This window comes from Kocuria sp. PD6 (genome assembly GCF_031844145.1).
Classification (GTDB): domain Bacteria; phylum Actinomycetota; class Actinomycetes; order Actinomycetales; family Micrococcaceae; genus Kocuria; species Kocuria marina.
The window spans coordinates 57,672-166,591 of record NZ_JAUZUS010000008.1; the positions used below are offsets into that span (position 1 = coordinate 57,672).

Below are 108,920 nucleotides of genomic sequence, written 5' to 3' on the forward strand. Positions count from 1 at the left end.
CAATCCCCGGGACACCGCCCGGCCAGGGCAGCTGCGCGCCGGGCAGGGCGGCGAAACCGTCCGCGAGCCACGCAATGACCCGCGCGGGAACCGAGGCGGCGCCCACGGGCAGGGAGGCGGCGCGCTCCCAGCCGGCGAGCGCCGCGGCGTCGTGGGCGCCGGGGAGCAGCCAGCTCAGAGCGGGTGAGGCCAGGTGCCCCGCGAGCAGGACGCATACTGCAAGAAGACCGGCGACGGTGACCACGGGAACGAGAGGGGCGGCGGCCATGTTGGCGGGCAACGAGTACAGGGGCAGAGCAGGGTTGAGCACGAGCAGGGCGGGCCCGCACCACAGTTGGGCGACGAGGGGCACGGCTATGCACGCGGCGAGCGCTGTGGGGATCCGGGAGGCGAGGACGCGGGTCACGGGGCGGGCGCTCACGACGATGCCGGCGGTCGCGAGGACGGAGAGGATGAAGCCGAAATCGATGGCGAGGGGCGGTTGTACGAGCACCAGGCCGGTGACGGCGACGCACAGGGCATTGAGGCTGACGCCGGCGCGGCCGCTGAGCATGGCGGCCCCGCCGAGTGCACCCATGACGCCGGCGCGCAGGACGGAGGGGTCGGGGCCCACGAGCAGCACGAACCCGGCGAGCGCGGCGAGCCCGATACCCACGCACAGTCGCCGCCCCGCGCCCAGGGTCAGGGCGGCGTACCCGGTCAGGGTCATCACCACGGTGCAATTGGACCCGGAGACGGCCGTGAGGTGGGTCAGTCCGGTGTCCTTCATGCTCTGCGCCAGCGCCTCGGGCAGCTGGGAGGTGTCTCCCACGGTCATGCCGGGGATCAACCCGGCGCTCACTGCACCGAACCGTCCGGACACCCGGGTCAGGTTCGCGCGCACGGTGTCCAGCAGTCCGGGCCGGGCTCCCCGGCAGCCGTGATCGCATCCGGTGGGTGGGGAGGTGGCCCGGGCAGTGAGCCGCGCCGGGTCCGCGGTGCGTGTCACGTTCACCACAGCGTTGACGGTGTCCCCGTCGCGCAGGCCGTCCCACCCGGGGTGGGCGGCGAACACCGTGAGTTCGGCGGTTGCGGCCTTCCCGTCCGCGGCGTGGACGGCCAGGGGTACGACGACGCCGCGCGATGCCTCCTGCTCCCCTGGCGCCGGTGAGCCCGTGTATTCGCGGGGCATCCCGGTGACCGTGGCGTTGACGCGGACCACGGAACCGGGAGGATGCTCGGCCAGGAAGTCGCGGGACGGTGCGGTGGCGGCGAGCGCCGTCGTGATGGCCGCGGCGGCGCTCAGCGCCACGACCCCCGCCAGAACAGCCAGGCTGGGCGGGAGGGACCTCATCCGGGCGCGGGACTCGCTGGATGATGGCCGCGGGCATCCATGGGAGGAGGAACCTCCGTGCGCGTCCGACGCATGCGTCCAGGATCGCGCGCGGCTCGGCTGCCCGGCCGGCGGACAGCTGCGTTGTGCCGAGGCGGGCGCTTTCCCTCGTGGCCCGCGGTTCGCCCGCCGGATGCGAGACCGGTCGAGAAGAGCGGGTGCGCACCACGCGAGGCCGAAGACCAGGACGCAGCCGAGAGCCCCCACGGCCCCCACGGTCCACCCGGCACGTAGTGTCAGCGATCCGCACACCCACGCGGTGATGGCAACCGGGACCAGGCGCAGGTCCCATCGCACGCTCACACCGTGACCAGTGGTAGCAGTGCCTCCAGCATGGCGGGACCCACCCCGCTGACGTCGTCGAGCTGTTCCGCGGAGGTGAACGGGCCGTGCTGGGTGCGGAACTCCACGATCCGCTGTGCGAGGACCGGTCCCACGCGAGGCAGGGTCTCGAGCTCCGCTTGCGAGGCCGTGTTGAGGTTGACCGGGGCGCCGCCGGGCAGGGCGGCCGCACCACCCGCCTTAGCCGCAGCGCCTGATCCGGACGATGAACCTCCCGTGGCCGCGCCACCCTCGGAAGCACTACCGCTCACTCCAGTCTTAATGCTGGCGCTGTTCGCTGCTCCCTCGGCCGGGGCACCGGTCCCGGCGCCATTCACGGAACCGCCCTGCGCGGCAGCCTCGGCCACCCGATCGACGTTCTCCGCATTGGGAATCGTGATCTGGTCGCCGTCGCTCACGGGCTGCGCCAGGTTGATCCGGTCCTTCACCGCACCCTTCGTGAATCCACCGGCTGCCGCCACCGCATCCATGACGCGCGCACCCGGGGACAGCGTCACCACGGATGGGTCCTTGACCTCCCCGATCACGTGGACCGTGAGCACCCCGGCTTCTTCGGCGGAGGCGGTACCGTCGCCCGCTGAACCGGCTCCGGCTCCCCCGACGAGCCCTGAGGACGTCGCGGATCCGGACACCCCGTGAGGTGCTGTGTCGTCCCGGCCGGTGGCTTCAGTGCCCTCACGGGCGGCGTCAGCGCGGTCGGAACCCTCATCTGCCCCCGCACCATCCGCACCGGCGACGGCTCCCTCCGATTTCACGGAAGTGGAGGTGACGACGTCGTCCCCCTGTCCATCGGGGAGCAGGTTCCAGCCCCCGATCCCGAGGGCCACCAACAGCACGGCGCACAGTGCTACCAGCGCGGGGCGAGCAATGTGCCGACGGACCACGACGTCCTCGCGATGCCGGGAGTGCTCGGACACCGGGTCTGCGTTGAGCGACGGACCGGTGGCACCATCGGCGGCGTCGTCGGCCGGTTCAGCACCACCGTCCGGAGCCAGATCGGCGCCCTTTTCATTATGGCCAGCAGCACGGCGACCCGTCGCACCACGGCCGGCCACATCACCATTCCGATCGGGCCCTGGCTCCGCCCATGGCAGCCCCGCACCCGACTGCCGGTCTTCCCGCAAGAGCGCCGTCAACCGCTCCGTGGCCTCACTGTCCCGGAACCGGCGCCGTCCCCTGAAATCGATTCCGCTCATGCGCCCACCCCACCGCACGGGCGACAGGGCTCGTGGGTGCGCGACGCCACCGGTGGATTACTCGGGCGACACGCGGATCAGGGGTGCGGTTGTGCAGCCCGCCCGCCGTGCCACACGGGCCGGGACGTGGGGCCCTCGATCACCGCGGCCTTCGTTCCGAGCCCCACGTGCGCGCTGAGCACCGGGGGCAGGTCACTGATCACGAGCTCCGCGTCCGGGCGGTAGCGATCCATGAGCACCTCACCGATCTCGCGCGCCCCGTGCGGGTCCGCGACGTGGTGGATACACAACACCGGCCGGTCGGTCTCTGCGTGGGCCAGAGCCTCCCCCGCCAGCACCATGAATCGCGCCTTAGCCCGCGACAAGGACACCGGCCGCTCCACGGTCACGATCTTGCCTTCGGCCATGCTCAGCAGCGGTTTGAGCTGGAACATGGAACCGACCATCGCCGTGGTCGGATTCACCCGTCCACCCCGGCGCAGGGTTTCCAGCGAGCGCACCTGAATCAGTACCTGTGCCTGGGCGGCGGTCTCACATGCGGCCGCAGCGACGTCGTCGATCCCCGCGCCCGACGCCACTGCCCGTAGTGCCGCGCGCACCCCCAGACCCTGCCCCAGACCGGCGCTCGCGGTGTCGACGATCCGCACGGGGATCCCGATGTCCTGGCGAGCAATCCGGGCGGCGCCCACCGTCCCGGACAGCTCCCCCGACAGGTGCACCGAGACGATGGCGTCGTACCCCTCCTCCTCGAACCGCCGGTACGCGGCACGCAGCTGCCCCGGGGCCGGCCGGGACGTGGTCACGGGTGTGCCCTCCGCGAGCGCAACGACGAGCGAGGACAGGGTGTCGGATTCACAGGCCGTGTAGAGCTGACCGGAGATCAGCACGGGCATGTCCACGAGCGCGAAGCCCGGTGCGTCCTCGAACGCGCGGAGCCAGGAGTCCGGCAGGGCGGCGGCGCTGTCGGTGACGACGGCGACGCGGGGCGGCGCGGCGTCGTCGTCCCCCGAGGACGCGGAAGCGGACGCAGACGGGGACGCTGACGGCGCGCCGACAGACATAGAGGCCGCATCTCCGCACGGGCGGAGCCCGCCCTCCCGCTCGGTGGAACGGGGGGACGGGCTCCGGGGCTCGCGCGAGAACATCAGACCACGATGTTCACGAGCTTGGGGGCGCGCACGATGACCTTGCGCACCGTGGCCTCGGACAGCAGGCGCTGGACGGCCTCCGATCCCATGGCCGCGGCCTCGAGGTCCTCGTCGGTGATGTCCGCGGGGACCTGCAACCGGTCACGGACCTTGCCCTTGATCTGCACGATCGCGGTGACGGTGTCCTCCACGAGCAGCGCGGGATCCACGGTGGGCCACGGGGCGCGCACCACGGAGTCCTCGTGCCCGAGCAGGTGCCACATGTCCTCGGAGGTGTATGGCGCCACGAGGCTCAGCAGGATCGCCACGGCCTCGGTGGCCTCGCGCACGGCGGGATCGGCCGGACCGCAGCCCGCGTCGATGGCCTTGCGCACGGTGTTCACGAGCTCCATGGTCCGGGCGATCACCACGTTGAACTTGTGCGCGTCGAGCAGCTGTTCGGCGTCCGCGACCGTCTTGTGGGTCGCACGGCGCAGCGCCTGGTCCCCGGTGGTCACGTCCGCGTCCCGGGCGGCCGTGCAGTCCTTCGCGAGGCGCCACGCGCGGGCCAGGAACTTCTGGGCGCCCTGCGGGGACACGTCCGCCCAGTCCACGTCGTCCTCGGGCGGTGACGCGAAGACCATGGTCAGGCGCACGGCGTCCACGCCGAACTCGTCCAGCTGCTCACCCAGGTCCACGCCGTTGCCCAAGGACTTGGACATGGCCTTGCCCCCGTTGAGCACCTGACCCTGGTTCAGCAGCGCCTTGAACGGCTCCTGGAACCCGATCAACCCGAAGTCGTAGAGCGCCTTGGTGAAGAACCGCGAGTACAGCAGGTGCAGGATCGCGTGCTCCACACCGCCCACGTACTGGTCCACGGGCAGCCACCGGTCCACCTCGGCGCGGTCGAACGGCGCAGCGTCGTCGTGCGGGGACGCGTAGCGCAGGTAGTACCACGAGGAGTCCACGAACGTGTCCATGGTGTCGGTGTCGCGCGTGGCCTGCCCGCCGCACGCGGGGCACGCCACGGTGACCCAGTCCGACGCCGCTGCGAGCGGGCTCCTGCCCTTGGGCGCGAGTTGCTCACCGCGCAGGTCCTCGGGCAGCCGCACGGGCAGCTGGTCCTCGGGCACGGGCACTTCACCGCACGAGGGGCAGTGCACGATGGGAATCGGTGCACCCCAGAACCGCTGCCGGGACAGCAACCAGTCCCGCAGTCGGAAGTTCACGTGATGCTCGCCGGTCCCGGCCTCAGTGACGATCTCGATGGCCTTGGCCACCGCCTCCGCCTTGGACAGCCCGTTCAGCGGTCCGGAGTTGATCAGGGTGCCGTCACCGGTGGTGGCGACCCCCGTGCTCGCGGGGTCCTCCTCGCCGGTGTCCAGGACCGCGCGCACGGGCAGGTCGAAGGCCCGGGCGAAGTCCAGGTCCCGCTGGTCGTGGGCGGGCACCGCCATGATCACGCCGGTGCCGTAATCAGCCAGGACGTAGTCCGAGGCCCACACCGGCAGCTTCTCGCCCGTGAGGGGGTTGACCGCGTAGCGGCCCAGGAACACACCGGTCTTCTCCCGGTCGGAGGCCTGACGCTCGATGTCCGACAGTGCCTTGACGTCCTCCCGGTACGCGGCGAGCGCGTCGGCGTGTTCGGGGGCCACGATCTCCTGGGCGATCGCGGCGTCCGCGGCGACCACGCAGAACGTGGCGCCGTGGAGGGTGTCCGGGCGGGTCGTGAACACGGTGACGGTACGCCCGGAGGTGTCCTCGGGGTCCGCGCCCTCGGCGGGGGCGCCCTCGATCACGAACTTCACGTGCGCGCCCTCGGAACGCCCGATCCAGTTGCGCTGCATGGCCAGCACGCGCTCGGGCCAGTGGCCCTCCAGCTCACCCATGTCGTCCAGCAAGCGCTGGGCGTAGTCGGTGATCTTGAAATACCACTGGTTCAGGGACTTCTTGGTCACAGGGGTGTGGCAGCGCTCGCACGCACCGTTGACCACTTGCTCGTTGGCGAGCACCGTCTGGTCCTTGGGGCACCAGTTGACCGGGGAGTCCTTCCGGTACGCCAACCCGTGCTTGTAGAACTGCAGGAACAGCCACTGCGTCCAGCGGTAGTACTCGGGGTCGGACGTGTGGATCTCCCGGTCCCAGTCCACGCTGATCGCGTAGCGCTTGAACGAGGCGCGCTGGGTGTCGATGTTGCGGTAGGTCCACTCCGCGGGATGGGCGTCACGCTTGATGGCGGCGTTCTCCGCCGGCAGGCCGAAGGAGTCCCAGCCGATCGGGTGCATCACATCGTACCCGCGGTGCAGCCAGTAGCGGGAGACGACGTCCCCCATGGCGAACGCCTCCGCGTGGCCCATATGCAGGTCCCCCGAGGGGTAGGGGAACATGTCCAGGACGTAACGCCGGGGAGCGGAACCGTCGTCCCGGGGCGCGAAGACCCGGTTGTCCTCCCAGTAGCCGGACCAGGTGGCCTCGATGCGCTGGACGTCGTAGTCCGTGCCCGCATCCGGGGTGCTGTGCTCGCTCACGTGCCTCGCCTTCAAAGTTCACGGGGATGGGCCGGGGATGCTCGTTCGCCCCGGTACCGGCGCGGTGACAGCCTGGTCCCCCGTTCTCGTGTGGGGATTTCTCCCAGTTTAGACCAGCCCGCCACCGCGCCTCTCCCGGCTAGCATGGATGCGCCGACGCCGCACGACTGGAGGACCCGTGGAGAACACCTACGCCGAACGCCGCAGCGTGCAATTGGACGGGTACCGCGTGCGCTACTGGTTCTACGACGCGGACAAGAAGCACAAACCGTTGCTCGTGATGCTCCACGGGTTCCGCGGGGACCACCACGGTCTGCAGCTGATCGCAACCGCCCTACGCGAGAAATACCACGTGGTGCTACCGGACCTGCCCGGTTTCGGACGCTCGGAGCCCTTCCCTGACCGAGAACACTCGGTGCCCAGCTACGTGGAGTTCGTGCGCGAGTTCCTCGAGGCACTGACCGATAACGCCGTTCATCCGGGCTGCGAGACGGGCATCGTGCTCGCGGGGCACTCCTTCGGGTCCACCCTGGCCGCGCACTTCGCCGTGGAGTACCCCGCCATGGTGGAACGGTTGATCCTGCTCAACCCCATCTCAGAACCCGCCCTGGCCGGACAGCAAAGGCGGCTGACCAAGCTCACGGAGCTCTACTACTCCGCGGGCGCGTCCCTCCCCCGGCGGCTGGGCACCAAATTGCTGGCCTCGAACGCCGTCGTGAAACTCATGACCGACGTGATGGTCAAGTCCGAGGACCCGGCGATCCGCAACTACGCGCTGCGCCAGCACCAGGCCTACTTCAACACCTTCGCCAACCGGGACGTGCTCACCGAGGCCTATCAGGCGTCGATCTCCCACACCGTCGCGGAGGTCGCGATGAACCTGACCATGCCCACCCTGCTCATCGTGGGCGACCAGGACGAATTGGGCTCCGTGCGCTCGCAACGCACCATGGCCTCGTGGATCCGCAGCCACAGCCTCAAGATCATCCCTGGGGTGGGTCACCTGATCCACTACGAGACCCCACAGCTCGCGGCGGATTACATCGAAGACTTCCTGGCGTCCCCCGCGCCGGAACCCCTCGAGGGCTACGACCAGTTACCCCACGCGGACACGACCGCCTCCACCCCGGACCAACTCACCGGGATGATCCCCGCGGTGGACCCCGGCTCCGGTGAGCACCAGCTCACCAAAGAGGCCACCGCGCGCGGACTCTACGGGACCCACGAACGGTGAAGCTGCTCTTCGACGCCCGCTACATCCGCACCGATCACCACGATGGGATCAGCCGCTACAGCGCCGAACTGCTCGCCGCCACGGCCCGGGCAGTCGCCTCCGATCCGCGCGTCCGCCTCGCCGCACTGATCAGCGATCCCGCCCAGGCTGCCCTGATCTCCGACGGTCTGCCCACGCTGCTGGGCCCGTCCGTTACGTCCCCGGCCGAGGTGCTCACGGGCGCCCTGCTGAGCCGGTACGCACCCGACGTCGTGTTCTCCCCCATGCAGACCATGGGCTCGCTGGGGCGCCGCCACAAGCTGATCCTCACGCTGCACGACCTGATCTACTACGAGCACCCGCAGCCCCCGGGCGATCTCCCCTTGCCGGTGCAGTGGGGCTGGCGCGCGTACCACAAGGCCTGGTGGCCCCAGCGGCTCACGCTCAACCGCGCCGACGCCGTGGCCACGGTCTCCGAGACCTCCCGGCAGCAGATCCTTGCGCACCGCCTCACGAAACGGGACGTGCGCGTGATTGCCAACGCGGCGCCGTCAGCGGGGGTCCCCGAGGACGAGGCGCTCGCGCGGCTTTCACGCCGCGGCACGGACCTGGTGTACATGGGCTCGTTCCTGCCGTACAAGAACGTGGAGACCCTGCTGCGGGCGATGGCCCACCTCCCGGGGCGCACCCTGCACCTGCTCTCGCGCATCTCCCCCGCGCGCCGCGCCGAGCTTCAGGCCCAGGTGCCGGCCGGGGCCCGCGTGGTCTTCCACGGCGGAGTGGGCGAGGAGCAGTACCGCGAGCTGCTGTCCTCGTGCGCCGCGCTGATCACGGCCTCCCGCGCGGAGGGCTACGGCCTGCCGCTCGTGGAGGCCTTCGCCGAGGGTGCGCCTGTCATCTGCTCCGACCTGCCGATCTTCCGCGAGGTCGCCGGCGATGCCGCCGGCTACGCTCCCGCGGACGACGACGCCGCGTTCGCCGCCCGGGTACGCGAACTCACGAACCCCACCATGGCCCGCGAACGCGTGCTCGCGGGGTTGGAGCGGATCTGCGAGCACACCTGGGAGGACTCCGCGCGGGACCTGCTGGACCTGGCGTGGGAGCTGCACCAGCGCGGTTGAACCGCTGTGCACAGTTCCCCGCACTCGCCCCCCGGTTCTCGGCCCTGGGGTCTTCAGCCCGGAAGGTTTCAGCAGCCAGCGCTCCGGACGGTGACCGGGGGCGACGTCGCCGACCCGCTCAGGTGCGCACCACCCGTTCCCGCAGCAGCCACTGGGCGAGGGCGTCCAGCGCGATGCCGAGCAGCCCGATGACGAGGATCACCACGAGCATCTCGTCGTAGGCCAGACGGTCCCGCGCGTTGAGGATCTCGTAGCCCAGCCCGGTGCTGACCCCAAGCATTTCCGCGGGCACCAGCACGACCCACGAGATGCCCAGCGCTAAGCGCACCCCGGTCATGACGTAAGGACGGATGCTCGGAAACACCACCGTGAGCAGCCGCTCGAACGGTGTTGCGCCCAGGGTACGTGCCACCCGGAGGTGGGCCGGGTCCAGCGCGGCGACCCCCGCCGCGGTGTTCAGGGTGATCGGCCACACGGCGGCGGCCGCCACGAGGAAGACCACCGGCGCACTGCCCACTCCGAACAGGGCCACGGCCACCGGTGCCCACGACAGCGGCGAGACCATCCGCAGGAACTGCACCACGGGCGCGCTCGCCCACCGCACCCGTTGCCAGGAACCGATCACCAGTCCCAGCGGCACGCCGATCGCCGTCGCCAGCAACAGACCGCCGAGCAGGCGCCACAGACTCGTGACTGCGTCCTGGACCACAACTCCCCGTTCCAGGAGCGAACCGACGGCACCTGGCAGCTGCTCGGGGCGGAAAGCCGCGATCATCGTGGACCCGTCGGCGGCCGCGTGGGTGAACGCCCACCACGCCGCCACGGTCACGAGGACACCGAACGTGCCCCAAGCCACGGCCGCACCTCGTCCGGCGCCCCCGCCCGCCCGTCTCCGGGACGTGGACGGCGATTTCGCTCGGTCACTGTGCGCACCCGCTCTGGAGTCTCGGACAGGGGCCGGGCCGGTGCCACCCGCTGACGGTGCGGCGGCGAGATCCGTGCCCGTGCTCTCGGGCGTGCTGCGGGATGTGGGACTCATGCCTGGATCTCCTCGGTGCGTGTGGTGCCGCGCATCCCGAACGCACCCCAGCCGCCTGCCCTTGCGATGCTCCGGGTCACCAATGCGTCGTCCACCAGCTCGCGGTGCGCGGTGGCAGGATCGAGCCCGGTGAGGAACCCGGCGGGGGCATCCACCACCGTGTCCTGCATCGCGCGCACCAGCTCCTGCGTGAAACTCGGGTACGGGTAGGGCCGGAAGTCCAGGGACTCGCCGTGCCAGTCAGGGTGGTGCAGCGCGTCGGCGTGCGCGGCCGCGGTGTAGGTCAGGGCCCGCTGGATCACGGGCTTCGGCTGCGGGAGGTAGCCGGAGGCCAGCACCGCCGCGGTCTCGGGGCGGTTTGTCCGCGCCCACGCCTGCGCGCGGACCAGCGCGTCCATGAAACCCGCTGCCTGCTCGGGACGATCCCTCAGCAGCTCCCCGCGCAGCATAGTCACGCAGCAGGCGTGCTCCCGCCACACGTCCCCCAGGAACCGGTGGATCGTGCCCACGTGCTTCGCCTCCGCGGCCGCGTTGAACGGGTCCGCGACCACGTACCCGCCGATTACCCCGTTGTTCAGTGCGGGCAGCATGTCCGAGGGGGCCATCGGGACCAGCGCCACGGTCCGGGCGCTCGTGGACGGGCTCTCACGCATCACGGGTGTCAGCCCCTCGGCGCGGAGCATCTTCTGCACCACCACGTTGTGGATGGACCACCACGCGGGAATCGCCACGGTGCGGCCGGCAAGCCCCGCCAGGTCCGTGATCTCCGGGTGCACAGTGAGCGAAGAGCCGTTCGTGTGGTTCCACGCCGTGATCCGCACGTCCGCCTGCAGCTCGTAGCGCATGTACAGGGCCATGGGCATGAGCATGTGGATGGCCTCCACCTTGCCCGCCACGAAGGCCTCGGACAGTGAGGACCAGCTGCGGAACAGGACGGGCCGCGCGACGGCCACCCCGGCGTCGTCGTAGTAGCCGTTGGCGTGGGCCACCAGCAGAGGCGCGGCATCAGTGATCGGCAGGTACCCGATGCGCACGGGCCGTGAGCCGCCGTCACCACCGCTGCCGATGCGGGTTCCCGTGTAGAGGGAACCGGCGCCCCACGCCGCACCCGTCAGTGCCACCGCCGCGGTCCCGGCGCGCAGGACGGTCCGCCGTGTGGTGAGAGACCCGCTCATATCTCCCAGGTTCCCGCCTCGTCGTCCGTGCCGCGGTACGTCGCGAGAATCTGTCCGGCCGTGGTGCCGTCCTGGGACGGAACCCACTGCCGCCGAAAACCGCGCGGTCCGGCGAAGAAGCCGATGCGGTCCCCCAGCACCATGGCCTCGGCGACGTCGTGCGTGACCAGGAAGACCGTCAGCCCGAGGTCAGTGGTCAGCTGCCGCAGCCACTGCTGCAGGTCCTCGCGGGTGGCGGGGTCCAGCGCGCTGAAGGGTTCGTCGAGCAGCAGCACGTCCGGGCGCACGGCGAGCGCCCTGCCCACGGAGACCCGCTGGGCCTGGCCGCCGGAGAGCTCCTGCACGGGGGTGTGGGCGAGGTGGGAGAGGCCGAGGATCTCGAGCAGCTCGCCCACGTGCTCGTCGTCGAAGCGGTCGCGGTTGCGCCGGTACCTGCCGCCGAGGGCGATGTTGCGCCGCACGGACAGCCAGGGGAACAGTGCCGGGGTCTGGAAGACCACGGCAAGGCGGGCGTCAGGGTCCGAGAACTCGATGCTGCCTCCGTCGAGGGTCTCGAGCCCGGCGATGGCACGCAGCAGGGTGGACTTCCCGGAACCGCTGGGGCCCAGCACGGAGAGGGTCTCGCCCCGGTGCAGGGTGAGGTCCACGCCGTCGAGGGCGGGGTCGGAGGCCCCCGGGTAGGTTTTGCTGACACCGTGCACCCGCAGCGCCGTGCCCGGATCCGTGGTCACCGCGGTGCCGTCGTGCCCGTGCCTCACCCGAGCCTGCGCAGTTCCCACCGCAAGTGGCCTTCCGTGGGCGACTGGACGGGCAGGAACGCTGCTTCCCGTGCGCGGCGCGCCGTGGGCGAGGACAGCGCGTAGCCACGGCCGCCCACGATCTTCGCCTCCAGGCGGGTGGCCTCGCCGGTGAGCAGGGCTGCGTCGAGGCGCAACTGCAGGAGCTCGCGGGGTGCGGCGGCACGCGGTTCCCGTGCCAGTCGCACGAGGTCCGCGCGCAGGCGCTGCTGCTCCGCCACGGCGTCGTCCAGGTCCTCGCGGAACATCTCGCCGACGCCGCCCAGGTTCTCCCGCGCGCTCGTCAGCGCCGCCGCGGAGAGACCGAGGCAGAACGAGGTCTGCAGCAGCAGGAACGGTCCGCGGACCGTGGCCAGAAACCCGGGGACGTCCTCGGTGAGGACGTCCTGCTCCGCGTCGATCTCCACGCCCTCCAGGCGCAGGATGCCGGACGCCGTGGCGTTGAGCGCCATGAGGTTCTCCAGCGGCCGCACGCTGACCCCGCGGTCCGCCACCCGGGTGCGGACGATCGCGGGGCGTCCGTCCTCCCGGACGACCGGCAGGATCACGACGGCGTCCGGGTACAGGTTCGAGGCCCACGGCACGGTGCCGTCGAGCACCAGGTGGTCCCCCCGGCGGGTGAGCGTCACGGGGATCTCACCGATGCCCGCCGCGGCCTTGAACGCCGGTGCCATGGCGGAGCACAGCGGCACTTCGCCGGTGCGTAGCTCAGCCGCGACGGGCGCCCCCACCGCGTCGAGGTACTCGAGGCCGGAGCGGTGGCCCCACAGTGAGAACGCCGTGGCCGTGCACTCGGCCGCGAGGTCGAAGACGACGGCTGCCTGTCCACGCAGGTCCCCGCCCCCGAGACCCAGGTCCAGCAGGCCCCGCTGCCCGAGCTCGCGCAGGGTCTCGAACGGGGTGGTGTCCGCCTCGTCGGTGGCCCTGGCACGCTCGGCCGCGCGTGCCCGGACCAGGCCGTGTTCCGGGTAGTCGGTCAGTGGGGCCAGGAGCTCCTGGTCGGAGGCAGTCTCGAGGGTTGCCGAAGCACTGGGCTGGGACATGGGTTCCGTTCTGACGGGGCGTGCGCCGGGTGCCGCGGCCCGTGGTGGGCTGGGGCACCCGGTGGTGGTGATGGGTGGACGCGGGACTCAGACCTCGAGCTTGAACATCCGGTCGAAGGGGGTGTCCACAGCCGCGCGGGCGCGCGCCACGGCGTCCTCGTCCGGAGCGTTGTAGAAGCACAGGCACTTGGCGGTGTCCTCGCGCACGTAGGTGCGCAGGAACGACACCTCGGGAACCTCGGCGTACTTGGGCGCGTTCGCCTTCTTGCGGGTGAGGTACTGCTCCATGGTGATTTCGGCGGGGATGTCCCACTCCACGAGGTAGTCGGTCTGGCCACGAAGCTTCTTGATGTCCTCGAGCTCCGCGCCCACCAGGCGTACCTCGTCCGGGCCGGTGACCTCGGTGACGGACTCGCCCAGCGCCGTGCGCACGGTCTGCGCAAGACCCTCGGGCGTGTCCTGCTGCGTCTCCACGATGACGAACACGCGAGCGTGGTCCGCCGTCACCTGGGACTCGATGAGTTCGGCAGAGGCCTGCGTGACAGCGCTCGACGTCGCATCGATGATCGAGCGCACGGCCTCCTTCTCGGCCACGGCGGGAACAATTTCAATGAGCTGCAGCGACATGCGGATCCTTTCGGGAACGGGTCTGCGGTGATGACTCGCGCGTACGCCGGGACTCTTTGCCCCGGTGCGCGGTGCCACCCCGCGTGAACGTGCCCTCCACGGTAGGACTGCCACGTCCACCCCGTGCAAGAGGATTAACAATTCGACACATTTGACTGAGCAGCTCAGCCAGTCCTGGTGCACGCATGCGGTCCGGGTCCCGCCTCGCGATCCGCGGCACGTCAGGGTCCGTCGACGACGGCTGTGACGCGCCCTACAGCAGGTCGGCGACGTCGCAGCGCACCGTGACCGGCGCGTGTTCGCGCAGCGCGGAGGCGCGTGCCTTCTCCGCCCGCAGGGCACCGGTGACCCGCGGCGCGATCCCGAAGCCGAAGAACAGCAGCGCACGGTAGGGCCGGTTCCCGCCGCGCTCCGAGGAGCGGGCGGCGTCGGCACCGTCCAGAGTGGCGGCGTCGTTGGTGACGGTCTCAGCAAGGTCGGCGCCATTGCCGGGAGTCTGCTCCACCGGTGCGGGGCCAACCACACGAACGGGCTCGGGCAGCGCGAGGTCCCGCAGGGTGGCGTCCACGGCATCCCGCGGGCCGGTCAGCGCCGCTGTCCGCACAGCCGGTGGCAGACCCAGCTCGTGGCGCTCCCGCAGCTCTCGCTCTGCGTGCCCAGCCGGGTCCCAGCGCACGAGCGCCGAGACGGCACGGTCCAGGTCCGCCGTGACCACCACGGTGCCGCCGTCGGAGGACGCCCGCACCAGGGCGGCGGCGTTGAACCACCGGCGCAGGGTCTGCTCCTCCGCACGTAGCCACGGCCGGGCAAGCATCCGGTTGCCGTCCAGCAGCAGCGCGGCGGCGTAGCCGCCGTCCGCGACGGGCTCCGCTCCCGGAGTCGCCACCACGAGCGCCGGGGCGGACCCCACCCGGGTCCGCACGGTGCGGTCGCTCGACGAGATCACGGGCACCTGCGGGAACGAACGGCCCAGCTCCTCCGCGGTTCGGGACGCCCCCACCGTGCTCAATCGCACCCGGGTGAACCCACACTCCACGCACCGCCAGTCATGGGCGTGACGCCCGCACCACGTGCACACCGGCACGGCGTGGGCGGAATCCAGCGCGAGGGGCCCGTCGCATGCCTGGCAGCGCGCGGGCGTACGGCACCGCTGGCAGGCGAGCACGGGAGCATAGCCCTTACGCGCCACCTGCACGAGCACGGGCCCGGACTTCAGGGCCTCGCGTGCCACCCGGAACGCCTCGTGCGGCAACCGGGCGCGCGCCGCGAGCGGGTCGAGGGCGGTGTTGTAGGAATCGGAGGTCGCTTCGATGCGCGGGGAGAACCGGCGCAGGTCCGCGCGATCTGGTGCCACGCGCGCCGCCCACCCTGTGGCCACGAGCCGCAGCACCTCGGGACTCACCGCGTACCCCGTGAACAGTGCGGCCATACCCTGTTGCTGGGTGCGCAGCAACAACACGTCCCGCGTGTGCTGGTAGGGGGCGCGCTGCTCCACGAAGTTCACGTCCCCGTCGTCATGACAACACACGAGCGCGAGGTCCTGCACCGGCGCGTACGCGGCGGAGCGCGTGCCCACAGCCAGGCGCTTCTTCCCGAGCGCGAGCTCGAGGAACCCCCGGTAGCGGGGCGTGGGTCCGTCGTCGGCGTGCAGGCGGACGACGGCGTCCTCCCCCACCAGCTCGCACAGCGCCCGTTCGAGCCGCTCCAGTGCCTTATGGTCCGCGACCACGCCCACAGCCCCACGACCAGCGGCGTACGCGGTGGCCATGGCGGTCGCGGTCAGCCCCGCCCAGTCATGGTCCTCGGCCGAGGGCAGTACCTCCACGACCGCGCGCACCGGCTCACCACGCCCCACGGACGCCACGAACTCCAGGCCGCCCGTGTAGTGCTGCCAGCCGGTCGTCGCGGGCTCCACGGGGGACGAGGGCGCTCGGCCGGGCTCGGGGGCCGCGGTCGGGTCCGCATCGGCGGCGCCGTCGGAAGCGGGGCCCGCTGATAGGTCGGCCGGCACCGCGGCGTCGTCGTCCGCATTCACGACGCCCGTCTCGGACGTCTCGGCGGCTTCGGGAGCCGCGAACTCCTTGTCCACCCGCGCGACCCGCGGGGCAATCGCGACCCGCAGGACGTCCGCGACCGTGCCCGCGCAGCGTTCGGCCACGGCCTGCGCGAGCTCGACGATCTCGGGGCGGGCCACCGGCAGCGGCGTGAGCACACGGCGGATGGGCAGCAATCGGTCCTCGGGGACGTCCGTGTGGGCCACGCGATCCACGACCCACCCGGACATCTTCCGTCCCGCGAAAACCACCGAGACCTTGGACCCCACGACCGCCTGGTCGTCGAGGGCAGCGGTGACGCGGTAGTCGAAGACCCGGTCCAGGTGCGGGACGTAGGCCTCGAGCAGGACCTTGGCCACGGGGTCGCGCGCCGCGCGACCCTCGGAGCCCAGGGCCTTTCGGGGCAAAGTACGCGGCTGGACCGGGGGTGCGGCCCCGGGCAGACCCGCGAGCGCGAGCTGCTCACCGGACGTGTCCCGCTCGGGGGTGTCCCGGTCCGCGGGGACGGAACCCGCAGTCGCGGAGTCCGGGCGCGCGGTGCCCGCCGACTCCAGCCTGGGAGACTCCGGCATGACGGGCTCCCTCCCGGCGGGGCCGGGGCTCACAGCCCCGCGGCGGAACGCAACTCCTGGACCCGGTCCGTGCGCTCCCACGTGAAGTCGGGGTCATGACGGCCGAAGTGACCGTGGGCGGCGGTCTTGGCGTAGATGGGTCGCTTGAGGTCCAGGTCCTCGATGATCGCCAACGGCCGCAGGTCGAAGACCTCGGAGATCGCCTGCTCGATCCGCGCGGGGTCCACGGTCTCGGTGCCGAAGGTCTCCACGTACAGGCCCACGGGACGGGCCTGGCCGATCGCGTAGGCCACCTGGACCTCGGCGCGACGGGCCAGTCCGGCGGCCACGACGTTCTTGGCGACCCAGCGCATCGCGTACGCGGCGGAGCGGTCCACCTTGGAGGGGTCCTTGCCGGAGAACGCACCACCGCCGTGGCGGGCCATGCCGCCGTAGGTGTCCACGATGATCTTGCGCCCGGTCAACCCGGCGTCCCCCACGGGCCCGCCGCGTACGAAGTTGCCCGCGGGGTTGACGATGATCTTGGTCGCGGACAGGTCCAGTCCGGAATCCTCCAGGACGGGGCTGATCACGCTGGTCGTGAGATCGCGCGTGAGCTGGTCCAGGTCGTAGTTCTCCGCGTGCTGGGAGGAGACGACCACGGTGTCCACGGAGACGGGGGTGTGCCCGTCGTAACCCAGGGTCACCTGGGTCTTGCCGTCCGGGCGCAGACCGGGCAGCACCGCGGTCTTGCGCACCCGGGTGAGCTGCTCGGACAGCCGGTGCGCCAACAGGATGGGGGCGGGCATGAGCGTGTCGGTCTCGTCCGAGGCGTACCCGAACATGATGCCCTGGTCCCCTGCGCCCTGCGCGTCCCGGGGGTCACGCGCGGCACCGGTACGCTCCTCGAGGGACGTGAACACGCCCTCGTAGATCTCGTTGGACTGCTCGCCCACGCTGATGGACACACCGCAGAACTCGCCGTCGAAACCGTGCACGGAGGAGTTGTACCCGATGTCCAGCAGGGTCTTGCGCACGATGTGGGGGATCTCCACGTACGCGTCCGTCTTCACCTCGCCCGCCACGTGCACGAGGCCCGTGGTGACCATGGTCTCCACGGCCACCGAGGAATTGGGGTCCTCGGTCAGCAGGGCGTCCAGGATCGAGTCGGAGATCTGGTCACAGATCTTGTCCGGGTGCCCCTCGGTCACCGACTCGGACGTGAAGATTCTCAGGTGCTTGCTCGCTTCGTTCACGGGAGACCACATTACCCGTCGGTGCGGATGTCCTCGGCGATGCGCTGCACCACGAACCTCGCCACCTCGTCCTTGGTCCCGCGCGCCCCGCGGTCCTCGCTCGAGCGGGCCGAGATCACCGTGACCTCGGTGTCGTCGCGACCGAAGACCTTGTCCGTGCCCACCTCGTTGAGCACGAGCAGGTCGCAGCCCTTGCGTTCGAGCTTGGCGCGGGCGAAGTCGAGCACCGAGTGCTCGGCGTCCCCGGTCTCGGCGGCGAAGCCCACGATCAGCTGCTCGAGAGAGCGCTCGGCACGCTGGGCCACGACGGCGCGCAGGATGTCCGGGTTGCGCACCAGCCGGATCACGGGGTCCGTGCCGTCCTCGGACTTCTTCATCTTGTGCTCGCCCACGGTGTCCGGGCGGTAGTCCGCCACGGCCGCGGCCATGATCACGACGTCGGCCTCGCGCGCGGCAGCCAGGGTCGCGTCCTGCAGCTCACGTGCCGAGGACACGCGCGTGATGTCGACGCCGCTCGGCAGCTCGGTCTCCACGTGCGCGACGATCAGGTGCACGTGTGCGCCCGCGTCGAGCGCGGCACGGGCCAGGGCCACGCCCTGCTTGCCCGAGGACCGGTTGCCCAGGAAGCGCACGGGATCCAGCGCTTCGCGCGTACCACCCGCGGTGACCAGGACGCGGCGCCCGCGTAGAGCGGCGTCGTCATCGGAGACGGAGTCGGAGCTGGAGGCCGGGGCCACGAGGGCGAGTGCGGCGTCGAAGATCTCCTGCGGCTCGGGCAACCGGCCCGGGCCGCTGTCCTTGCCGGTGAGCCGACCACTGGCCGGGTCGAGGACCGTGTGGCCGTGCTCGCGCAACAGGGCGACGTTGCGCTGCGTGGCCGGGTTCTGCCACATCTCGGTGTGCATGGCCGGGGCCAGCAGCACGGGCGCGGCGGTCGCGAGCACCGTGGTGGTCAGCAGGTCGTCCGCGTGCCCGTGGGCCACCCGGGCCATGAGGTCCGCCGTGGCCGGGGCGATCACCACGAGGTCCGCGGCCTGGCCCTGGGCCACGTGGTTGACCATGTCGATCCGGTCGAAGACCGACCCCGAGACGTGCTCGCCCGTGAGCGCCTCCCACGTGGGCGCACCCACGAATTGCAGGGCGGCCTCGGTGGGCATGGGCACCACGTGGTGGCCGGCCTCGGAGAACAACCGGGACAGCAGGGCGGCCTTGTATGCGGCGATGCCCCCGCCCACACCCAACACCACGCGCAACGGGGCGCGGGGCGGGGAGGGGACGGGGGCGGCGCGGCTGTGCGGGTCGGTCACTGCTCGGAGGACTCTGCGGAACCCTCGGCGGGGTCCTCGGTGTCCGTGGCCGGGGTCTCCTCGGAGGTCTCCCCCAGCTGGACGCCGTCGGAGAACACCGCGGTGCCGTCCTGCTCACCCTGGGCGAAGAAGTCCCCGGTGAACATGTCCGTGGCGGTGGGTTCGTCGCTGACCATCTGGCCGTTGGGGGTGAACCCGGCGTGGTCCACGTGCACGGCCTCGATCAGGCCCTCGTCGACCTCGCGGAACGCGATGGACAGGGGCTTCTCGTTGAGCTGGGTGTCCACGAGCGGACCCACGTACTCGAACAGACCCTCGTGCAACTGCGAGTAGTAGGCGTTGATCTGGCGGGCTCGGCGGGCCCCGAAGATCACGAGTCCATACTTGGAATCCGTCTTGTCGAGCAACCGATCGACGGGCGGGTTGACGATGCCTTCGTTGTTCGTGCTCACGTGTTTCATGACTCCTGTGGTGGACGGGAAAGGTGGTGCTACTGGCCGTGGGGGCTGCGCGGATCCGGGGCGGGTGACCGCCTCAACGGTGCGATGCGCTCGGCAACCCCATGAGGGCCACGAGTTCGGCGGCGGCGCGTTCCACCGTGTCGTTGACGACGGTGTGATCGAACTCGGGTTGCGCCGCGAGTTCCAGTTTAGCCGTTTCCAGCCGACGCTGCTGTTGCTCGGGGGTCTCGGTGCCCCGGCCCACGAGCCGGTGCACCATTTCCTCCCAGCTCGGCGGGGCCAGGAACACGAACTGGGCGTCCGGCATGGCCTGGCGCACGCTGCGCGCTCCCTGCAGGTCGATCTCGAGCAGGACGCTGCGCCCGGCCGCGAGTGCTTCCTCCACTTTGTGGCGGGGTGTGCCGTACCGGTTGAGGTTGTGCACGACCGCCCATTCGAGCAGGTCGTGGCGATCGATCATGTCGTCGAACTCGGCGTCGCTGACGAAGAAGTAGTGCACGCCCTCCACCTCGCCGGGCCGCGGCGCACGCGTGGTGGCCGAGACGGACAACCACACCTGCGGGTAGTGGTCCCGGATATAGGTGGACACCGTTCCTTTGCCCACGGCCGTGGGGCCGGCCAGAACGGTCACGGTGGGTGTGGGACGCACGGATACCTCCGGGAGAAGACGGTGACGGGCGAGCGGTCAGCTCGCCCGTCACTGTATCAACCGCGGGTCCTAGTGGTTGCGCCCGGGATCGTGCGGATCGGGGACCAGGGTTCAGCGGTCCAGGTAGTCCACGAGCGCCTTGCGCTGGTGCTGACCCAGGCCACGCACCCGGCGGGTGGGTGCGATCCCGATCTGCTTCATGATCGCCGCCGAGCGCACCTTCCCGATCCCGGGGGTGGCCTCGAGCAGTTCGGTGACCTTGAGGCGGCTGACGGCTTCGTCCTCCTCGCCCCTGCGCAGCACTTGTGCCACGGTGATCGACCCGTCCCGCAGTCCCTTCTTGATCTCCGCCCGCGCGGTCCGCGCCGCCGTGGCTTTCTCGCGCGCGCGTGCGCGCTCTTCGTCCGTCAGTGGCCGCAATGCCATGCCCAGCTCTCCTCCTCGTGTGACAGCGGCTCGGCCGTGCGCCTGATGGGGGGGGACGCACGCAAGCCGTCCCCCTGAAAGTACCGGACACGTTTGCCGCCGTAAACACGATGAACGCCCCCTGACGTGGCCTTTCGGGCCGCCGCCAGGGGCGTTCACGGGGGTCTCAGGAGAGCTGGAGGTGCGTGCGTAGTTCCTCGGTGCTGCGGTCGATGGCGTCCCGCAGCGCGGGGACGTCGGGACCATGACGCAGCACACCTCGCGAGGAGTTCGCGAGCACTGTGGGCCTGACGTGCTCAAACACCGTGGCCACGGCCGCGGCGTCCGCGCCCTGGGCACCGTAACCGGGGGCCAGGATCGGCCCGTTCAGGGTGCTCAGATCGATGTCCAGGGACGCCAGGGCCTCCCCCACGGTCGCCCCGATCACCGCTCCGCACGAGCCCAGGGTGGCCACCGACGGTGACGTCACGATTTCATCACGATTGTTCCCGGCCCCCGTATTCGCGCCGGTGACACCGCGAACGGCCGCCGCGATGACGCCGTCCGACGGCGCCGTCGAACCGTCCGGGGACGACGACGCCGTGCCCGGCCGGGGCTGCGCCGTCGCGTTCTCCCGGGCGATCGCGGCCAGGACGGACCCGGCCACGGACCCGGTGCCGCCCACGTGCTGGACGGACGCGCCCTCCGGGTTGGAGGTCAGCGCGAGCACGAACGTCCCGCGCCCGGTCTCACGCGCGAGGTCCAGTGCCGGGCGCAAGGACTCGAAGCCGAGGTAGGGACTCAGCGTCACGGCGTCGGCCGCGAGGGGCGAGTCGTCGGAGAGCCACGCGCTCGCGTAGGCCGCCATGGTGGAGCCGATGTCCCCGCGCTTGGCGTCCGCGATGCTCAGCAGCCCGGCCGCGCGGGACTCCCGCAGGACGCGCTCGAGCACCGCGAAGCCCGCGGAACCGTACGCCTCGAACAGGGCGACCTGCGGTTTCACGGCCGCACACCGCTCCGCCGCGGCCTCCAGGACGCCCAGCGCGAAGCGTTCGAGGCCGTTCGCCGTGGCGGGCAGCCCCCACGCGTCCAACAGGGACGGGTGGGGGTCGATGCCCACGCACAATGGACCCGCAACGGTCATCGCCCGTTCGAGGCGGGCCCCGAAGGGAACGCGCGCGAACTCAGCCACGGGTGTCCCCCGCGGCGACCTGCTCCCGCAGCTTCTGCTCGTGCTCCTGCAGGGACGTCACGGACCACGAGTACTGCCGCTGCGCGGTGATCGCCTGCAGCGCCGCACCGAGCTCCGAGACCGTCGTCATGGTGGGCACGCCCACGGACGTGGCCGCCGCACGGATCTGGTACCCGTCGCCGCGGGCCTGCTGACCGCCGGAGGGCGTGTTGAAGATCAGGTCGATCTTCCCGTCCGTGATCAGGTCCGCGACCGAGGGGGACCCGTCGTCGGCGTCGGCGATCTTGGCCACGACCGTGGACTCGATGCCGTTGCGCCGCAGCACCTGGGCCGTGCCGCCCGTGGAGACGATCTCGAAGCCCAGGTCCGCGAACATCTTCACGGGGATCACCGCGGAGCGCTTGTCCTTGTTGGCCACCGAGACGAACAACCGCCCGGACGTGGGCAGCGGCCCGCCCGCGGCGGCCTGCGCCTTGGCGAACGCGGTGTCGAAGTAGCGGTCGATGCCCATGACCTCACCCGTGGAGCGCATCTCGGGGCCCAGCAGGGAGTCCACCACGGTGCCCTCCGGGGTGCGGAAGCGCGCGAACGGCAGCACGACCTCCTTGACCGCGGTGGGGGTCTGCTCGGGCAGGGTCGTGCCGTCGTAGTCCGCGGGGAGCATCCCCTGCTCGCGCAGCTCGGCCACGGTGCGCCCGGTACCGATCAGCGCGGCGGCCTTGGCCATCTGCACGCCCGTGGCCTTGGACACGAACGGCACCGTGCGCGAGGCCCGCGGGTTGGCCTCGATCACGTAGAGCACATCTGAGGCGAGAGCGAACTGCAGGTTGATCAGACCCTTCACGCCCACGCCGCGCGCAATGGCTTCGGTGGCCTCGCGCACGCGGGAGATCACGTCCGGGCCCAGGGTGATGGGGGGCAGCACGCACGCGGAGTCACCGGAGTGGATCCCGGCCTCCTCGATGTGCTCCATGATCCCCCCCACGTAGCAGTCCTTGCCGTCGTAGAGCGCGTCCACGTCGATCTCGATCGCGTCCTCGAGGAACTTGTCGATCAGGGCCGGGCGGCTCGGGCTGACCTCGGTCGCGTTCTCGAGGTAGGACTTCAGGGACGCCTCGTCGTAGACGATCTCCATCCCGCGCCCACCGAGCACGTAGGACGGGCGCACCAGCACGGGGTAGCCGATCTCGTGGGCGATCCGGCTGGCCTGCTCGAAGGTGTGGGCCGTGCCGTTCTTGGGCTGGCGCAACCCCGCCTCAGTGAGCACGCGCGCGAACTCCCCGCGGTCCTCGGCCAGGTCGATCGCCTCGGGGGTCGTCCCGAGGATCGGCACGCCCGCGGCCTTGAGGTCAGCCGCGAGCTTGAGCGGGGTCTGCCCGCCGAGCTGCACGAAGACACCGAGCAGCCCACCCGAGCGGCGCTCGGCCTCCACGACCTCCATGACGTCCTCGAACGTGAGCGGTTCGAAGTACAGCCTCGTGGAGATGTCGTAGTCGGTGGAAACGGTCTCCGGGTTGCAGTTGAGCATCACGGTCTCGTACCCGGCCTCGCGCAACACCATGGACGCGTGCACGCACGAGTAGTCGAATTCGATCCCCTGCCCGATCCTGTTGGGCCCGGAACCCAGGATCATGACCGAAGGCTTCTCGTGCGGGGCCACCTCCGTTTCGCGGTCGTAGCTCGAGTAGTGGTACGGGGTGAACGCCTCGAACTCGGCGGCGCACGTGTCCACGGTCTTGTAGACGGGGCGGATGTCCAGCGCGTGGCGCACCCCGCGCACCACCGATTCCTCGAGGTGGACCAGCTCACCGATCTGGGCGTCGGAGAAGCCGTGACGCTTGGCCTCCCGCAGCGTGACCGGGCGCAGGTCCGGGTCCGCGCGCACCAGGTCCGCGGTCTCGTTGAGCAACTGGATCTGGTCCAGGAACCACGGGTCGATCGCCGTGGCCTCGAAGACCTGTTCCACGCTCGCACCCGCGAGAAGGGCCTGCTGCACGTTGCGCAACCGGTGGGTGGTGGTCTCGCGGCACGTCTCCACGAGCCGGGCCACCGTGTTGGGTCCGGGCTCCACGGCCGGGCGGGCGAAGCTGAAGGACGAACCCTTCTGCTCGAGCGAGCGCATGGCCTTCTGCAGCGCCTCGGTGAAGTTGCGCCCGATCGCCATGGCCTCACCCACCGACTTCATGGTCGTAGTCAGCGTGGGGTCCGCGGCCGGGAACTTCTCGAACGCGAAGCGCGGGACCTTCACGACCACGTAGTCCAGGGTGGGCTCGAAGCTCGCGGGGGTCTTCTGCGTGATGTCGTTGGGGATCTCGTCGAGCGTGTACCCCAGGGACAGCTTGGTCGCGATCTTGGCGATCGGGAAGCCCGTGGCCTTGGACGCGAGCGCCGAGGAACGGGAGACGCGCGGGTTCATCTCGATGACCACGATCCGCCCGGTCGCGGGTTCCACCGCGAACTGGATGTTGCACCCGCCTGTGTCCACGCCCACTTCACGGATCACGGCGATCGCGATGTCACGCATGCGCTGGTACTCGCGGTCGGTCAGGGTCAGGGCCGGGGCCACAGTGATCGAATCGCCCGTGTGCACGCCCACTGGGTCCACGTTCTCGATCGAGCACACGACCACCACGTTGTCGTTGGCGTCGCGCATCATCTCGAGCTCGTACTCCTTCCACCCCAGGATGGACTCCTCGAGGAGCACCTCCGAGGTGGGTGAGTACTGGATCCCGGCGCCGGCGATGCGGTGCAGATCGGTCTCGTCGTACGCGAGACCCGAGCCCAGTCCGCCCATCGTGAAGGACGGGCGCACGACCATGGGGTAACCGAGCTTCTCGGCGGCGACGAGCGCCTCGTCCATGGAGTGCACGATGATCGAGCGCGCGGACTCCGCGCCGCAGCGTTCGACGACGCCCTTGAAGGCCTCGCGGTCCTCGCCCAGGTTGATCGCGTCCACGTCCGCGCCGATCAGCTCGACGTCGTACTTCTCGAGCACGCCGTTGGCGTCCAGGGCCAGGGCCGTGTTCAGCGCGGTCTGCCCGCCCAGGGTGGGCAGCACGGCGTCGGGACGTTCCTTCGCGATGATCTTCTCGACCGTCTCCGGGGTGATGGGTTCCACGTAGGTGGCGTCCGCGAACTCGGGATCGGTCATGATCGTGGCCGGGTTGGAGTTGACCAGGATCACGCGCAGCCCCTCATCCTTGAGCACGCGCAGGGCCTGGGTCCCGGAGTAGTCGAACTCGGCGGCCTGCCCGATCACGATGGGACCGGAGCCGATCACCAGGACGCTGTTGAGGTCTTGCCTGCGGGGCATTACTTGTCTCCTGCTTCCGGATCGGGGCTCTGACCGGCCCGGTCCATCATGTCGATAAAGCGGTCGAAGAGGTAGGCGGAGTCGTGCGGACCCGCGGCGGCCTCGGGGTGGTACTGCACCGAGAACGCGGGGATGTCCTCGCAGCGCAGTCCTTCCACGACGTCGTCGTTGAGCCCCACGTGGGACACGCTGACTCGCCCGTAGCGTGACTCGGGCGCGGTCACGGGCTCCCCCACGGGCGCGTCCACCGCGAAGCCGTGGTTCTGGGAGGTGATCTCCACCGTGCCCGTGGCGAGGTCCATGACCGGCTGGTTGATCCCGCGGTGGCCGAACGTGAGCTTGTACGTCCCGAAGCCCAGCGCGCGGCCGAGCAGCTGGTTACCGAAGCAGATCCCGAAGAACGGGATGCCCTCGTCCAGCACGCGGCGCAGCAGGGCCACCTGCTCGTCCGCGGTGGCCGGGTCCCCCGGGCCGTTCGAGAAGAACACGCCGTCCGGGTGCAGCGCCTGGACCTGCTCAAAGCTCACGTCCGCGGGCACCACGTGCACACGTACCCCGCGTTCGGCCAGGCGCTGCGGGGTCATGGACTTGATCCCCAGGTCCACCGCGACCACCTCGTGGCGCACCGGGGCGTCCCAGCGGTGCTCGCGCGGCTCCACCACGTAGGTCTCGTCCGTGCTCACGTGCTCGGCGAGCGCGCGGCCCGCCATCCCCGGCTGCTCGGTGACCCGCTGCACGAGCTGGGCCACGGGCTCACCGGCCTGATCGCCGGAGAAGATCCCGGCGCGCATCGCACCCTTGTCGCGCAGGTGGCGGGTCAGCGCGCGGGTGTCCACGCCCTGGATCCCGGTGATGCCCTGCTCGGCGAGCTCCTCGTCCAGGCTGCGCTCGCTGCGCCAGTTGGAGGGCCGGCGGGCGGGGTCACGCACCACGAAGCCGTTGACCCAGATCTTGCGGGATTCCATGTCGTCCAGGTTCACGCCCGTGTTGCCGATGTGCGGGGCGGTCTGGATCACGATCTGCCCCGCATACGAGGGGTCGGTCAGGGTCTCCTGGTAGCCGGTCATCCCGGTCGCGAAGACCGCTTCGCCGAAGGCCGTCCCGGGGGCACCCCAGGCGCGGCCCTCGAACACCGTGCCGTCCTCGAGGACCATGACGGCCGGTTCGATGCGTGGTGAGTTCATGGCGAACTCCTTTCGTTGAGCGTGCCGGGAGCGTGAGGGCTCCCGGGGATTCGGTTCTCAGGCGTCCAGCAGGGCCGACGCCGCGTCCTCCAGTTGTCGGGATCCCTCACCGGTGCGCGCGCGGAAGCCGGTGTCCACGCGGGTGTCCCCGAGGTCCCAGGTCAGCACCACGAGTCCGTCGCGTTCCACGAACTTGCCGACCATTCCGGACGCGGTGGACACCGCGCGCAGATCCGCCCGTGGAATGAACACGTCCGGGGCGCCCTGGCGGTTGAGGAACACGCCGTCCGGGGCCACGATCGCCTCCGCGTTCGTGCGCACCCCCAGGTCATGCCCCGCGATACGTTCGAGCGGTTGGGCGGTGTAGGTGGTGACCACGTACATCCCGTCCACGCGCGCGGTGGCCCGCTGCAGCAGGTCCCGGGGCGCCTGGGCCGGCGCGGCCAAGCCCGCCTGGCGTCGCACCCGACCCCGCCAACCCCACCGGATCAGGGCGAAGAGCACCACGACGATCAGGATGGTCAACAGGGTGGGTACGAGCTTGTCCGACATGGGCGGCCTTTCGTGGGGGTGGTCAGCGGGTCAGCGGCGTGGCGGGTTCGCCGTCGCGCACCACGGGGTGACCGCGGTAGAACGTGGCGCGCACACCGCCGGGCAGGGTCATCCCCCGGTACGGACTATTGCGGCCCTTGGACGCGTGGATCGTGGGATCCACGGGGGTCTGCCCGCTGGGGTCCCACAGCACGATGTTCGCGGTGGCCCCGGGGGCCAGTTCCTGGCCCTGGTCGGTCAGGCCCAGGATCCGGGCGGGGGTGCGGGACATGATCTGCGCCACGCGCTCCCACCCGATCAACCCGGTGTCCACGAGGGTCGACTGGACCACCGCGAGGGCGGTCTCCAGACCCGTCATTCCGTGGGCCGCGCAGCTCCACTCGCATTCCTTGTCCTCCGCGGTGTGCGGGGCGTGGTCCGTGCCGATCACGTCGATCGTGCCCTCGGCCACGGCACGGCGCAGGGCCTGGACGTCGTCGTCCGTGCGCAGCGGCGGGTTGACCTTGTAGACGGGGTCGAAGGTGCGCACGAGTTCGTCGGTGAGCAACAGGTGGTGCGGGGTGACCTCCGCGGTCACGGCCACGCCGCGCTCCTTGGCCCAGCGCACGATGTCCACGGACCCCTTGGTGGAGAGGTGGCAGATGTGCAGGCGGGAGTCCACGTGCTGGGTCAGCAGCACGTCCCGGGCGATGATCGCCTCCTCGGCCACCGCGGGCCAGCCCGTGAGACCGAGGTCAGCGGAGACCGCACCCTCGTTCATCTGGGCGCCCTCGGTCAGGCGCGGTTCCTGGGCGTGCTGGGCGATGATCCCCCCGAAGGACTTGACGTACTCGAGGGCCCGGCGCATCAGAACGGGGTCGTGGACGCACTTGCCGTCGTCGGAGAACATCCGTACACCCGCGCGGGACTCCGCCATCGCGCGGATCTCGGACAGCTGCGTGCCCCCGAGCCCCACCGTGACCGCGCCCACGGGGTGGACGTCGCACCACCCGGCGTCGCGGCCCAGCTGCCACACCTGCTCGACCACGCCGGCGGTGTCCGCCACGGGGTGAGAGTTGGCCATCGCGAACACCGCGGTGAACCCGCCGCGGGCCGCCGCACGCGTTCCGGTCTCCACGGTCTCCGCGTCCTCGTGACCCGGTTCGCGCAGGTGGGTGTGCATGTCCACGAGACCCGGAAGGGCCACGGCGCCGGCGGCGTCGATCACGTCCGTGCCCTCGGGCACGTCCAGGGTGCCCACGGGCCCCACGGCGGCGATCACCCCGTCCGTGAGCAACAGGTCCGCGGGCTCACCGCCCTCGGGGCGGGCGTTGCTGATCAGGTAGGAGCTCATGCGGGCCACCTCAGTTCTCGCTCGGGTACGGGGAGCTCTCGTCGCCGGAGAGCAATAGGAACAACACGGCCATCCGCACGGCCACACCGTTGGCCACCTGCTCCAACACGGTGGAGCGCGGGGAGTCGGCGGCCTCTGAGGAGATCTCCAGGCCGCGGTTCATGGGCCCGGGGTGCATGAACACCGTGGGCGCACCCATGTGCTCGAGGCGCTGCACGCGCTGGGACGTGAGCCCCCAGCCGCGCGTGTACTCGGCCTCGCTCGGGAAGAACGCGGCGTTCATGCGCTCACGCTGCAACCGCAGCATCATCACGGCGTCCGGGGCCTCGGCCAGCACGGCGTCCAGATCGTAGCCGACCTCGCACGGCCAGTCGTCCATGGCCACGGGGACCAGGGTGGGCGGGGCCACGAGCGTGACGCGTGCGCCCAGGGTCGTGAGCAACCACACGTTGGAGCGGGCCACGCGGGAGTGCAGCACGTCCCCCACGATCACCACGTGCATCCCCTCGAGGTCCATCCCGGTGCTCGCCATGCCCGTGGCCCGCGAACGCACGCGGCGCAGGGTCATGGCGTCGAGCAGGGCCTGGGTGGGGTGCGCGTGCTTGCCGTCCCCGGCGTTGATCACCGCGGCGTCGATCCACCCGGAGTCCGCGAGCTGCTGCGGGGCGCCGGAGGACGCGTGACGGATCACCACGGCGTCCGCGCTCATGGCCATGAGCGTCTGTGCGGTGTCCTTGAGCGACTCGCCCTTGGACACCGAGGAGCCCTTGGCGGAGAAGTTGATCACGTCCGCGCTGAGCCGTTTGGCCGCGGTCTCGAACGAGATCCGCGTGCGCGTGGAGTCCTCGAAGAACAGGTTGACCACGGTGCGCCCACGCAGGGCGGGCAGTTTCTTGACCGAGCGCGAGGACACGGCGGCCATCTGGTCCGCGGTGTCCAGGATCCGCACTGCCTCGGGGTAGCTCAGCTCGTTGGTCGTCAGCAGGTGCTTCATACGCGCGGCCCCTTCCCGGCGGTACCGGGGGCGCGGGCGACGTCATCGTCGGAGACCACCGGCGAGTCGATGATCACGCAGTCCTCGTGACCCCTCGCGCGCGGCTGGGGATCGGACTCGCGCAGCAGCACGCGGACCTTCTCGTGGGAGGACGTGGGCAGGTTCTTGCCCACGTGATCCGCGCGGATGGGCAGCTCGCGGTGGCCACGGTCCACGAGCACGGCCAGGCGCACCGCGTTGGGGCGTCCCACGTCCACGAGGGCGTCCAGGGCCGCGCGGATCGTGCGCCCCGAGAACAGGACGTCGTCCACGAGCACCAGGGTGCGCCCGTCGATCCCGGAGTCCGGGATCACCGTGGGTTGCGGGGTGCGCGCGGGATGACGCCGCAGGTCGTCGCGGTACATCGTGATGTCGAGCTGACCCGTGCTCTGTTGCGCGTGGAAGTCGGGGTCGATCTGCTCGAGCTTGGCGGCCAACCGCTGGGCCAAGGGGTAGCCGCGACGGGCGATCCCCAGCAGCACGAGACCCCGGGAGCCCTTGTTGGACTCGAGGATCTCGTGGGCGATCCGGGACAGGGCCCGGTCGATGTCGGGTGTCGAGAGAATTACGCGGGACGTCATGCTCCGCGGTGACTGCTCGGCGTGTTCGGGCACGCTCACGTGCCGCCTCCTTCCCCGCCTCACCGGACGGACTTAAAGGGTGCGATCCGTAGTCGAAGCTACCACACGAAAAACCCCGGCCCGTGGCGAGCACGGACCGGGGTGGGTTCAGTCGTCGAGCAAGGAGGGCTTGACCTTCTGCAGCCGCCCCAGCAGCCCGTTGACGAAGCGGGGCGAATCGTCCGTGGACAGCTGCCGGGCCACGGCCACCGCTTCCGCGACGGCCACGCCGTCCGGGATCTCCGAGTTGTACAGCAGCTCCCATGCCCCCACCCGCAGCACGTTGCGGTCCACCGCCGGCATCCGGTCCAGCTCCCAGCCCTGGGAGTAGGTCTCCAGGAACTCGTCGATGTCCTCGCGCCGGTCGTGGACGCCCTCGAGGATGTCCACCGTGTACGGGTTGATGGGCGAGGAGGAGTTCTCCCGCCGCCGCACCAAGGCGTCCCGGACGGATTCGTTACGTTGTTCGGCCTCGAACAGGATCTCGACGGCGCGGATCCGGGCCTTGCTCCGGGCGCCGCTCACTCGTTGACGCGTCCCAGGTAGTCACCGGTGCGGGTGTCGACCTTGACCTTGGTGCCCTGCTCGAGGAACAGCGGGACCTGGATCTGGTAGCCGGTCTCGACCGTGGCGGGCTTGGTGCCGCCCGTGGAGCGGTCACCCTGCAGACCCGGCTCGGTGTAGGTGATCTCGAGCACGACCGACGGCGGCATCTCGATGTACAGGGGCGCGCCCTCGTGCATGGCCACGGTCACGTTCTGGTTCTCGAGCATGAAGTTCGCGGCGTCCCCCACGACGGCGGCCGGCACCGTGATCTGGTCGTACGTGGAGTTGTCCATGAAGACGTAGTCCTCGCCGTCCTGGTACAGGTACTGGTACTCGCTGCGATCCACCGTGGCGGTCTCGATCTTGGCACCGGCATTGAACGTCTTGTCCACCACCTTGCCGCTGGTCACGTTGCGCAGCTTGGTGCGCACGAACGCGCCACCCTTCCCGGGCTTGACGTGCTGGAACTCGATGGTCTGCCAGAGGTTGCCGTCGAGCTTGAGGATGGTGCCGTTCTTGATGTCGTTGCTGGTTGCCACGGTGTCACTTTCTCGTCGGGAACGTCGCCGCACGGCGGCGGGGCGCGTGGAGCCGGACCAGTCTACCGCGTGCGCCCGCCCGCCGTGCCAGCCGAGCAGTGCTCAGGGGCGCGGACGACGGCGCTCGCCGTGCCGTCCGCACGGGCTCACTCCGCGATCTCCTGGTAGCACGCGAAGAGGATCGCGGGGTCCGGGACCTCCATGATCCGCGGTGCGGCGATCCGGTCCAGCACCACGAAGCGCAACAGGTTGCCGCGGGTCTTCTTGTCCCGCTTCATGACCTCGAGCAACCGGGGCCACTGGTCCGCGCGATACGTCACGGGCAGCCCCAGGGACGTGAGGATCTCGCGGTGCTCGTGCACGACGTCGTCGGACAACGACCCGGCCGCGCGCCCGAGTTCCGCCGCGAAGACCATGCCCACCGACACCGCCGCGCCGTGGCGCCACTGGTAACGCTCGTTGTGCTCGATCGCGTGCCCCAGCGTGTGGCCGTAGTTGAGGTACTCGCGCCGCCCGGATTCCTTCAGGTCCGAGGAGACGACCTCGGCCTTGACCCGGATCCCGCGCTCGATCAGCTCGCGCACCACGGGCGACGCCGCGTCCCGCACCTCCTGCGGGTTCTCCCGGATCAGCTCGAGGATGCGCGGGTCCGCGATGAACCCGCACTTGACCACCTCGGCCATGCCCGTGAGCAGCTCGTTCTGCGGCAGGGTCTGTAGCGAGTCCAGATCGCACACGACCGCGGCCGGTGGGTGGAATGCTCCCACGAGGTTCTTGCCCTCCGCGGTGTTGATCCCGGTCTTCCCGCCCACGGCGGCGTCCACCATGCCCAGCAGCGTGGTGGGCAGGTGGATCACGCGCACCCCGCGCAACCACGTGGCGGCCACGAAACCGGCGAGGTCCGTCACGGCGCCGCCGCCCACGGAGACCACGGCGTCCGTGCGCGTGAAGTCCGACTGGCCCATGATCTGCCAGCAGAACGCCGCGACCTCCACGCGCTTGCCCTCCTCAGCGTCCGGGATCTCGGCCACAAAGCTCTGGATCCCGACGGCGGAGAGGTTCTGCTGCACCACGTCACCCGTGGCGCGCAGCGCGCGGGGGTGGATGATGAGCACCTTCTTGACGCGCTCGCCCAGCAGTTCGGGCACGCGGTCCAACAGGCCGTTGCCCACGAGGACGTCGTAGCGGTTGTCGGGACCGCCGTGGACGGGGATGCTGACGGGATCACTCATGCGGTGTGTTCCTTTCCGCGCGGCTGCGCGATCGGTTCGCCCAGCGCGAGGTAGAGCTCACGGGCGATCTGCGCCACGGTACGCGGCGCGGCGCCGTCGAGCCGGATGGTCGCGAGGCGTTCGAAGGTCTCGCGGCGCTCGGCCATGATCTGGCTCCAGCGGGCCTCGGGATCCGGTTGGAGCATGGGGCGGGTCGTGTTGCCCTTGATCCGCGAACGGACGGTGTCCAGGTCCACCTCCAGGTATGCGACCGTGTGCCCGGCCAGCAGCGGCTGCACGAGCGGGGACATGGGTGCGCCCCCGCCCAGGGAAATCACGCACCCGGCAGTGTCGGGGTCGTCGAGCAACTCGGCGACGACCTGCGCCTCGATCCGGCGGAACTCGGCCTCCCCGCGGGCGCGGAACAACCGCGGGATGGGTCCGTAGCGGGACTCGATCACGCGATCGGTGTCCACGTGGGGCAACCCGTAGTGCTCCGCGAGATGCTGTGCCACGTGGGACTTGCCCGCCGCCATCGGCCCGATCAGCACCACGGGCAGGGCGGGGCGCGTCACGCCAGGTCCCCGCGCACCTCGTCCAGGGCGGCCAGCGCGGCGGGTTCCGCGAGCTCGGGGGACGTGCGCAGGTTGGCGGGGATCCCCGCGAGGTAGGCGTCCTTGTTGCGTACCGTCTCGGTGATCGAGTCGCCGCCGAACTTCTCGAGGGCGGCCTGGGCGAGCACGAGCGCGACCATGGCCTCGGCCACCACGCCGGCCGCGGGTACCGCACACACGTCCGAGCGTTGGTGGTGGGCGCGGGCGGGTTCACCCGTGGCCACGTCCACGGTGTGCAGCGAGCGCGGGACCGTGGCAATGGGCTTCATCGCGGCACGCACGCGCAACAGGTCACCGATCGACATGCCGCCCTCGATGCCGCCGGCGCGATTGGAGACCCGGTGCACGGTCTTGTCGGCAGCCAGCGTCTCGTCGTGGGCCGCGGAGCCCGGGCGCGCGGCGGTGCGGAACCCGTCCCCGACCTCCACGCCCTTGATGGCCTGGATGCCCATCAGCGCCCCGGCCAGGCGCGCGTCCAGGCGTCGGTCCCAGTGCACGTACGAGCCGAGTCCCGGGGGCAGGCCCTCGGCGAGGACCTCGACGACGCCGCCCAGGGTCTCCCCCGCCTTGTGCGCCTCGTCCACCGCGGCCACCATGGCCTCGGAGGTCCCGGCGTCGAAGCAGCGCAGCGGATCGGCGTCCAGCGCGGCGACGTCGTCCGGGCCGGGCAGCGCGGCGCCCTCGGGCACCGACACTTCCGCGATCGCGGTCGTGTGGGACACGAGCCGCACCCCGAGGGCCGCGAGGACCTGGGAGGCCACGACACCGAGCGCCACGCGCGTGGCCGTCTCTCGGGCCGACGCCCGTTCGAGCACGGGGCGGGCCTCGGCGAAGTTGTACTTCTGCATGCCGGTGAGGTCCGCGTGACCGGGGCGCGGGCGGGTCAGGGGCGCGTTGCGGGCCCGGCCCTTGAGCACCGCGGGATCCACCGGGTCGGAGCTCATGACGTCCTGCCACTTGGGCCACTCCGTGTTGGCGATCTCGATCGCGACCGGCCCGCCCTGCGTGAGCCCGTGGCGGACCCCGCCCAGGATGCGCACGCGGTCCTGTTCGAATTTCATGCGGGCGCCGCGGCCGTACCCGAGCCGGCGCCGGGCCAGCGCGTCCTGGATCATCCCGGTGGTCAGTTCCACACCGGCGGGGACACCTTCGATGATTCCCACGAGCGCCTCACCGTGTGATTCCCCGGCCGTGAGCCAACGCAACATCTAAACACTCCAGTTCTCGCCCGGGGTCCACGCCCCGCGGTCAATTCGTCTCGCTCGGTCGTGCGCCCCGGCCCGGGCGGCACGCGCGCCGGATCACGGCGCGAGTCGTGTGGCCTGCGCGATGCGCACGCGCTGCGGGATGCCACGTTCGGGCCGTCCCACCGCGCGACACATGGCCGCGGTCACCCGGTCCTCGTGCGGTGTCGCCGCGAGGGGATCGCCATGCGTGAACCAGCGGACCTGATCCACGGCCTGGAAGATCAGCATATCGACACCGGGGGCGATCGCGCCCCCCGCGTCCTGCCATGCAGACGCCAGCCGTGAGGGCCACGGGTCGTACGCGGCGTCGAGCAGCACGCCGGACACCGACGGCGCCTGGGCGCGCCACTGCAACGCGAGCTCGTCCGCACCGCGCGGGGGCAGGGTCGCCACGACCACGTCCGCGGTGTGCAGTGCCTCGGCGGCGTGCTCCCACGCCACGGTGCGCACCTCGGTGCCCACCGCCCGCGCCACGGCCTCGAGGGTCCGAGCGCGCGAGGGTGTCCGCACGACGACGTCCACCGTCTCGGCCCCGAGCCCGTGCAGGGCCGCGACGGCCGCGCTGGCGGTGGCCCCTCCGCCGAGCACGACGGCGCGCGGGGTCCCCGGGATCGCGCCGGCCGCGCTCACGGCGGACATGATGCCCATGACATCTGTGTTGTCCGCGACCACGCGTCCGTCGTCCTCGAACGTGAGTGTGTTGGCCACGCCGAGCGCCCGCACGAGCGGGGTGACCCGGTCGGCGTCTCGGGCGGCGAGGGGTTTCAGGGGCATGGTGACCGAGAACCCGCCCCAGTCCCCCGCAGCCCGGGCGCCCGCCCAGAAGGTGTCCCATTCGCCCACGGGCACGTCCCGGCGCGTGTAGTGCGCCGTGAGCCCCAGGGCCTCGTAGGCGGCCGCGTGCAGCACCGGGGACAGAGAGTGGCCCACGGGGTGCCCCAGCACCGCGGCCCGCACGGAGGATCGCGTCATCGCGCGCCCCTCAGGAGCACTTACCGGGGTTGTCCGAGCACCACTGCTGGTACTCCTGCACGTAGCGCTGGTGCTCCTCGTACGTCTTGGAGAACTTGGTCTCACCGGTGTCGAGGTTCACCGTTACCCAGTAGTAGTAGTCGTTCTTCTCGGGGTTCGCCGCTGCGGCGATCGCGTCGTCGCTCGGGGACCCGATGGGACCCACGGGCAGGCCCGGGTTCGCGTACGTGTTGTACGGATTGGACTTGTCCCGCTTCTCCTCGTCAGTAAGGTGCACGGTGGTCTTGCCGAGCCCGTAGGTCACGGAGGCATCCGACTGGATGAAGCCGCTGGTCTCGCCGTTCGGGTTGTTGATCCGGTTCTCGATCGCCCCGGCCACGGAACGGTAGACCTGGGGCGTGCCCTCGAACTCCACGATGGAGCCGATCGTGAGCACCTCGAACCAGCGGTCCTCGGGGACGTCGTTCTTGGACAGCGTGTCCTTGGTCCGGTCCACCATTTCCTGCAGGATCTGCTCCGCGGTGGCGTCGAGCGGGAAGTGGTACTCCCCCGGGTGCAGCCAGCCCTCGAGGTCGGGGAAGCGGTCCGGGATGCCGAACTTGGCCTTGTCCGTGGCGAGCTTCTCGAACTCGGACTTGTCGATCCCGGTGGCCTGGCTCAGGGCCGCGAACGTGTCCCCCTTGCGCTGGGTCTTGGGGATGGCCGCATAGTGGGTGGCCTCCCCCCGTTCCATGAGAGCGTCGATGGCGGCGTCGGAGCTCATGCGGGTCTTGAGCTGGTACTCCCCGGGCTGGATGAACTGCTCTGGGTATCGCTGCTGGAAGGTGGAGACGAAGTGGGAGGCGTTGGCCACGATGTCCTGCGTCTGCAGGTCCTGGGCGATCTGTCCCGTGGAACTGCCGTCCGCCACGGAGAACGTGACGTCCTGGTCCCCGGAACCGCGGTAGTCCTTGCGTTCGAACAGACCGAACGCGGACCCCAGGACGGCCACGACCACGACCAGAGCCGCGATGAACAGCGCGATCGCCGTGGCCAGGGACGCGCGCGAACGGACCTTGCGGCGCTGCCGCTGTTCCGGGGTCACGTCGTGGTGTTCGAAGGCCCCCGCCAGGCGGGATTCCCCCGCGTCGTTCGAAGAGGTCAGCACGTCACCGTCGGACCGGTGGCCCTGTCCGTCACCGGTGCCGGTCTCCCGCGGCTCTCTGCTCACGAATTCTCTCCGCTCACGAATTCTCTCCGTCCGCCGTTCATGGTGCACATGTGGGGTGCTGCGGGCCAGGATCACCGCCCGCACGGTCAACTCTAATCAGCAGCCCGGTCCGGGACGGGTTCGCCCGGTTCCGTACCGGTCCGCCGCCCCTCGTCCACCGCCGTCTGCAGGAACGTCACCGCGGCGGCCTGATCGACCCTGTCCATGTGATGACGTCGTGACACACCCGAGTCCGACAGCGACCGGTGCGCGCTCACCGTGGACAACCGCTCGTCCACCAGGCGCACCGCTGTGGTGCACCCCCGTGAGCCTAACCGACGAACCAGTGAGGCCGCGTAATCACGAGCCATCCGCGTCGAGGCATTCTCACCGCCGTCGAGGCTGCGCGGCAGCCCCACGTAGACGGTCACCACGTCCCGTTCCTCGCACAACCGGGTGATGATCTTCACATCGAAGGCCTTACGGGGGTTGCTGTCCCGCCCGAGGGTGTCGTGCGGGGTCGCGAGCACGGCGTCGGGGTCGGTCAGGGCGATACCGACCCTGACCGTCCCCACGTCCACGCCCATGCGCACACCGCGTGCGAAGGGTTGCGGCATCAGCCCGCCGTGGCCAGGATCTGCTCGCGGATCCCGGCCAGCGCGTCGGGGATGCGGGCCGGGTCGGAACCGCCGCCCTGGGCCACGTCCGGCTTTCCGCCCCCGCCACCACCGAGCGCGGTCGCTGCGGTGCGCACGAGCTGGCCCGCGGCCAGGCCGGCGTCGCGAGCGGCGTCGTTGACGGCGACGACGACGAGCGGGCGCCCGTTCGCGACACCGGTCACCGCGGCCACGGCGGCGTCGGATCCCAGACGGGCGCGCAGGTCGAGCGCGAGGGTGCGCAGAGCGTCCGCCGAGGCGATCTCACCGGCGTCGTGCAGGACGGCGCGCACGGAGCCCACGGTCTGCGCGTCCTGCGCGAGCTGGCCGGCCTGCGCCTGCAGCTGCTGCTGGCGCAGCCCCGCGAGCTGGCGCTCGGTCTCCTTGAGCTTCTCGAGCGTCGCCGCGAGGCGCTCGGGCAGTTCGGCGCTGGACTGGACCTTGAGCATGCCCGTGAGCTGGTTGACCAGGGTGCGCTCGGCGGCCAGGTGGTTGAACGAATTCAACCCCACGAGCGCCTCCACACGGCGGTTGCCCGAGCCCACGGACTGCTCCGAGACCAGGGACAGCGAGCCGAGCTGGGACGTGGAGCCCACGTGCGTGCCACCGCACAGTTCACGTGACCACGGGCCGTTCATCTCGACCACGCGCACCTCGTCCCCGTACTTCTCACCGAACAGGGACATCGCCCCGAGCTTCTTGGCCTCGGCGAGCGGCATCTCGCGGGTCACGACCTCGAAGTCGTCCCGGATCGCGGTGTTGGCGATCTGTTCGATCTCCTGCACCTGGGACGGCGTGAGGGCCTCCCCGTGGGAGAAGTCGAAGCGCAGGTAACCCTCCTTGTTGAACGACCCGCGCTGCACGGCGTCGGGACCCAACACGTCGTGCAGCGCCGCGTGGATCACGTGCGTGCCCGAGTGGGCGGCCTCGCCGTCGTGACGGCGCCGCGAGTCCACGCGCGCGGTGACCTCGTCACCCGTGACGACCTGGCCCGCGGCCACGGTGACCCGGTGCACGGACAGTCCCTTGACGGGTTGCTGGACGTCCTCCACGGTCAGGCGCAGCCCGTCCGCGGAGTCGATCACGCCGGTGTCGGCGGCCTGGCCACCGGACTCGGCGTAGAACGGCGTCGCCTCGAGTACGACCTCCACGCGCGCGCCCTCGCTCGCCGCGGGCACCGGGACACCGTCGGCGAGGATCGCGCGCACGGTCGTGGGGGTCACGAGCTCGGTGTAGCCCGTGAACCGGCTGCCGTGGTCGTCCAACAGGCGGCGCAGTTCGGACAGGTCCGCCATGGCGCCCTTCTTGGCGCGCGCGTCCTGCTGGGCCCGCTCACGCTGCTCGGCCATGAGCTCACGGAAGGCCCGCTCGTCCACGGCCACACCCGCCTCGCCGGCCATCTCCAGGGTCAGGTCGATGGGGAAACCGAACGTGTCGTGCAGCGCGAACGCGTCCGCGCCGCTCAGGGCGCGCTTCTCGCCCTTGGCGAGCTCCACGGCGTGCTCGAGGCGGGTGGTGCCCGACTCGATGGTCTTGAGGAACGCGCGTTCCTCGGCGTACGCGATCTTGGAGATCCGTTCGAAGTCATCCTCGACCACGGGGTAGACGCCCTTCATCGCGTCGCGAGAGCGCGGCAGCAGCACGGGCAGGCAAGGGTCCGTCACCCCGAGCAGGCGCATCGCGCGCACCGCGCGGCGCAACAAGCGGCGCAGGATGTACCCGCGGGCCTCGTTGCCCGGCGTGACACCGTCCGCGATCAGCATGAGCGAGGAGCGCACGTGGTCGGCGACGACGCGCATGCGGACGTCGTCCTCGTAGCCCTGCTCCCCCGGCTTCTCCGCGCCGCGGTAGGCTCGACCGGACAGTTCGGCGGCGGCGTCGAGCACGGGGCGGACCTGGTCCGTCTCGTAGAAGTTCTCCACGCCCTGCAGCAGCATGGCCAGGCGCTCCACGCCGAGACCGGTATCGATGTTCTTCTGGGGCAGGTCCCCCAGGATCTCGTAGTCCTTGCCGTTGCCCTCGCCACGCTGGTACTGCATGAACACGAGGTTCCAGATCTCGATGAACCGCTCGTCGTCCACGGCCGGACCGCCGTCCTGGCCGTAGCGCGGGCCGCGGTCGTAGAAGATCTCGGAGTCGGGACCCGCGGGGCCCGGCTGTCCGGTGTCCCAGTAGTTCTCGTCCCGGCCCATGCGCTGGATCCGCTCGGAGGGCAGCCCCACGGTGTCGTGCCACAGGTCGTAGGACTCCTGGTCCCCCTCGTACACGGTGACCCACAACCGCTCCGGGTCCAGCCCGAAGCCGCCGTCCTCGAGCGAGGAGGTCAGCAGCTCCCACGCCATGGGGATCGCGCCGGACTTGAAGTAGTCACCGAAGGAGAAGTTCCCGGCCATCTGGAAGAACGTGCCGTGCCGGGCGGTCTTGCCGACCTCGTCGATGTCGAGGGTGCGGATGCACTTCTGCACCGAGGTGGCCCGCGAGTACGGGGGCGTCTCCTGGCCCAGGAAGTACGGGATGAACGGGACCATACCGGCAATGGTGAACATAGCTCCGGGCTGCTGCGACACCAGCGAGGCCGAGGGCACCACCTGGTGGCCCTTGCCCTCGAAGTAGCTCAGCCAGCGCTGTGTGATCTCATGGGAGAGCATTACCGGTCATTCCCTTCCGATGGGACGTGTGTGATGATCCGACCCCGGGGGTCGCCCGGTGCGGGGCCCGGTTCGTGGGCGGTGTCCGCCCGCCTCGGGGCATCCGGCGGTGGTGCCGCGTGGAGCGGGGCGTCCGGGTGGTTCGCGGTGTGGTCCACGGGCGTGCGCACGCCGAACTTCTCGTGCAGCTCGGCCTCGCGTTCGTTCATCCCCGCGCGCACCCGGGCGGCGAAGTCCTGGAACCGCCGCGCGGCGGTGCGGAAGAGCTCCATGGCGCTCCCGCTCGCGCGGCGTTCGACGGCGGCCTCGGAGCCGTGGCGGGCCACCGCACCCTGGGTGCCGCTCTGCACCTGCCGCCCGATCGCCTCGCGTGCGGCGGGGTCGGAGGCCACGCGCGTGGCCGCTCCGCCCACCACGGCGCCCGCGGCGAGCAGTGCGAGTTTGGACCACAAACCCATGCTCAGCTCCTGGTGTCCGTGGGCCCGGTCGCACGGCCTGCGGCGTGCGCGTCCGTGGACCCGGTGGTCGTGCCGGTCGCCGCGCCACCGGGCGCGGCACCGGGCTCGGTATGGGGGCCGGGCCGGGTCTGGGCACCGGCCTGGGGGCTGAACGCGCGGCGCAACCCGTGGGAGAAGGACGCGACCTTGATCAGCGGCTGCCCCACCGTGGAGGCCACGAGGGAGGACAGTGCGGAGACATTGGCGGAGGCGTCCGAGACGTTGGACGTGATCCCGTCCACCTTCTCGAGCTGGGTGTTGGTGGTGGCCACGGTGCGCGTGACCTCGTCGATCAGTGGGGCGGTGCCGTCGTTGATGGAGCGGATGCTCAGGCGCAGCTCATCGAAGACACGACCTAGCTTGATGATGGGCACCGCGAGCAACCCCACGAGCACCGCGAAGACCAATGCCGCGAGCAATCCGGCGATATCCCCACCGTCCATGAGCGACCACAACTCCGTTCCTACTTCGAGATCAGGGTCGGACCCGCGCGCAAGACCGACCGAAGCGCAACTCTACCCAAGAACCCGGGTGCAACGGGGAATCCGGCGCCACCGGGCCCGGTGTGCCCGTGCGCCGTCGTCCCCGGGACGCGAACAGCCCGCAGCCGAGGGCCGCGGGCTGTTCGCCCGTCACCCGTGACATGGGCGACGGAGGGCACGGAGGATCAGGCCATCCGTGCGTAGTACTCCACCACGAGCTGTTCCTCGCAGGTCACGGGGACCTCGGAACGCTGCGGCTTGCGCGTGAGCTTGGCCTGCAGACGGTCGATCGTGACGTCCAGGTAGGCCGGGGTGTCCGGGAGGACATCCTGGTTGGCGCCGGTCGCGGCGATCTGGAACGGGACCATCTTCTCGGAACGCGGGTGCACATGGACCGTCTGGCCCGGGCGCACGCGGTACGAGGGGCGGTCCACGCGCTGACCGTCCACCATGATGTGGCGGTGCACCACGGCCTGGCGGGCGGCGGCCATCGTGCGGACGAAGCCGGCACGCAGGACAAGGGCGTCGAGACGGGTCTCGAGCAAGGCGATGAGGTTCTCACCGGTCTGACCCTCGACACGCTTGGCCTCGACGTACGCGCGGTGCATCTGCTTCTCGCGGATGTTGTACTGCGCGCGCAGCCGCTGCTTCTCCATCAGCCGGACCTTGTAGTCGGAATCCTGCTTGCGGCGGGCACGGCCGTGCTCACCGGGAGCGTACGGGCGGCGCTCGAAGTACTTCTCGGCCTTCGGCGTCAGCGGGATGCCGAGGGCACGGGACTTGCGCACCTGACGGCGCACACGAACACTGTTGGAGCTGTTGGACACAACTTGCCTTTCATGCGGTTCGACGGCGTACGGGATGGACCCGCGTTCCGTTCTGGGTGGTACTGGCCTCCGGCGCGGGAATCGGTTCCCACGGGAGAGGTGCGGATCAGCCGCAATCCGACGGACCTAGCGTCCGCCGGGCACGCGCGGGATCGTGAGGGTGCCACGGGTTCCGGGAGTGCGCCGACGAGACGTGCCAGCCAACCGTCCACTATAGCCGATTCAGTCCACGTCCTCGTTCACCCAGTCGAGCGACTTGGTCACGGCCTTGCCCCAGTTGCGGAACAGCTTCTCCTGCTGCTCACGGTCCCCCTGGAGGTCCCAGCGCTTCTCTTCGGCCCAGTTGCGGGAGATCTCCTCGAGGTCCGCCCAGAAGCCCACGGCGAGACCGGCCGCGTACGCCGCACCCAGGGCCGTGGTCTCAGTGATCTTCGGCCGGATCACGGGCACGCCCAGCTGATCCGCCTGGAACTGCATGAGCAGCTCGTTGGCCGTCATGCCACCGTCCACGCGCAGCTCCGTGAGGTCCTGCTTGGAGTCCTTGTTCATGGCCTCGACCACCTCACGGGACTGGTACGCGGTGGCCTCGAGCACGGCACGGGCGATGTGCTCCTTGCGCACGTAACGCGTGAGCCCCACCAGGGCGCCGCGGGCGTCCGGACGCCAGTGCGGTGCGAACAGACCCGAGAACGCGGGGACGAAGTACGCCCCGCCGTTGTCCTCGACCGCGCGCGCGAGCGGCTCGATCTCCTTGGCGTCCTGGATCAGCCCCAGGTTGTCCCGCACCCACTGCACGAGCGAACCCGTGACCGCGATGGAACCCTCCAGCGCGTAGACCGGCTTCTCGCCCTCGATCTGGTAGCACACGGTGGTGATCAATCCGTGCTCGGAACGCACCGGGGTCTCCCCCACGTTCATGAGCAGGAAACTGCCGGTGCCGTAGGTGTTCTTGCCCATCCCGGGTTCGAAACACGTCTGGCCGAACATGGCCGCCTGCTGGTCACCCAGGATGCCAGCGATCGGGACCTGTTTGAGGAACCCGCGGGCGCGGCCCTTGCCGTAGACCTCGCTGCTGCACCGGATCTCTGGGAGCATGGACATGGGCACGCCCACGGTCTCGCACAACTCCTCGTTCCATTCGAGGGTGTCGATGTTCATGAGCAGGGTCCGGGACGCGTTCGTTACGTCCGTGACGTGCACCCCGTCCTCGGAGCCGCCGGTCAAGTTCCACACGAGCCAGCTGTCGGTCGTACCGAAGAGCAGGTCCCCGGCCTCGGCGCGCTCACGGGCGCCCTCCACGTTGTCCAAGATCCACTTGACCTTGGGACCGGCGAAGTAGCTGGCCAGGGGCAGACCCGTGAGCTCGCGGAAGCGTTCCTCCCCGCCGTCCTTGGCGAGTTCGTCTACGATCTCCTGCGTGCGAGTGTCCTGCCACACGATCGCGTTATACACGGGTTTGCCTGTGTTCTTGTCCCACACCACAGTGGTCTCGCGCTGGTTGGTGATACCCACCGCGGCGAGATCGTCCTTGGTCAGCTCGGTCTCTGCGAGCGCGTCCGCGACGCAACGGCGGGTGTTGCGCCAGATCTCCTGTGCGTCGTGTTCGACCCACCCGGCGCGAGGGAAGATCTGCTGGTGCTCGTACTGGCCGACACCCATGATGGTGCCGGAATGGTCGAAGACAATGGCGCGGGTGCTCGTGGTGCCCTGATCGATGGCCATCACGTACTGGGGATCACCAGAACCTGTGGTCCTGGTACCTCGGGCAGTCTTGGTGGTGTTTGATGTGTTCATGGTGCTCACTCCTTGGGTCGAGGGGCGGGAATCGATGGGGATGCGTTCAGAGGATCAGAAAGCCGCACCCGGGAACAACTGGAAGACACCGCCGGCGAGCAACGCGCCGAGGATGGGACCCACGATCGGGACCCACGCGTAGCCCCAGTCGCTACCACCCTTACCTCGGATCGGGAGGATCGCGTGGGCGACGCGAGGGCCCAGGTCACGCGCGGGGTTGATCGCGTAGCCGGTGGGGCCGCCGAGGCTCGCACCGATCCCGACCACGAGCAGCGCCACGGCCAGGGGGCCCAGGCCGGAGGGGGTCCCGCCGAACATGAGGATGACGAAGACCAGGACGAACGTGGCGATCACCTCGGTCAGCACGTTCCACCCAGCGGAGCGGATCTCCGGTCCGGTGGAAAACGTGCCCAGCTTGGCGGCCGGGTCCAGCGGCTCGTCGTAGTGCTGCTTGTACGCGATCCAGCAAACCACGGCACCCAGGAAGGCACCCAGGAACTCGGCGGCCAGGTAGACCGCGGTCGACGCGGCGGTGATGGCCACCCCCGGCGCGTAGACATCGGCTCCGGAGGCCCAGATGCCGACCGTCACGGCGGGGTTCAGGTGGGCGCCCGATTGCCAGGCGACGTACACGCCGGCGAACACGGCGAGACCCCACCCGAAGCTGATGAGCAACCAGCCGCCGGCATTGCCCTTGGTCTTGCCCAGGAGGTGGTTGGCCACGACACCGACACCCAGAAGGGTCAGCAGTGCGGTGCCCAGGACTTCGGACCAGAACACCGTACCCAGGGGCACCACTTCCGCCGCCTCCATGGGCAGCATCGCGTTCAAAGTGGTCATGGATTGACTCCTTGCAGTTCGTGTCGTTGGTGGGTGATTTGGACACACCGCCTCCCCATGGCGTGAGCCACAGGGAAGCGGTGTCGGCGGGAATGGGACGCCCGCCTACGTCACAGGGTGTTGAGCGAGGGGGCTGCGCTGCGCGCGGCCGCCGCGGAGGCGTCGTCCGTGGTCTGCGCGGCGGCGTCCTCGGCGGCGCACACGGCGCGGTAGGCCTGGATCTCCTGCTCCTTACGGGCGTCGTCCCAGCCCAGTTCGGCGGCGAGCAGATCGGCGACCTCCTCGACCGCGGCCAGACCGTGATCGGGCTGGTCGTAGGACATCCGGGTCCGGGTCTCGAAGACGTCCGAGACGTGCAGGACACCCTCGTGCCGCGCCGCCTGGACCACCTCGGCCCGCAGGTAGGCGGGCGCCGCCGCGAGCGGCCGGGCCAGATCCTCCTGCTCCGCCACGAGGTCCTCGATCTCCGTGATGGCCGATCCGTAGCGGTTCAACAGGTGGTCGACCATGTCGTCGCTCCAGCCGTGGCGTGCGCCGATCCGGTCCGCCTGCCGAGTCATGGGAACGTACCCGTTGGCACCGTGGAGCAGCGTCCGGTCGGTGACCGAGGGCAGGCTCTTGGCGCGCTCCTTGCCGAGCGCGAAGTCCACGGCGTCCTGGGCCATGACGCGGTAGGTGGTCAACTTGCCGCCGGCGATCGAGATCAGCCCCGGCGTCGCCTCCGCGACCGTGTGCTCGCGGGAGATCTTGGTGGACGCGGTTTCCGTGCCCTCCTTGACGCCCGGCTGCAGCAACGGCCGCAGACCCGCGTAGGTGCCCATGACGTCGTCCCGGGTCAGGGGCTCGTCCAGGACCACGTTCGCGTGTTCGAGTACGTAGTCGATGTCCGCGGCCGTGGCCACGGGGGCCGAGATGTCCTGCTCGTAGGGGGTGTCTGTGGTGCCGATGATCCAGTAGTGCTCCCACGGGATCACGAACAGCACCGATTTCTCGGTCTGCAGGATCAGGCCCACCTCACCGCGGATCCTGTCCCGGGGCACCACGATGTGGATGCCCTTGGATGCGAGCACCTTGAGGCCCCCGTCCGTGTGGGCCATGTCCTGGGTCTCCTCGGTCCACACGCCGGTGGCCGCGATGACCTTGCGGGCGCGGATCTCGTGCTGCGTGCCGGCCTCCAGGTCCGTGACGCGCGCGCCCACGACGGCGCCGTCGTCGTTCTTGAGGAGTTCCGTGACTCGCGTGCGGGTCGCGGCCAGGGCGCCGTAGCCCACGGCCGTGCGGATGAGCGTCAGCACCAGACGGGCATCGTCCACGCGACCGTCCCAGTACTTGACGGCGCCCACCATGACGCCCGGCTTGATGCTGGGGAATGCCTCCTTCACGCCGCGCTGCGAGAGCTGACGGTGGAAGGGCATGGACGCGACCTTGGAGCCCACGTGGGCCAGGGTGTCGTAGAGACCGACGCCCGCCGTCACGTACGGGCGCTCCCAGAACCGGTGCAGGATCGGGTAGAGGAAGGGGACGGGCTTCACCAGGTGGGGAGCCAGCGTGTACAGCAGGCGCTCCCGTTCGTGCAGCGCCTCCGTGACGAGCTTGAAGTCGAACTGTTGCAGGTAGCGCAGGCCACCGTGGACCAGCTTGGACGACCAGCGGGACGTCCCTCCCGCCCAGTCCTGGGCCTCCACGATGCCGGTGCGCAGCCCTCGCGTGGCCGCGTCCAGCGCGATGCCGGCACCCGTGATGCCACCGCCGATCACCAGGACGTCCAACTCGGCCCCTTCGCTCATTTCACGGAGCGCGGCCTGACGGGTCTCGGAATTCAATTGGGTGGCAGTCACAGTATCTTCCTCACTCAATGTCGGTGTGGATGCGGTGTGGCCCGCAGTTCTTGCGGACCACGCTACGCACTGGGATGTGACGTACATCCCATTTCGTAGCCGTGCGCACTACCATGTCGCGCCGATGCACGTATGCTCAACCTATTTGCACATGTGTGCACGGGAGGTGAGGGGCGATGCACGACGATTCACTGCTCTACCAAGCCGCGGAACTGTACTTCGTGCAGGACATGACCATGGGTGCCGTGGCCGAGCGGCTGGGGGTCTCACGGTCCACGGTCTCGCGCATGCTGGCGGATGCGAAAGCCAGGGGCATCGTGACGATCACCCTGCGCCCACCCGACACACCCACGGACCGGCTGTCCCGTCGCATCCACGACACGTTCCGGGTCACGGCGCACATCGCGGGGACCCAGCGGGCGTCGCATAGCGGCCAACGACTCGACGCGGTCTCGCGCTACACCGCACAACTACTCGCGTCGTGGGTCCAGGATGGGACGTCCCTGGGGGTCGCGTGGGGCACCACGACCTCCGCGATCGCCTCTCACGTGCGCCACACCAACACCCAGGACGTCTCGGTGGTGCAGCTCAACGGGGCCGCCGGGCCGCGGACGGCCGGCACGGATACGTCCGCCCCACTGCTCTCGACGTTGGCGCAGGCCTTCAACGCCGAGCTGTACCCGTTCCCGACCCCCGCTTTCTTCGACTGGGAACAGACTCGGACGCTGCTCTGGCAGGAATCCTCGGTCCGCCGCATCCTCGCGGCCCGGGCGAGTGTTGACCTGGCGGTGTTCAGCGTGGGGGCCTTCCACGGCCCGGTGCTGTCCCAGGTCTACACGGAGGGCCACCTCAGCTCGTCCGAGCTGCGCAGTCTGAGCGCGCACCGCGTCGTCGGGGACATCTGCACCGTCTTCATCCGCGAGGACGGCAGTTACTCGGACATCGAGCTGAACCGGCGGGCCTCCGGACCCACCCCCGCGGATCTCGCCAGGATCCCCCGCCGTGTGTGCGTGGTGTCCGGGCGGCACAAGGTGCGCGGCATCGTGGGTGCGCTGCGGTCGGGCGCGGTGACGGACCTGGTGATCGACGACCTGACCGCCAAGGATGTGCTGGACCACGTGGACGGCGCGGGAGCACGGCCCTGACCACCCACCGTCGTAGCCGCGCCCTACGGCCGGGTGTCGCCGCGCACGATGTCGCGCAACCGGATCACGCGCTGCGCCAGGTCTCGTTCGTGGCCGTACCCCGTGGGCCGGTAGTAGTCCTTCCCCACGAGCTCGTCCGGCGGGTACTGCTGGGTGGCCACCGCGTTGGGCGTGTCGTGGGCGTAGACATAGCCCGCGCCGTGGCCGAGCTCGTTCGCGCCCGGGTAGTGCGAGTCCCGCAGGTGCGGGGGCACGGGCCCCGCACGTCCGGCGCGGACGTCCGCGATGGCCTCGTCGATGGCCAGGTACGCGGCGTTCGACTTGGGCGCGGTGGCCAGATGTGCGACGGCCTCGGCGAGCGGGATCCGCCCCTCGGGCATCCCGATCAACTGCACGGCCTGGGCGGCCGCGACCGCGGTCTGCAGCGCCGCGGGGTCAGCGAGACCGATGTCTTCCGACGCGCTGATGATCAACCGGCGCGCGATGAACCGGGGGTCCTCCCCGGCCTCGATCATCCGGGCCAGGTAATGCATCGCGGCGTCCACGTCCGAGCCGCGGATCGATTTGATAAACGCGCTCACGACGTCGTAGTGCTGATCGCCCTGCTTGTCGTAGCGCACCGCCGCGCGGTTGACGGCCTCCTGCGCGTGCTCCAGCGTCACGGTCACGACCGATGCATCGGGGGTTTCACCCGCTGCCCCGGGCTCGGCCGCGCCGTCGTCCGATACCTCGGCTCCCGAACCCTCCGTGCCCGGGCCCTCGGCCCCGGAACGCGCGGCGCCATCGGCGTCGTCGTCCAACGCCGCCGCGTGGGAGAGCGCGACCGCCGCAGCCGCCTCGAGAGACGTGAGCGCCTTGCGCGCGTCTCCCCCGGAGACGTCCAGCAGGTGCTCGCGCGCCTCCGGACTCAGGACGACGGCACCGTCCAGCCCGCGCGGGTCGGTCACCGCGCGGTCGAGCAACTCCCCGATGTCCGGGCGCTCGAGCGGTTGCAGGGTCAGCAGCAGGGAGCGCGAGAGCAGCGGTGCGATCACGGAGAACGAGGGGTTCTCGGTCGTGGCGGCCACGAGGACCACCCACCCGTTCTCGACCCCGGGCAACAGCGCGTCCTGCTGCGCCTTGGTGAACCGGTGGATCTCGTCGAGGAACAGCACCGTGGTCCGCCCGTGCAGGTCGCGCGCGGTCAGCGCCTCGTCCATGACGCGCCGCACGTCCTTGACCCCGGCCGTGACGGCGGACAGCTCCACGAAGGTGGTGTCGTGGCCGCGCGCGATCACGTGCGCGATCGTCGTCTTGCCCGTGCCCGGCGGGCCCCACAGGATGACCGACGACGCCGCGGTCGGTCCCGAGCGCCCAGCGGTCAGTCCGCGCAGGGGCGAGCCTGTGCGCAACAGGTGCTTCTGGCCCACGACCTCGTCCAGGGTGCGGGGGCGCATGCGCACGGCGAGCGGTGCGCGGGAGCGCGCGCGGGACGGGGTCCGATCCCTCGCGTGGGCGGATGGGCCGGACCCGTCCTCGCTCAGGGGATCCGGGACGTCGAACAATGCATCGCTCACGCCCCGACCCTACTGCCCGCCTCGGACACGCACGGGCCGCCGCGGGTTCAGCCGCGACGCGGGCGCTGCAGCTCGTCGCTGTCCACCACGAGGGTCACGGGCCCGTCGTTGACGAGCGAGACCTCCATGTGCGCACCGAACTCCCCGGTTTCCACCGGCAGACCGCGCTCACGTAACGCCGCCACGAAGGCGTCGAAGAGGGGTTCGCTCACGTCCCCGGGGGCGGCGCGGGACCACGACGGTCGGCGCCCCCTCCGCACGTCCCCGTACAGCGTGAACTGGCTGACCACGAGCACCGGGGCCGAGCGGTCCTCGCACGAGGTCTCTCCCGGCAGGATGCGCAGCCCGGCGATCTTGGCCGCGAGCTGCGCGGCGATCTCCGGGGTGTCCGAGTGGGTGACCCCCACGAGTGCGACGAGTCCGGGGCCGGTGATCTCGCCCGTGCCCCGTTCCCCCACGGCGACACTGGCACGCGACGCCACCTGTAGCACGATTCTCATGACCCCAGTCCATCACACTCGCACCCCGGCACCGTCCCACTGCTGACACGGCCCGTCCCATGGGGAAACGGGTTGCCCCGGGAGTGGAACCGGCCGTCCCGCGAGCGCGGCGGGTCACGCAACCGGACCGCGCACGAAGGCTGCGGGGCCACCGACCTCGGGGTGACATCCCGGATCGGCGGCCCCGCAGCGAGTAGCGACGGTGTCACGTGTCGATGGCGTTACTTCGCGTCGCCGCCCTTGTCGGCGGAGGCTGCCTCGCGCGGCGCTTCGGCCTTCTTGGGCTCGGGCTTGGCGTCCACGCCGGCTTCCTTCCGCTGCTGCGCCGTGATGGGCGCAGGCGCGGCGGTCAGGGGGTCGTAGCCGTTGCCGGTCTTGGGGAACGCGATGACGTCCCGGATGGACTCGGTGCCCGCGAGCAGCGCGACCACGCGGTCCCAGCCGAAGGCGATGCCGCCGTGCGGGGGCGCGCCGAACTGGAAGGCGTCCAGCAGGAAGCCGAACTTCTCCCGGGCGTCCTCCTCACTGAGCCCCATCACGCGGAACACGCGGTCCTGCACGTCCCGGCGGTGGATGCGGATGGAACCGCCGCCGATCTCGTTGCCGTTGCACACGATGTCGTACGCGTAGGCCAGCGCGGAGCCGGGGTCCGTGTCGAAGGTGTCCATGAACTCGGGCTTGGGGGACGTGAACGCGTGGTGCACGGCCGTCCACGCACCGGAGCCCACGGCAACGTCGCCGGACTCGACCGCCTCGGACGCGGGCTCGAACAGCGGCGCGTCCACGATCCACACGAAGGCCCAGTCATTCTCGTCGATCAGGCCCACGCGGTGGCCGATCTCCACGCGCGCGGCACCGAGCAGCGCGCGGGAGGTCTTGGCCCCGCCCGCGGCGAAGAACACGCAGTCGCCGGGCTTCGCGCCCACGGCCTCCGCGAGTCCGGCCTTCTCCTCCTCCGAGATGTTCTTGGCCACCGGCCCGGCGATCTCGCCGTCCTCCTTGAACAGCACGTAGGCGAGGCCCTTGGCGCCGCGCTGCTTGGCCCACTCCTGCCACGCGTCGAGCTGGCGGCGGGGCTGGGATGCACCGCCTGGCATGACCACGGCACCCACGTACGGGGCCTGGAACACGCGGAACGGGGTGTCCTTGAAGTACTCGGTGAGCTCCGTGAGCTTCAGGTCGAAGCGCAGGTCCGGCTTGTCGGAGCCGTAGTCGGCCATGGCCTGGGCGTAGGTCATGCGCGGGATGGGGGCCGAGACGTCCACGCCGATCAGAGCCCACAGGGACTTCACGATCTGCTCGCCCAGGGCGATGACATCGTCCTCCTCCACGAAGGAGGCCTCAACGTCCAGCTGGGTGAACTCGGGTTGGCGGTCCGCGCGGAAGTCCTCGTCCCGGTAGCAGCGGGCGATCTGGAAGTACTTCTCGATCCCGCCCACCTGCAGCAGCTGTTTGAACAGCTGCGGGGACTGCGGCAGCGCATACCAGGAGCCCGGGGACAGCCGTGCCGGCACCACGAAGTCACGGGCACCCTCGGGAGTGGAACGGGTGAGGGTGGGGGTCTCCACCTCGGTGAAGCCCTGCTCGTGCAGCAGGGTGCGGGCCACCCGGTTGACCTCGGAACGCAGCCGCATGATGCGGGCGGGCTCCGGGCGGCGCAGGTCCAGGTAGCGGTACTTCAGGCGGGCTTCCTCGCCCACCTCCACGTGCTCGTCGATCTGGAACGGCAGGGGGGCCGCGGTGTTGAGCACGGTGAGCTCATCCACCATGACCTCGACCTCACCGGAGGGCAGGTTGGGGTTCTCGTTGCCCTCGGGGCGGCGCTCCACGGTGCCCGTGACCTGCAGGACGTACTCATTGCGCAGCTGGTGGAACTGCTCCTCGTCACGCACCACGACCTGCGCCACGCCGGAGGCGTCACGCAGGTCCACGAACGCCACGCCGCCGTGGTCGCGGCGCCGGCCGACCCAGCCCGCCAGCGTGACGGTCTGTCCAATGTTCTCGACGGTCAACGTGCCGAGTTCATGCGTTCGCAACAAGTGCATTCACCTTTTCAATCAATGGGATGGTCGGGATCGCGGGCCGGCGGAGCGCGTCGCACCGAGTGCCCGCGGAGCCGCACCGGATCGGGCGCCCCGGAGCAGGGCGTGCTCCCGTCCCCGCGAGTCTACAAGCCGACGCCGCGAGCGCACGGCCGTCGCGCGCGGGCACGCCTCTCGGAGGACAGAGCCGGCGTCAGTCGTCCGTCGTGGCCGCGCGCAGCACCGTGGCGTGCAGGTCCTCGGCGGGCGGCTGCCACGATGCGGGGTCCGCGGCCACCTGCTCGCCCGAGCGGATGTCCTTGACCTCGTGGGTCGGGCTCCCGTCCTCGGCCACCGAGGAGAACCACACGAACGGGATGCCGCGGCGCTCGGCGTAGCGGATCTGCTTGCCGAACTTCTGGGCCGTGGCGGCCACCTCGGTCGCGATCCCGCGAGCGCGCAACTGCCCGGCGACGTCCTGCGCGGCGGACCACGATGCGTCGTCGTTCAGGGCCACGAGCACCGCGGAGGGCACCGAACGGGAGGCCTGGGCCATGGAGCGGGACAGGATCCGGGTGACCAACCGGGTCACACCGATCGACAGGCCCACACCGGGGTAAGTCTTCTTCCCGGAGGACGCGAGGGACTCGTAGCGACCACCCGAGCACACGGAACCGAGCTGTTCGTGACCCACGAGGACCGTCTCGTACACGGTGCCTGTGTAGTAGTCCAGACCGCGGGCGATGGACAGGTCCGCCACGACTTTGCCGGGGGCGCGGCGGGAGGCCTCCCCCACGACCTCGGCGAGTTCGTTCAGGCCTTCGTCCAGCAGGTTGTTGCTCACACCGAGTTCCCGCACGCGCTCCACGAAGGACGTGTCCTCGGTGCGGATCGCCGCGAGGGACAGCGCGGCCTCCGCCTGCTCGGGCGTGGCACCCACCGTGTCCTGGAGATTCCGGGAGACCTGCTCGGCACCGATCTTTTCGAGTTTGTCGATCTCACGCAGCACCGCGGGGGCGTCCGTGAGACCCACACCGCGGTAGAAACCCTCGGCGAGCTTGCGGTTGTTGACCCGCAGCACGAACGGCGGGATGGGCAGCTCGGACAGCGCCTCGATCATCACGAGCGCGAGCTCCACGTCGTAACGGAACGCGAGCGTGCCGTCCCCCACCACATCGATGTCCGCCTGGGTGAACTCGCGCGCCCGGCCCTCCTGGGGGCGCTCGCCGCGCCACACCTTCTGGATCTGGTAGCGGCGGAACGGGAACGTGAGGTAGCCACTGTTCTCCACGACGTAGCGGGCGAACGGCACGGTCAGGTCGAAGTGCAGCGCCAGCGCGTCCTCGCGCGAGGAGTCCTCGTCCTGTTGCAGCCGGGAGACCCCGTAGACCTCCTTGTCGATCTCACCCTTGCGCAGCAACTGCTCCACGGTCTCCACCGCGCGCGTCTCGATCGAGGAGAAGCCGTGGAGTTCGAAGGTCCTGCGCAGGGAGTCCAGCACGTCTTGCTCCACGATCCGTTCCTCCGGGAGCCATTCGGGGAAACCGGACAGAGACGTGGTGCGGGCCATGGGTGGGAACTCCTCGGTAGTGGGTCTCGGGCGGTCCGGGGCTCGGCCTGTGCGCCGTGGAAGCCCCGGGCGGCGCGGCGTCGTCGTACGAGCAACCCCCGGAACCGGGGCATGCGCGAGCGCGGACGGTGTCAGCTGCCAGTCTAAGCCGCGCGGCTCGATAGGATGGCCGGTGTCCACCATGGGAAACCCCACCGCGACGCCCGCAGCTGCGGGCAGCGCCGGCGGGGTCGTGCAGAAAGAGTTGTAGCGGTGACAGAACGTCCTGAATCCGACGACCGCCGTCCCGTCCCGGGACCGGCCACCCCCGCGGCGCCGTCGACCCCCAAACCCACCCCGAGCGCGGCACCCGCGCCCGCACCGGCGGCGGCTCAGCCACGTCCCGCGGAGGGCACCCACGCCGCGCTCGCCCCGGCCGATTCCGTGGAACGCGCTCGGGCCTTCGGCCGCGCGGACGAGAACGGCACCGTGTACGTGAGCGTGCAGGGCACCGAGTACGCGTGCGGGCAGTTCCCGGACGCCACGCCGGACGAGGCGCTCGCGTACTTCGCGCGCAAGTTCGACGACGCCGAGGCGCAGGTCGCACTGCTTGAACAGCGCATCGCCGCCAAGGCACCCGCTGGTGACATGCGCAAGACCGTGGACCATGTGCGCGAGCAGGTGGACGCGCACACCATGGTGGGCGATCTCACGGATCTCTCCACGCGCCTGGATACCCTCGAGGACGCGATCAAGGTGGCCCTGAACCGCGAACGCGAGGAGACCAAGGCCGCCAAGGCGCAGCAGCTCGCGCACCGCACCGCGATCGTGGAGGCCGCCGAGGAGGTCGCCGCGCAGGATCCCGCCAAGACGCAGTGGAAGCACTCGTCCGCGCGCATGGCGGAGCTGTTCTCGCAGTGGCAGGACCACCAGCGCTCGGGCGGACGCCTGTCCAAATCGGACGAGGACGCCCTGTGGAAGCGCTTCCGCAAGGCCCGCACCACGTTCGACCGGCACCGCAAGGCCTTCTTCTCGTCTCTGGACGAGACCAACGCCAAGGCCAAGCGCGTCAAGGAGGGCCTGATCAAGGAGGCCGAGGCGCTGTCCTCGTCCACCGAGTGGGGTGAGACCGCCGGGAAGTACCGAGAGCTCATGGACCGGTGGAAGGAGGCCCCGCGCGCGTCCCGCAAGGAGGACGACGCCTTGTGGGCCCGGTTCCGCGCCGCCCAGGACGCGTTCTTCTCCGCGCGCACCGCCGCGAACGAGCGGATCGATCAGGAGTACGCGGGCAACCTCACGGTCAAGGAGCAGCTGCTCGCCGAGGCCAAGCAGATCCTGCCCGTCAAGGACCTCGACGCCGCCAAGAAACAGCTCGCGTCCGTCCAGCAGCGCTGGGAGGAGGCCGGTAAGGTCCCGCGCGCCCACATGCGCCGCGTGGAGAACGAACTGCGCGCCGTGGAGGACGCCGTGAAGAAGGCCGAGGACGACCGCTGGCGGCGCACCGACCCCGAGACCAAGGCGCGCTCCAACTCCATGCTGTCCCAGCTGGAGAACAAGATCGCCGATCAGCGCGCTGCCCTCGAGGCCGCCCGTGCGGGTGGCAACACCAAGAGGGCCGCGTCCCTCGAGAAGGACCTGGCCACGAGCGAGCAGTGGCTCGCCACGCTGCAGGCCTCGGCGTCCGAACTGCGCTGATTTTCTGCCGCTGACTGCAGGAACGCCCCCGTCCCCGGTGTGCCGGGACGGGGGCGTTCCACTGGTTCCTAAGGGTGGGGGCGTTCCTCGCCTCGGCGCGCGATGCGTACGGCACCGGCCCGCGCACCGTGGCGTGGGGGCGCGCCGCAGGTCTCGGCCCACGGGCGTTCTCCACAATCGGTGCGCTGCCCTGCCCTTCCGGTTCGCCGTGGGGTGGGATGGGTCCATGACCTCCGTGCTCACCGCTCGCGGCACCACCGCGCCCCTCGTCCTGCTCCCGGGCCACCCGTTCAGCCGCGCCGAACTGAGCGCGATGACCGAGGACGGTTTGTTGCGCCGCGAACTGCTCGACGCCTACGTACCCGCGACCACCGCCCCCACGCTCCAGTTGCGAGCCACGGTGGTGAACAGGGTCGTGCCCGGGCACCTGCAACGGCGGGGTGTGCTGGGGCGGCTCGGAGCCGCGTGGTTCTACCGTTGCGCACCCGAGCCCTCGCCCGTGACGATCCTCGTGGACAAGTCCGCGCGCACGACCACCACGGTGCCGCCGGGCCTCGTGATCCACCAGACGGGGTTCGCGCCGCGGGACCTCGTGGTCCACCACGGCATCACACTGACCACTCCCCTGCGCACCGCCGTGGACCTCGCGATACACGTCACCGGCCCGGCCGGCGACGCCGCTCTGCTCGCCCTACTGAGCGCACCGCGCCTGCACTGCTCACCGCAGCACCTGCTCGCCGAACTCGAGGCCCTGGCAAAGCTGCCGGGGCGCCGGGTCGCGATCGCTCGCGTCCGCAAGCTCGCACGGGCGCTCGAGGCCGGACGCGCGGGCGGACCCGTCAGGAGTTGACCGGGCGGTGTCCCGAGGTGCGGTAGACGTCGTAGACGCCGTCGATCCGGCGCACCTGGTTGAGCACGTGGTCCAGGTAGCGGGTGTCCCCCATCTCGAACGAGAACCGGGAGATCGCCAACCGGGATCGCGAGGTGTGCACCTGGGCCGAGAGGATGTTCACGTGGTTCTCCGACAGCGCCTTGGTCACGTCGTAGAGCAGGGACTTGCGGTCGAGGGCCTCCACCTGGATCTCCACGAGGAACAGGGAGGACTGGGTGGGCGCCCACGAGACGTCCTTGATCCGGTCGTCGTCCTCCGGGATGACCCGCATGTTGGCGCAGTCCTTGCGGTGCACTGAGATCCCGGACCCGCGCGTGACGAAACCCACGATCTCGTCCGGGGGCACCGGGGTGCAGCACCGGGCGATCTTGACGTAGACGTCCGAGGCCCCCTGCACGAGCACACCCGCGTCCAAGACGCCGGGGCGCACGGGGTGGGTCACCTGCGTGGTCTCGGCGAGGTCCTCCTCCGTGCCCTCGGCCCCGCCCAGGTGTTGCAACAACTTGTCGACGACCTGGTGGGCGCCCACGGCGTCCGAACCGATGGCTTCGTAGAGCGCCGCCACGTCGCCGCGGTTGAAGTCCTGGGCCACCGCGAGCAGCGCTTCGCTCGTGACCGTGCGCTGCAGCGGGAGGTGGTGTTTGCGCAGCGCCCGCGTGAGCTGGTCCTTGCCCCGCTCGATCGCTTCCTCGCGGCGTTCCTTGGAGAACCACTGCCGGATCTTGGTGCGCGCCCGCGGGGAGCCCACGAACTTGAGCCAGTCCTGGGACGGAGCGGCCTGTTCCGACTTGGACGTGAGGATCTCCACGCGGTCCCCGTGCTGCAGCCGGGAAGACAGCGGGGCGAGCTTGCCGTTGACGCGCGCGCCGATCGTGCGGTTGCCCACCTCGGTGTGCACCGCGTACGCGAAGTCCACGGGCGTGGACCCCGTGGGCAGGGCCATGACCTCGCCCCTGGGCGTGAACACGTACACCTCGGCGGTGTTGATCTGATAGCGCAGCGAGTCCAGGAAGTCCGAGGAGTCCTTGGCCTCCTCCTGCCACGACACCAGGGAGCTGAGCCAGTTCAGCTCACCCTCCTTGGCCTTGGGGGTCGCGGAGTTCGCCTGGTTGACCTTGTCCTTGTACTTCCAGTGCGCGGCCACGCCGTACTCGGCGCGGCGGTGCATCTCGTGGGTGCGGATCTGGATCTCCACGGGACGCCCCGCGGGCCCGATCACCGTGGTGTGCAAGGACTGGTACATATTGAACTTGGGCATGGCGATGTAGTCCTTGAACCGCCCGGGCAGCGGCCGCCACTTGGCATGCAGCACGCCCAACGCCGCGTAGCATTCGCGCACGGAGTTCACGAGCACGCGCGCGGCCTGCAGGTCGTGGATCTCGTCGAAGTCCTTACCCCGCACGATCATCTTCTGGTAGATCGAGTAGTAGTGCTTCGGCCGGCCCGTGATGGTGGCCTCGATGCCGGAGGCGTCCAGCGCCTCGGCGATCTGACCGCGGATCTCCGCGAGGTGACGCTCGCGCTCGGGGGTGCGTTCCCCCACCATGCGCACGATCTCCTCGTAGACCTTGGGGTGCAGGGCCGCGAAGGACAGGTCCTCGAGCTCCCACTTGATCGTGTTCATGCCCAGTCGGTGGGCCAGCGGCGCGAAGATCTCGAGGGTCTCGCGCGCTTTGCGCCCGGAGGACTCGGAGGACACGAAGCGCCACGTCCGGGCGTTGTGCAAACGGTCCGCGAGTTTGATGACCAACACGCGGATGTCCTTGGCCATGGCCACGATCATCTTGCGCACGGTCTCCGCCTGCGCGTTCTCCCCGTATTGGATCTTGTCCAGCTTGGTCACGCCGTCCACGAGCGCGGCGACCTCCTCGCCGAACTCCTCGCGCACCTGCTGGAGAGTGTAGGACGTGTCCTCCACGGTGTCGTGCAGTAGACCGGCCACGAGCGTGGCACCGGTCATCCCGAGTTCCGCGAGGATCGTGGTCACGGCCACCGGGTGGGTGATGTACGGGTCCCCGGACTTGCGCTTTTGTCCCTCGTGGTGGGTGTCCGCGACCGTGAAGGCCCGCTCCAGGACCGAGAGGTCCTCCCCGGGATGCGTGTTCTGCACCGTGCGCAGCAGGGGCACCAGGATGGGCGAGCTCGGGACCGATTCACCGCTGAGCACCGAGAGGGTCGAGCGGGTGCGTTCGCTGCGCCCTGGGAAGACCGCCCGCCCGAACACGGGCCGAGAGGCGGGTAGGACGAAATGGGTGCCCCCGAAGTCACCGCGCGCGACACTCGGGCGAGCAGGCGGGGCGGCATTGGGACGGGACGCCTCTTGAGCGGAGGGCGCGCCGGAGGACGTGACCGCGGAGCCCACGGGTACCTGGGCACCACCGTTCTCGGACTGGCTGGACATGATCCGTGGCCTCCTCATCGTCGCCGCGACCGCGGGAAGCCGGACATGAGCCCCCGGGCTGATGTCCCAGTCTAAGCCCGCGCCGACACGCCGCGGACAACGGTGCGGATGTGCCACGGACACGGTACGGACGCGCCGCGGACGCAGTGCTCACGTGCCGCGGACGCGGTCCTGAGCGACGTCGCCGCCCGCAACGTTCGGTCACAGCGCACGTGGCCGGAAACGCCACGCGCGACCGGCCACGAGTGCGAGGTGTCGCGTCAGACCTCCACGGGATCCGCGCTCACCGGAGGGGCCTCGCCCGTGCGGTGCTCGAGCACCCGGCGGGTCTGCTCCCGCACGCCGGCTTCGCGGTCTCGCAACCACGAGTACAGGGGCGCGGCCACGAACAGCGTGGCGAGCGTGCCCACGATGATGCCCACGAACAGGGACAGCGAGAGGTCCTTCAACGTTCCGGCCCCGAGCAGGTACGCACCGATGAACAGGATGGACCCCACGGGGAGGATGCCCACCACGGACGTGTTGATCGAGCGCACGAGGGTCTGGTTCACGGCCAGGTTGACCTGTTCCCCGAACGTGCGTTTCCTGCGTTCCTCCGGGGCGCTGCCGCCCACGAGCCCCGCGGTGTTCTCACGCACCTTGTCGAAGACCACCACGGAGTCGTAGAGCGAGTAGGACAGCACCGTGAGGAAGCCGATCACCGCGGAGGGGGTGATCTCGAAACCCACCAGGGAATACACACCCGCGGTGATGACGATCGTGAAGAGCATGGCCGCGATCGCGGCCACGGACATCTTCCACGTGCGGAAGTACAGCGCCATGAGTGCGAGCGCGAGCACCACGAAGATCACGAGTCCCCACAGGGCCTGCCGGGTGACACCCTGGCCCCACGTGGGTCCCACGAAGTTGGAGGTCACCTGGTCCTCGCCCACGCCGTAGGCGTCCTGCAACTTGTTCTTCAGGGTCAGGGTCTGGTCGTCGTCGAGCTGCTGAGTCTGCACCCGCACAGTGCCCGGGGCGATGTTCGTCACGGTCGCCTCGTGGGCACCGGGGGTCTCCGCGACCGCCCGCTCGCCCAGGGAGACGTCCGTGGTGGACACGTCCGAGACCGTGAACTCGGAGCCGCCCGTGAAGTCGATCCCCAGGTTGAACCCGCCCTTGATCACGGGGATCAGCACGGAGATCACCACGAGGGCCAGGCTCACGGCGAGCCACGGTCCCCGCTTCTGGACGAAGGGGTAGGACCTGCGCCCGCTGTGCAGGTCATTGCCGAAACGCGCGAGTCGGTTGCTCATCGCTGGGTCTCCTCGGAATCGGGACGGGCGGTGGCCGCGGTGGAGCCGACGGACGTGTTCCCGTGGGCTCCGGCGGTGGACGACGGCGCTGCGCTCGCCTGCTGTGCTGCGCGGCGTCGTCGTTCGGCGATCGTGAGACCGTCACCGTCCTCCTGGCTGCGCAGCCGGCCGGCGCCGCGGTAGAGCGGGACGGCGTCGAGCGCTTCGGGATCCAGACCGGAGTGCCGCGCGCCGTTGCCGAAGTAGGGCGTGCGTGCGAGCAACACCATGATCGGGTGGGTGAACAGGAACACGACCAGCAGGTCCGCGATCGCGGTGAGACCGAGCGTGAACGCGAAGCCGCGCACATTGCCCACGGCCACGAAGTAGAGCACCACGGCGGCCAACAGGTTCACGGCCTTGGACGCGAGCACCGTCTGGCGCGCGCGTTGCCAGCCGTGGTCCACGGCGGCCGGGATCGTACGCCCGGCGCGGATCTCGTCACGGATGCGTTCGAAGTACACGATGAACGAGTCCGCGGTCTGACCGATCGCCACCACGAGACCCGCGACGCCGGCCAGGGACAGCCGGTAGTTCGCGCCCCACCCCAGCAGGGTGATGGCCAGGTAGGTCACGACACCAGCCACGACGAGCGAGGCGATGGTCACGAGACCCAACCAGCGGTACTGGAACAGCGAGTAGATGCACACGAGCGCCAGACCGATCAGCCCCGCGATGATGCCCATCCGCAACTGGTTACTGCCCAGGGTTGCGGAGATCTGCTGCTCGGAGTCGATCGAGAAGGACACCGGCAACGCACCGTACTTCAACTGCTCGGACAGGAACTTGGCCTCGTCCTCGGTGAAGCTGCCGGTGATCTGCGCACGACCGTCCGTGATCACGGCGTTCATGGTCGGCGCGGAGACCACGGAACCGTCCAGCACGATCGCGAACCGGTTGCGTGCACCGTTCTGTCCACCCTGGCCGAGTCCGTAGAGCCGTTCGGAAAGTTCCTTGAAGGTCTGCGTGCCCTCGTCGTTGAACTGCAGGTTCACGGCGAACCCGCCCGTCGCGTGGCCCTGGGAGTTGGACGCCTGTGCGTAGGACGCCGTGGCGATGTCCGTGCCGGGGATCTCGACGGGGCCCAGGATGAACTTGGCGTTGCTCTGCGGATCGCACGCCACGATCGCCTTGTCCTGCGGCTGGGAGGCGCGCTCCTCCTGGGGCCGCGGCGCGCTGCAGTCGAGCGCCTCGTACCTGGCGAAGAGATCCCGCGTGACCCACTTGGGGTCGGACGAGTTCTCGGGCTCACCCTCCGGTTGGGGGATCGACGTGGGGTCGGTGCGCTGGTTCTCCGGGGTGGCCGCGCCGGAGCCCGAGACGATCACGGGACGGAACGCCATCTGCGCGGAGGTCTGGATCAGCTCACGCGTCTCGGACGAGGGCACACCGGGCATCGACACCACGATGTTGCGCCCGGACTGCGTGGTGATCTCCGCCTCGGAGACACCCGCACCGTCCACGCGCTGGCGGATGATCTCGACCGCCTGGTCGAGCTGCTCCTGGGAGATGTCCTGACCGGAGTTTTCCCCCTGCAGCGTGGGCGAGAGCACCATCTGCGTGCCACCCTCGAGATCCAGCGCCAGTTTGGGCGCCCACCCGGTGCGGTCGGTCGTCACACCGTAGACGAGGACCCCGGCGAGGATCGCGATCACCGCTGCAAGGGCCACCAGGGCCTTGCGCGCCGCCGACGCCCCCGCTCCGGAGCGGGGGCGCCGCTTCGCGGTACCCGTCCCGTTCCGACCGGACGTGCCGTTCGCCGCTGTGGTCCCGTTCCCGGGGGTCCCCTCCGACGTGCTGGAGGCCTTGGTGCGCCGCCAACGGGACCCGCCACGCGATCCCGGGGTCTGCGCCTTCTTCTCTACTGCCATTGGTGTCCTTCAACGTGTCCTCGACCGGGGCCGCGGCCCGGTCGACACATGAGAAACGGGCCGAGGTCCTCGGCCCGTGTCCCGGTGGGGGGGGGAAATCAGGTAGTGGGGTTACCGCGATCGTCGCGGTCGCCGGCGTCGCGCCAGGTCCGTTGCGAGGCATCCGGGGCCGCCGCGCCCGGTGTGGTGCCGGGCTGGGTGGCGCCGCGCTGGGTAGTGCCCTGCTCGCCGGCGGCCGTGGAACCGTCCACGGGGTCGACCGGATCCACGCGATGCGCCGAACCGGCCGCCTCGGGGGTACCGGCCTGGACGGACTCCGCCTCGACCACGCCGGGGGCGGCGGTGGCCGCGGACTCGGCGGGCAGCTCGTCCACCACGGTGGTCACGGTCTGGGAGTGCACCGTGACGAGCTGGCCCGGGGAGACCTCCAGGACTGCCTTGTTGTTCTCCCGGTCCATGTCCCGCAGGGTGCCGTAGAGACCGAAGCTCGTCATCACGCGCGTGCCCGGCTCCATGGTGGCCTGCTTGGCCTTCATCTGGGCCTGGGCCTTCTTCTGTCGGCGCATGGGCAGCCACAGCAGCAGGACCATGACCACGAGCATCACGGGCAGGAACCATGCGGTTCCGGCGCCGCCACCGGCAGCGTCCTGGGTCTGAGCGAGGATGGTCACGAAGGATCCGTTCTGTCGAGGTGCACGTACAGCGCGACCGGGCACGACTGCGCAGGGGTGCGAAGGTCCCGGCCGATCCTCCCCAGCTTAGGGGATGGATCTGGTCACGTGCTGGACGGATCCTCCGAGTCCGGTTCGGTGGCGAGCGCGGTTTTCAGCGCCGGGTCCTTGAACGCAGCGTGCTCGGGGACGTCGAGTCCCAGGTGCTCCCACGCCGCGGCCATGGCGATCCGCCCGCGCGGGGTGCGACCGAGCAGGCCCTCGCGGACCAGGAATGGTTCCGCGACGGTCTCGACCGTCTCGGTCTCCTCCCCCACGGCGATCGCCAGGGTGGACAGCCCCACGGGGCCGCCGTTGAACTTGTTCACCAGGGCCGAGAGCACGTTGCGGTCCAGGCGGTCCAGACCCCGGGCGTCCACCTCGTACATGTCGAGTGCGGATCCGGCGGCCCGCGCGTCGATGCGCACCACGCCGTGCACGAGCGCCCAGTCCCGCACGCGCCGCAGCAGTCGGTTGGCGATACGAGGGGTGCCGCGTGAGCGCGACGCGACCTCCGTGAACGCCTCGCTCGTCATGGTGAGGTCGAGCAGCCCGGCCGAACGGCGCAGCACGAGCTCGAGTTCCTCGACGGAGTAGAACTCCAGGTGACCCGTGAAGCCGAACCGGTCGCGCAGTGGCCCGGGCAGCAGCCCCGCGCGGGTGGTGGCACCCACGAGCGTGAACGGGGGCAGGTCCAGCGGGATGGACGTGGCACCGGCGCCCTTGCCCACCACGATGTCCACGCGGAAGTCCTCCATGGCCATGTACAGCATTTCCTCCGCGGGCCGGGACATCCGGTGGATCTCGTCCAGGAACAGCACCTCCCCGTGGGTCAGGGAGGACAGGATGGCCGCGAGGTCACCGGCGTGCTGGATCGCGGGACCGGACGAGATCCGCAGGGGGACATCCAGCTCCTGCGCGATGATCATGGCCAGGGTCGTCTTGCCGAGGCCTGGAGGCCCGGACAGCAGCACGTGGTCTGCGGTGCGCCCGCGCAGCTTGGAGGCCTCGAGCACGAGGGACAGCTGTGCCCGTACCCGCTTCTGCCCCACGAAGTCGTGCAGGGTCCCCGGGCGCAGGGACGCCTCGAGCTGCTGGTCGTCGTAGTCGCCCTCGGCGCCCACGAGACGTTGTTGGCCCACCGATCCACGTTCCTCCACGGCCATGCTCACCGCCCCCTGGTCCGCGTGTGGGACGTGGCCTTGGCGGTGCCGAGCCAGGACAGCACGGCGCGCAGGATCTCGGCCACGTTGGCGGACTCCGCCAGTTCCGGCTGGGTCTCGAGGGCATCGTCGATCCCGCGGGCCGCGTCCTTCTCGCTCCAGCCCAGACCCGTGAGAGCGTCCACGACCTGCTCACGCCACACCTGCATGCCGGGCTGTGCGCTCTGCTGCGGCGCGGGGTCCGGCAGGACGAGCTTGTCCGCGAGTTCCAGGACGATGCGCCGCGCGGACTTCGGTCCGATCCCGGGGACGGCCGTGAAGGCCTTGTCGTCGCCGGCGGCGATCGCGCGCCGGGCGTCGTCGGGCCCGAGGACAGAGACCGCGGCGAGCGCGGTGCGCGGGCCCACCCCGGAGACCCCGAGCATGACGGAGAAGATCTCCTTCTCGTCCGCCTGGGCGAAACCGAACAGCACCGGCGCCTCGTCCTTGCGGGCGATGTACGCGGTGTGCAGGTGCGCGGTGGCACCGACCCGCAGCCCGGCGAGCGTGCGGGGGCTCGCGTTGACCTCGATGCCGAAGCCCGAGACCTCCACCACGGCGAGCGTGGCCCCCACGAAGCGCACCTCACCGGTTATCGAGGCGATCACGGTGCCCCTCCCCTCCCACGGCCGCCGGCCGAGAACGTCGGTGTGTCCGAACGCGCCGCGACCTGGGGCAGGACGTGGTGCGCCGTTCGAACACGTGTACGAATTCCTGCCCGTCACTGTACCAAGCGCCGGGGACACCCGGAACGAGTGCTCCCGCTCGTGAGGCGGGCCCGCAACGGGAGGCTCAGGACACCCGGCCGCGCCGCCCGCGGGTACCGGTCGCTGCGCCCGGCGCGCGGGACGCGGCCGTACCTGATGCGCGCGGCGCGGTGGCACCGGGGGCTCGCGACGCGGTCTCGGCGCGTCGCCACGCCTGCTGCGCCGGAGTCAGTGCGGCACCCCGGCGCGTCTGCATCGGGCGCGAACCCGAGTGGGTGGACGTGCGCTCGGCCGCGTTGACACCGGCCATCCCACCGCGCCACCCGTGGCACACGGCCAGGGCCAGCGCGTCGGCGGCGTCCGCGGGCCGCGGTGGGGCGTCCAGGCGCAGGATGCGCACGACCATGCGGTTCACCGATTCCTTGTCCGCGGAGCCGTCCCCGGTGACCGCGGCCTTGACCTCGGACGGGGTGTGCCACGCGACCGGGATGCCCCGCGCCGCGGCCGCGGCGATCACGACGCCCGTGGCCTGGGCCGTGCCCACGACCGTGGGAGCGTTGTTCTGCGCGAACACGCGTTCCACGGCCACGACGTCCGGGCGGAAGCGGTCCATGAGTTCCTCGGCGGCCCGCATGATCGACAGCACGCGGTGTTCGAGGGCCTCGTGCGCGCGCGTCCCGCTCACCTGGACGTGCACGAACGTTCCGGTTCGCTGCGCGGACATGTCCACCACGGCGAAACCGCACCGGGTGAGACCGGGGTCCACCGCGAGCACGCGCTGTTGGGACTGCCGGGCCACCACGGGACTCACGGAATTACTCGTCGTCCTCGAGCACGGCCATGACCTCGGCCGGGATGTTGGCGTTCGAGTAGACGTTCTGCACGTCGTCGAGCTCCTCGACCGCGTCCGCGAGCTTGAGGAACTTGCGGGCGCCCTCGGCGTCCAGGTCCACCTTCATGGTGGGGCGGAACTGGGGGTCGTCGTTGTTGTACTCGAGACCGGCCTCGTCCAGGGCGGTGCGGATCGCGGGCAGGTCGGTCGCCTCGCTGACCACCTCGAAGTCGTCGGACTCGTCGAGCACTTCCTCGGCGCCGGCGTCGAGCACGGCCATCAGGACGTCGTCCTCGGTGAGACCGTCCGTCTTGGCGACCTCCACCACGCCCTTGCGCTCGAACAGGTACGCCACGGAACCGGAGTCCGCCATGGTGCCGCCGTGGCGGGTCACGGCCACGCGCACCTCGGAGGCCGCGCGGTTCTTGTTGTCCGTGAGGCACTCGATGTACAGCGCGGTGCCTTGCGGGCCGCGGGCCTCGTAGAGGATCTCGGTGTAGTCGATCGTCTCGCCCGTGAGCCCGGCGCCGCGCTTGATCGCGCGGTCGATGTTGTCGTTGGGCACCGAGTTCTTCTTGGCCTTGGAGACCGCCAGTTCGAGCGCGGGGTTACCCGAGGTGTCCGCGCCGCCCATGCGGGCCGCGACCTCGATCCCCTTGATGTACTTGGCGAACGCCTTGGCGCGCTTGGCGTCGATCGCCGCCTTCTTGTGCTTGGTCGTGGCCCACTTGGAGTGACCTGACATGAATGACCTCCTCGAAAGAATGCGTCCGGCCCCTGCGGGCCGGACACGGATCGACCTCCATGATAACGAGCGCGGGGCGTGGCCCGTCAGCGCGGGCGCGACGCGGCGACGTCGCGGGCGCGCTGGGCGAGCGTGTCGTCGAGTTCCCCCTCCGGCAGGGTCTCGCCGCGCAGCTCGAGCGCCGCCGCGAGCAGGAAGTCCGCGACGCGCGGGTTCTTGGGCAGCAGCGACCCATGCAGGTAGCTGCCCAGCACGTTCGCGGTGCGCGCACCCTCCGTGGCGTCCTGCCCGTTGTTGCCGGCCCCCGAGACGACACTCGCGAGGGGTTGTTGCCCGGCGCCCAGGTGGGTGAGCCCCGAGTGGTTCTCGTAGCCGACGATCGTGCCCAGGTCCGCGGAATCGGTCACGATGTTGCCGATCAGCCGTTCCGGACCGGCCACCGTCTCGAGGTCGAAGATCCCGATCCCGGACAGTGTCTCCCCGGCCCCCGTGCGGAAACTGTGCCCGAAGAGCTGGTAGAGCCCGCAGATCGCGAGCATGGGCACGCCTCGGGCCACGGCCTCGTGCAGTCGCGGTGCCACCACGGCGAGGTCGTCGGCCACGCGGAACTGTCCCGAGTCCTGTCCTCCGCCGCCCACGAAGAGGTCGGCGTTCTCGGGCCACGGGTCGCCGGGGTTGTAGTCCACGATCTCGGTCTCGAGGCCGCGGCGTTCGGCGCGGCGCTTGAGTGTGAGTGTGTTGCCCCAGTCGCCGTAGATGTTCATGTCCCGGGGGTAGAGCTGCACGATGCGCAGCGCCCCGGCGGTGTCGTGTGCCACGGTGTCCTCCTAGATGGCCGTCACGTGCGTCATGTCGCCCAGGATCCTGCGCAGGGAGAGCATGGCCGTGTACGTGCAGAAGATTCTCATGGGGCGCTCCCCCGAGTCCGCGATGAACCGGCGTAGCGCGTCCTCGAGGTCCGGTTCCACCGCGGCCACGCGCACGAGGTCGTAGTCCAGGCGCAGCGCCATGTCCCACGCGCGCACGCCCGAGACCATGTCCACGCCGCCGTCGCGCAGCGCGTCGAAGTCCACGTCCCACAGCCACGAGACGTCCCGGCCGTCCGCGTACTGGTCGTTGATCGCGATCATCGTGGCGTAGTCCTGCGCGGAGGCCGAGGCCAGGGAGAGCCGGAAGCCCGCGGGGTTCTTCACGAGCAGCAACTGCAGGGGCTTGTCCTGGACCGTGATGGTCTCCCCGCGACCGAACGCCGGGGTGACCTTCCCCAGTTCGGCCACGAGGGAGGGGACGTCCGCGGCGTCACCGAGCACCTGCAGGCTCGTGGCGAGGGCGGCCGCGGCATTGTACTGGTTGTAGACGCCGTACAGGTCCACCGTGGCGTCGTGCTTGCGCCCGCGCACGTCGAGTTCCACGCTGCGCGCGTTCACGGCCTCGAGCACGACGTCGGCGTCGGGCCGACGCGCGGACGGCACGTGCGAGTCCTGGGCGCCGGGGTCCACCTGCCGTAGCCCGTCACGCATGTCGTCGTCGGACGGGAACATGGGGCGCAGTGCGTCCGAGAGCCCGAACCAGCTCACGGCGGTGCCCTCGGTCACGTCCTGGGCGAGGCTCGCGATCCGAGGGTCCTCGCGGTTGAGCACAACCGTGCCCGTGGTGGCGCGCGCGACCTGGCTCAGCATCCGGCGCGTGGTGTCGATCTCCCCGAACCGGTCGAGCTGGTCCCGCATTACATTGAGCAACAGCGAGATCCGGGGCCGGACCTGCTTCACGAAGTGCACCGCGTGGGCCTCGTCCAGCTCAAGCACCGCGACGTCCGCCACGAGCCGACCGAACGCGTCCATCTCCGCGAGCAGGGACGCCGCGACACCGCGCACGAAGTTGGAGCCCGTGCGATTGGTGAACACGCGCAGTCCTTGTGAACGCAACAACTGGACGGTCATCTTGGTCGTGGTGGTCTTGCCGTTGGTGCCGCTGATCACCACCACGCCGAGTGGCAGCTTGGCGAGCTCCTCCGCGACGAACCCGGGATGCAGTTTCTCCATGACCAGGCCGGGAAAGGCGGAGCCACCGCCGCGCAGGCTCGACGCCCAGCGCACCCCCTGGCCGAGGACACGTACGAGTGGTCGGGACATGGTCTCCATCCTAGTGAGCGGGCGGATTCGCCCGGCGGGGCGGTCCGGGGCCCGCGGGGGTCAGCCCCGGGGCCACGCGCGGGCGATGTCCTCGCGCGTGGCCGCCAGGGTCTGGATGAGGGGTTTGGTGTGGGCGACGACGGGCATGAAGTTCGCGTCCCCCGTCCAGCGCGGGACCACGTGTTGGTGCAGGTGCTCGGACAGTGAACCGCCGGCGGCCTGGCCCAGGTTGAGTCCCACATTGAACGCCGCGGGGCTGGCGACGTCCCGGATCACGAGGACCACGGTGCGGGTCAGCGTGTTGAGCTCCCACAGTTCGTCGTCCGTGAGCTCCGTGAGATCCGCCACGTGGCGGTACGGGCACACGAGCACGTGGCCCGGGTTGTACGGGAAGAGGTTGAGCACCGCGAAGCAGTGCTCCCCGCGGTGGACGATCAGCGCGTCCTCGTCCGAGCGGCCCGGCGCGGTGCAGAACGGGCAGCCCGGAGGCTGCTCCACAGACGTCTCCTCCCCGCGCACGTACGCCAACCGGTGCGGGGTCCACAGCCGTTGGAAACCGTCCGGGTCGCCGGGCAGTTCGAACTCGTCCCGGCTCACGCCCTCCCCGTCCGACGCCGCGGCGTCCGGGGCGCTCACGACTGTCCCGACGCCGCGTCACCCGCCGCGGTGTCGGCCGCGACGGCGCCGTCCCCTGCGGCCGGGGCCTCCGGGGTGTCCTGCGCGGGCGCCGTGGGGTCTGCGTTCTGACGCCGATCGATGTGGCCCGTGATCAGTTCCACCGCGTCCTGCTGGGACACTCCGTTGTACTGCGAGCCATCGCGGAAGCGGAACGAGACGGTACCGGCCTCGGCGTCGTCGCCCCCGGCGATCACGACGAACGGGATCTTGTCCTTGGAGGCCGTACGGATCTTCTTGGGGAACCGGTCCGAGGACGTGTCCACCTCCACACGTACGCCGCGTTCGCGCAAGGCCTGAGCGAACTCGTCGAGGTAGTCGTCGAAGGCGTCCGCCACGGGGATCGCCCGGACCTGGGTGGGCGACAGCCACACCGGGAACGCCCCCGCGTAGTGCTCGGTGAGCACGCCCATGAACCGCTCCACGGACCCGAACAGGGCCCGGTGGATCATCACGGGCCGACGCCGGGTGCCGTCCGACGCCTGGTATTCGAGGTCGAAGCGCTCGGGGAGGTTGAAGTCGAGCTGGATCGTGGACATCTGCCATGTGCGCCCGATCGCGTCCCGCGCCTGCACGGAGATCTTCGGACCGTAGAACGCCGCTCCCCCGGGATCCGGTACGAGCTGGAGCCCCGAGTCCTGGGCGACCTCCTGCAGGGTGCGGGTGGCCTCGTCCCAGATCTCGTCCGAACCCACGAATTTCTCCGGGTCCTTGGTGGACAGCTCCAGGTAGAAGTCGTCCAGACCGTAGTCCTTGAGCAGGGACAGCACGAAGTTCAGTGTGCTGGTCAGCTCGTCCTTCATCTGCTCACGCGTGCAGTAGATGTGGGCGTCGTCCTGCGTCATCCCACGCACACGCGTGAGGCCGTGGATCACACCGGACTTCTCGTAGCGGTAGACCGCACCGAACTCGAACAACCGCAGCGGCAGTTCCCGGTAGGAACGGCCCCGGGAGCGGTAGATCAGGTTGTGCATGGGGCAGTTCATGGGCTTGAGGTAGTAGTCCTGGCCCGGTTTGGTCAGCTCACCCGTGGCCGGGTCGCGCTCCTCGTCCACGTGCATGGGAGGGAACATCCCGTCCCGGTACCAGTCCAGGTGACCCGAGACCTCGTAGAGATGACCCTTGGTGATGTGGGGCGTGTAGACGAACTCGTACCCAGCCTGGGCGTGGCGCTCGCGGGAGTAGTCCTCCATCTCCTTGCGGATGATCCCGCCCTTGGGGTGGAACACCGGCAGCCCGGAACCCAGTTCGTCCGGGAAGGAGAACAGGTCCAGTTCCACACCCAGCTTGCGGTGGTCGCGGCGCTCGGCCTCTGCCAATCGTTCCTTGTACTCGCGCAGTTCGTCCTTGGTGGGCCATGCCGTGCCGTAGATCCGCTGCAGCTGCTTGTTCTTCTCGCTCCCGCGCCAGTACGCGGCGGCCGAACGCATCAGCGCGTAGCCGTTGCCGATGTGCTTGGTGTCCGGCAGGTGCGGGCCGCGGCACAGGTCCCGCCACACCACGTCCCCGCTCTTACGGTCCAGGTTGTCGTAGATCGTGAGGTCACCGGCGGCCACCTCCACCGAGGCACCCTCCGCGGACTCGTCCATGGCACCGGAGCCGGGACCGCCGGCCAGGTCGATGAGTTCGAGCTTGTACGGCTCGTCCGCCATCTCCGCCCGGGCAGCGTCCTCGCTCACGCTGCGCCGGCGGAAGATCTGGTTCTTGTTCACGATCTTGAGCATCGACTTCTCGAGCTTCTTCAGATCGTCCGGGGTGAACGGCTCCTCGACGTCGAAGTCGAAGTAGAACCCGTCCGTGATATAGGGCCCGATCCCCAGTTTCGCGTCCGGGCGCAGCTCCTGCACGGCCTGGGCCATCACGTGGGCCGTGGAATGGCGCAGCACCTCGAGGCCCTCGGGGTCACCGATCAGCACGCGCTCCACGGTGTCCCCGTCCCGCAGCTCGGTCGCGAGGTCCTTGAGCTCACCGTTGACGTGCGCCACCACGACGTCGCGCTGCTCGCTGTACAGCTCCGCGGCCGTGGTGCCCTGGTCCACGGTGCGTGACTCGCCGTCCACCGTCAACCGCAGGGAAGTGGCATCCGTCATGGTGTTTCTCCTCGTCAGATCTTGGGTGCGCCCGCCCGTACCGGGGGCGGGCCGTCGTGCAGGACTCGCGCGCTGGACGCGCCGACGACCTCATTGATGCTACCGCCCCGGCCCCGCCGCCACGAAGACGGGCACGACGCCGCTGCGGGGCCGCGTCCGTGCGGACCGCACCTCTCCGACCGAGCCGGCCGCCTCCACGACAGCGCGGTGCGTGGACGCGGGCGTGCCCCGGCGCGGTTGTACCCGGACATGGCTGTACCCCGGGCCGGAACCCGGGGTACAACCGTCAGTGCTCACACGGCGTCAGCCGCGCGCCGCGGATCAGCGGCGGGGAGCTTCGCCGTCACGGCCGAGGTCACCACGATCGACGTCGGTCTCGACATCGACCTGTTCCTTGCGGACGTCGGCCTCGACGCGCTGGGTCTCCTGGACGGTCTGCTTGTTCAGCCCGACCTCTTCCACGGCCACGGCTTCCTTCTGGACGACGGGACGCTCCTCGTGCAGGGTCACGTCCACCTCTTCCTCACCAATGGTGCCGTTGTCCACGCGAGTGTTCGTGTCGTTGATCGGCGTGCGCTCGACGGTGACCTCTTCGCGCTCGACGGGGACGTCCACGGTCTCGTGGTCGGTCACGACGTACTTGCGCAGGCGGGCGTGGCCGGCCTCGCGCTCCTGCGTGCCCACGTTGAGGCGCTCCTCGTGGCGGACCACGGAGGCCTCGTCACCGGCGGTCGCGGCGACGTCGCGGCGGTCCTGGTCCACGGCGTCGCGGTCACGATCGGCAACATCGCGATCGGCGACATCGCGGTCGGCGACATCGCGGTCGGCGGCCGCGGTGCCGGCGACACCCGCGGTACCAGCGACAGCGGTGGTGCGATCACGATCGGTGCCCGCGGTACGGTCGTCGTTGTAGTTCAGCTCGTAGTAGCGGTACAGCTCCTCTTCCTCGGCCGGGGAGAGGTGCTGGTCGGCGTCGACCTTCGGAGCGTCCTTGATGACGTCCTTGGTGTAGGGCAGGACCACACGGTCGCCGTCCTGACGAGCGCCCTTCACAGGAACGAAGTTCTCCTTGGCGCCGAACAGACCGGTGTTGACGGTCAGGAACGTCGGCTCGCCCGAGTTGTCGTCCAGGAAGACCTGCTCGACCTTGCCGATCTTGTCACCGTCGGAACCGTAGGCCGTGCTGGACAGAATTGCATTCACGTCGAACGTGGTCATCGCATTAACTCCTCAGTAAGTCTCTGCTGCCGGCGCACGGTTTGTGCGCCGTAGGCCGCCGCACCCGCAATGGGTGTGTGGTCTGGCTTCGTGACCCATATTACGACCCACGTAGTGACGCGCCACTGATTTCCCGCACGTTTCTCTCACGGGGAAACCGGCGCGCCGTTGCCGCGGGAGCGCCGCGGCATGTGATTACCAGCGACACTGGCGTGGGGCCTGCGGGATCACGTCGGTGTCGTAGGGCACAATGGGCTGGACCACGTGAGATGGACCCCCGGGCTCGCACCGGGGCATCCGAGAACCGACGACACCGGACGAGGACGGAGCCGCACCGTGTGGGACGCACTGGTCAACAATCCCTGGATCCTGTGGCTGATCGTGATGCTGGTGCTCGCAGCCATCGAGATGCTCACCCTGGACTTCCTCTTTCTCATGATGTCGCTCGCCGCCCTGGTCACCACCGGCGTGAGCCTGGTCGTGGACAGTTTCACCGCGCAGGTGGTGATGTTCGCGCTGGTGTCGGTGCTGCTGATCTTCTTAATCCGCCCGATCGCCCTGCGACGTCTCAACAGGTCCACGCCCACGACCCGCTCCAACACCGATCGCCTCATCGGGCTGCGGTGCATGGCGCTGGAGCCCGTGAGCCAGCACAGCGGCCTGGTGCGCCTGGAGGGGGACATCTGGACCGCCCGCACCGCCACGGCCGCCGCCCTGCCCGCGGGTAGCACCGCCTACGTCCACCGCATCGAGGGGGCCACCGCGGTCGTCGCGGACGTGGCCCCGGTGCCCACGCAGACCAACCCCGGGCGCGGCGTCCGACCCTGACCCCGGACGAGCGCCCCGGCGCACCGCCGAACCCCCACTGAAAGGACCCCATGTCCATCGTCATCATCGTCCTGTTGGCCGTGGTGGTGCTCGCCGCGGTCATCGCCCTTATCAAAGCGGTGCGGATCGTCCCGCAGTCGCGCGCGGGCATCGTGGAGCGACTGGGCAAGTACCAGTCCACCCTCAATCCCGGGCTGCACTTCCTCATCCCCTTCATCGACCGGTTGCTGCCCCTGATCGACCTGCGCGAACAGGTCGTGCCGTTCCCCGCCCAGTCCGTGATCACCGAGGACAACCTGGTCGTGGGCATCGACACCGTGGTCTATTTCCAGGTTACTGATCCCCGCGCCGCCACGTACGAGATCACCAATTACATCCAGGCCGTGGACGAGCTCACGAGCGCCACGCTGCGTAACGTGGTGGGTGGGTTGAACCTCGAGGAGACCTTGACCTCCCGCGACAAGATCAACGCGGAGCTGCGCGGCGTACTGGATTCCACGACCGGGCGCTGGGGCATCCGGATCTCCCGCGTGGACATCAAGGAGATCACTCCCCCGCCGTCCATCCAGGACTCCATGGAGAAGCAGATGCGCGCCGAGCGTGACCGCCGCGCCGCGATCCTCACCGCCGAGGGCGAGAAGCAGTCCCAGATCCTCACCGCCGAGGGTGAACGTCAGGCCGCCGTGCTCTCCGCGGAGGGTGACGCGAAGGCCGCGATCCTGCGCGCGGACGGTGAGGCGCAGGCCATCTCCAAGGTATTCGACTCGATCCACCGCGCCCGCCCCACCCAGAAGCTGTTGGCGTACCAGTACATCCAGACCCTGCCCAAGGTCGCCGAGGGCACGGCCAACAAGGTGTGGATGATCCCCGCCGAGCTGAGCACCGCGCTGCGCGGTGTGGGTTCCTACCTCAACCCCGGCGCGTCGGACGGCCCCGAGGACGACGAGTACGAGGACGAGGCCCCCGTGGCACCGGACCTGCCGGAGAGCGCCCCCATCGTGGAGCACGAGACCGTCAAGGTCACCGAGAAGGACCTGGAACCGGACCTCACCTTGACGGACCCGAGCGAGTTCGAGATGCCGGATTCGCCCTACACGTCCCCGATCGCCCAGGAGGCCGCCGATCCCCACGTGGACGAGGTCAACCTGCCGGTCACGGACTCGGAACCCACGACCGCCGGCACCACCGGGACGGATGCCGAGTCCGGCTCGTTGCCCCGGCGCGCCCGCCCGGAGGCCCCCGAGACCGATCCGGGGAATGAATCCCGCTGACTCCCCGTTACGCTGGGGAACGAAGGGTGGGCCCGCGAGGACGGGACGCCGGGTGTGAACGCACCGCAGCGTCGTCGTCCCGCGGCCCACGAAAAAGTACGTCGGGAAGGATCGTCGCGTGAGTGATCGCAGCCTACGAGGGATGCGCCTGGGCTCCCAGTCCATGGAAACCGAGGCCGGGGTGGAGCCCGCGCCGCGTCAGCGCGTGGAATACCGCACCGCGGACGGCGAGTCCGTGTCCGTGATGTTCGCGGCGGAGGCGGAGATCCCCCCGGTGTGGACCACCAAGACCGGCCAGGAAGCCATCCTGGTCAACGGTGAGAAGCCCGAGAACCCCAACGAGAAGCACCAGCGCTCCCACTGGGACATGCTCCTGGAGCGGCGCAGCATGGAAGAACTCGAGCAGACCCTCGAGCAGCGGCTGGCGTTCTACAAGGAGCAGCACGCCCTCTGATTCCCCCGGGCGGTCGGTGATCGACCGCCGACACACCGACGGAACGACCCCCGCCCGATGGGCGGGGGTCGTTCCGTTGGACGAACAGCAGGTGCGCGCGAGCCGATGCCGGCGCGGTGGCTCGAATCGACCCGCGAGCCGGCCGGGCACGGAGCAGCGGCCCGGTCAGCGGCCCAGGCCCAGCTTCCCGGCGAGCGTGCGCGCACGGGCCGTGAGGCCCCACTTGGCCACGCTCGTGGCGGCCTCCACGGTGACGTCGTTGCTCATCTTGGACGCACCCTCCTCGCGTTCGACGAACGTGATGGGCACCTCCACGATCTTCAGCCCCAGGCGCTCGGCGCGCCACGCGAGGTCGATCTGGAAGCAGTAGCCGCGCGAGCGGACCGAGTCCAGGTCCAGGGCCCGCAACGTGGTGTCCCGGTAGGCGCGGAAGCCACCCGTGATGTCGTGGATGGACGTGCCCAGCAGGACACGCGAGTAGATGTTGCCACCGCGCGAGATCAGCTGTCGCTGCAGTGGCCAGTTCTCGGTGCGCCCACCCGGGACGTAGCGCGAACCGATGGCCATGTCCGCGCCCTGCTCCACGGCGTCGAGCAGCAACGGCAACTGCTCGGGCTGGTGGGAGCAGTCCGCGTCCATCTCCACGAGGACGTCGTAGTCGCGCTCGAGACCCCACGCGAAACCGGCCAGGTACGCAGGCCCCAGGCCCTCCTTGGCGGGTCGGTGCAGGACGTGGATGTTGCCGTCCCGCTCGGCCATGGCATCGGCCATGTCACCGGTACCGTCCGGGCTGTTGTCGTCGGCGACCAGCACGTGGGCGTCCGGCACGGCGGCGCGCAGCCGCTTGATGACCGTGGGCAACGATTCACGTTCGTTGTACGTGGGGATGATGGTGAGAACTCGCACCGGGCGTCCTTTCATGCCGCTGGTAGCCGGGCACCCGAGCCCGGACAGACCACTGGGCGGGCCCATCCGCCTTCGGACCAGAGCGGCCCGAAGGGCGCGCGCTGTTTTCTAAGGACGGATGAACCCACCCGGCAGTAAGAACTCAGTCTAACGTCAGGGGCGATCAGGACCAAGATGAAAACGCTACGTCACGGGCGCGGTTCCGCGCCGCTTACGAGCGTCCCGGCCACCACGGTGGCCTCGCACCGCGGCAAGCGGGAATCGTCGAGCGCGGGCAGGACGGGCGTGCGCGCCCGCGGGTCCGTGCTCCACGACGCGCCCGTGCCCTGGGCCTGTTGCACCATGACGGATTCGGCGTCCCACACCGCGAGCGTGGCCTCCGCGCCCGGTGCGAGCTGCCCCGCGAGGGGTGTGCCCCCGCGGTGAGCGCGCCACACCCCGCGGGTCAGAGCCAGGAACGCAGCGCGCGCGGAGGTGCGCAGGTGCTCGTCGGGTGCCTCGAGGGCCGCCTTGACGGCGGTCCACGGATCGGGGTCGTCGGTCATGAGCGTCACGGGCACACCGGCACGGGACAGGTCCCGCAGCGGCGCCCGTCCGGGCACGCACGAGACGGTGATCGCCAGATCGGCCAGGTGTTCGCACTGGGCCTCGGACAACTGTTCGACGCCCACGATCCGGTGCCCCCGCGCATGGAACGCCCGGCCGCCGAGTTCCTCCGCGGCGGCGTCCGCGGCGTCCAGCAACGCGTCAACGCGGGGATCCCCCGACGACGACGACGCATCTTCCGTCGACGCCTCGTCCTCCCCCGCGGTCTCGTCCGGATCGTCCTCGGGGCGGTCGTTGCCGGAGGCGTCGCTCCCGGACAACTCGTTCCCGGACGGTCGGCTTCCGGACGGGTCGTCCCCGAACGAGCCACTCTCCGACGCGCCGTCCCCGGACGGGGGCAGAACGAGCACCGCTTGCAGCCCCACTCGCGTGCATGCCACGAGGTGCTCCCGCGCGGCATCGGCCAGAGCAGCAGGATCACCGAACGGAGCGGCGTCGAACCCCAGGGCGGGCGACGGCAGTGCCGAGGGGTCGAGCTCGTCGGTGTCCCGCGCGCGGCGCACCAGGATCGGCAGGGCGTGCAGCCCGTCCGCGCGGACCTCCCGCGTCGCGGCGTCGAGCGCGTCGGGGTCCGAGCTCACCAGTTCCACGGCTCCGTAGCCGTGCTCGGCGCGCGGAAGCTGCCCGGACCCGATTACTCGGTGGTGGGCGACGAACGCGGGGGTGACCACCGCGGCCCGCAGGTCTCCCGGGGTGACGTCCGCGCCGGCCATGGCCCGGGCGGCGTCGTCGGAACCGACCCACGCCACGGTCGCGCCGTCCAGGAGGATGGCGGTGGCGAACGGGTCAGCGGGCGAGTACACCGATCCGTTGATCCACACCCGCACGGCTTGTTGTTCTGACTTCACGTGATTCCCTCCGACCGGGCCTGCGGAACCCCCGCGCCCGGCATTGTCCTACTGGTCGAAGACGCTGTACTCGACGACGCCGCGGCGCACGGCTTCGATGGCTCGGTGCGCGGTCTCGCGCAGCTCGGGATCGAGCCCTTCCACGCCGCGCAACTGGTCCAGGACGTCCACGGTCTGTTTGGCCCAGCGCACGAAATCCCCCGCGGCCAGGTCCGTGCCGGTGAGCGTCCGGGTCAGGGTGGCGCCCCGGGCCCAGCGGTACATGGCGTCCGCGAGCCCCAGCTCGGGGGCGGCGGTGAGCGGCAATCGGTGCTCGGCCTCGCGCGCGGAAAGCACCGACCAGTTGTGGAGCAGGATCTGGACGGATTCCTCCATGTGGGCCGTGGGCATCTTGGGACGCGCGCCCTGGTCCTCGCGCCGGGGCTGGTAGACGAGTGCGGTCATGACACCGGCAAGTCCGGGGGCGTCCAGTCCGTCCAGGAAGCCGTCCCGCAAGCACAGTGCGAGGAGCAGGTCCCGCTCACCGTAGAGCCGGCGCAACTGTTCGCCCGCCGCGGTGGGCTGCAGGTGGCCGGATTCGTCCGGGCTGAGGTACTCGAAGTGGGTGAGCACCGCGCACACGCGATCGAAGGTCGCGGCGATGCTCCCGGTGCGCCCGGCGATCTGCTTACGCAGTGCCTGGGTGTCCTTCTCGAGCTTCCACGCGCGCTCCGCCCAGCGGGCGTGTTGTTCGCGGTCCGAACAACCATGACACGGGTGCGAACGCAACCGTCGGCGCAGGTCCTCGATCCGGTGATCGCGCGCGGAGGTCCCCCGGTCGAAGCGGATCGCGTGACCACCCGAGCGGGCGCGCGCGGGACGGTGCTCGTGCAACGCGGCCCGCACGGTCGCGGCGAGGTCCTTGCGTTCCTGGGGGGATTTCCCCGAGAAGTGCTTGGGGATCCGGATCCGGGATTCGGGTTCCAGGGAACCGTCCAGATCGTTGACACCCACCCGGCGCAGTTTGCCGTCCACCGTGAGAATGTGGGGGCGCGGGTCGAAGGGGTGCGCGTCCTCGCGCAGCACCACGGCCCACCCGGCGTTGCGGCCCTGAGGGATCTCGATCACGTCCCCGGGCAGCAGGTCCTGCAGGGCCACCGCGGCGTCGTTACGTTGACGCGCCGAGCGTGACTTGCTCGCGGACTTCTCCTCGGCCATGAGCTCACGGCGGAGCGCAGCGTACTCGGTGAAGTCGCCCAGGTGGCACGTCATGGCGTCCCGGTAGCCCTCGAGGGTCTTCTCCTGGGAGCGCACCCGTTTGGCCAGGCCCACGACCGAGCGGTCCGCCTGGAACTGCGCGAACGAGGTCTCCAGGATGGACCGGGAGCGTTTGGCCCCGTAGCGCGCGATGAGGTTGGTGGACATGTTGTATGTGGGCCGGAAACTCGAGTTCAGCGGGTACGTGCGCGTGGACGCGAGTCCCGCGACGGCCTGGGGGTTCATGCCGTCCCGCCACAGCACCACGGCGTGGCCCTCGACGTCGATCCCGCGCCGGCCCGCGCGCCCCGTGAGCTGGGTGTACTCCCCCGGGGTGATGTCCACGCGAGCCTCACCGTTGAACTTGTCGAGGCGTTCGAGCACCACGGAACGGGCCGGCATGTTGATCCCGAGCGCCAGGGTCTCCGTGGCGAACACGGCCTTGATGAGCCCCTCCGAGAACAGCTGCTCGACCACTTCCTTGAACACGGGCAGCATGCCCGCGTGGTGGGCGGAGATCCCCCGGATGAGGCCCTGGTACCAGTCCTCGTAGTTCAGTGCCGCGAGGTCCGCGGTGGACATGTGCGCGGTAGCCTCCGCCGCGAACGCGCGCAGGACGCGCTGCTCCTGCGGCGTGGTGAGCCACAGGTCCGCGGCCACGCACTGTGCCACGGCGGCGTCGCACCCTGCGCGGGAGAAGATGAAGGTGATGGCGGGCAGCAGGGCCTCGGCGTCGAGCCGGCGCAACAGCTGGGGGCGGGAGATCCGCTCCTGCCGCCCGGTGCGGGGCTCCTGGTGGCGGCCGCCGTGACGACGGCGATTGCGGTGACCGGGTCCGCGCCCACCCGACCGACCCCCGCGGGGATGCTGGGCGCGGAACAACCGCAGCAGCTCGGGGTTGACCTCGGGTTCGTCCCGGTGTTTGTCCGAGTGGCGCTGCGCAGCCTCCTCGACCGTGGTGTCGTCCACGAACAGGTCCAGCAGCTGCGGCCCCACCTGTACGTGCTGCCACAGCGGGACCGGACGGTGTTCGGAGACCACCACGTCCGTGCTGCCGCGGACGTCGTCGAGCCACGCACCGAATTCCTCGGCGTTGGAGACGGTCGCGGACAGGGACGCGAGCTGGACGTGCTCGGGCAGGTGGATGATGACCTCTTCCCACACAGCACCGCGGAAGCGGTCCGCAAGGTAGTGCACCTCGTCCATGACCACGAACCCCAGGTTCGCCAGGGTGGACGAGCCCGCGTAGAGCATGTTGCGCAGCACCTCGGTGGTCATCACGACCACGTCCGCTTCCGAGTTTACGGACGTATCACCCGTGAGCAGACCCACACGGTCCGAGCCCCAGCGGCGCGAGAACTCGTGGAACTTCTGATTGCTCAACGCCTTGATGGGCGTGGTGTAGAAGGCCTTCTTACCCCGGGTCAGTGCGAGGTGGATCGCGAACTCCCCCACCACGGTTTTTCCCGCGCCCGTGGGGGCGGCCACGAGCACTCCCCGGCCCTCCTCGAGAGCGCGGCACCCCTGCGTCTGGAACGGGTCCAGTTCGAAGTCCACGGTGTTCTCGAAGGCCGACAGCTCCGTGCTCACGTGGGCCGCGCGAGCCTTCGCGGCAATGTACCGTTCGGCGGGGGAAGACATGCTCCCACCCTACGCGGTGCCTCTGACACCCCGGGAATCGGGGCGGATCAGTCTTGGTGGGCGGTGCTGCCCATCGAGCGCAGCGCTTCCGCCGAGGTTCCCCGGTCCGCGTTGGCACCGGTCGCGGCGGCCTGCCGGGCCTGCTTCTTGGCACGACGCCGGTCCAGGTACAGACACAGCCCCACGGCCACGAAGAACAGCACCAGCAGCGGGATGGCCAGGTAGAGCATGGTCACGGGATCCGGACCCGGCGCGGCCATCGCGGCGATCACGAGAACGACCACCACCACAATCCGCCACGCCTTGAGCACGGTGCGCCCGGACAGCAGGCCCAGCACGTTGAGACCCACGAGCAGCACGGGGACCACGCACGAGATCCCGAACGTCAGGATGAGCTGAAGGAAGAAGCGCAGGTAGATCCCGGCCTCCACGAAGTTCGCCCCGCCCTCGGGCGTGAACGCGGTGAGCGCGTAGACGGCCGCGGGCAGCGCGGTCACGGCCAGGGCGCACCCACCCAGGAACAAGGGGATCGCCGCGGCGAGGAAGCCCAAGGCGTAGCGGCGTTCGTTCTTGTGCAGCGCGGGCGTGATGAACGCCCACAACTGGTACAGCCACACCGGCGACGCGAAGATCAGCCCGAGCACCACGGCGACCTCCACCATGATGTTGAAAGACCCGCCCACCGAGGAGTAGTTGATGGTCGCGGTGCGCCCGGACTCGGCCAGGCGCTGCAGCGGCTCGGTGATGTACTGCATGAACGGCTCGTACGCCATGAAGCCGAGCACCGCGCCCAGCACGGTGGCCACGGCGGACTTGATGAGGCGGTTACGCAGTTCCCGCAGGTGCTCCTTGAGCGCCATCTGGGCCTGCGGGTTGTGCCGCCGCGACGTGCTCTTGCGGCGTTCCCGGCGCTGTTGCCGGGTGGAACCGGGGGCCTTCCCGGAATCCGTGGTGGACATGGGTCCCTGTCCTCTCTGACGGGCCGTTCACCCGCATGCGACGGGGCCGAGCCGTGCGGCTCGGCCCCGCGCGGGTCCCGACGGACGATGCCGGGATCAGGCGGTGGGGCGCTGGTTCTGGTCCACGGTGGGCGCGGGCTGGCCCGGCTGCGGGGTGATCACGGTGGGCTGCTCGGCGGCCGGCTGTTGCACCGAGGGCTGCACCGTGGGCTGGGTGCTCGACTGCGCGGCGGTGGTGCCCGCGACGGGCTGGCCATCGGCGACCGGCTGGCCGTTGACAGTCACGTTCGGATCGTCGTCGCGCTTCATCTCCTTGACCTCGGACTTGAAGATGCGCAGGGACTGGCCCAGGCTACGAGCCATCCCGGGCAGCTTGGGGGCACCGAAGAGGAGCAGGATGACCACGAGGATCAAAACGAGGGTCAGGGGGCTGTCAAACAAGCGGCCCATGGCGGAGTCCTTTCTGTTCAGCCCGGCGCACGTCCGAATACCTCTGGGGCTGCCCCAGGGTGTCCCTGCGCTGCATCCTGCGGATGAGCCGAGCTGTCTGTCGTTGGTCCCGGCCGCTGCGGTAGGCGGCGCGGGTCTCGTCCACCGGGGTGAACATGGCTGGCGGGGCGGGTGTGCGCAACGGCGTGGAGTGTCCCTGGGCCGCGGCGTTCCAGCGGGTGGCGAAATCGGTACCGCTTCGCTCGATCTCGTCCAGCGCGGGCAGCACCTGCGTGCGCACGACCCGGTAGAGCACCCACCCGATGAACGCGGCAGCGCCCAGGACCAGAACGGTCCACAGCACGACCCACATCCACCACAGCATGGCCCCAGTATAGGCAGTCGACGGCTACGGACGCCCGGGGGTGGGCTCGGGACAGCTGCTGTTCAACCACTGTTCAACGGCGGCCACGGCCTCGGGGGGTGAGACCACGCCCACGTGTCCCGCATGCCGTGTGACCAGGGACGACAGTGCATCCAGTGTGGGGAAGTCCACCTCCGCGGCCACGTACTCGGGCAGTGGACGCGGCCCCCGCGCCGCGCGTGCGCGGGACCCGGGAATCGGCTGGGAGTTCGCTTCCCGGGGCGCGGCGTCGGATTCCTCCGTCTCCCCCGGTGCCGGTGCCACGGAGACCTCTACGAAGCGCTTGGCGTGGTAGTGCTCCACGATCCACCGCCCGCGCCGATCGGTGACGACCACGGCCTGGACCGGACGACGCTTGGTCGGTTGGATACTCGAACGCACCTCCGATTCCATGCGCGGGTGCACCTCGGCTTCACCCGCGTCCTCGCAGCCCACGATCCGGTCGGTGCGGAACGTACGCGGCGCGTTGGCCTGCAGGCACCAGCCCCGTACGTACTGCTGCCCGTCCGAGAAGATCATCCGCACGGGGTCCACATGCCGCTCCGTGACCTCGTCCCGGGAGGCCACGAGGTACTGCAACCGCACGCGCCGGCCGTTCTTGATCGCGTCCCGCAGGCGGGTGACGAGCGCGCTGTCACGGGGCTCCGCGGCGGCGTCGGCGTCCGGTGCCGCAAGCGCGTCCGCGAGCGGCAGCGCGTCCGCGGCGGTCGCGACCTTCTGCATGGCCGAGCGCACGACCCTGCTGTCACCGCCCGGAACGGCCTGCAGGGTCTGCAACCCCATGAGCAGCGCGCTGGCCTCGGGGACGGTCAACCGCACAGGTTCGGACAGTTCCTGCGCGTTGCCCAGGTAGATGTGGCCGTCGTCCCAGGACGCGTCGATGAGCTGGTCCGGCATGTGCCCCGGGCGCCCGCACACGAACAGGGTCTGCAGGTCGTTGACGAGTTCGGCGTCCGTGATCCCGAAGTGCCGGGCCGTCTCCTCGAGCTCCGCGCCCTGGTGGGCGTAGACGTGACGCACGATGTGTAGCAGCCGCGCGAGGTGCTGTTCGGTGCTGGCCTTGGCCGCGCCGTGACGGCGCTGCTTGCCCCAACGCACGTCCACGCCGGGCATCCGCGCCTGGAAGGCCCGCGCGTCACGGAGTCTGCGGGCCACGGCGTCGGCGACCGCGTTCTGGGTCGCGATGTCCTCGGCGGTCGGGGCGTCGTCGCTCGTCGAATCGGGTTCGGCCGACGGCCCGCCCTCGGCCGTCGGGGCGCTCCCGCCCTGTGCGGCGTCGCCCCGAATGCCGGGCACGGGTTCGCGGGGCACCCGGGCGTCCGGGCCCGCCGCGCACACGTGTTCCGCCGCGGACTCGGTGTCGTGCACCGCGAGCTGCACGGCGTCGTAGCCCTCGGGGGCCCGCCACGCGGGTGAGTCGGACGGCGCGGCAATGCGGCGCAGCAGCTGGCCCGCGCCCTGGCGGACATGGACCACCACGCACAGCTGCGGCGGCTGGCTGACCATGCGCGCGAGCTGACCGCCCATGGAAAAGTCCCGGGGCGGCTCGAACGTCTCGCGTGTGGTCTCCACCTCGGAGATGATGCGGGAGAGCCGGAACGTGCGCTGTGCACGCCGGTCCGTGTCCCAGCCCGCGAGGTACCAGGCCCCGTAGCGGGAGCCCACACCCCACGGCTGCACCGTGCGCTGGGAGAATGCCCCGGTGCGGTCCACGTAGTCGAAGCGCACCGTGCGGTGCGCAAGCACTGCCGAGAGCAGCGGCTCGAAGGCGGGGTCCGCCACGGCCACGGTGGGCTGCAGGTCCCGGCCCGGCGCGGCCTCGCCGCTGAGCGCCGGTTCGAGCTTGTCGAGGGCGCGGCGTGCGAGCCGGTCCTGGGCAGCGTCGTTCCACGCGTCCGCCGCGACGGCGAGCACCGCGGATTCCTCCGCACTGAATCGCACCCGGGGCAGCCGGTACGAGCCCCGGGGCACGCGGTAGCGCGGGGTCAGCTGCGCGTCCGAGGCCCAGGGGTCGTCGTCCGGGATCTCCTCCACCGGGTACCCGAGTGAGCGCAGGTGGGCTTTGTCGCGCTCGAACATGCGCTCGAACGCGTCCTGGTTCCCGGCGCGGTCGTAACCGGGCACGATCGCGCGCAGCTGCTCACGGGTGTACCCGGACTCGCGGTCGAGCAGGGCGATCAGCAGGTTGAGGAGCCGTTCGGCGGACGCCGTGGTGGAACGGCGCGCCGAGGGCCCCGCGGAGGGCGCCATTCAGCGGACGTCGAGCAGGTCCACCACGAAGATCAGGGACTCGTCCGGGCCGATCGCGGCGCCGGCGCCGCGCGAGCCGTACGCCAGCTCGGAGGGGATCTCCAACCGACGCCGACCACCCACCTTCATGCCCAGCAGACCCTGGTCCCAGCCCTGGATGACCTGTCCCACGCCCACCGTGAAGCCCAGCGGCTCACCGCGGTTCCAGGAGGCGTCGAACTCCTCGCCGCCCGAGTACGTGACACCCACGTAGTGGCACGAGACCGTGTCCCCGACCTTCGCCTCCCGGCCGGTGCCCTGGATCTCGTCCACGATCCGCAGCTCGGTGGGAACCGGGTCCTGGGGGAAGTCGATCTCCGGCTTGGAACGATCAAGCTTGCGCTGTCCGAATGACACGGGCTCTACCTTTCGTCGTGGGCCCCCGGGCGGGGCCGTGCCGAGCACACAGTGTAGCCGTGTCTCACTTGCCGGACGCAGAGGACTTCGGGCTCGCGCTCGGTGCCGTGGACGCACCGGGAGTGGCGCTCGCCGAGGCCTGCGGGCTCGCGGTCTCCGTCTTCGGGGTGGGTGTGGTGCCGAGGATGTCCACCACGAACACGAGCGCGCCCGCGGGGTACTGGGAGTCCTTGCCGAGCTCCTTCTCCGTGCCGTAGGCCTTGTCGGTGGGGATCACCAGCTCCACGCGCGAGCCGACCTTCTGGCCCTCCAGACCCTCCTTCCAGCCGGCGATCACACCGTTGAGGGGGAAGGAGGCCGGGGTGCCCTTCTCGTAGGAGGAGTCGAAGGACTTTCCGTCCGCCCAGCGCACGCCCACATAGTTCGCGATCACGGTATCCGACTCCTTGACGGTGTCACCGTCCCCCTCGATCAGCACGTCCGTCTTCAGCTCCTTGGGCTCGCTACCGGAGGGCTTGGCGATCGTGGGGGTGCCCTTGTCGTCCTGCGTAACGTTGGGCATGCCCTTGGAGGGGGTCTTCATCTTCTCGTTGAGCGACGGCATGATCTTCTTGGTCACCTGGTAGACCTCCACCGAGGTGGAGTCGTCCCCCTCGGAGGCCGCGCCGCTGGTCTTGGGAGAGCTGTACGCGATGATCTCCCCCTCCTTGGCCTTCGTCAGGGCGTCGTACATCTGCGGCAGGGAGTCCTTGAGCTCGTCGTTGACGGTCAGCACCTGTCCGGCACCCTGACTGTAGGTGTCCCCCAGCGAGGAACCATCCGAGCCCTTGTACAGGGCCGCCTGCAGCATGATGCTGTCGCCGGCGTGGATCTCCTCACCGTCCCCCTCCTTCAGGACCTTGGTCTGCGCGTCGTCCACCTTTATTGGGGTCTTGAAGGACACCGACGGCGCGGTGCCCTGCGAGGGGTCTGCGGACAGTTCCACGGAGTCCCAGCCCGAGCCCCCGCCGCAGCCGGTCAGCAGCAGGGACAGGGCGAGCGCGGCGGTGCCGGCAGGGATGATCTTTCGCACGAGGGGGTGACCTTTCGTCATCGGGGTGCTGGCTCGGGGCCAATGTAGAGGACCCGCGTGGGCCGCGGCTGGGAGAGTCCCCGGAACACTGCGGGCGGGTGGGGTCAGGCGCGTCCGGAGGTGATCTCTGCGATCAGCTCCTCGACGTCCGGCTGGGTGGTGGCGAAGGGGTCCTTGCACATGACCGTGCTCTGCTGATGCTCCCCGTTGAGCTTTAGGTGCACCCAGTCCACGGTGGTGCTGACCCCGGCGTCGTGGGCCGCGGCCACGAACCGCCCGCGCATCCGCGCCCGGGTGGGAGGGCCTTCGACGACGGCGCGCTCGACGTCCTGCGGGGCCACGAACGTCTCCACGGCACCGCGGCGCTCCAGCATATGGAAAAGTCCGTGGCGCGCGGAGGTGTCGTGGTAAGCGAGGTCCAACTGCGCCATGCGGGGGTGGGACCAGTCCATCCCGTGGGCGCTCGCGTAGGAGTCCAGCAGCTTCTTCTTGATGGCCCAGTCCAGCTCGCGGTCCACCAGCGAGCTGTCCTGCTCCTCGACGGCGCGCAGCCCACGGTCCCACAGCCCGACGACCCAGTCGAGGCGGTCGTGGTGCGCGCCGTGGCGCTGCACGAACCGGGTGACTTCCTCAAGGTACTCGCGCTGCAGTTCGATCGCCGAGCGGTAGCCCCCCGCGGCCAGCTCCAGCGGTGCCAAACCGGTGAGGTCGTGGGAGACCTGCCGCAGGGCGGCAGCCGGGTCCGCGAGCGTGCGGTCCGGCAGGATCTGGCCCGCCTCGATCATGCGCAGCACCGCGTCCGTGATACCGATCTTCAGCGCCGTGGTGGTCTGGGACATGGACGAGTCGCCCGTGATGACGTGCAGCCGGCGGTAGCGCTCGGCGTCCGCGTGCGGTTCGTCCCGGGTGTTGATCATGGGGCGGGAACGGGTGGTGGCCGAGGACGACCCTTCCCACACGTGGTCCGCCCGCTGGGAGAACGAGTAGCCGGGGCGCCCGTCCCCCAGGGCCAGGGAGCCGAAGGGCGGCGGCCCGTCCGGGTGCACCCGACCCGCGCCCACGAGGATCTGCCGCGTCACCAGTAGCGGCAGCAGGTGCTGGACCAGCCGGGAGAACTCCGTGCGGCGGGCAATCATGTAGTTCTCGTGCGAGCCGAACGAGTTGCCGGCGGAGTCCGCGTTGTTCTTGAAGAGGTGCACCGTGCCGCCCACGCCCTCGGCGTCCAGGCTCTCCTGCAGCTGAGCGCGCAGGTCGTCCACGATCCGTTCGCCGGCGGCGTCCTGGGCGACGACGTCGTGCAGGGTTGCGGCCTCGGCCGTCGCGTACTCGGGGTGGGAGCCCACGTCCAGGTACAGGCGCCCGCCGTTAGGCAGGAACACGTTGGAGGCCCGCCCCCACGCGAGCACCGGTGCGAACAGCCGCCGCGCCGTCTCGTCCGCACCCAGGGGACGGCCCTGCGGTGCGCTGTGGATCAGGCCGAACTCGGTCTCGATCCCGTAGATCCGCCGTTCCACGGTATTACTGGCCGCCCTTCTGCACGAAGCCCTTCACGAAGGCCTCCGCGTTGGTCTCGAGCACGCCGTCGATCTCCGCGAGCAGGTCGTCGGTGCCCTGGGTGTCCCGCTGGGCCTGTGCGGCGCCCGAGGCGGGCGGGGTCGCGGGGGCCGGGGCGTCCGGTTCCTCCTCGCGGCGGGATCCGGTGCGGAAGATGCGTTCCTGTGCCATGGTGTCCTCCTGTGGCTTCTCGAATGAGGTGTGCTGCGCCCGACCGGGCGGTTCAGCCGATGTCGCTGCCCGTGACGAGGGCGGGCCGGTTCGCGGCCACGCGCTCGATCCAGGTCTCGACGTCCGGGGCGTCGAACCAGTCCTCGCACGTGTCCCGGGTGAGGTCGTGGGGTTCGGGCATCCTGACCCGCGCTCCCCGGCGGATCCCGGGGAACGTCACGGTCAGTGTGTCCCAGCCCACCGCGACCATGTCCCGCGGGTACCGGGACACCGCGGTGCCCCGGAAGTACGCGCGGGTGTCGATCGGCGGATGGTCCGCGGCCGCGGTGATCCGCTCGTGGTCCACGAGGGTGCGGATCCGTCCGGCGGCGGCGAGCTTGTGGTAGAGCCCCTTGTCGGGGCGCACGTCCGCGTACTGCAGGTCGATCGCCACGAGCCGGGGATCGTCCCACGCGAGACCGTCGCGTGTGCGGTACGCGGTGAGCAGCGCGTACTTGGCCGCCCAGTCCAACCGGTCGGACAAGCGCGCGGGGTCCTCGGCGAGGTCCGTGAGCACCTCGTCCCAGGTCTGCAGCACGTGGGCGGTGTCCTCGTCCAACCCGTTCGGGGCCAGCTCGGTCTCCAGCGCCAACGCTGCGCGGTAGTACTCTCGCTGCAGCTCCACCGCGGTCAACTCCCGACCGTTCGCGAGCGCCACCGTGGTGCGCAGGGACGGGTCGTGACTGATGGCCTGCAGCGCGGCCACGGGATCCTCGAGCTCGAGGCGCGGCGCCCGGTCGTGTTCCACGAGGTTCAGCACCAGGGACGTGGTCCCGAACTTGAGCAGCGTGGCCACGTGGGAGAGGTTGGCGTCCCCGATGATCACGTGCAGGCGCCGGTAGCGGGTGTCGTCCGCGTGGGGTTCGTCCCGCGTGTTCACGATCGGGCGGTGGATCGTAGTCTCGAGCCCCACGGTGCGTTCGAAGAAGTCGGCGCGCTGACTCAGTTGGAACCCAGTACATGAACCGTCCACCCCGAGGCCCACACGGCCTGCACCGCACATGATCTGCCGGGACGCGAAGAACGGCAGCAGGGCCGCGGTGATCCGCTCGAAGGGCACGGCGCGTTCCACGGTGTAGTTCTCGTGCGCGCCGTAGGACACCGACTTGTTGTCCGTGTTGTTCTTGTAGAGGTTCACCGGCGCGGCATCCGTCCCCGCGGAAACCTCCGCGAGGTACTCCACGGCGCGGGCGGCCACCACGTCCCCCGCGGCGTCCCACGTGAGCGCGTCCAGGGGCGTGGTGACCTCCGGGGACGAGTACTCCGGGTGGGAGTGGTCCACGTAGACCCGCGCGCCGTTGGGGATCACGGTGTTCATGATCACGCGGCGCCAGTCGAGGTCCTCCGTGTACATCGCGGATTCGCTGATCGCCTCCGCGGCGATCTCCTCCGCGGTGAGCACCGGCGCCTCATCGGTGAGCTGGCTCGGGTGGGCGTCCTCGCGGGCCAAGGTGAACCCCCGGGCATCCGCGAGCGGGGTCTCGGAACCGTAGTCCCACCCTGTGCCGAGCGGGGCGTGCGGGGAACCGGGCTGCGCGGCGTCGTCGTCCGATGGCGTGGGCCCGGCCGAGCCCACGGACCGTTCCCCGCCTGCCGCCTCCTGTTCCCGAAGCCGTCGGGCGACCCACGCGGCGTACCCCGTGACCACGCGGGTCGAGAGCACCGTGGGGTTCGCACCCGGTTCACCCTGGGCCAGCACACCGAACTCGGTCTCGCTGCCCATGATCCGCCGTACCGTCATGCCGCGCCCCCGTCCGGACGCTGCGTGCCGGAGACCCCGGGGCGGTCCACCGCGATCCGGACGTCCTGGATGGTGTCCGCGCGCCGACCGGTCAATCGGGCCCAGTCCTCCGGGTCCGCGGTGTTGGGCAGGTCCTGTTGTTCGTGGAACTCCTGGTTCACCGCGTCCACGAGGTGCTGCGAGGTGATCCCCCGCCGGCCCGTGGTCAGCAGCGTCTTGATGGCCTGCTTCTTGGCGCGGTCCACCACGTTGCGGATCACCGCTCCGGACGCGTAGTCCGCGAAGTACAGGGTCTCCTGGCCGCCGTCGCGGTACGTGATCGTGAGGAACTCGGTGTCCGGGGTGCGCGCGTACATGCGCCCGATCGCGGCGTCCACGAGCTCCCGGGCGGCCTGCGCGCGGGAGCCGGCGCGAGCGACATCGTCCTCACGCAGGGGCAGGTCCTCGGTGACGTACAGCGAGAAGATCTCCCGCGCGCCCTGCTCGTCCGGGCGGTCGATGCGGATCTTCACGTCCAGGCGACCGGGGCGCAGCACCGCGGGATCGATCATGTCCTCGCGGTTGGTCGCGCCCACCACGATCACGTTGTCGAGCTGTTCCACGCCGTCGATCTCCGTGAGCAACTGCGGCACGATTGTGGTCTCCACGTCCGAGGACAGCCCCGAACCGCGCACGCGGAACAGCGAGTCCATCTCGTCGAAGAACACCACAACGGGGATCCCGCGCGCCGCCTGCTCGCGCGCGTTCGCGAAGATCGAGCGGATCTGGCGCTCGGTCTCCCCCACGTACTTGTCGAGCAGCTCGGGACCCTTGATATTGAGGAAGTAGCCCTCGGGCCGCGCGCGCCCGGCCTTGGCCGCGCTGCGCTCGGCGAGCGAGCGCGCAACAGCCTTGGCGATCAGCGTCTTGCCGTTGCCCGGGGGACCGTAGAGCAGGATGCCCTTGGGCGGGCGCAGACCGTGTTCGCGGTAGATGTCCGGGTGGACGTAGGGCAGTTCCACGGCGTCGCGGATCGCCTCGATCTGAGGCCCCAGCCCGCCGATGTCTGTATAGCGGACCTCCGGGACCTCCTCGAGCACGAGCTGTTCCACGTCCGTGCGTTCCACGGGTTCCAGGGCGAAGCCCGTGCGGTGGTCCACGGTCAGCGCGTCCCCGGGCTTGGGGCGCTCACGCCGCAACCGACCCGAGAGCAACAGCACGCGTTCCTCGTCCGAGCGGCCCACGGTGAGCACGCGGTCGTGGTCGATGACCTCCTTGACGGTGGCCACCTCCCCGGTGCGCTCGTAGTCGAGCACCGTGATCACCACGTAGTGCTCGTTGAGCAGCACCCCCAGTCCGGGCTCGCACGCACTCAGCGACACGAGAGGGCTCAGGGCCACGCGCATCTTCCGTCCCGCGGAGAGCACGTCCACCGACGGGCCCGTGACCACGGGACCGTTGCCGGTGGCCTCCCCCAAGGGCTGGCGACCGTGGTTGACCTGCAGCACCACGGCGAACGTCGCGGGCGCCTCGGCCTCCGCCGCGAGGGTCTTTTTGAGCGTCACGATCTCCTGGCGGGACGCGTTGAGCAACCGCACCAGCTTCTCGTTCTGCGATCCCACCGCCGCGAGCTGCTTGTCCAGGTTGCGCTTCTGGTCCCGCAGCATGTTGATCTGGCGCTGGGTGATGTCCGCGGCCGAACGGCCCGCGGTGCCGCCCGATTCAGTCATCGCGCACCTGACCCCCGTCCGCGCGGGCCTGCTCGTCGATCTCCCGCTGGGCGCGCGCGGCGTGCTCGGCCAACGACGCCGCATCGCGGCCCGCGCGGCGCAGCTTGCGGTCCGAGACCACGCGCTCGCCCAGGGCCACGGGAGTCCACGCCTGCAGATCCTCTTCCGTGTACTCGCTCTTGGAAGCGCGCCGCTTCGGAGCCAACCTGGGTGCGCCGTCCACGAGTCGGCGGGACTGGATCAGGAACCCGGTGTGCGCGACCATGCGGTGGTCCGGGCGCACCGCGAGCCCCTCCACATGCCACCCGCGCACCATGGTCTCCGAGGCCTCGGGCTCGGTGAAGCGGCCGTCCGCGCGCATGGCCTCCGCCACGCGGGACAACTGCGGCACGGTGGCCACGTAGCAGATCACCACGCCGCCGGGCGCGAGGGTTGTGGCCACGGCGTCGAGGCACTCCCACGGGGCGAGCATGTCCAGGATCACGCGGTCCACGGACCCGGGCTCCTCCCGCGCGCCCAGTTCCTCCGCGAGGTCTCCGAGGCTCAGTTCCCACGCGGGGTGCGGGCCGCCGAACATGGTCTCGATGTTGCCCCGGGCGATCTCCGCGAACTCCTCCCGGCGCTCGAACGAGTGGACGTGGCCTTCGTCCCCCACAGCGCGCAGCAGGGCGATGGTCAGCGCGCCGGAACCGACCCCGGCCTCCACGACCCGGGCGCCCGGGAAGACGTCCGCCATGGTCACGATCTGCCCGGAGTCCTTGGGGTAGACCACCGCGGCTCCGCGGGGCATGGACAGCACGAAGTCCTTGAGCAGTGGCCGCAGCGCCTGGTACTGGATCCCCGAGGTGTTGGACACGACCGTGCCCTCGGGTTGGCCGATCAACAGCTCATGTGCCAGCACCCCGCGATGGGTGTGGTGTTCCCCTCCGTCCACCAGGGTGATGGTGGTCATCTTCCCGGTCTCGTCCATGAGTTGGACGCGCTCGCCGGAGCGGAACGGGCCGCGCCGGTTGGCTGCTCCCCGCACGGTGGCGCCGGTGGGGTTCGGGGGGGATTCCTGCTGCTCGCTCATCTGCTCGCTCTCACGCGTGGTCGTCGTCGGGGCCGTCCGGCTCCGTAGGTACGCCCGCACCGCGGGCCGCCCCGAGCCATTCTCCCACCGTAGCCCCGATCGGATCACCACGCCCCGCGGCGATGGCCCCCACCGCGCTCATGGAGCGATCAGGCGCGCAGGGCCAAGCGTGCGAGGTCCTCGTGGTGCACCACGCCCGTGACGTGACCGGCACCGTCCACGACGCACACCCAGGCGCGGCGCCCGGTCTCCAGCACGCGGGCCAGTTCGCCGCCGGGGGTGCCCGGGTCCACGGTGGTATCCGCGGGGTGCCATTCGGCTACGTCCCCCACGGCGACGACGCCGCGGTGCGCCGGTGCCACCCGTTCGGCGAGCTCGGGGTCCAGCAGGCCCACGGCACCGCGGTCACGGACGACGACGTCCGGGGTCCATCCCCGGTAGTCGTCCCCCGTGGCGGCCATGACGGTGGCGTCCACGAGGGCCAGGGGCGTGGTCGGGGAAAACTCCATCGCGGGACGCGCGACACCCCCAGCCCGCACGGCGTAGAGCACGCCCAGAACGCGTGCCTGGCGCAGCGCCTGCCCCGCGCCCATGAAGATGAACCCGGCCACGAGCAGCGTGATCACGAGCACCACCGGTTGGCGCCATACCTGCGCCCACAGCAACCACGCGACCGTGAGGATCGCGATCCCGCGCCCGCACCACGCGGCCACGGTCGTGCCCTTGGCCTCCGAGCGGGTCAGTGCCCACACGATCGCCTCCACCACGCGCCCGCCGTCGAGCGGCAGTCCGGGCAGCAGGTTGAACAACCCCAGGATCCAGTTGGCCAGGATCAGCAACTGGACGAGCGCCCACCCCGGGCCCGCGAGGCTGTCCGCGGTCACGAAGAGCACACCGGTGCCCAGCGCGGCGAGCACCACGTTGCTCAGCGGTCCGGCCAGGGACACGAGCGCGGTGGGCAGCGGTGTGGTGCGCACGCTGCCGAACGCCGTGTGCCCGCCCATGAGGGTCAGCACGATCCGGGTCACTGGCCACCCGGCCGCGCGACCCGCGAGCGCGTGGGCGAGTTCGTGCACCAGCACGCTCAGGGCCAGGCCCACCGCGAAGCCCAGGGCCAGGAGCAGGTTGAGCCAGCCGAGCTCGGGGTACAGCCGCCACAGCACGGGCCCGTACATCAACAGGGTCAACCCCGCGATGAGGAACCACGAACGGTCCAGCAACAGCTCCACGCCCAGCAGCAGACCCAGCCGCACGCCGCGGGGTCGGGGGCCGGCGGGGGCCGGTGCGGCGCGATCGTCGGAGGGCTGGCGGAACCGGGGAAGGGGCATGCTGAACATGGTAGGTGCGCCCGCCGGTACCGCGCTGGGGATCGGCTCGTGGAACACCCGCACGGGCCGTACAGTGGGACGGTGACCACGTTGGACAATAATTCGGAACAGCCCGGTATCGGACCTTTCGGGGTCGTGCGTGACGGTGCGGACCAGGAGACCGTCACGGTGCTCATCGCCGCGTTCGAGGGCTGGAACGACGCCGGCGACGCCGCCACGGACACCCTCAAGCTCATCCGCGAGCAGCTCAACGCGAAGGACGTGTTCGAGGTCGCCTCGGACGACTACTACGACTACCAGTACTCCCGTCCCGTGATCCGCCGGCCCCTGACCGGGGAGCAGAAACTGCACTGGCCCACCACGCGGTTGTCCAAGGCGTCGGTGCCCGGGACCAACCTGGACGTCGTGCTGTTGCACGGCTGGGAGCCGTCCTACCGGTGGCGCGCGTTCACCGCCGAACTGCTCGAGCAGGCCGCGGCCCTGGACGTGGACTTCGTCATCATGCTCGGCTCGCTGCTCGCGGACGTCCCCCACACCCGCCCGATCCCCGTGACCCTGACCTCGGACACCGAGGAGCTGCGCGAGGAACTGGACATCGATGCCCCCCAGTACGAGGGACCCACCGGGATCGTGGGGGTGCTCTCCCACATGGCCGCGCTCGCGGGCTTCCCCACGCTGAGCATGTGGGCCGCCGTCCCGCACTACGTGGCGCAGTCGCCCTCCCCCAAGGCGCAGCTCGCGCTCGCGCGCCGCCTCGAGGACCTGCTGGGCATGGCCCTGCCGCTCGAACCCGTGGTCGAGGACGCCGAGGCGTGGGAACGCGGCGTGGACGAGCTCGCCTCCGAGGATCCGGAGGTCGCGGACTACGTGCGCCAGCTCGAGGAGGCCAAGGACACCGTGGACCTACCGGAGGCCACCGGGGACGCGATCGCCCGCGAGTTCGAGCGTTACCTGCGCCGCCGCGACGACCGCGGCTGATCGCGAGGATCCGTCGGAGGCGGGGCGCTCAGAGTTCGATGCCGAGCAACGCCTCGACCGTGGCGCGCGCCAGCGCGGCGTCCTCGGCCGACGCCCCCGCACCACGCGCGGCGGCACCACCCAGGTTGCGTGCGGCCCACGCGTCCACCGCGATCAGTGCCGCGGGAGCGTTGAGGTCCTGACCGAGGGCCGCGCGCACGGCCTCGAGCAGGGAGTCCGCCCCGGCCGTTTCGGGTTTGACGGCGGCCTCACGCCACGTGGCGAGGCGACGCTTCGCCTGCTCGAGCAGGTCGTCCGTCCAGAACCAGTCCGTACGGTAGTGGTTGGCGAGGATCGCCAGACGGATCGCGGCGGGATCCACTCCCTCCCGGCGCAAGGTCGAGACGAGCACCAGGTTGCCCTTGGACTTGGACATCTTCTCGCCGTCCAGCCCCACCATCGCGGTGTGGACGAAGTGCTCGGCCATGGGCTCACCGGACAGCGCGTACGAGTGGCCTGCGCCCATATCGTGGTGCGGGAACGCGAGGTCCGAGCCCCCGCCCTGCACGGTGAACGGCGCGGGCAGGTACTGCAGCGCGATGACGCTGCACTCGATGTGCCATCCGGGGCGGCCCTCACCCAGTGACGCACCGTCCCAGAACGGTTCGCCCTCGCGCTTGACGCGCCACAACAGCGGGTCCAGCGGATCACGCTTGCCCGTGCGTTCGGGGTCGCCGCCGTGATCCGCGAAGAGGGGCAGCATGCGCTCCCGGTCCAGGCGACACGTGGAGCCGATCACCCATGCGTCGGGGTCGTCGGCGCGCAACCGCCCGGCGGCGTCGACGTCGAAGTAGACGTCCCCCGCGGGCTCCGAGCGACCGTCCTGACGGGTGCCCTCCGGGACGCGGTACGCGAGCCCGCGTTCCACGAGGCGTTCGACGGCGGGCACGATCCACTCGACGGCCTCGGTGGCCCCCACGTAGTGATCGGGGGCCAGCACGTTCAGGGCCGCCATGTCGGTGCGGAACAACTCCGTCTGTTCCACGGCGAGCTCGCGCCAGTCCACGCCGGTGTCGTTCGCCCGCTCGAGCAGGGGGTCGTCCACGTCGGTGACGTTCTGAACGTAGTCCACGGGGAAGCCGGCGTCCCGCCACACCCGGTTGAGCAGGTCGAAGTTCACGTACGTCGCGGCGTGGCCCATGTGCGTGGCGTCGTACGGGGTGATCCCGCACACGTACAGTCCCGCCCGGCCCTCACGCGGTTCCAGCCGTTCGAGCTCCCCCGTGCTTGTGTCGTGCACGAGGGGTGCGGGCGAGGTCCCGGGCAGTTGCGGAACCGGACGGCTGGACCAACGCTTCATGTTCACCTTCGCTTGGACGATTCTTGGACTCCCTCGAACGCAACGGGCGCACCGGGGCCGCTATTCCCTGGTGACCGCGAACGCGCACGTCACGGGTCGAGGGCGGTGCTGATCAGGCGCTGATGAGCCCCGTTCCGAGCATCACGAACAGCGCGGCACCCAGCAGGATGCGGTACCACACGAACAGGTTGTAACTGCGTTCCGAGATGTAGTGCATGAACCACCCGATGATCAGGTAACCCACGCCGAACGCGATCAAGGTTGCCACCGCGGTCTGGCCCAGGGAGTAGACCCCGCCGGGTTCAGCGCCGCTGACCGCCTTGTACAGCTGGTACAGGCCGGAGGCGAACACCGCGGGAATGGCCAGCAGGAACGCGTAGCGTGCCGCGGCCGCGCGGGTGTAGCCCATGAGCAGACCCGCGGTGATCGTGCCACCCGAGCGGGAGACACCGGGCACCAGTGCCAGCGCCTGGGCGAAACCGAAGCCCACGGCGTGCTTGACGGTCAGGTCCTCTAGGTGACGCTCCTGCTTGCCCATGTAGTCCGCGATCGCCAGGAACAGACCGAAGACGATCAGCATGGTCGCGGTGATCCACAGCGAGCGGAACTGGGTCTCGATGTAGTCCTGCAGCAACAGACCGAGCACGGCAATGGGCAGTGAACCCAGGATGATGAACCACCCCATGCGGGCGTCCGGGTCCTTGCGGTCCACGCGGCCGCTCAACGACAGCGCCCACTTCGTGATGATGCGCACGATGTCCCGCCAGAAGAAGATGATCACGGCGGTCTCGGTGCCCAGCTGGGTGATCGCGGTGAAGGTGGCCCCGGGGTCCGCCCCGTTGGGCAGGAACTCGCCCACGATCCGCAAATGGGCGGAGGAGGACACCGGCAGGAATTCGGTCAGCCCCTGTACGAGGCCCAGGATTATCGCTTCGATCCAGTTCACGCGACAACTGTACGGCACCCCCTCTGAGGTGCTTCCCGGCCCGTCCTGGGAAGCCGCTGGACACGCACGAAGGCCCCCGCCCGCGGCGGAGGCCTTCGCAGCTCACGTGATCCGATCCCCCGGGTCAGCGCCCGGAACGGCGTCCGTTCGAGGAATCACGGCCCTCGTTCTCGTCGTCGTCATCGTCGTAGTCGTCCTCGTCGATGAGATCCTCGTCCATCATCTCGTTGTCCTCGAGAAGATCGTCGTCGTCATCGTCATCCTCGTCGTCGTAGTCGAGGTCGTCGTCGGAGTCGTCCTCCTCGGCGAAGACGGTGAGCGGGGTGACCTCGTCGTAGGCGTCGTAGAGGGCTTCCTCGTAGGCTTCGAAGGTGTTGGCGATGGCCAGGTAGGCTCCGTCCACCGTGGGATCGTCGTCCGAACGGCGGTTCGCCGCGGCGGCGAGGTGTTCTTCGAGGGCGTTGACGAGCGCTTGCAGCGCGGCGCGGGGATCGGTGCTCATGGTGTAGACGTTAGCCGTTATCGGAGCAGAATGGGAGCAATGAAAGAACAACGTCTGAAGCACAGTTCGGTATCCGGTCACCCCACCATGACCGGGCGCGACGACCGGTACGAGTACCTCTCGCTCACGGTGGCGCCGCGGGAGAAACCCGCCGAGGCACGCAGCCGGGTGCGGGAACACACCGAGTACGGCAAGTGGGAACTCATGCGCTCGGCGGTGCTCTACGGGGGCCAACGCCGCTATGTACTGCGCCGGCGGATCATGCGGGTGGACCGCACGTTCTGAGCCTGGGATCCGCTCAGGACGAGACGGGTCCCAGCAGGGATTTCGCCGTGGCCGCGTGAACGGATTCCTCGTCCGAGGGATGGTACATCCCCGCCAGCACGTCCCGGTAGAGCCGCTCGAGCTCGGAACCGCGCCGGTACTGCGCTCCCCCGGACGCCCGCAGCGCCAGGTCCACCACGGCGCGCGCGGCTTCCGTGGCCCGGTGCTTGACCCCGGAGAACAGGATGAACCACCGCGGCCCGTGCGCCGGCTCCCGGTCCGAGCCCAGGGCGTCCACGTCCGCGCACAACTGCCGCAGTTGCAGTTCCACCCCGTCCCGTAGCACACCGGCCCCGGCCACGTGCCGACGGATGTCCGGGTCGTCCGAGTACGGGGCGTCCTTGGCCAGGGATCGCCTCGTGGTCGTGATCTCCACGGCCACGTCGATCGCGCGGTCGGCGATCCCCGTGTACACCGCCGCGAGCAACAGTTCGAAGCACCCGAAGATCCCCCACACCACGGGGTCCGGGTTGGGCGCGGCAGGGGTCCTGGTGAGCACGTCCTCGGTGCGCAGCAGCGCACCGTCCAGCACCGTGGTGCACGACTGCGAGGCACGCATCCCGAGCGCGTCCCAGTCCTCGCGCACCGTGACCCCCTCCGCCGGGGACCCGTGGTCCTCCCGAGTGAGGAACCCGAAGACGAGGGGTGCGGCGTCGTCGTCCCCGGAGACCCGGGCGTGGACGAGCAGGCGCGTCCAGCGCGGGGACAGGGACGTGAAGATCTTGGTGCCGTGCAGGCGCCAGCCCTCGGCCACGGGCTCGGCGCTCGTGGTCGCGTCGAAGAGGACGGAATCGTTGCCCGCCTCGGAGATCCCGAACGCGAAGACCTCCCCGGCCACGGCGTCGAGGAAGATCCGCTGCGCGCGATCGTCCCCGCGCAGGTGGAGGGTGTGGCCGATCCCCACGATCACGTGGTGCATGTTGATCCCCAGCGCGGTGGCCGGTGCGGCCGTGGCGAGGCGGCGCTGCGCCTGCGCGGCCTGCTCGAGCGTGAAGCCCAGCCCGCCGAACTCGCGCGGGACGAGCATCCGCAGGTAGCCGATCTCGCGCAGCGCATCGAAGTCCTCGGCGAAGAACGCATTGTCGCGGTCGGTCGCGGCGGCGCGGTCCCTGATCTCGGCGAGCAGCTCGTCGGATAGCAGTTCGGTCACGGCGGTCATGGGGGCTCCTTCGGTGGCCGGGCCGGTGGAATGGGGCGGAACGCAGGACGGGTCGGCGTCGCGCGGGTCCGGTCGCGTGGGGCATGCACGAGGTCGCTAGGACTTGGCAGTACGACGCGGGGCCGACGTCGTTCGGGCCGGCGAGCGCGGGGGGCTCAGTACGTGCGCAGCAAGCGGTCCAGCACACGCGAACCGAACTCGAGCGAGGTCACGGGCACGCGCTCGTCCACGCCGTGGAACATGCCCGTGAAGTCCAGTTCCGGGGGCAGCTGCAGCGGGACGAATCCGTAGCCGGTGATCCCGAGCGTGGCCAGGGACTTGTTATCGGTGCCCGCGCCGAGCATGTAGGGCAGCACCACGGCGTCGGGGTCCTCGGCCTGCAGCGCGTCCACCATGGCGTCCACCACGTTGCCCGAGAACGGGACCTCCAGCCCGATGTCCTCGAACTCGGCCTCGAAGCGCACCTTGTCACCCGCGAGCTCCTGGAGCTTCTCCATCACCAGATCACGCTGATCCGGCAGGAACCGCACGTCCACGGTGCCCTGCGCGGTCCCGGGGATCACGTTCGTCTTGTACCCGCCGTCGAGCATCGTGGGGTTCGAGGTGTTCTGCAGGGTCGCCCCCACGAACCGGGCCACATCCCCCAGTTCGCGCAACAGCCGCTGCGGGTTCTCCGGATCGAACTCCACGCCGGTCAGCTCGGTGACCTCGTCCAGGAACGCGCGGGTGGTCTTGGTCAGTTCCACGGGCCACGTGTACTGCCCGATGTTCGCCATGGCGCGGGACAGATGCGTCACGGCGTTGTCCTCGTGCAGCCCGGAGCCGTGCCCGGCCTGGCCCTGTGCGATGAGCTTCAACCACAGCAGGCCCTTCTCCGCGGTCTGCAGCAGGTAGGCCCGCTTGCCGCCGATGTTCGCGGAGAACCCGCCCACCTCGCTCAGTGCGTCCGTGACACCGTCGAAGACCTCGGGATGTTCGCTCACCATCCACTTGGAGCCGTAGCGCATCCCGGCTTCCTCGTCCGCGAAAAACCCGAAGACGATGTCCCGCTCGGGCACGGTTCCCGTGCGGCGCATGTGGCGCAGCACCGAGAGCATCATGGCGTCCATGTCCTTCATGTCCACCGCGCCGCGGCCCCAGATCATCCCGTCCCGCACCTCCCCTGCGAACGGGTCCAAGGACCAGTCCTGCGCCGCGGCGGGGACCACGTCCAGGTGGCCGTGCACGAGCAGCGCGTCCGCGCTCGGGTCCTTGCCCTCGATACGGGTGAACACGTTCGCGCGGCCCGGGGCGGACTCGAAGTACTGGGCCTCGAGGCCCACCTCGTGGATCAGCTCGGCCACGTACTCAGCCGCCGCACGCTCGCCCTTGGCCTCGCCACTCGCGTAGTTGCTCGTGTCGAAGCGGATCAACTCGCGGCAGATCCGGGCGGTCTCGCCCTCCGGTGTGGAATCGGTCTGGGGGTTCTCGGTCATGGTGCTCGCTCTCCTCACTAACGCCGGACGGTGGCCTCCGGGCTGCGGTCCCCGCGTGGGACGACGACGCCGCTCGCGCCCACCGCGGTGCCGTGGGCCGGGGCTCGGACGGGCCTGCCCCTCCACCGTAGTACGCCCGTGGAAACCGGGGTCTTCTCGGTTACCCTGAGGGGCAAGAACTACCGTGTGCACCGATGACCCATGGGAGGCCATGATGACTGGAACCATCACGCTGATCGCGCGGACGGAGCTGACCCCCCGGGAGCTCACGGCCACGAGCCGTTCCGTGACGGACGAGGACACCGCCGCGCTCGCCCGGTTACTCCGGGAGGCCTACGGGTCCGGGACCGTGGGCACGCAGGAGGACGCGGAGACCACGGTCCGAGACGCCTTCCGGGGTGAGTTCGGCCCGTTCCTGCAGGAACAGTCGCAGGTGATCGAGGACGAGGACGGCAACCCCGTGGCCGCGGCCATCGTGCTCGAGCGCCGCGATGACCCGCACCTGCCGGACGTGCCGTACCTGTTCGAACTTTTCACGGCGTCCTCGCACCGCCGCCGCGGCTTGGCGGAGCAGCTCGTGCGCCAGGTCATGACGTCCCTGCACGAGAACGGCTATCACGAGGTGTGCGTGCGGATCCCGGAGGACAACTCGGCGGCGCTCGCGCTCTACCTCACGCTCGACTTCAACCGCTGGATCCCGGAGCAGGACGAACTCTGACGGTGCTGCGGCTGTTCGGGACGCAGCTGCCCGGAACCGAGCCGTCCAAGACCGACCCGCCCAGAACCGAACCGTTCTGAACCGGATGCAAGAGACCCGGATCGCCTGAGGCGACCCGGGTCTCCTGCTGCGGATGGATGCACTGCATGTCGTGGAACGAATCGGCGTCCGCCGAGCGCACCGGCGCCCCTCCGTGACGCGCCCGCGCCGTCGTTCGACAGCGAGGGGCGAACCCGTCAGCGTGGCAGCAACCCGTCAGCGCAGCGTGAGCTCGTCGCTGCGCGGCGGGACCTGGGATGCGTCCGTGCGCGTGGCCCAACGCACCGTGATGTCCAGGACCCGCAGGTTCTCGGGATCGTTCGTGTCGGTCGCACCCGGGTGCTGTGCCGCGAGCGTCTGACCGGCCGGAGCGGCGTCGGCTCCTTCGAGGACCCTGGCCTCTCCCTCGAGCTGCACCTCGTGCGTGCCGTCGCGCATCACGACCATGGACACGCGCGGGTCGGACGTGATGTTGGAGAACTTCCGGGACTTGGTGTTGGTCCCGAAGACGATGTGTCCGTCGTCCGTGGCAGCCACGTGGACGTACGCGGATTCGGGATATCCCGTGCCGCTGTTGCTCGCGAGCACGCCGGCTCCGGCGGAGCGGACGAAGTCGATCAGCCAGCGCGTGTCATCGGTCAGGGTGTTGCCCAGTTCAACCATGTCTACCCCCGGTTATCGTCGATGTGGGTGCGTCGGTGCACCGTCTCCACCATAGGCAGAGGGCCGAGGTCTTGCGGTGCGGCGGGCCGCACCGAGGACATTCACCGGGGTTGTGACACGCCTCCGGCTGCGGCTACAGCAGGGTCTGCAGGGCTTCCACGAGGTACTCCCCCTGGGACTTCACCGACCCCACGTCCGTGCTCACGGCATGCATGCGCCACTGCGCGGCGACCTCCAACGCGCCGGCCACCGCGCGGTCCACGAGTTCCGGGGCGTGGTCCTTGTCCGGGGTGATCCATTCGCGCGCGAACGCTTCGGTCATGCCCATGGGCAAACGGTTGTGCAGGGCTCCCAGCGCGGCGAGGTGCGAGTTCTCGTCGTGCGCGTCCGGGGCCTCGCGCGTGAGGATCGAACACGAGAGCAACCACCGGCCCGCGTCGTCCTGCGCGTTCTTGCCCGGCCGGGTCTGCTCGGCACGCGCGAGGTCCGCGGCGTTGTCGGGAACGTGCCACCACTCGTAGATCCCGGCGAACCAGATCGGAGAACCGTCCTCGGGGTGCACGAAGTACGGTTGCTTCTTCCCGCGCCCGGACTCCGGGGCCTTCCACTCGTAATAGCCGTCCGCGGGGATCGCGCAGCGCCGGGCTTTGACCGCGGCCCGGAAGGACGGTTTCTCGGTCACAGTCTCCGAGCGGGCGTTGAACATCTTGGACCCGATCGACAGCTCCTTGGCCCACGAGGGCACGAGGCCCCAGCGCGCGGCGTGGATCTCCGGGAGCAGCTGACCGTCCGGTGAGAGCCGCTCGAGCAGGATCGGGACCGTGTGCGTGGGAGCCACGTTCCAGTTGGGTTCCACGCCCCCGGCAATCGAGTCGTCGACCTGCGCGTCGAAGGGCAGTGCGAGCTGGCCCGGGGTCCGGGCGATCACATAACGACCGCACATGGTGTTCTCCTCCCGTGACGGGTTGTCGGCCCTACCGCGATCCGCTCACGGGGCCGTACCCCATGTAGGACGAGTACCGGTCGTACACGCTCATGAGCGCGGCCTCGACCTCGGCGACCGTGGTGCCCGGTCGGACGTCCGCGACGCACCCGGCGGTGGCCGGTTCCCACGACACACCCAGGCACGAATACACGTCCTCCAGGACGCTGCGCAACGGCTCGGCTACCTCGATCACGAGCACCGTGGAGAAGTACCACGCCCCGGCCACGACACGCTGCGCGGTACCGGCGAGTTTGACCGGTTGGTTCGGATCCGCCGCTGTCCCCGGTGCGTGCACGCTGTACTCCCCCGCGCAGTACTCCCCCGGGATCTCTCCCACCTGGGCCGGGATCTCGAGTTCCTCGAGCGCTGCGACCACCATGTCCCCGAACAGGCGGTACCGGTCCTGGATACCCGTCTTAGGATCCGGATCCGGTTCCACGTGATCGATGACCAAGCAACCCCCGTGGTACGCGGCCGCACGGCCACCCACGCGGCGCACGAGCGGGGTGAACGCGGCGTCGAGCGCGGCCTGACGGGCCCGGGGGAACCCGGGGTTGAGTTCCTCGCGGCGACCGAAGGCCACCGTGGGCCGCGGTTGGTACACGCGCAGCACGGGTTCGGTGGCGCCACCGCGCGCGGCGTCGAGGATGGACAGAGCGCGGCGGTAGTCCTGTTCGGCGCCCAGGGACTCGCGCTGACGTATGAGTTTCATGCTGGCGCCAACTCTAGTGCAGCGGGGCCCGCTCGGACCCCGGACGCGGCGGCACGGGCGGGTCCGTTCCCCACAACTCCTCGCTCACCCGGCCGGACGTGGCACGCGTTAAGTCGACGACGTGTGGAGCATCACGCCGCGGAGGTGGTCAACCGCGCGGCCGGACGGGGCGGGGTGATGAGCGCAGTGGCCATGCGGCTCTCCTCGGCCGCGGTGACCGGACCGTGAGCGGCGGCAGCTACCATCGCGGTCTTGAGCACGTGGTGGTTCGCGAGCAGATCCGTGGAGTTGCCCAAGGAACGCAGCACCCGCCACGACATGGCCACACCGCCGCGTGAGACGTAGCGATTGACGTAGCGCACGGCGGCGTTCCACCGTTTGCGCTGGTCACGGGTGAGTTCCGCGCCCTCTTCCTGTTCCTGCAGCCACGCACGAGCACCCACGAACACGCGGGACACCAGTTCACGTTCGAACGGTTCCACCGTGCCGGCACCGCGCATGAGCTGGTTGAGCGTGCCCAGCTCGGCGACCGAGAGCACTGATTTGACGGACGATTTTGCGCGCATCACGTTCAAGCCCCCTACGAAGATCTCCCGTGGCGAGTGCATGACTGTGCAGTTCTTCACGGTTGTCGATCGTGCCCCCACCAACCCGGCGTTCCCCCCGGAACGCCTGAGGGTTGGCGGGAAACCTCTCCCCTTGCGGCTCCAGCCTAGGAACAGCGGCCACGTGATGACAGCCGCACATTGGGGGACGCACCCGCGCGCCACCCGCTCTTCATTCCATGGCCTTGTTTCCCGCACACTCCTACCCAACCCGCCCCCGGGCCCGCATACACCGTGCGGATCCGGGCCTCGGAACGCTCTCCGGGAGGGCGGGCGCTCAGTGACTCAGAAGTCCCAGTCCTCGTCAGGTCCCCCGGAATCTTGCGATTTTCAGTGGCTAGGTCGGACTCGTGCCCTCTACGTGCCACTCCCCCGCGTCGAACGCAGTCGGACGACAGCAGCGAAGCCGCACGCTTCGGAATCCAAGTGGAACCGAGAACATCAGCCTACGTGGCAACCGGTCATGGCGAAAGCGCTTGATTCCACGACCGTCTGGCCCCCAAGGTACCAAGCTATGGGCACTGACCGCCGCTGGGCAGGGGTCTCTTTTCTCTTGGTGTCGCCAGAAAGCCACGTTTTGCACGGTGTTGGTCAGCTCAGTGGTCCACTTACAGCACGTCTACGATAGGAGCGAGAAGAGCCCGCTCATTGGCTTCGATCCGTTGCTGGGCCTCGTGCTTAGTCACGTCCCATAGATCCGCGATCGGGCCGAGGGCCGTTGTGATATCCCATGGGTTCAGTCCCTGACGCCGAACCTGCGCGAACGGCCCGTCGGTCTCAAGCAAAATCTTGTCGTCGGGCATACCTACAACCAGGTCCCTGCCTTTCGCGCCAGCCAGCATCGCCGGGCCCACGCTAAACCAGCACCCGCGCCCGATCGCACGTTCCAACTGTGAATGTGAGCCTGAGAACCAGTGGAGCACCGGAGTCTTGATCTGCTCGTAGCAGTCGAGCTGATCAAGTACATCTTTGGCTGCTCTGCGACTGTGGATCGAGATGATCTTTTCGTTGTCAGCGCTACATGCTTGAAGCACGTGATCGAAGATCTCCAACTGGTCTTCCCAGAAGGTGCGGCACTCAGGTGACCCGTCTAGGCCCACTTCGCCAACGAAGGGCGTGCTCGCCAGGTACTTGTCGAAGAGCGCTAGTTCATGCTTCCGCTGTCCCGCGAGTTGAGGGTGCAAGCCAATCGCAGTGCGGATCGCAGATAGTCCTTCGGCGAGCCTCGCGGTGCCGTTCCACGCGGAGGGCGTCGTGGTTACCGAAAGCAGACCGACACCGCGGCGCTGACTCTCATCGGCTACGGCATGTGGCGATTGGTAAAGATCAAGGTGGCAGTGGAAGTCGATCACACCAGGCCGTATCTCTCGTGGATTGTCCGCAGTTCCCCAAAGCCACGCTGGAGCATGTCTCGAAGTTCGAGTCGGTTGTGAATGAGTGGGGAACTGAGAGTCGGTCCGAGCCAACGGTCAAAGCCGTCCTGCTCGATCGTGAGCAGCGCGATGGCTACGGAGCGCACGTCATCGAAGGCCGCATGGTCCTCGTCTTGGATAGCAAGGTTGTCGTACACGTACTCAGTTGGGTCCGGGCGCCCCCATGCCTCGAACGATGCGCGTCGAATCTGGCATGGGACGCATCGCCCGCAATGTTTGTAGTTGAAGCGCTGGAATCGACCACAGCTTGTCGACAACGGCGCCTCGATCGAAAGCAGGTCTTGGTCGAGACATTCACGAAGCATCTCGCCTTTGGTCTTTTCCGCGTACGGGTTCTTGATCTGGATGTTGAGTCCTACGGCCTCGAAGATGCTTTGCATCCGCCCCAGGAACTCGGGATGCGCAGTTCGAGTACTGAGGCTTCCCACACGCGCGGCCGTCAGCGGCGGATTGATCGCAATGAAGCCGTTCTCGCACACGTAGAGCGGTACCGGGTGGCCGTAGGCATAGCGACGTGTGGCGGTCGCGGCCAATACTGCGAATGCCAAGAAGATCAGCGAGCGGGAGCGTTGTGAGGTCTCCTTCTGCCCGCGGGGTGTGCTTGCGTTGTGGTTGAGCTGTAGGTGATCGATACCCCCGCCAATCCGCTGAGCGAACCGGTCTTGCTTTGCCGCATCTCCACGCACCGTTTGACTGACGGCGAGGAGTGTCGTTCCCGACGCAGTGAGGTCGATCGCTCCGATCAACGAGTCGAGGCCGCCAGACAGAAGAGCAACGGCCTCACTCGTCGGGTATCGAGGCTTCTTAGGCGGGGCCGGGATCGTTCCGCCGTCTCGAAACGAGATGGTCCAAAGGTCGGTGGTAAGAAACCTCAACGCTGTGCCTATCGCGTCAGCGTAGGGAGTCCATCGATCCGGGTCGCTCAACGCGATCTCAAGGTCGATCTGTCGGGTCCATCCGTCTGGACTCGCGCTTCGCAACGTCGTCCCGTCTGCGACAACGACTGAGAGGGCAATGGCGAGCAGATCCCAGGCAGCAGCATCCGGCATCAGCTTCTGTCGGCGAATCCTCTCGGCAGCAGACCATCCCGCCGTAAGTACGTCGCCAGCTCCGCCGCGTCCGAACAGCAGAATGGGCGTCTGGTCGCCGCCTCGATCGGCTCCCTCCAGCTTCGGAACGCTGAGGTACTTCATGATGTGTACTCCTCGAAAACTGCCAGCGTCTCGCGGAGCGCAGCACGGGTAAGTTGAGCGATGCTCCGGGTTGTCGGAGGCGCGTCTTCGTCGCGGATTCTGCGGAAAGATGCCGAGACCTGTTCCGATATGAACTCGCGGATGTATCGCAGCCGGCGCATCCCTGTGACCGCATCGGGAGCTTTGTCCAGCACAGTCTTCTGCAAGTCAAGGCAGAACCGCGCATACACGTCAAAAGCCGCATAGCGTTCGATCACGTAGTTTCTCTGTGCTTCGGTCAGCGCGAAGAGGTCCGCATCGGGGAACCTGACAAGAAGATCGGATAGCGCGTTACGGATGGAGACGCGTGAGGCTTCCTTGTCCTGCGTTCCATCCGCGGGACTTGCGGCGTCAACGATCGCGTCGAGTACGGCGTTCGCGTCACTTCCATTAGCCAGAGCTGCGTCACGGAGCGATGTCCCGTCCGGTGTTCGACCGGACTGGAACATCGTGCCCAGCCGACCGGCGGTAACGGCCGTTGCGCCGAGTCGGCGCGTCATGGTCGTGGTGCCGCCGTAGCCGCTTCTCACATAGTGGCTGAGCGCCCGGCGCAGGTCTCTGCTGTCTCCGTTGCGGGCATAGCTTGTGAGACTTCGGCGAGTATCTCTGAACCGTGCAGGGGGTGCTTCCTGCGGCCGTGGCCGGTCGGGATCGTCGGGGGCGTTGTCGGTGCTGGAGTCAGCGGGATCGTCTGAGGGCACATCGTCGGCCCACGGCGGGACGAGGGCGACCCCGGCGCCAGGTCCAGTGCTACTTTGCGACGTTCCCACTCTTCGACCTCCCCTCAATGACCGTCTTTACAGGACCCTCGACATCCGTGGCGCCAGCCCAGTGTTTGAACACGTCGGCGGCCCAAGGCTCTGACTCGATCTTCGGCACGATGCTTGCCTGAATCTGTTTGCCAGGCCGCTCGATGAGAAATCCCGCAAGGCTTCGGCCCTGGTTTGGGTCGGCGGTAGCTAGAGCAATGCAGGCATCCAAGATTGGCGGAGCGCCCCACTCTTGGACCTGACGAGCACGTGCAAGCACTCGATCCATCATGATCGACAGCTCGGTTCGAGGCAACGCGGCGAGTCGAGTAACGAGAGCGTTCGATTCCTGGGGGTCCTCGAGAAGCGCTCGAAGCAGATCGGCCGCCGCTGACGAGAGACGATCCGATGCTGTGACCAAGGGAGCATGCTCGCGTCCGACGTAGAGCGCGCCACGAAGGTCGACCTGGCCGAGCGCCGGAGGGAGGGCCAGCCACTCGCGAACGAACGCTTCGTCCCATGCCTCGTCGGGCTCGAACTCCTCCTCCTTCGTGGCCGCGTCTTCCCACGGAGTCAGGATCTGAGGCTTTCCATCTGGGTCGGCATTCACCGCGGCCGTCAATGCTGCGTATGCCGCGGGCGAAGCCAAGCGCTCGAACAGGAGTAGTTTCGCCAGAACCGCTTCGTCCACGCCTACGCCTTGAGCGGTCGAGATTGTCATACGGATCGAAAGTGCATTGAGGAATCGCTTGATTAACCGCGGATTTCCTGCGATCCGCTCAGAGGTAGTCATCAGCGGGGCAAGCCGCTCCGCTGTTTCAAGCCGAGCAAGCAGCGCAGGCTTCAAGTCAACCCCGCAGCTACTAACGAATGACCGATCGACGCGCTTGCCCTTCCAAGACTCTCGGAGCTGACCCGCAATCGACGTCCGAAGCTGATCCTTCTGCGTCTGGTCAAGATCGCTGTTCTCGATGAACAGCATCATTAGATAGGCGCGAACTTCTTGTGTTCCCAGCGCTGGCACGCGAATAGGTATCTGTACGAGCTTGTCGAAGTAGTTGGTGATTAGTTCGTCGTCGTCGAGCCCTCCGAAGTGCTTCTTGACGGCGTACTTGATCATGTTGTCGTCAGCAGCGATGACGAAGGCTGTGTGATCAAGGAACAAGAAGAGACGAATGGCTTCCAGCGTCGATATCGTTGTGTCTGGCATGCATCGATCCAGATCGTCGATGAGCACTACGAGCGTGATGTCGAGCGCTTCGATCGCATCTTCGAACGAATCGCGAAGGGCTTGAATCTCCTTCGGCGGTGAGACTGCTTCCTTCGGCTTTACCAAAGCTGCCGCAGCGCCTGCTGTGGCTGATGCCTGCTCGCCAAGAGACTCCAGCCCTTCATTAGTCAGATTGCCAGACGTTGCCTCCTTGATCGTGCCAGCGATTTCGCCCGCAAGTCCCACGGGTGGAAGCCCCAACGCCATCGACGCTGCAGGCAGCGCAACCAGCTTGGCGAGGCGGAACCATCGCACACGTGAGAGGAAGTCCTTGGCCTTGTCGATACCTGTTTTGCGGGCTTCTGCCTCGGCTTCGAGCTTGTTAGCAATCACTTCAAGGAGTGCTGCACGTGCGTCGTCATATCCCTGGTACAGCCACGCGTTGAATTCTACGAAGACGAATTTATTCGGTCCTTGCCTTGGTTGATGCTTTGCGAGTGATGTCTTGGTCAGCTTGATCATCGAAGACTTGCCGACACCCCAGGCGCCGGACACCCCGATCGATGCAGGCCGACCGTCGGCGCTGACGATGACTTCGGCGATGGTATCTGCGACGCCTTCGAAGTTGAGGAAGTCGCGATCGGTCTCGTTGTCGGTCCACATACTCGGCTACTTCCTCGTGTTGGCTGCTCCGATCGGTCACCTGAGCCTGACTGTTCTGTCATTCTCCCATGGGCAACGCCTGGGAAGCCGGGTTGCGCGTAGTCCTCGGCAGCGTGTCCAGACGTGGGCAGACATTTTGGAGAGCCTGCGGCGTAGGGTCAAGTCCCCGGTGGTGGTGTAGCGCTCGGTCCTTCGGTTTGAGGGGTTAGGCGCTGAGTTCGAGGTTGTTGTCGGTCACCTCCTCGGGGTCGTTGTCGGCGACGAGGGTGAGTCTGCTTTTGGCGAGGATGTCGAGGCCGAGGTAGCGGCGTCCTTCGGCCCATTCGTCGGTCTGCTCGGCGAGGACGGCGCCGACGAGGCGGATGATCGCGTCGCGGTTCGGGAAGATGCCGACGGAGTCGGTGCGACGGCGGATCTCGCGGTTGAGGCGCTCGTTGGGGTTGTTGGACCAGATCTGCTGCCAGAGCCCTTCGGGGAACCCGGTGAACGCGAGGATGTCCGCTCGTGCGGTATCGAGGTGCTCGTGCGCGTCGGGGAGTTTCCCGTCGACGTAGTCCAGGAGCCGGTCGAATTGGGCGTGGACGGCGTCGGCGTCGGGCTGGTCGTAGACGGAGTGAAGCATGGGGCTGATGCAGGGATAGGTGACAATTGATCTGGCTAGCCGATGGTTGGCCTGGAAGGATTGTCATCATGCCCAAGCCCTACCCCAGAGAGTTCCGTGACGATGTCATCCGGCTCGCGCAGAACCGGGATGAGAACACCACGATCGGTCAGATCGCCGCTGATTTCGGCATCCACGAAGGCACCCTGCATAAGTGGCTGCGCCAAGCTGACCTCGATGCCGGCAAGTCCGCTGATCGCAAGCCTGGCGCCACCACTGATGAGCGCGAAGAACTCCGCCGGCTGCGTCGGCGTAACCGGGCACTGGAACAGGAGCTGGAGGTGATGCGCCGGGCCGCTGCCTACTTCGGCCAGGCCCAGATCCCGTCAAAATGAAGTACCCGCTCGTCAGCGATCTCGCCGAAGACGGTGTTCCCGTCTCGGTGACGTGCCGGGTGCTGAAGATCGCCCGCCAGCCCTACTACCGGTGGCTGGCCAACCCCGTGACGGACCAGGAATGGGAAGAGGCTCACCGGCTCAACGCCCTGATCGATGCCCACCGCGATGACCCAGAGTTCGGATACCGCTATCTGGCCGACACTGCTGAGGAGGACGCCGGGGTGAAGATGGCCCACCGCACCGCCTGGCGGCTCTGCCACTTCCAAGGAGTGTTCTCGGTGATCAGCAAGCGCAAGAAGGGCAAAAGCACCCGCCCCGGGCCACCGGTCCACGATGACCTGGTGCGCCGGCAGTTCAGCACGGTGAAGACCCTCAACCAGGTCTGGCTGACCGACATCACCGAGCACCACACCGGTGAGGGCCAGCTCTACTTGTGTGCGATCAAGGACGCCTGTTCACGCCGGATCATCGGCTACAGCATCGACAACAGGATGAAGGCCTCACTGGCCGTCAGGGCCCTGAATAATGCGATCGCCAACCGCCGACGGACCGGGGCTGATGTGGCCGGGTGCATTGTTCACAGCGACCGC

The 108,920-nt window shown here is 69.5% G+C and carries 95 protein-coding genes and 1 pseudogene (1 of these 96 only partly in view); 13 read left to right on the forward strand and 83 right to left on the reverse strand.

Going from position 1 to position 108,920, the window contains the following annotated elements:
* The 4 genes from Q9R22_RS09025 to leuS all read right to left on the reverse strand — a co-directional run.
* Positions 1–1,333: the 5' portion of a ComEC/Rec2 family competence protein gene (locus Q9R22_RS09025; RefSeq protein WP_131332960.1), read on the reverse strand. 1,043 nt of this gene lie to the left of the window's left edge; 1,333 of the gene's 2,376 nt are visible here — the first part of the coding sequence; its start codon is at positions 1,331–1,333; its stop codon lies off the left edge, out of view.
* Between the two features lie 338 nt (positions 1,334–1,671).
* Positions 1,672–2,631, reverse strand: a complete 960-nt coding sequence (locus Q9R22_RS09030) for a ComEA family DNA-binding protein (RefSeq protein ID WP_165489792.1) — start codon at positions 2,629–2,631, stop codon at positions 1,672–1,674.
* Positions 2,632–2,987: 356 nt separating this feature from the next.
* The gene (locus tag Q9R22_RS09035; protein ID WP_239318408.1) at positions 2,988–3,971 is read right to left on the reverse strand and encodes a DegV family protein; all 984 of its coding nucleotides are present in this window, start codon (positions 3,969–3,971) and stop codon (positions 2,988–2,990) included.
* 83 nt (positions 3,972–4,054) lie between these two features.
* The gene (leuS, locus tag Q9R22_RS09040) at positions 4,055–6,565 is read right to left on the reverse strand and encodes a leucine--tRNA ligase (RefSeq protein ID WP_131332963.1); all 2,511 of its coding nucleotides are present in this window, start codon (positions 6,563–6,565) and stop codon (positions 4,055–4,057) included.
* A 178-nt stretch (positions 6,566–6,743) separates the two neighbouring features.
* Here leuS and Q9R22_RS09045 point away from each other — a divergent pair, with 178 nt between their 5' ends.
* Together Q9R22_RS09045 and Q9R22_RS09050 are read left to right on the forward strand one after the other, a co-directional pair.
* Positions 6,744–7,799: an alpha/beta fold hydrolase gene (locus Q9R22_RS09045; protein ID WP_131332964.1), complete on the forward strand. Its 1,056-nt coding sequence runs from the start codon at positions 6,744–6,746 to the stop codon at positions 7,797–7,799.
* Positions 7,796–8,899, forward strand: a complete 1,104-nt coding sequence (locus tag Q9R22_RS09050) for a glycosyltransferase family 1 protein (RefSeq protein WP_131332965.1) — start codon at positions 7,796–7,798, stop codon at positions 8,897–8,899. The genes Q9R22_RS09045 and Q9R22_RS09050 overlap by 4 nt, the downstream gene beginning before the upstream one ends.
* Before the next feature lie 118 nt (positions 8,900–9,017).
* On the opposite strand, the gene Q9R22_RS09055 is transcribed toward Q9R22_RS09050, so the two are convergent.
* The 33 genes from Q9R22_RS09055 to Q9R22_RS09215 all read right to left on the reverse strand — a co-directional run bounded on the left by Q9R22_RS09055 (position 9,018) and on the right by Q9R22_RS09215 (position 45,390).
* On the reverse strand, positions 9,018–9,755 hold the full coding sequence (locus Q9R22_RS09055) for an ABC transporter permease (RefSeq protein ID WP_242670417.1): 738 nt from the start codon (positions 9,753–9,755) through the stop codon (positions 9,018–9,020).
* 179 nt (positions 9,756–9,934) lie between these two features.
* Positions 9,935–11,113, reverse strand: coding sequence for an ABC transporter substrate-binding protein (locus tag Q9R22_RS09060; protein WP_131332967.1), 1,179 nt, complete (start codon positions 11,111–11,113; stop codon positions 9,935–9,937).
* Positions 11,110–11,871, reverse strand: coding sequence for an ABC transporter ATP-binding protein (locus Q9R22_RS09065; protein WP_242670418.1), 762 nt, complete (start codon positions 11,869–11,871; stop codon positions 11,110–11,112). Before Q9R22_RS09065 ends, Q9R22_RS09060 begins: the two co-directional genes overlap by 4 nt.
* Positions 11,868–12,953, reverse strand: coding sequence for an acyl-CoA dehydrogenase family protein (locus tag Q9R22_RS09070; RefSeq protein ID WP_131332968.1), 1,086 nt, complete (start codon positions 12,951–12,953; stop codon positions 11,868–11,870). Before Q9R22_RS09070 ends, Q9R22_RS09065 begins: the two co-directional genes overlap by 4 nt.
* Before the next feature lie 87 nt (positions 12,954–13,040).
* The gene (locus tag Q9R22_RS09075) at positions 13,041–13,580 is read right to left on the reverse strand and encodes a DUF4242 domain-containing protein (RefSeq protein ID WP_064845871.1); all 540 of its coding nucleotides are present in this window, start codon (positions 13,578–13,580) and stop codon (positions 13,041–13,043) included.
* 253 nt (positions 13,581–13,833) lie between these two features.
* The gene (locus tag Q9R22_RS09080) at positions 13,834–16,206 is read right to left on the reverse strand and encodes a primosomal protein N' (protein ID WP_242670419.1); all 2,373 of its coding nucleotides are present in this window, start codon (positions 16,204–16,206) and stop codon (positions 13,834–13,836) included.
* A 29-nt stretch (positions 16,207–16,235) separates the two neighbouring features.
* Positions 16,236–17,441 (reverse strand): methionine adenosyltransferase, encoded by a 1,206-nt coding sequence (gene metK, locus Q9R22_RS09085; protein ID WP_242670420.1) that lies wholly within the window; start codon positions 17,439–17,441, stop codon positions 16,236–16,238.
* A gap of 11 nt (positions 17,442–17,452) precedes the next feature.
* Complete coding sequence (coaBC, locus tag Q9R22_RS09090) at positions 17,453–18,748, reverse strand: bifunctional phosphopantothenoylcysteine decarboxylase/phosphopantothenate--cysteine ligase CoaBC (RefSeq protein ID WP_131332971.1); 1,296 nt, start codon at positions 18,746–18,748, stop codon at positions 17,453–17,455.
* Positions 18,745–19,209 carry a DNA-directed RNA polymerase subunit omega gene (rpoZ, locus tag Q9R22_RS09095; RefSeq protein WP_131332972.1) on the reverse strand — a complete coding sequence of 155 codons (465 nt, stop codon included), beginning with the start codon at positions 19,207–19,209 and terminating at the stop codon, positions 18,745–18,747. Before rpoZ ends, coaBC begins: the two co-directional genes overlap by 4 nt.
* Positions 19,210–19,282: 73 nt before the next feature.
* Positions 19,283–19,858: a guanylate kinase gene (gene gmk / locus Q9R22_RS09100; RefSeq protein ID WP_131332973.1), complete on the reverse strand. Its 576-nt coding sequence runs from the start codon at positions 19,856–19,858 to the stop codon at positions 19,283–19,285.
* A 111-nt stretch (positions 19,859–19,969) separates the two neighbouring features.
* Positions 19,970–20,284: an integration host factor, actinobacterial type gene (mihF, locus tag Q9R22_RS09105; protein WP_064845875.1), complete on the reverse strand. Its 315-nt coding sequence runs from the start codon at positions 20,282–20,284 to the stop codon at positions 19,970–19,972.
* Positions 20,285–20,450: 166 nt separating this feature from the next.
* Positions 20,451–21,407, reverse strand: coding sequence for an orotidine-5'-phosphate decarboxylase (gene pyrF / locus Q9R22_RS09110; protein WP_207387902.1), 957 nt, complete (start codon positions 21,405–21,407; stop codon positions 20,451–20,453).
* A 40-nt stretch (positions 21,408–21,447) separates the two neighbouring features.
* Positions 21,448–24,768, reverse strand: a complete 3,321-nt coding sequence (gene carB / locus Q9R22_RS09115) for a carbamoyl-phosphate synthase large subunit (protein ID WP_064845876.1) — start codon at positions 24,766–24,768, stop codon at positions 21,448–21,450.
* Positions 24,768–25,952 (reverse strand): glutamine-hydrolyzing carbamoyl-phosphate synthase small subunit, encoded by a 1,185-nt coding sequence (gene carA, locus Q9R22_RS09120; RefSeq protein WP_131332976.1) that lies wholly within the window; start codon positions 25,950–25,952, stop codon positions 24,768–24,770. Before carA ends, carB begins: the two co-directional genes overlap by 1 nt.
* Before the next feature lie 57 nt (positions 25,953–26,009).
* Positions 26,010–26,504, reverse strand: a complete 495-nt coding sequence (locus Q9R22_RS09125; RefSeq protein ID WP_064845878.1) for a hypothetical protein — start codon at positions 26,502–26,504, stop codon at positions 26,010–26,012.
* Between the two features lie 22 nt (positions 26,505–26,526).
* The gene (locus Q9R22_RS09130; protein WP_131332977.1) at positions 26,527–27,837 is read right to left on the reverse strand and encodes a dihydroorotase; all 1,311 of its coding nucleotides are present in this window, start codon (positions 27,835–27,837) and stop codon (positions 26,527–26,529) included.
* 10 nt (positions 27,838–27,847) lie between these two features.
* Entirely contained in the window at positions 27,848–28,831 is a 984-nt protein-coding gene (locus tag Q9R22_RS09135) for an aspartate carbamoyltransferase catalytic subunit (RefSeq protein ID WP_064845879.1), read from the reverse strand.
* Positions 28,828–29,490, reverse strand: a complete 663-nt coding sequence (gene pyrR / locus Q9R22_RS09140; protein ID WP_131332978.1) for a bifunctional pyr operon transcriptional regulator/uracil phosphoribosyltransferase PyrR — start codon at positions 29,488–29,490, stop codon at positions 28,828–28,830. The genes Q9R22_RS09135 and pyrR overlap by 4 nt, the downstream gene beginning before the upstream one ends.
* A gap of 108 nt (positions 29,491–29,598) precedes the next feature.
* Positions 29,599–30,015, reverse strand: a complete 417-nt coding sequence (gene nusB, locus Q9R22_RS09145; RefSeq protein ID WP_064845881.1) for a transcription antitermination factor NusB — start codon at positions 30,013–30,015, stop codon at positions 29,599–29,601.
* Positions 30,012–30,575, reverse strand: a complete 564-nt coding sequence (efp, locus tag Q9R22_RS09150; RefSeq protein WP_064845882.1) for an elongation factor P — start codon at positions 30,573–30,575, stop codon at positions 30,012–30,014. Before efp ends, nusB begins: the two co-directional genes overlap by 4 nt.
* A 146-nt stretch (positions 30,576–30,721) precedes the next feature.
* On the reverse strand, positions 30,722–31,807 hold the full coding sequence (gene aroB, locus Q9R22_RS09155) for a 3-dehydroquinate synthase (RefSeq protein ID WP_064845883.1): 1,086 nt from the start codon (positions 31,805–31,807) through the stop codon (positions 30,722–30,724).
* Positions 31,804–32,361, reverse strand: coding sequence for a shikimate kinase (locus tag Q9R22_RS09160; protein WP_131332979.1), 558 nt, complete (start codon positions 32,359–32,361; stop codon positions 31,804–31,806). The genes aroB and Q9R22_RS09160 overlap by 4 nt, the downstream gene beginning before the upstream one ends.
* On the reverse strand, positions 32,358–33,608 hold the full coding sequence (gene aroC, locus Q9R22_RS09165) for a chorismate synthase (protein WP_131332980.1): 1,251 nt from the start codon (positions 33,606–33,608) through the stop codon (positions 32,358–32,360). The genes Q9R22_RS09160 and aroC overlap by 4 nt, the downstream gene beginning before the upstream one ends.
* 93 nt (positions 33,609–33,701) lie before the next feature.
* Complete coding sequence (locus Q9R22_RS09170; protein WP_131332981.1) at positions 33,702–34,619, reverse strand: shikimate dehydrogenase; 918 nt, start codon at positions 34,617–34,619, stop codon at positions 33,702–33,704.
* Positions 34,620–34,629: 10 nt separating this feature from the next.
* Entirely contained in the window at positions 34,630–35,829 is a 1,200-nt protein-coding gene (gene mltG / locus Q9R22_RS09175; RefSeq protein WP_131332982.1) for an endolytic transglycosylase MltG, read from the reverse strand.
* Positions 35,830–35,921: 92 nt separating this feature from the next.
* Positions 35,922–36,425 (reverse strand): Holliday junction resolvase RuvX, encoded by a 504-nt coding sequence (gene ruvX / locus Q9R22_RS09180; protein WP_131332983.1) that lies wholly within the window; start codon positions 36,423–36,425, stop codon positions 35,922–35,924.
* Complete coding sequence (alaS, locus tag Q9R22_RS09185) at positions 36,425–39,112, reverse strand: alanine--tRNA ligase (RefSeq protein WP_131332984.1); 2,688 nt, start codon at positions 39,110–39,112, stop codon at positions 36,425–36,427. Before alaS ends, ruvX begins: the two co-directional genes overlap by 1 nt.
* Complete coding sequence (locus Q9R22_RS09190) at positions 39,112–39,570, reverse strand: hypothetical protein (RefSeq protein WP_131332985.1); 459 nt, start codon at positions 39,568–39,570, stop codon at positions 39,112–39,114. Before Q9R22_RS09190 ends, alaS begins: the two co-directional genes overlap by 1 nt.
* A 2-nt stretch (positions 39,571–39,572) precedes the next feature.
* Positions 39,573–40,052, reverse strand: a complete 480-nt coding sequence (locus Q9R22_RS09195; protein WP_241180694.1) for a DUF948 domain-containing protein — start codon at positions 40,050–40,052, stop codon at positions 39,573–39,575.
* 224 nt (positions 40,053–40,276) lie between these two features.
* On the reverse strand, positions 40,277–40,918 hold the full coding sequence (rpsD, locus tag Q9R22_RS09200) for a 30S ribosomal protein S4 (protein ID WP_098055916.1): 642 nt from the start codon (positions 40,916–40,918) through the stop codon (positions 40,277–40,279).
* A gap of 222 nt (positions 40,919–41,140) precedes the next feature.
* Positions 41,141–42,712, reverse strand: a complete 1,572-nt coding sequence (gene glpK / locus Q9R22_RS09205) for a glycerol kinase GlpK (protein ID WP_131332986.1) — start codon at positions 42,710–42,712, stop codon at positions 41,141–41,143.
* Between the two features lie 54 nt (positions 42,713–42,766).
* Positions 42,767–43,552 carry an MIP/aquaporin family protein gene (locus Q9R22_RS09210; RefSeq protein WP_207387826.1) on the reverse strand — a complete coding sequence of 262 codons (786 nt, stop codon included), beginning with the start codon at positions 43,550–43,552 and terminating at the stop codon, positions 42,767–42,769.
* 110 nt (positions 43,553–43,662) lie between these two features.
* Positions 43,663–45,390, reverse strand: coding sequence for a glycerol-3-phosphate dehydrogenase/oxidase (locus Q9R22_RS09215; protein ID WP_370520510.1), 1,728 nt, complete (start codon positions 45,388–45,390; stop codon positions 43,663–43,665).
* Positions 45,391–45,566: 176 nt separating this feature from the next.
* Here Q9R22_RS09215 and Q9R22_RS09220 point away from each other — a divergent pair, with 176 nt between their 5' ends.
* Complete coding sequence (locus Q9R22_RS09220; protein ID WP_035961666.1) at positions 45,567–46,535, forward strand: sugar-binding transcriptional regulator; 969 nt, start codon at positions 45,567–45,569, stop codon at positions 46,533–46,535.
* A 23-nt stretch (positions 46,536–46,558) separates the two neighbouring features.
* Here the strand turns inward: Q9R22_RS09220 and Q9R22_RS09225 are convergent, their stop codons facing one another.
* The 4 genes from Q9R22_RS09225 to hisS form a co-directional block, all read right to left on the reverse strand.
* Complete coding sequence (locus tag Q9R22_RS09225; protein WP_207387827.1) at positions 46,559–48,091, reverse strand: replication-associated recombination protein A; 1,533 nt, start codon at positions 48,089–48,091, stop codon at positions 46,559–46,561.
* Between the two features lie 47 nt (positions 48,092–48,138).
* Positions 48,139–48,591, reverse strand: a complete 453-nt coding sequence (gene dtd / locus Q9R22_RS09230) for a D-aminoacyl-tRNA deacylase (protein ID WP_064845897.1) — start codon at positions 48,589–48,591, stop codon at positions 48,139–48,141.
* 221 nt (positions 48,592–48,812) lie between these two features.
* Complete coding sequence (gene aspS, locus Q9R22_RS09235; RefSeq protein ID WP_131333932.1) at positions 48,813–50,630, reverse strand: aspartate--tRNA ligase; 1,818 nt, start codon at positions 50,628–50,630, stop codon at positions 48,813–48,815.
* A 196-nt stretch (positions 50,631–50,826) separates the two neighbouring features.
* Complete coding sequence (gene hisS, locus Q9R22_RS09240; RefSeq protein WP_131332987.1) at positions 50,827–52,182, reverse strand: histidine--tRNA ligase; 1,356 nt, start codon at positions 52,180–52,182, stop codon at positions 50,827–50,829.
* A 252-nt stretch (positions 52,183–52,434) separates the two neighbouring features.
* Between hisS and Q9R22_RS09245 the strand changes: the two genes are divergently transcribed.
* Complete coding sequence (locus tag Q9R22_RS09245; protein WP_242670421.1) at positions 52,435–53,856, forward strand: DUF349 domain-containing protein; 1,422 nt, start codon at positions 52,435–52,437, stop codon at positions 53,854–53,856.
* Positions 53,857–54,082: 226 nt separating this feature from the next.
* A complete protein-coding gene (locus Q9R22_RS09250) occupies positions 54,083–54,706 on the forward strand; it encodes a type IV toxin-antitoxin system AbiEi family antitoxin (RefSeq protein ID WP_131332988.1) in 624 nt (207 codons plus the stop codon).
* Here the strand turns inward: Q9R22_RS09250 and Q9R22_RS09255 are convergent.
* The 13 genes from Q9R22_RS09255 to Q9R22_RS09315 all read right to left on the reverse strand — a co-directional run bounded on the left by Q9R22_RS09255 (position 54,696) and on the right by Q9R22_RS09315 (position 70,665).
* A complete protein-coding gene (locus Q9R22_RS09255) occupies positions 54,696–57,149 on the reverse strand; it encodes a bifunctional (p)ppGpp synthetase/guanosine-3',5'-bis(diphosphate) 3'-pyrophosphohydrolase (protein WP_242670422.1) in 2,454 nt (817 codons plus the stop codon). The two genes, Q9R22_RS09250 and Q9R22_RS09255, sit on opposite strands and share 11 nt — an antisense overlap.
* 260 nt (positions 57,150–57,409) lie before the next feature.
* The gene (gene secF / locus Q9R22_RS09260) at positions 57,410–58,444 is read right to left on the reverse strand and encodes a protein translocase subunit SecF (RefSeq protein WP_131332989.1); all 1,035 of its coding nucleotides are present in this window, start codon (positions 58,442–58,444) and stop codon (positions 57,410–57,412) included.
* Positions 58,441–60,354: a protein translocase subunit SecD gene (gene secD, locus Q9R22_RS09265; RefSeq protein WP_207387828.1), complete on the reverse strand. Its 1,914-nt coding sequence runs from the start codon at positions 60,352–60,354 to the stop codon at positions 58,441–58,443. The genes secF and secD overlap by 4 nt, the downstream gene beginning before the upstream one ends.
* A gap of 98 nt (positions 60,355–60,452) precedes the next feature.
* Positions 60,453–61,025 carry a preprotein translocase subunit YajC gene (yajC, locus tag Q9R22_RS09270; RefSeq protein ID WP_242670423.1) on the reverse strand — a complete coding sequence of 191 codons (573 nt, stop codon included), beginning with the start codon at positions 61,023–61,025 and terminating at the stop codon, positions 60,453–60,455.
* Positions 61,026–61,129: 104 nt separating this feature from the next.
* Positions 61,130–62,230, reverse strand: a complete 1,101-nt coding sequence (ruvB, locus tag Q9R22_RS09275) for a Holliday junction branch migration DNA helicase RuvB (RefSeq protein WP_131333937.1) — start codon at positions 62,228–62,230, stop codon at positions 61,130–61,132.
* 2 nt (positions 62,231–62,232) lie between these two features.
* Positions 62,233–62,874, reverse strand: a complete 642-nt coding sequence (gene ruvA / locus Q9R22_RS09280) for a Holliday junction branch migration protein RuvA (RefSeq protein ID WP_064845905.1) — start codon at positions 62,872–62,874, stop codon at positions 62,233–62,235.
* A 184-nt stretch (positions 62,875–63,058) separates the two neighbouring features.
* Positions 63,059–63,784: a crossover junction endodeoxyribonuclease RuvC gene (gene ruvC / locus Q9R22_RS09285; RefSeq protein ID WP_240918839.1), complete on the reverse strand. Its 726-nt coding sequence runs from the start codon at positions 63,782–63,784 to the stop codon at positions 63,059–63,061.
* 4 nt (positions 63,785–63,788) lie between these two features.
* Positions 63,789–64,550 carry a YebC/PmpR family DNA-binding transcriptional regulator gene (locus Q9R22_RS09290; RefSeq protein WP_064846326.1) on the reverse strand — a complete coding sequence of 254 codons (762 nt, stop codon included), beginning with the start codon at positions 64,548–64,550 and terminating at the stop codon, positions 63,789–63,791.
* A gap of 86 nt (positions 64,551–64,636) precedes the next feature.
* Complete coding sequence (locus Q9R22_RS09295; RefSeq protein ID WP_131332990.1) at positions 64,637–65,368, reverse strand: type 1 glutamine amidotransferase; 732 nt, start codon at positions 65,366–65,368, stop codon at positions 64,637–64,639.
* A gap of 9 nt (positions 65,369–65,377) precedes the next feature.
* The gene (locus tag Q9R22_RS09300; protein ID WP_131332991.1) at positions 65,378–66,691 is read right to left on the reverse strand and encodes a Mur ligase family protein; all 1,314 of its coding nucleotides are present in this window, start codon (positions 66,689–66,691) and stop codon (positions 65,378–65,380) included.
* Between the two features lie 51 nt (positions 66,692–66,742).
* Positions 66,743–67,318: an HIT domain-containing protein gene (locus Q9R22_RS09305; RefSeq protein ID WP_098055462.1), complete on the reverse strand. Its 576-nt coding sequence runs from the start codon at positions 67,316–67,318 to the stop codon at positions 66,743–66,745.
* Entirely contained in the window at positions 67,315–69,447 is a 2,133-nt protein-coding gene (gene thrS, locus Q9R22_RS09310; RefSeq protein ID WP_131332992.1) for a threonine--tRNA ligase, read from the reverse strand. Before thrS ends, Q9R22_RS09305 begins: the two co-directional genes overlap by 4 nt.
* Before the next feature lie 321 nt (positions 69,448–69,768).
* Positions 69,769–70,665 (reverse strand): DUF2382 domain-containing protein, encoded by an 897-nt coding sequence (locus tag Q9R22_RS09315; protein ID WP_131332993.1) that lies wholly within the window; start codon positions 70,663–70,665, stop codon positions 69,769–69,771.
* 336 nt (positions 70,666–71,001) lie between these two features.
* On the opposite strand from Q9R22_RS09315, the gene Q9R22_RS09320 reads away from it, so the two are divergent.
* The 3 genes from Q9R22_RS09320 to Q9R22_RS09330 all read left to right on the forward strand — a co-directional run bounded on the left by Q9R22_RS09320 (position 71,002) and on the right by Q9R22_RS09330 (position 73,218).
* Positions 71,002–71,493: an NfeD family protein gene (locus Q9R22_RS09320; protein WP_131332994.1), complete on the forward strand. Its 492-nt coding sequence runs from the start codon at positions 71,002–71,004 to the stop codon at positions 71,491–71,493.
* 50 nt (positions 71,494–71,543) lie between these two features.
* Positions 71,544–72,764, forward strand: coding sequence for an SPFH domain-containing protein (locus Q9R22_RS09325; RefSeq protein WP_242670424.1), 1,221 nt, complete (start codon positions 71,544–71,546; stop codon positions 72,762–72,764).
* A 118-nt stretch (positions 72,765–72,882) separates the two neighbouring features.
* Positions 72,883–73,218 carry an RNA polymerase-binding protein RbpA gene (locus Q9R22_RS09330; RefSeq protein WP_035961581.1) on the forward strand — a complete coding sequence of 112 codons (336 nt, stop codon included), beginning with the start codon at positions 72,883–72,885 and terminating at the stop codon, positions 73,216–73,218.
* 165 nt (positions 73,219–73,383) lie between these two features.
* Here Q9R22_RS09330 and Q9R22_RS09335 read toward each other — a convergent pair whose 3' ends face one another.
* The 15 genes from Q9R22_RS09335 to Q9R22_RS09405 form a co-directional block, all read right to left on the reverse strand.
* Entirely contained in the window at positions 73,384–74,124 is a 741-nt protein-coding gene (locus tag Q9R22_RS09335) for a polyprenol monophosphomannose synthase (protein ID WP_131332995.1), read from the reverse strand.
* Between the two features lie 188 nt (positions 74,125–74,312).
* Positions 74,313–75,578, reverse strand: coding sequence for a hypothetical protein (locus tag Q9R22_RS09340; RefSeq protein WP_131332996.1), 1,266 nt, complete (start codon positions 75,576–75,578; stop codon positions 74,313–74,315).
* 48 nt (positions 75,579–75,626) lie between these two features.
* Positions 75,627–78,455: a DEAD/DEAH box helicase gene (locus Q9R22_RS09345; protein ID WP_311254175.1), complete on the reverse strand. Its 2,829-nt coding sequence runs from the start codon at positions 78,453–78,455 to the stop codon at positions 75,627–75,629.
* 47 nt (positions 78,456–78,502) lie between these two features.
* Entirely contained in the window at positions 78,503–79,315 is an 813-nt protein-coding gene (gene tatC, locus Q9R22_RS09350) for a twin-arginine translocase subunit TatC (protein WP_311254180.1), read from the reverse strand.
* A 195-nt stretch (positions 79,316–79,510) separates the two neighbouring features.
* Positions 79,511–79,864 (reverse strand): Sec-independent protein translocase subunit TatA, encoded by a 354-nt coding sequence (tatA, locus tag Q9R22_RS09355; RefSeq protein WP_064846993.1) that lies wholly within the window; start codon positions 79,862–79,864, stop codon positions 79,511–79,513.
* Complete coding sequence (locus tag Q9R22_RS09360; RefSeq protein ID WP_035961557.1) at positions 79,848–80,228, reverse strand: hypothetical protein; 381 nt, start codon at positions 80,226–80,228, stop codon at positions 79,848–79,850. The genes tatA and Q9R22_RS09360 overlap by 17 nt, the downstream gene beginning before the upstream one ends.
* 24 nt (positions 80,229–80,252) lie before the next feature.
* A complete protein-coding gene (locus Q9R22_RS09365; protein ID WP_311254176.1) occupies positions 80,253–82,517 on the reverse strand; it encodes a WYL domain-containing protein in 2,265 nt (754 codons plus the stop codon).
* The gene (locus Q9R22_RS09370) at positions 82,518–82,913 is read right to left on the reverse strand and encodes an FKBP-type peptidyl-prolyl cis-trans isomerase (RefSeq protein WP_126874796.1); all 396 of its coding nucleotides are present in this window, start codon (positions 82,911–82,913) and stop codon (positions 82,518–82,520) included.
* A gap of 64 nt (positions 82,914–82,977) precedes the next feature.
* Positions 82,978–83,985, reverse strand: a complete 1,008-nt coding sequence (locus tag Q9R22_RS09375; protein WP_131333000.1) for an FKBP-type peptidyl-prolyl cis-trans isomerase — start codon at positions 83,983–83,985, stop codon at positions 82,978–82,980.
* Between the two features lie 104 nt (positions 83,986–84,089).
* Positions 84,090–85,499, reverse strand: a complete 1,410-nt coding sequence (gene pafA, locus Q9R22_RS09380; RefSeq protein WP_131333001.1) for a Pup--protein ligase — start codon at positions 85,497–85,499, stop codon at positions 84,090–84,092.
* Positions 85,500–85,503: 4 nt separating this feature from the next.
* Entirely contained in the window at positions 85,504–85,710 is a 207-nt protein-coding gene (locus Q9R22_RS09385) for a ubiquitin-like protein Pup (RefSeq protein WP_098055493.1), read from the reverse strand.
* A gap of 52 nt (positions 85,711–85,762) precedes the next feature.
* Entirely contained in the window at positions 85,763–87,490 is a 1,728-nt protein-coding gene (gene dop / locus Q9R22_RS09390) for a depupylase/deamidase Dop (RefSeq protein WP_311254177.1), read from the reverse strand.
* Positions 87,487–89,199, reverse strand: coding sequence for a proteasome ATPase (arc, locus tag Q9R22_RS09395; protein ID WP_131333002.1), 1,713 nt, complete (start codon positions 89,197–89,199; stop codon positions 87,487–87,489). The genes dop and arc overlap by 4 nt, the downstream gene beginning before the upstream one ends.
* The gene (locus Q9R22_RS09400) at positions 89,192–90,271 is read right to left on the reverse strand and encodes a tRNA (adenine-N1)-methyltransferase (protein ID WP_131333003.1); all 1,080 of its coding nucleotides are present in this window, start codon (positions 90,269–90,271) and stop codon (positions 89,192–89,194) included. The genes arc and Q9R22_RS09400 overlap by 8 nt, the downstream gene beginning before the upstream one ends.
* Before the next feature lie 149 nt (positions 90,272–90,420).
* Positions 90,421–91,599, reverse strand: a complete 1,179-nt coding sequence (locus Q9R22_RS09405) for a site-2 protease family protein (RefSeq protein WP_242670425.1) — start codon at positions 91,597–91,599, stop codon at positions 90,421–90,423.
* A gap of 81 nt (positions 91,600–91,680) precedes the next feature.
* On the opposite strand from Q9R22_RS09405, the gene Q9R22_RS09410 reads away from it, so the two are divergent.
* Positions 91,681–92,577, forward strand: a complete 897-nt coding sequence (locus Q9R22_RS09410; RefSeq protein ID WP_064846984.1) for a PAC2 family protein — start codon at positions 91,681–91,683, stop codon at positions 92,575–92,577.
* Between the two features lie 28 nt (positions 92,578–92,605).
* Here the strand turns inward: Q9R22_RS09410 and mshC are convergent, their stop codons facing one another.
* The 3 genes from mshC to Q9R22_RS09425 all read right to left on the reverse strand — a co-directional run bounded on the left by mshC (position 92,606) and on the right by Q9R22_RS09425 (position 95,364).
* On the reverse strand, positions 92,606–93,916 hold the full coding sequence (mshC, locus tag Q9R22_RS09415; protein ID WP_131333005.1) for a cysteine--1-D-myo-inosityl 2-amino-2-deoxy-alpha-D-glucopyranoside ligase: 1,311 nt from the start codon (positions 93,914–93,916) through the stop codon (positions 92,606–92,608).
* Positions 93,917–94,028: 112 nt separating this feature from the next.
* Complete coding sequence (locus Q9R22_RS09420; protein WP_131333006.1) at positions 94,029–94,862, reverse strand: undecaprenyl-diphosphate phosphatase; 834 nt, start codon at positions 94,860–94,862, stop codon at positions 94,029–94,031.
* 124 nt (positions 94,863–94,986) lie between these two features.
* Positions 94,987–95,364, reverse strand: coding sequence for a primosomal protein (locus Q9R22_RS09425; protein WP_131333007.1), 378 nt, complete (start codon positions 95,362–95,364; stop codon positions 94,987–94,989).
* A gap of 87 nt (positions 95,365–95,451) precedes the next feature.
* Here Q9R22_RS09425 and Q9R22_RS09430 point away from each other — a divergent pair, with 87 nt between their 5' ends.
* Entirely contained in the window at positions 95,452–95,649 is a 198-nt protein-coding gene (locus Q9R22_RS09430; RefSeq protein ID WP_094067061.1) for a DUF5703 family protein, read from the forward strand.
* A gap of 13 nt (positions 95,650–95,662) precedes the next feature.
* Here the strand turns inward: Q9R22_RS09430 and Q9R22_RS09435 are convergent, their stop codons facing one another.
* Together Q9R22_RS09435 and Q9R22_RS09440 are read right to left on the reverse strand one after the other, a co-directional pair.
* Positions 95,663–96,847 (reverse strand): acyl-CoA dehydrogenase family protein, encoded by a 1,185-nt coding sequence (locus tag Q9R22_RS09435; RefSeq protein WP_131333008.1) that lies wholly within the window; start codon positions 96,845–96,847, stop codon positions 95,663–95,665.
* Between the two features lie 155 nt (positions 96,848–97,002).
* Positions 97,003–98,322: a M20/M25/M40 family metallo-hydrolase gene (locus Q9R22_RS09440; protein ID WP_131333009.1), complete on the reverse strand. Its 1,320-nt coding sequence runs from the start codon at positions 98,320–98,322 to the stop codon at positions 97,003–97,005.
* Positions 98,323–98,533: 211 nt separating this feature from the next.
* Between Q9R22_RS09440 and Q9R22_RS09445 the strand changes: the two genes are divergently transcribed.
* Positions 98,534–99,040, forward strand: a complete 507-nt coding sequence (locus Q9R22_RS09445; protein WP_231885618.1) for a GNAT family N-acetyltransferase — start codon at positions 98,534–98,536, stop codon at positions 99,038–99,040.
* Between the two features lie 255 nt (positions 99,041–99,295).
* On the opposite strand, the gene Q9R22_RS09450 is transcribed toward Q9R22_RS09445, so the two are convergent.
* The 9 genes and pseudogenes from Q9R22_RS09450 to Q9R22_RS09490 all read right to left on the reverse strand — a co-directional run.
* Positions 99,296–99,742, reverse strand: a complete 447-nt coding sequence (locus Q9R22_RS09450; RefSeq protein ID WP_098055514.1) for a pyridoxamine 5'-phosphate oxidase family protein — start codon at positions 99,740–99,742, stop codon at positions 99,296–99,298.
* A gap of 133 nt (positions 99,743–99,875) precedes the next feature.
* Positions 99,876–100,685, reverse strand: a complete 810-nt coding sequence (locus Q9R22_RS09455) for an SOS response-associated peptidase (protein WP_131333010.1) — start codon at positions 100,683–100,685, stop codon at positions 99,876–99,878.
* 31 nt (positions 100,686–100,716) lie between these two features.
* Positions 100,717–101,439: a lipoyl protein ligase domain-containing protein gene (locus tag Q9R22_RS09460; RefSeq protein WP_131333011.1), complete on the reverse strand. Its 723-nt coding sequence runs from the start codon at positions 101,437–101,439 to the stop codon at positions 100,717–100,719.
* A gap of 131 nt (positions 101,440–101,570) precedes the next feature.
* A complete protein-coding gene (locus Q9R22_RS09465) occupies positions 101,571–102,005 on the reverse strand; it encodes a hypothetical protein (RefSeq protein ID WP_207387829.1) in 435 nt (144 codons plus the stop codon).
* 647 nt (positions 102,006–102,652) lie between these two features.
* Positions 102,653–103,396, reverse strand: coding sequence for a Qat anti-phage system TatD family nuclease QatD (gene qatD, locus Q9R22_RS09470; RefSeq protein ID WP_131333012.1), 744 nt, complete (start codon positions 103,394–103,396; stop codon positions 102,653–102,655).
* Complete coding sequence (qatC, locus tag Q9R22_RS09475) at positions 103,393–104,670, reverse strand: Qat anti-phage system QueC-like protein QatC (RefSeq protein WP_131333013.1); 1,278 nt, start codon at positions 104,668–104,670, stop codon at positions 103,393–103,395. Before qatC ends, qatD begins: the two co-directional genes overlap by 4 nt.
* On the reverse strand, positions 104,667–105,410 hold the full coding sequence (gene qatB / locus Q9R22_RS09480) for a Qat anti-phage system associated protein QatB (protein WP_207387830.1): 744 nt from the start codon (positions 105,408–105,410) through the stop codon (positions 104,667–104,669). Before qatB ends, qatC begins: the two co-directional genes overlap by 4 nt.
* 49 nt (positions 105,411–105,459) lie before the next feature.
* Positions 105,460–107,331, reverse strand: coding sequence for a P-loop NTPase fold protein (locus Q9R22_RS09485; protein WP_131333015.1), 1,872 nt, complete (start codon positions 107,329–107,331; stop codon positions 105,460–105,462).
* Positions 107,332–107,536: 205 nt separating this feature from the next.
* A pseudogene (locus Q9R22_RS09490) lies at positions 107,537–107,971 on the reverse strand (transposase); the annotation flags it as partial.
* 50 nt (positions 107,972–108,021) lie between these two features.
* On the opposite strand from Q9R22_RS09490, the gene Q9R22_RS09495 reads away from it, so the two are divergent.
* Both Q9R22_RS09495 and Q9R22_RS09500 read left to right on the forward strand, forming a co-directional pair.
* On the forward strand, positions 108,022–108,327 hold the full coding sequence (locus tag Q9R22_RS09495) for a transposase (RefSeq protein ID WP_311254178.1): 306 nt from the start codon (positions 108,022–108,024) through the stop codon (positions 108,325–108,327).
* The coding region (locus Q9R22_RS09500; protein WP_311254179.1) for a DDE-type integrase/transposase/recombinase at positions 108,324–108,920 on the forward strand (597 nt) is incomplete at its 3' end. The genes Q9R22_RS09495 and Q9R22_RS09500, both read left to right, overlap by 4 nt.

Excerpts from the sequence above, each read along its gene's own strand:
- Q9R22_RS09035 (WP_239318408.1), bottom strand. The coding sequence starts at position 3,971 with ATGTCTGTCGGCGCGCCGTCAGCGTCCCCGTCTGCGTCCGCTTCCGCG.
- Q9R22_RS09060 (WP_131332967.1), bottom strand. The coding sequence starts at position 11,113 with ATGAGCGGGTCTCTCACCACACGGCGGACCGTCCTGCGCGCCGGGACC.
- Q9R22_RS09070 (WP_131332968.1), bottom strand. The coding sequence starts at position 12,953 with ATGTCCCAGCCCAGTGCTTCGGCAACCCTCGAGACTGCCTCCGACCAG.
- Q9R22_RS09075 (WP_064845871.1), bottom strand. The coding sequence starts at position 13,580 with ATGTCGCTGCAGCTCATTGAAATTGTTCCCGCCGTGGCCGAGAAGGAG.
- Q9R22_RS09080 (WP_242670419.1), bottom strand. The coding sequence starts at position 16,206 with ATGCCGGAGTCTCCCAGGCTGGAGTCGGCGGGCACCGCGCGCCCGGAC.
- rpoZ (WP_131332972.1), bottom strand. The coding sequence starts at position 19,209 with ATGAAACACGTGAGCACGAACAACGAAGGCATCGTCAACCCGCCCGTC.
- mihF (WP_064845875.1), bottom strand. The coding sequence starts at position 20,284 with ATGGCATTGCGGCCACTGACGGACGAAGAGCGCGCACGCGCGCGCGAG.
- pyrF (WP_207387902.1), bottom strand. The coding sequence starts at position 21,407 with ATGACCGTTGCGGGTCCATTGTGCGTGGGCATCGACCCCCACCCGTCC.
- carB (WP_064845876.1), bottom strand. The coding sequence starts at position 24,768 with ATGCCCCGCAGGCAAGACCTCAACAGCGTCCTGGTGATCGGCTCCGGT.
- carA (WP_131332976.1), bottom strand. The coding sequence starts at position 25,952 with ATGAACTCACCACGCATCGAACCGGCCGTCATGGTCCTCGAGGACGGC.
- Q9R22_RS09125 (WP_064845878.1), bottom strand. The coding sequence starts at position 26,504 with ATGTCGGACAAGCTCGTACCCACCCTGTTGACCATCCTGATCGTCGTG.
- Q9R22_RS09130 (WP_131332977.1), bottom strand. The coding sequence starts at position 27,837 with ATGAGCTCCTACCTGATCAGCAACGCCCGCCCCGAGGGCGGTGAGCCC.
- Q9R22_RS09135 (WP_064845879.1), bottom strand. The coding sequence starts at position 28,831 with ATGAAGCACCTGCTGACGACCAACGAGCTGAGCTACCCCGAGGCAGTG.
- aroB (WP_064845883.1), bottom strand. The coding sequence starts at position 31,807 with ATGAGTGATCCCGTCAGCATCCCCGTCCACGGCGGTCCCGACAACCGC.
- aroC (WP_131332980.1), bottom strand. The coding sequence starts at position 33,608 with ATGTTGCGTTGGCTCACGGCCGGGGAATCACACGGTGAGGCGCTCGTG.
- Q9R22_RS09170 (WP_131332981.1), bottom strand. The coding sequence starts at position 34,619 with ATGACGCGATCCTCCGTGCGGGCCGCGGTGCTGGGGCACCCCGTGGGC.
- ruvX (WP_131332983.1), bottom strand. The coding sequence starts at position 36,425 with ATGCCGCAACCCTTCGCACGCGGTGTGCGCATGGGCGTGGACGTGGGG.
- alaS (WP_131332984.1), bottom strand. The coding sequence starts at position 39,112 with ATGCTCTCCCATGAGATCACACAGCGCTGGCTGAGCTACTTCGAGGGC.
- Q9R22_RS09190 (WP_131332985.1), bottom strand. The coding sequence starts at position 39,570 with ATGGGTTTGTGGTCCAAACTCGCACTGCTCGCCGCGGGCGCCGTGGTG.
- Q9R22_RS09195 (WP_241180694.1), bottom strand. The coding sequence starts at position 40,052 with ATGGACGGTGGGGATATCGCCGGATTGCTCGCGGCATTGGTCTTCGCG.
- glpK (WP_131332986.1), bottom strand. The coding sequence starts at position 42,712 with ATGAACACATCAAACACCACCAAGACTGCCCGAGGTACCAGGACCACA.
- Q9R22_RS09210 (WP_207387826.1), bottom strand. The coding sequence starts at position 43,552 with ATGACCACTTTGAACGCGATGCTGCCCATGGAGGCGGCGGAAGTGGTG.
- Q9R22_RS09220 (WP_035961666.1), top strand. The coding sequence starts at position 45,567 with ATGCACGACGATTCACTGCTCTACCAAGCCGCGGAACTGTACTTCGTG.
- dtd (WP_064845897.1), bottom strand. The coding sequence starts at position 48,591 with ATGAGAATCGTGCTACAGGTGGCGTCGCGTGCCAGTGTCGCCGTGGGG.
- hisS (WP_131332987.1), bottom strand. The coding sequence starts at position 52,182 with ATGGCCCGCACCACGTCTCTGTCCGGTTTCCCCGAATGGCTCCCGGAG.
- Q9R22_RS09250 (WP_131332988.1), top strand. The coding sequence starts at position 54,083 with ATGACCTCCGTGCTCACCGCTCGCGGCACCACCGCGCCCCTCGTCCTG.
- Q9R22_RS09255 (WP_242670422.1), bottom strand. The coding sequence starts at position 57,149 with ATGTCCAGCCAGTCCGAGAACGGTGGTGCCCAGGTACCCGTGGGCTCC.
- secF (WP_131332989.1), bottom strand. The coding sequence starts at position 58,444 with ATGAGCAACCGACTCGCGCGTTTCGGCAATGACCTGCACAGCGGGCGC.
- secD (WP_207387828.1), bottom strand. The coding sequence starts at position 60,354 with ATGGCAGTAGAGAAGAAGGCGCAGACCCCGGGATCGCGTGGCGGGTCC.
- ruvB (WP_131333937.1), bottom strand. The coding sequence starts at position 62,230 with ATGGCCGTGGAGGAACGTGGATCGGTGGGCCAACAACGTCTCGTGGGC.
- Q9R22_RS09290 (WP_064846326.1), bottom strand. The coding sequence starts at position 64,550 with ATGTCAGGTCACTCCAAGTGGGCCACGACCAAGCACAAGAAGGCGGCG.
- Q9R22_RS09300 (WP_131332991.1), bottom strand. The coding sequence starts at position 66,691 with ATGGAGACCATGTCCCGACCACTCGTACGTGTCCTCGGCCAGGGGGTG.
- thrS (WP_131332992.1), bottom strand. The coding sequence starts at position 69,447 with ATGACGGATGCCACTTCCCTGCGGTTGACGGTGGACGGCGAGTCACGC.
- Q9R22_RS09315 (WP_131332993.1), bottom strand. The coding sequence starts at position 70,665 with ATGACCACGTTCGACGTGAATGCAATTCTGTCCAGCACGGCCTACGGT.
- Q9R22_RS09325 (WP_242670424.1), top strand. The coding sequence starts at position 71,544 with ATGTCCATCGTCATCATCGTCCTGTTGGCCGTGGTGGTGCTCGCCGCG.
- Q9R22_RS09345 (WP_311254175.1), bottom strand. The coding sequence starts at position 78,455 with ATGTCTTCCCCCGCCGAACGGTACATTGCCGCGAAGGCTCGCGCGGCC.
- tatC (WP_311254180.1), bottom strand. The coding sequence starts at position 79,315 with ATGGCGCTCAAGGAGCACCTGCGGGAACTGCGTAACCGCCTCATCAAG.
- tatA (WP_064846993.1), bottom strand. The coding sequence starts at position 79,864 with ATGGGCCGCTTGTTTGACAGCCCCCTGACCCTCGTTTTGATCCTCGTG.
- Q9R22_RS09360 (WP_035961557.1), bottom strand. The coding sequence starts at position 80,228 with ATGCTGTGGTGGATGTGGGTCGTGCTGTGGACCGTTCTGGTCCTGGGC.
- Q9R22_RS09365 (WP_311254176.1), bottom strand. The coding sequence starts at position 82,517 with ATGGCGCCCTCCGCGGGGCCCTCGGCGCGCCGTTCCACCACGGCGTCC.
- Q9R22_RS09385 (WP_098055493.1), bottom strand. The coding sequence starts at position 85,710 with ATGGCACAGGAACGCATCTTCCGCACCGGATCCCGCCGCGAGGAGGAA.
- dop (WP_311254177.1), bottom strand. The coding sequence starts at position 87,490 with ATGACGGTACGGCGGATCATGGGCAGCGAGACCGAGTTCGGTGTGCTG.
- arc (WP_131333002.1), bottom strand. The coding sequence starts at position 89,199 with ATGACTGAATCGGGCGGCACCGCGGGCCGTTCGGCCGCGGACATCACC.
- Q9R22_RS09400 (WP_131333003.1), bottom strand. The coding sequence starts at position 90,271 with ATGAGCGAGCAGCAGGAATCCCCCCCGAACCCCACCGGCGCCACCGTG.
- Q9R22_RS09405 (WP_242670425.1), bottom strand. The coding sequence starts at position 91,599 with ATGCCCCTTCCCCGGTTCCGCCAGCCCTCCGACGATCGCGCCGCACCG.
- mshC (WP_131333005.1), bottom strand. The coding sequence starts at position 93,916 with ATGAAGCGTTGGTCCAGCCGTCCGGTTCCGCAACTGCCCGGGACCTCG.
- Q9R22_RS09425 (WP_131333007.1), bottom strand. The coding sequence starts at position 95,364 with ATGAGCACCGATCCCCGCGCCGCGCTGCAAGCGCTCGTCAACGCCCTC.
- Q9R22_RS09430 (WP_094067061.1), top strand. The coding sequence starts at position 95,452 with ATGACCGGGCGCGACGACCGGTACGAGTACCTCTCGCTCACGGTGGCG.
- Q9R22_RS09435 (WP_131333008.1), bottom strand. The coding sequence starts at position 96,847 with ATGACCGCCGTGACCGAACTGCTATCCGACGAGCTGCTCGCCGAGATC.
- Q9R22_RS09440 (WP_131333009.1), bottom strand. The coding sequence starts at position 98,322 with ATGACCGAGAACCCCCAGACCGATTCCACACCGGAGGGCGAGACCGCC.
- Q9R22_RS09445 (WP_231885618.1), top strand. The coding sequence starts at position 98,534 with ATGATGACTGGAACCATCACGCTGATCGCGCGGACGGAGCTGACCCCC.
- Q9R22_RS09450 (WP_098055514.1), bottom strand. The coding sequence starts at position 99,742 with ATGGTTGAACTGGGCAACACCCTGACCGATGACACGCGCTGGCTGATC.
- Q9R22_RS09455 (WP_131333010.1), bottom strand. The coding sequence starts at position 100,685 with ATGTGCGGTCGTTATGTGATCGCCCGGACCCCGGGCCAGCTCGCACTG.
- Q9R22_RS09460 (WP_131333011.1), bottom strand. The coding sequence starts at position 101,439 with ATGAAACTCATACGTCAGCGCGAGTCCCTGGGCGCCGAACAGGACTAC.
- Q9R22_RS09465 (WP_207387829.1), bottom strand. The coding sequence starts at position 102,005 with ATGCGCGCAAAATCGTCCGTCAAATCAGTGCTCTCGGTCGCCGAGCTG.
- qatC (WP_131333013.1), bottom strand. The coding sequence starts at position 104,670 with ATGAAGTACCTCAGCGTTCCGAAGCTGGAGGGAGCCGATCGAGGCGGC.
- Q9R22_RS09485 (WP_131333015.1), bottom strand. The coding sequence starts at position 107,331 with ATGTGGACCGACAACGAGACCGATCGCGACTTCCTCAACTTCGAAGGC.
- Q9R22_RS09495 (WP_311254178.1), top strand. The coding sequence starts at position 108,022 with ATGCCCAAGCCCTACCCCAGAGAGTTCCGTGACGATGTCATCCGGCTC.